Below are 113,649 nucleotides of genomic sequence, written 5' to 3'. Positions count from 1 at the left end.
GGAAGGTACGCATCAGGCCGAAAGTCAGCGAACGGCGGCGGTAGACCTCCTCCAGATCCGCCTCGCACATCATCCCCCAGCGATCCGGCGAGCCGGGCAACTGGAAGGTCACCCCCTTGCCGACCACCGGGATGTGTCGGTAATCGGAATAGCCGGGATAGCTGACGAACAGGTTGGCGCCGTTGCGGATGGTTTCGCGCACGCCGGGGTGCAGCTCGCCGGTGGCCGGATCGACGAAGCGCAGCTCCAGCTCGGTGTGCCGGCGCACCTGCACGGTGCCCCAGCGCGTGCGCACGCCGCTCTTGAGGTTGTCGCCATGGCTGAAGGTGTTGTCCTCGAAGCGCGAGCGCGACAGCGCGGTGCCCGGCTGGATGCGCGAGTCGAAGCGCGACTCGACCATGAACAGGTAGTTGTCGCCGGACTCGGCGTACACATGGCCGGCCTCGCGCTGGATCAGGTCACCCAGCACGTCGTTGGGCACCCGCCCGCACAGGCAGCCAAGCAGCTGATCGTCGCGGCGGATCGGCTGATAGAACATCAGCGTCACTTCATCATGAAAGCGCGAGCTGGACGGGCCGATCTCGATGGTCAGCGGATCGACATAGGGTCCGTGCAGGAACGGCCGGCGCAGGCCAGCCTCCAGGGCATAGGGATCGACATCGCCGACCTTGCAGTGCTCCGGCCAGCTGGACGCCAGCACCACGCCCTCCGGCGACACCACGAACAACTCGGAGAAGTCGCGCGCCTGGACCAGCTTGTCCTGCAGCAGGCCGTTGTCCAGCCAGGTGAAGTCGCGCGCCAGCCCATCGGCCAGCTCGGCCAGCCATGCCCAGTGGGAACGGCTCCAGTTCTGCAGCAGGCGCACCCGCGTCTGCGCGATGCCCTCGAAGACCTTCTCCATCTCGGGCAGCGAGTCACGGTTCAGCCAGCATGACCAGCCCATGGCCAGTTTGCCGGTTCGCCCCAGCCACGGCAGCCAGCGCCGCTCGGCGGACGACAGCGCCATGCCTTTGCTCTGAAGTGACGACATGATGTGTATTCCCCGCTGCAAAGTGATAACTACATCACAGCAATAAACATGCCATCAAAACGCCATCATGAAAACCGAGGGATCCACGGACATGACCCGCACAATAAAGGGACTCGCGCACCGCAATCGCGCAAGCCAATGCACCATTATGAGCCAGGCGTTTCCATGATCAGCTCCACCCGTCGATTGCTGGCCCGACCCTCGGCGGTGGCGTTGTCGGCCAGCGGCCGTGTATCGGCGTAGCCCACCGCGCGCAGCCGCTTGCTGGCCACGCCGTTGGCCTCCAGATAGCGCACCACGCCGCCCGCCCGCGAGCCGGACAGCTCCCAGTTGGACGGGTAGCGCCCACTGCGCACCGGCACCGAATCGGTATGCCCCACCACCGCGATCACGTGGTCGGTGCTGTTGAGCACCGGCACCAGGCGCTTGAGCACCGCCAGGCCGGCCAGACTGAGATCGGCCTGCCCGGAGCTGAACAAAATCTCGCTGCTGATCCGAAAGCTCACCGTGCTCTCGTTGACCACCACATCGATGTCGTCGCCCAGCTGGTCCAGCTTGAGGCCCTCGAGGGGGTCCGTGACCGGCTTCTGCGGCAAGGGCGTCGGCACCTGCAGTGCTGAGTCGGGCAGCAGGCCATCGGTGGCCGGCAGCACGCCGTCACGGGCCGACAACATACCGCCCGCCATCTGCTTCATCCCCTCCAGCCCGCCACCCTTGCCGGCAAACGCCAGCATCACCACCAGCAGCACCAGCATCAGGGTCATCATGTCCAGATAGGTCATCAGCCATGACTCCTCCTCCGGCTCGACCGCCAGGGTATCGCTCCTTGCCGCCCCACGCCTGGCCCGGCCGGCGGCCTGACGCGCATGCGCCAGCTCGCTTTCCAGCTCGCGCTGGCGCAGCAGCAGCGCCTGCTTGGCGGGTATCGCCGTGGTAGTCGCGGCGCCGCTCTCGGCGCTTTCGGCCGGCTGTTCGCTCATCGCCCTGCGCTCCTCAAGCCCGCCCGCCATCGACGCTGCGCGCGCCGGCGCCGCCATCGTTGATCTCGTCCTGGTACTGGGCCATGAACGACTTCAGCGTCTCGCGCATCAGGCCCGGGCTGCGCTTGTTGCACATCATGGCGATGCCCTGCACCACCATGTTCATCACCACCACCCGCTGTTCGGTGCGCCGCTCCAGCTTCACCGCCACCGGCTTGAACACCAGGTTGGCCAGCAGCACGCCGTAGAAGGTGGTGATCAGCGCAATCGCCATCTGCCGGCCGATGGCCGTCATGTCGCCATCGCCGAGCAGGAACATCAGGTTCACCAGGCCGACCAGGGTGCCGACCATGCCGAACGCCGGGGCGAAACTGGCCATCACCCGGAACAGCTGCGCCTCGGCATGCTCGCGGGCACGCAGGCGGGAAATCCGCCACTGCAGCAGCTCGGTGATGTCCTCCTCCGGCGTGTTGTCGACCACCAGCTGCACCCCGGTGCGCAGGAACGGATTGCGCACGTGCTGCAGCGCCTCCTCCACCTGGCGCAGATTGCCGGACATCCACAGCCGCGAGATGTTCACCAGCTCCTCCATGTCGTCGCGGGTATATAGCTTCTCGTTGCGCATCACCGTGGCGAACAGACCGAAGACCCTCAGCACCTCGCCCAGCGGGTAGCTGATGAAGGTCGCCGCCAACGTGCCTACCAGCACGATGCCCAGACTCGGCAGGTCCAGGAACAGCGACGGGTCCTCGGCGGAAAACATCAGCACTACCGCCAGCAGGAGGACGCTGGCCAGAATGCCGATAAGCGTGGAGGGATTCATGCGGACTCCATGTGCGGATCAGGGGGCAGACGATGCGCCCGCCACTGGAGCGTGCGCCTGCACCACCTATCGGCCGCCCGCGCCTTTTCTGAAGGACAAAGCCCGCGATGGACGGCTGATTGGCCAGCCCGACCGCCCATCCCACGTGACCGAAATCAGATTGCTCGCCACAAAAATGCGCAGCAGCCAGCAAACATTGAATGCCCGCTAAAGTTTTCGCGGGCCGGGCCGTTATCCATACCGATAGAGGGGTTGACCACCGATTTCCGCCCCATGATCGAAGGGAGCGCACCGCCCAGGCCGAGTGCTCCGCACCGCCCGCAGCTCCAGAACACCCCAGCGAATCCGGCGCTCCCGAGCAGCTTGGCAGGAGGATCCATGCCGTCGCCCTTACCGCTTCACTCCGACGCCTACATCCTTGTGGTCGACGACACCCAGGTCAACGTCAAGCTGCTGCTGGCCCTGCTCGAGCACTACGGCTACCGCAACACCCAGGGGATCAACGACCCGCGCTGGATCGAGCCGATGCTCGAGGAGAAGCTGCCCGACCTGATCCTGCTCGACATCAACATGCCCTACCTGAGCGGCCACGACGTGCTGCGCTGGCTCAAACAGCGCTGGGCGGAGCAGGCGCCGCCGGTCATCGTGCTCACCGCGCAGACCGACCGCGACACCCGCATGCTGGCCCTCGACCTCGGCGCGCGCGACTTCATCACCAAGCCGTTCGACCAGCAGGAAGTGATGCAGCGCATCCGCAACTCCCTCGAGGTGCACTTCCTGCTCAAGGAGCGCCACGATCGCGCCGCCCTGCTGCAGAGCCTGGTCGAGAAACGCACCGCCGACATCGAGCGCCTGTCCCGCGAAGATCCGGTCACCCAGCTGCCCAACCGCCGCGCCCTGCTCGCCCAGCTCGATGACCTGCTGCATGCGGGCCAACCGGCGCTGCTCTACTTCCTCGCCCTCGAAGGCATGGACGAGATCGCCCGTCTGCATGGCCATGCCATGAGCGAGGCGCTCAGCCTGCACCTGCGCGACCGCCTGCTCGAACACTTCGGCGCCCACGGCACCCTCGGCGTGTGGAACAGCAACAAGTGGCTGCTGATCACCCGCCAGCCGCTGGCCGAGGGCGCCGCGGGCGAACAGGCTCTGGCTATCCTGCGCCGCATCGCCCAGCCCTTCGCCATCGACCAGATCCAGGTCCACATCGAGGCACGCATCGGCATCAGCCACACCGGCATGCCGCACCAATCCGCCGAACAACTGCTGCGCCTGGCCGCCCTCGCCCTGCCCGACACCAGCTCGGGCTGGCGCCTGTACCAGCCGAGCATCGAGGACGCCCTGCAAAAGCGCATCCGCCTGCACGAGGCCCTGCGCATCGCCCTCGACAACCAGCAGTTCTTCCTCGTCTACCAGCCGAAGATCGACCTGCGCAGCGGCCGGGTGATCGGCGCCGAGGCGCTGCTGCGCTGGGTACATCCGGAGCTGGGCTTCATATCCCCCGTCGACTTCATCCCCATGGCCGAAGCCAGCGGCGAGATCCTGCGCATCGGCGACTGGGTGATCGACCGCGCCATCCGCCAGCTGGAGGAGTGGCTGGCGGCCCACCAGGTAGCGGCCGACTTCCACCTGGCGGTCAACGTCTCGGTGCAGCAACTCACCCAGCCGGACTTTGCCCGCAGCCTGCTTCACCGCCTGCTGCGCAGCCGCCTGCCGGCCGGCGCGCTGGAGGTCGAAGTCACCGAGTCGGGACTGATGGAGAACGTCGACCTGGCCCGCGAACAGCTTCAGCTGCTGTCCCGCCACCGCGTCTCGGTGGCCATCGACGACTTCGGCACCGGCCACTCCTCGCTGGCCTACCTGAAGACCCTGCCGGTTTCGGTGCTGAAGATCGACCGCGCCTTCGTCAGCAGCATGGACACCGACCCCCAGGACCAGCGCCTGGCCGAGACGGTCATCGACATGGCGCGCAACTTCGACTGCACCACCGTCGCCGAAGGCGTGGAGAAGCCCGAACAGGCGCAAATGCTCATCGACATGGGCTGCGAAGTGGCCCAGGGCTACTGGTACTCGCCGCCGCTCAAGGTCGAGCAGTTCATCGAGTTCTGTGCCGAGCGGCGACTGGAAATGGCATGAACGGGCAATCGGAGGAAATCTTGATCTGACCCCCCGATATCCGGGCAGACCACACACCACCCGCGCAGGAGCGGCGCCCCGGCCGCGCATCAATCGGGGTCTGCCCCCGAATCCCCCCGCTCCCGGCAGTAAAACAAAACTCCGACGCGCTCGATATGATCGAGCAGCTCTGGATTGTCGATGTCCTTGCGCAGCGAAAGATCGACCATCCAGGGCAACAGCAGGTCGTCGATCTGGCTCTCGATGGCCAGCAACTGCGAGAGCGACAAATCCTCGCCCTCCACGGTGAGGTCGATGTCGGAGCCAGGGCGATAGTTGCCCTTGGCTCGGGAACCGTAGAGCATCGCGCGGCGAATCTGTGGCCAGCCGCGGAACACCTCGCGCAGCTTCTCCACCGCCGACAGCGGCAGGCCGAACCGGGATTCCGCGCTCACGCCTGCTCCACCCGGCTTTGCATGTGCTGCCCGAACGCCACGAACAATGCCAGGTAGCGTGCCATGATGTTGTCGGCAATCTCGTTCGCCACCGACTCGTTGTAGGTATGCTCCGACTGGTTACGACTCTTGATCATCTCCATCCAGCCTTCGCCGTCGACGATCAGCCCCTGCTTGAAAGCCGTACGGATCGCATCGCGGGAGCCGCTGATGGCCGGGTTGCCCTGGTAGAGGAAGTAATCCTTCATTACATTCCAGGCCAGCTCGAAGACGAACTCGAAGGCATGGATAAGCCCCTGCTTTTCCAGCTCACTGAGCGGCCGCGCTTGCGCCAGCTCCACGCCGCGGGACAGCTGGGCCAACGCCCGGTTGTAGTTGCTCAGACGCTGCTGCCAACGGATATCTTGTTCGGTCATGGAGATCAGCCTTGGCCGAAGGGATGAGAAGCGCTACTGCGGCGATTGTAGCCCTCCCTGGCGGGGCAAGGCATGGCCTGCCGGTAGTCGGTCTGCAGCAAGCCGCACCACGCCCCGCCAACAAGTATGCCAACCCCCTCACAAAAAACTCGCCACCGCCCTAAAGCTTCCGCCATGGCCGTCGATATCAGGGGTAACGGCCAAACGGCGCCGTTGTCGCCAGGCGCAGCACGCGCGCAGCACAGCTCGCCACTGGCACCTAACTTGAGCAAGCAAGGAGTCACTCCATGTCCGTGATCAACACCAACATCACTTCTGTCATCGCGCAGAAGAACCTGACCAGCTCCAAGAGCTCCCTGACCACCGCCATGGAGCGTCTGTCCTCCGGCCTGCGCATCAACAGCGCCAAGGACGACGCCGCCGGCCAGGCGATCTCCAACCGCATGACTGCTCAGGTCAAGGGCCTGGCCCAGGCCCAGCGCAACGCCAACGACGGCATCTCGGTCGCCCAAACAGCTGAAGGCGCACTGAACCAGATCAACGATAACCTGCAGCGCGTGCGTGAGCTGGCTGTGCAGGCGCAGAACGGCACCAACTCTCCGGACGACCTGGGCTCGATCCAGAACGAGATCGGCCAGCGCCTGGCGGAAATCAACCGCGTCTCCGAAGAAACCAGTTTCAACGGCGTCAAGGTTCTGGCCGACGATCAGGCACTGACCATCCAGGTCGGCGCCAACGATGGCCAGACCATCAAGATCAACCTGGGCAAGATCAATGCGGAAAGCCTGGGCCTGAGCAATTTCAACGTCGATGGTAAGGCTGAAATTGCCAATACCGCCGCCAGCAAAGATGACCTCGTTCTCTCCGGGTTCGCTGCAGGCGCCACCACCGACGGCACCACCACCTACACCAAAACCACCAACAACTCTTTTGCAACCGCTGCCGATGTCTTCGGTCAGCTTGCAAACGCTGACACTGCGACTTATGCCGGCACCGACACCGGGCTGAATAAGGCAGCAGCAGGCGCCTACACCTACAATTCCAGCACTGACTCCTTCTCATTTGACGTTGCCGATGCAGTAGCAGCAGATGTAGCAACTGCACTGACCCCCTCAACCGGCGACCTCAAGGCTGCAACGGTCACCATCGGTGGTACAGAGCAAGACATCCTGATCGACAGCAATGGCAACATCACTGCGGCCGACGATGGCGCAGCTCTTTACCTGGATACCGCAGGCAACCTGAGCAAAAACAACGCAGATGCTCGTGGTCAGGCCCAGATCGGCGGCGCTGATGCCACCACCGACCTTTCCTTGGCAATTGCCGGCACCGCCGGCAGCAAGATCACCGCCGATGGCACCACCTACACTGGCGACGGCACCAACATTGACGTGACCGGCGCCAAGATCGGCAAAGCTCAACTGCAAAATTTGGTGACCACCGCTGGCGGTACTGTTGATGGCGCAGTGATTGCCGCTGGCGGCGTTTCGAGCAACACCTACGTCAGCTCCGCAGGTGCCCTGACTGCCTCCGCGACCAGCACTGACACTTACTTTGCCCACGAAAACGGCAATGTAACCAACAGCGTTGGTGCTCCGGTTTACAAAAAGGAAGATGGCACCCTGACCCTCAGCGCCACCACCGCCGGCACCAAGACCGAAGACCCACTGGCGACCCTTGACGATGCCCTGAAAATGGTCGACAGCCTGCGTTCCGACCTCGGTGCCGTACAGAACCGCTTCGAGTCGGCGATCACCAACCTGAGCACCAACGAAACCAACCTGACCGCTGCCCGTTCGCGCATCCAGGATGCCGACTACGCCGTGGAAGTGGCCAACATGACCCGCGCGCAGATCCTGCAACAGGCCGGCACCTCTGTCCTGTCCCAGGCCAACCAGCTGCCGCAGGGCGTGCTGTCGCTGCTGCGTTAATCGCTGCCCTGGCACGGCGGAAGCCATTCCGCCGTGCCGGCTGCATAGAAAAGGCGCCCTCTTGGCGCCTTTTCCTTATCTGAAGAATTTCAACGCAAGGCATTGCCCATGGATATTTCCGTCAACGCTGCCGTCAACAGCGCCCTGCAGATGCAGCAAGTCCAGGTCGAACAGGAAAAGCAGACTCTGCTATTCAAAAAGGCCATGCAGAGCGAAGCCGCTGCCGTGCAGCAACTGCTGCAACCTGCCGCGCAGGCTCCCGCACTGGCCCGCGAAGGCGGCATCGGCACGCAGATCAACACCTTCGCGTGAGCAACCGACCACCGCCCGAACAGCCCTCCCCCGGCGTACTGCGCATCGCCGACCACCAGCACATCCTCGCCGAGCTGGACGCCCTCCTCGTCCAGCTCACGCACCTGATGCAGCGCTTCGAGTCCACCGGCCGCAATCTGACGATGAAGGCCGACTATCTGGAGCTCCACAATCTGCAGGCCCGCATCCTCGACCAGCGCCAGCAGCACCTGGGTTTACTGGCCCGGCTCGATTCCTCGCTGGCAGCAAGGCCAGCCCTGTCCGGGATACGGCACTGACCACGCAGATTCCCCGATACCGTAGGGTCGAAAACTGGAATTCGGGGTCAGGGAATTCGGGGTCAGAGTAAAAACCACCCTTCTTTATTCAACCTGCTCCCCCCTTCGGCCTCGGGCCTGGCCTGCCCGCGACCTGCCGACGCCCGGTCAGTTGCTCGATCTCTGATCTGAAGCGCTGATTGCCAAGGGCCAGCCCCTTGTGCACCGCCGTGCGGATGTCCGTGACGTCGGCATTATCCAGGCTCGCACGAAACAGCTCCCGATAGGCCGACTGTCGCTCCGTCGGATATGCGCCCAGGCGTAGGTAAATGTCATGAGGCGTCCAGAGTCGGGCGGGGACGCCTAGGCCATTGGCATGATAGCTAGACCAGCGATACTCAGCCGGATGGCTCACCATGCCAGCACGTACCGGATTCAGTTCGATGTAGCGCTGGCAAGTCAGCAGATAATCGTCCGCATCCACCAGGCAGGAACGAAAACGCCCCTCCCAGAGCGTGCCGGTCCGCTGATAGGCGCGATTGAAGTAACGGACATAGCGTCGCCCCAGTGTCTGCATCATCCGCGACAGGCCATCGGATACCTGGGGTGTCGCCAGCAGGTGCACGTGGTTGGTCATGAACACCCAGGCGTGAATCGCCACCGAATGGCTGCAGGCCGCCTCATGCAGCCATTGGGCGTAAGCGGCGAAATCGGCGTCCGCGACAAAACACACCTGGAGGTTGTTGCCGCGCTGAATGACGTGCTGAGGCACGCCGGGCGGACTGACGCGGGGCAAACGGGCCATAGGTTCCTCCTTGAACCGGGTTATGGGCACTGCGCGGGAATAGAACACAGCGCCTCCGGGTTGGGAGGCCCTGGTGGTTGCGGTCGAAATTGTTGTTCTGACCCCGAATTCTGACCCCGAATTCCCGACCCCGAATTCCCCTGCCCGGCTGCCTTGCCACACTCACCCTAAAGTTCCGCCACCCTTCTGACGATAACCTTCTGGCGCAGCAGGCCTTCGCCAGCGCGCATCTACCCACCCCCCTGCTTCGAGCCTTGCCATGGAACTGCGCGCCACCACGGAAATCGCCATCGTCCTCTTCGCCGCCCTGCTCGCCAGCGGCCTGCTGACCCTGCTGCTCGCCAGCTGGATCGGCCGCAGCTGGGCGACGCGGATGCTGAGTCAGCGCGATCGCGGTCACGAGCTGCGTCTGAAGAAGAACGAACTGCTGTTCGCCAAGGAATTCGAGGCCACCTCGGCACTGGTCGCCCTGCTGCGCCAGTTCCTGCCGACCTTCCATTTCCCCGGCATGGCGTGGGAGGCGGCCTGCAACGAGATCGCCTACGACTTCGCCAAGATCGACACCGCGCTGGGCGAATACCTGGCCCGTCACGGCGCGGTGCTGCCGCTGGAGGTGCTGGCGCTGCTCGGCGAGGCCATCGGCCTGACCCGCGAGCATCGTTTCAAGATCACCAGCGAGGTGCCGGCGACCGCCAACAAGGCCGCCGCCAGCCTCTACGACAAGCTGTGGAAGGCCGAGAGCGAGATGCTCAAACTGCTGCGCCAGTAGAAGCCGGGCAACTGCCTGGCCATCCATCAGTCACCTGAACAACCGACAGGAATGGCGGGCGCGGCGCCGCTCGCTCAGTCGCGGCGGCGACGGCGGGCATGACGCAGGCAGTCGAGCAGGCCGACCAGCATCCCCAACCCCATGATGCCGAGCACCAATTGAACCAGCGGATCGGCCAGCCAGTGCGCTATCACGCTACTCGACTCCCGGGACCACGACGGATTCGATGCGCCCCAGGCTGGCCAGCTCGCCGTCGCTGAGCAGTGCTCCAGCGCCCTGCGGATTGAACACCGCGCTGTTGGTCAGCTGCACGGCGGCGATGCGTCCATCGCGGTCGAGACGACGCACCCAGGCCAGCTGTCCGCTGGCGAAGCGCACCAGGCTGCCGATCGGGATCAGGCCGAAGTGGCGGATGTAGTGCTGGCTCCACTGCGCATCGAACTGTCCGCCGCTGCCGAGCAGGTGGCGGTAGATGGCATCGATCGACTGCGCCGGGCGGTCGGCGCGCGGCCGGGCCATGGCGTCCACCACGTCGGCCACCGCAGCCATCCGCGCCAGCTCGCCAATGCCCTCGGCGGGCACGGCCCGCGGATATCCGCTGCCGTCGAGGCGCTCGTTGATCGTGTCGATCACGGCATCCATCACCGGTGCGGCTAACCACTTGCAGCCCTCCATACGTTCGCGCAGCAGGCCGACATGGGCACCGAAAGCCTGGCGCTGCCCGCTATCCAGATGCCTGGCCCGGTGCAGCTCGGTCGGCAACAGGGTCTTGCCGAGGTCGTGAACCAGCGCGCTGGCGACAATCGCCTTGACCGCCTGCCGGGGCAGACCGCGCGCCTGGGCCAGGTCGGCCAGGCGCACGGCCAGGGCGATGCCGTGCTGCACCAGTTGCGGCTCGCCGGGCTGGCCGTGCACGGCGAACAGCAGTCCGTCGCGGTTCTCGGCCAGCAGGCTGAGCAGCAGCTCGCTGTGCTGCGACAGTTGCCTGGAGTCGATGACGCCACCCAGACGCAGACGAATGAGCTGCGTATCCAGGTAGGCGGCCACCCGCCCCAGGCGCCGGCCGATGCTGCTGCGCGACAGCGGATTGCTGACCAGCGGCGATGTCTGCGCCGGCGCTGGGCGCGGGAAGAACAGCGCCGAGGGCTGCAGCGCGCGCACACTGTCATGGCTGGTGCGAGCCTTTTCCCGCTCGATCTCGCGCACGTACAGCCACAGGCGACGCTCCTGGTCGGCGCTGACGCCGAGGAACTGGCAGCCGAAGCGCAGAGTCTGCCAGTCCGGCTCGCTGCGGATGTGGCAGACCCGGGCGCCCATGACCAGGCGCTGACCGCCAGGGAAGTTCAGCACCAGCGACTCGAGCAATTGCGGACCGTCGATGCGTACCGCCTGATTGGCCGGCAGCTCGACCAGGCAGCCACCCAGCGACAGGTTGACCAGTTGGCCGAGCAGGGGCTGCTCGGCGCCCTCCGGATGCAGCTCGACCTGCACGCACATGTCGCTGCGCAGCTCGGCGCGGAAGGAGCCGCGACGGTGCATCAGCTCCAGCCACTGCGGGTAGGCGCAGCTGAACTGCACCCGCTCGGGCACCTCCAGGCGTTCGAGCACGGTCAGGCTGGGCGTGCGCAGCATGGCGCCATCCACCTGACCGCAGAGATGAAAGGGATCGTTGCGTGCGATCCGGCCGGCCAACTCGGGCACCGCGGTGATATCGATCACCAGCCGCTCGCCATACTCCACGGCCATGAGCAGCACCGGATGCGGCTGACTCGGCTGAGCCGAGAACAGCAACGAAGCGCCGCCCGGCTCACAGAGCCCTTCGAGCAGGGACAGGCACTCACCGAGGTGGTCGATCCGAGTCGGTGTGTCGATATCCTGTTCCATGTCCGTCTCTTCTGGTCAATGGCGCCACAAGGCGTTGCAGTCGCTTATCGGCTGACCAGGGATCAAACTTTAGGGAGCGCCGCCTCTGCCAACCAAAACCACAACCCCAGGCAGTAGCCGAGCAGGCCAGGCCACGGTGGCCGCGACACCGGCAAGCCGCGCTCAGTCCGCAAGCATCGCCCGCAGGCGGGCGACGGCCTGACTGTGCAACTGGCAGACCCGCGACTCGCTGACGCCCAGCACGGCGCCGATTTCCTTGAGGTTGAGATCTTCCTGGTAGTAAAGCGCCAGCAGCAGCTTTTCCCGCTCGGGCAGCCCGTCGATGGCCTTGACCAGATCGGTGCGCCGGCGGCCTTCGAGCAGCTCGGCCAGCGGGGTGGCGTGCGGCTCGCCACAGAGCAGCTCGCCCTCCTCCTCGGCCAGTTCGTCGAGAGCGACCAGCTGGCTGCCGTTGGCATCCATCAGCAGGTGACGGTACTCCTCGAGACCGATGTCGAGGGCGGCGGCAATCTCGCGCTCTTCCGGCGGGCGACCGAGGCGCTGCTCGAGACGACGAATGGCCTCATCCAGCGCGCGCGTGTTGCGCCGCACGCTGCGCGGCACCCAGTCGCGGCTGCGCAACTCGTCGAGCATGGCACCGCGGATGCGCTGGCTGGCGAAGGTGGCGAAACTGGCGCCATGGCTGGCGTCGTAGCGGTTCAGGGCATCCATCAGGCCGATCATCCCGGCCTGGATCAGGTCGTCCAGCTCGACGCTGGCCGGCAGGCGCACCTGCAGGCCCAAGGCCTGGCGGCGCACCAGGGGCAGGTGCTCCTCAAGCAGATCGCGCTGTCTGATCTTGCCTTGTGCGGTGTACATCGTTCGCCTCTGCGCCAGTCCAAGCAAGGCGTCCCACCATCCCGGCGGGGGATGGGATGGCGGAACGCAGGCTTGCCGGTACGCCACGCGGGCGGAGCCGACAACCTGAGTGGCATTGTTACCGCTGCCGAGTGACCGCCAAGGGTCGAATAGTCGGCGTCAACATCGACTATTCAGTGCTTTGCCGCCCTGCCTGAACTGACCGAGGTCATATCCTTGTTGACCGCCGCCTGCCGACTTCAACACTGCTGCGCAGAAAAGCCGTGCCGGCAAGGCCGATCCATTCGGCCAGGCCAGATCGGGAACCAGCCCGCAGTGCGACTAGTCTATGGTCTGTTCAAGGTAGAAGCGTCGTGGTTTAGGCAGTACCCTCGAGACCAACGATCCGCCAGGAGGCTCTGATGGATTCATCATTCAGTCATGATCCAGCTTCAGACCAGGTTCTGGACGAAATGCTCCACGATGCGCTGCATGCCATCCGGAAACATTTCGGCATGGAGGTGGCGTTCATCTCCCAGTTCGAACTCGGGCGCCGCGTCTTCCGCTATGTGGACTCGGAAGTGTCGTTTTCGCCGCTGCACGTGGGCGGCTCCGACTCGCTGGAGGACAGCTACTGTCAGCGCGTATTGGATGGCCGCCTCCCGGAATTGCTCCACAACGCCCAAGCGAATGCCGAGGCGCTCACCCTGCAGGCGACAAGAATGCTCCCGGTGGGGGCACATCTGAGCGTCCCGATCAGGCTTGCGGGCGGGGAAACTTTCGGAACCTTCTGCTGCTTCCAACGCCAGCCGGATTTGTCGCTCGATGAGCGCGATATCAACTTCATGCGCAGTTATGCCGACTTCGTGGGCATGGTGCTGAGTCGGCGGCTGGTGGGGGGCGCACTGCTGCACACGCTGCGGGCGCGCATTCTTTCGGTCATCGACGGCGAGTGCTATAGCATCGTCTATCAGCCGATCGTGCATGTGGTGGAGCACCGTCTGGTCGGGCACGAGGCGCTGACGAGGTTCACCGCGGAACCTGCGCGCCCTCCTGACCAGTGGTTTGCCGAGGCCGCAGAGGTTGGCCTGCAGGAGCAACTTGAACTTACGGTTATCCGCAAGGCACTCCTGAATCTTCACCGCCTCCCCGGTGACACCTATCTTTCCCTGAACATCTCGCCCGAAACCATTCTCAAGGGCGCCGTGCCTGCGGTGCTGGCAGGCTATCCTCTGGAGCGAATCGTGCTCGAGATCACCGAGCATGCCTCCATCGAGGACTACTCCTTGATTGCCACGGAACTGGCGCCGCTGCGGGCGAAGGGGCTGAGGCTGGCGGTGGATGACGCCGGGGCCGGATTTGCAAGTTTCCGCCACATCATCAAGCTGCATCCCGATGTGATCAAACTCGATATAAGCCTGGTCAGGGCAATCGACAAGGACCTCTGCGTGCGTGCTCTGGCGGCGGCGATCATTCGCTTTGCCGAGGAGACGAACAGCAAGGTCGTTGCCGAAGGGGTAGAGACCGCCGAGGAACTGGCGGTGTTGCGCACCCTGAAGGTCAGCAAGGCCCAGGGCTATTTGCTCGGCCGCCCGGTGCCATACGAGAGCCTGGCGCTGTCCGGCTATCCGCCTGGACAGCCGGGCAGTCTTGGCCGCTCGCACGACTGAAGCCACGGGCGATCTCGATCTTCCCGAGCGGACAGGCCATCTGCCGCCAGCCCCGGCGACAGGTTGCGCGCAGCCCCGCAGTCGCGGGGCCATGGCGCAACTGACTGACGGCACCAACCAGGCAAGCCGCCAGTACCGCCCTGCTCAACGGTACTCGACCAGCACCTGCAGCCCGCGCACCACCAGCGCCGCGCCCGGCCGCGCGCGCTGGAAGCACAACTGCAGCGGCTGGCCGGCATCCCGCCCGGCCAGGCCGTGGCTGCGCCCGCGCGGGCCGGGCAGCGCGACACACTGCGCGCCCTGGCACAGCCAGGCGCGCAGCGGCGCAGCGGGCGCCATGGCGAACTGCCAGGCGACGCTGGCCAGGCGGCGCCCCTGGGCCAGCGGCGGCGCCTGCAGCGGCGCGCTGCAGCTGCGCTGATCGCTGCGCGCCACGGACAGGCCCGGCGCATGAGCCTGCCAGCTGCCGGGCGCCGGCTCCGCCAGCGTCAGGCCGGCGGCCGGCAGCAGCAGCGCGCCGCCCAGCAAGGCAGCCAGACGGCAGCAGCTCATCAGCACGCCCCGCCCGGCTGCTCGGGCAGCAGCAGCAGTTCGAGATCCAGGAATGCGGCGGCCGCCTGCTGCAGGTTGCGCAGCAGGCCGGCATGGCTGGCGATGCCGTCATGCAGGGCGAGCAGACGCAGCGGGCCGGTCTGCTCGCGCAGGCGGCGCAGCAGACGGAAGCTGCGGCGGAAGCTGTCGGCATCGTCGGCGACCCACAGCGCCCAGCGCGACTGCTGGCTGGCGAGCACCGCCAGGTGCGGGCTGTCCGCTTCCAACGCCACCACCTTCCAGCGTGCCGGATCGCCGACCCAGCGGTGGCCATTGGCCTGCCAGCGCGCCAGGGTCGCCCGTACCCGACGGGACTGCTCGCCAAGCGGCCCGGGCAGGCCGACCACCATCAGGGTGACCGGCTCGGCGGCGGGCGGCGCAGGGGCCAACGCGGATCCGGGCGCAGGCGCGGCCGCCACGCCGAACTGCTCCGCCCAGCGGCGTAGCCCGGCGGCCTGATCGCCCTCTTCCATCATGCCCGCCGCCATCAGTGCACGCCGGCGCCGCCGGCCACCTGGCGCAGGGTGTCACGGGCGGCCAGCAGGTGCAGCAGGGCATCCAGATGCTGCTGGGCGCTGCGCTGGCGGCGACCGCCGGCCAGGCTGAGCAGCTGGGCGCGCACGTCCATCGCCCAGTCGCCCTCGGCCAGCTCCAGGTGGCTGGCGCTGGCCGCCAGGCCGGCGGCGAGGAACAGGCGCAGCTCGGCCTGCAGCGGATCGAACAGCCCTTCCAGGCTCAGCCAGGCACGGCCGGTCAGGCTGGCCAGGTCGTCGCTCTGCAGCTGGCGCAGCAGCAGCGCCTGCTGCTGGAGCAGGCCCTCCTCGCCCGCCGTGGCGCTGCTGGCCAGCCAGAAGCGTTGCTGCGGCGGGCGACCGCCGTCGATGTCGTGCAACTGGCCGAACCAGGCCTGCAGCGGCCACGGGCCGCTGTGCTGGCCGCGCTCGCGACTGGCGTCGAGGCCGACGTCGAGCAGCGCCAGGTCGAGCTGCACGGCATGGCTGCGGTAGCGGCAGTGCAGGCTGGCCTGCGGCATGGCGATCTCGGCCAGGGTCTGCAGGGCGTAGCGCTCGCCGCGGTAGTCGACCCGGCTGTTGCCCTTGGCCGCCGCCAGCCAGGCGCTGCCCTGCGCCGCCAGGGCGCGCAGGGTGGCGGCGTCCGGGCTGGCCGGCAGCAGGTGATCGGCCTGCGGCCACTGCTGGGCGGCCCACTCCAGCCGCGCCGAGGCGCCGGCCGGCAACTGGTGGGCGAGCCAGGGGCGGACCTGCAGGCGGCCCAGGCTATCGAAGCTGAGCAGCGGCATCTGCCAGGTCTGCCCCGGCAATGCGCCGGCGCGGCCCCACAGCAGCAGGCCGGAGTTGGACGGCGGACTGGCGGCGAGCAGCGCGGCCAGACGTTCGCCCTGCAGGCTGCGCGGCAGCGCAGCGAGCTGCCAGGCGGCCTCGAGCAGGGCGAAGCCGTCGACCTCGCGGCGCAGGCCGTCGAGCGCCGCAGCCATCGCCCGGCCGTGGCCGAGCAGGCCGCGCGACAAGGCTTCCAGACGCTGACCGGGAGCGCCCGGCGTGCTGCTGGCGGCCACGAACGGCGACTCCTGGCTGGCCGCCAGGGCCTGGCGCACCAGCGCCGGCGCCGCGGCGGGATGCAGGTCCTCGGGCACCTGCTGGCCGCTGGACAGGTAGTGCAGGCGCAGGTTGTGACGGATCAGGATGTCCAGCACCGGACCGAGCCGGGCGGCCTCGTCGCTCTTGGTGACGATACAATCGTCGAGACGCGAACCGGCGGCGCGGGCGGCGCGCTGGTAGGTGGCGACCACCTCCTCCAGGGTATCGCCGTGGCTGGCGGCATTGAGCAGCAGCATCAGGCGCACCGGGTGGCCGGTGCCGCCGAGCTGGGCGATCTGGCCGATCAGGCGCTGGTCGCGCTGGCTCATGCCGATGGTGTCGATGATCACCAAACGCTTGCCGGCCAGCTGCGCCAGCACGCCATCCAGCGCCGCCTCGGCGGGCAGCGCTTGGACCTCGACGCCGAGCAGGCGGCCATAGATGCGCAGCTGCTCGTGGGCACCGATCCGGTAGCTGTCGGTACTGAGCAGCGCGACCTGGCCGCTGCCGTGGCGCATCACGTAGCGCGCCGCCAGCTTGGCAGTGGTGGTGGTCTTGCCGACGCCGGTGGGGCCGACCAGTGCCAGCACGCCGCCCTCGTCGAGCAGGTCGTTCTCGTCCTCCGGCACCGGCAGGCGCGCGGCCAGCTGGCGCTCCAGCCAGGCGCGGGCGGCTGGGTCGTTGACCGTGGCGTGCTGTAGCTCGGCCGGCAGCGCGGCGAGGATCTCGTCGCACAGGTGGGCGCCGAAGCCGGCCAGCAGCAGCACCTGGCGCAGACGCCCGGCGCCGCTGTCGGCGCTGGCGGTCGGGGTCATCTGCCGATTGAGCAGCTCGCGCATGCCCTGCATCTCGCCGAGCAGCAGCTCGCCGAGGGCGGCGAAGTCCGCAGCCGGGGTCGGCGCCGCCACGGGCGGCGGCGCGCTGTCCTCCTGGGTGCGCTGGTAGGCGGCGGCCCGCTGGGCGGCGAAGCCTGCCGGCGGCATCGCTGGCGGCTGGCGCATGCCCGGCGGCATGGCAGTTGGCATGGCAGGCGGTGCCGACTGCTGGGGTTGCACCGGACGCGGCGCCGGGGCTGGCGCGGGAGCAGCAGCCGCCTGTTCGGGCACCAGCCGCTGGTGTTCGTCGTCGGCCATGGCGAGGATTTCCACGCCCTCGGCGGTGGTGCGGTTGGACAGGATCAGGGCGTCCTCGCCCAGCGCCGCGCGCACCTGGCGCATGGCGTCGCGGCTGTTGGCCCCGACGAATCGTCTGACACTCATCAGTTATTGCCTCCGATCAGGCTGGTTACGCGCAGCATGCGGTCATCGGGAATTTCCGCCAGCGACATCACCACCAGGTGACGCAGGCGCCGGCGCAGGAAGCGCGCCAGCAGCGCGCGCAGGCGGTGCTGGACTACCAGCACCGGCGCGTCGCCGTTGGCTTCCTGGCGGTTGAGGGCGGTTTCGGCCAGCTGCATGAGGTTGCCGGCCAGGCCGGGTTCCAGTGCGCCGCCGTTGTTCATGGCCTGCGCCAGCACCTGCTCGAGGCCGGCATCCAGGCCGATCACGCGCAGCTCGCCCTGGCCGCCGAACCACTGCTGGGTGATCGAGCGACCGAGGGCCACGCGCACCACGGCGACCAGATCCTGGGCATCGGACTGCGCGCCGGCATGCTCGGCCAGGGTGTCGAGGATGGTGCGCATGTCGCGGATCGACACGTCCTCCTCCAGCAGGCTCTGCAGGATGCGCTGCAGGGTGGTGAGGCTGATCGCCTTGGGCACCACCTCCTCGACCAGCGCCTTGTTGTCCTCGCCGAGCTTGTCGAGCAGCTGCTGGACCTCCTGGCGGCCGAGCATGTCGCTGGCGTGGCGGTGCAGCAGGTGGTTGAGGTGGGTGGCCGCCACGGTGCTGGCATCCACCACCGTGTAGCCGTAGACCTGCGCCAGCTCGCGCTGCTCGAGGTCGATCCACACCGCCGGCAGGCCAAAGGCCGGGTCGGTGGTGGCCTGGCCCTCCAGCTTGCCGGACACCTGGCCGGGGTCGATGGCCAGCCACTTGCCGGGCTGCAGCTCGGCGCGGCCGACCTCGACGCCCTTGAGGCGGATCACGTAGGTGTTTGCTCCCAGCTCCAGGTTGTCGCGGATATGCACCACCGGCGGCAGGAAGCCGACTTCCTGGGCGAACTTCTTGCGCACGCTCTTGATCCGTCCGAGCAGCTCGCCGTGCTGGCGCTGGTCGACCAGCGGGATCAGCCGGTGGCCGACCTCCAGGCCCAGGGTGTCGACCAGTTGCACGTCGTCCCAGCTGGCTTCCGGCGTCTCGGCCGGTGGCGGCAGCTCGGGATTGCTCACCTGGTCGAGGAGCTGTTCCTCCTTGCGCCGCCCCATCCACCAGGCCAGGGTGCCAAGCAGCGCGGTGAACAGCAGGAACACCAGGTTGGGCATGCCCGGCACCAGGCCGAGCAAGCCCATGACGCCGGCCGCCAGCCACAGCACCTGCGGGTTGTAGAACAGCTGGCCGATCATCTGCTGGCCGACGTCCTCGTCGGTGTTGACCCTTGAGACGGTGACGCCAGCCGCGGTGGAGATCACCAGCGCCGGAATCTGCGCCACCAGGCCATCGCCGATGGTCAGCAGCACGTAGGTCTGCGCCGCGCTGGAAAAGGCCATGTCGTGCTGCAGCATGCCGATCAGCAGGCCGCCGATGACGTTGACCGCCATGATCACCAGGCCGGCCACCGCGTCGCCGCGCACGAACTTGCTGGCGCCGTCCATCGAGCCGTAGAAGTCGGCTTCCTGGGAAACCTCGCGGCGCCGGCGGCGCGCTTCGTCCTCGCCGATCAGGCCGGCGTTGAGGTCGGCGTCGATGGCCATCTGCTTGCCGGGCATCGAGTCGAGGGTGAAGCGCGCGCCGACCTCGGCGATGCGCCCGGCGCCCTTGGTGATGACCATGAAGTTGATGATCACCAGGATCAGGAACACGGCGAGGCCCACGGCGAAGTTGCCGCCGACCAGGAAGTGGCCGAAGGCCTCGATCACCTTGCCCGCCGCGTCGCCGCCCTCGTGACCGTTCAGCAGCACAACCCGGGTCGAGGCCACGTTGAGCGACAGGCGCAGCAGCGTGGTGAACAGCAGGATCGCCGGGAAGGCGGCGAAGTCCAGCGGCTTCTGGGTGAACATGCTGACCAGCAGCACCATGATCGACAGGGCGATGTTGAAGGTGAAGAACAGGTCGAGGGCGAACGGCGGCAGCGGCAGGATCATCATCGACAGGATGAGGATGATCAGCAGCGGCCCGGCGAGCAGCCTCGCCTGTCCACCGGCACGCAGGCCGGAACCGTTCAGCCACACGGTCAGCGCATTCATCGGGATTCCTCGGGCATCTCGCGCCGGTTGAGTTCATCGAGTTCGGCCGGGACCGGCAGATCGTGCGGGGTCGGCGGCATCTCGCCGCCTTCCTCGCGCACGCGCCTGAGCCGGTAGGCCCAGGCCAGCACCTCGGCCACGGCGGTATACAGTTCGGCGGGGATCTCCTTGTCGAGATCCACATGGCGGTACAGCGCGCGCGCCAGCGGTGGCGCCTCGAGCAGCGGTACACCGTGCTCGGCGCCCAGCTCGCGGATGCGCGCGGCGACCAGATCGGTGCCCTTGGCCACCACCCTGGGCGCGCCCATGCTGCCGTCCTCGTAGGCCAGCGCCACCGCGTAGTGGGTCGGGTTGGTGACGATCACGTCGGCGCTCGGCACCTTGCTCATCATCCGCCGCCGCGCCACCGCCTGCTGCTGGGCGCGGATGCGCCCCTTGACGTGCGGATCGCCTTCGGACTCCTTGTGCTCCTGGCGCAGATCCTCCTTGCTCATGCGCAGCTTCTTGGCATGGCTCCACAGCTGGTAGGGCACGTCGATGAGGATCACCACCACCAGGGTCAGCACGATCAGGCCGCAGGCCTGCGCTGCCAGACTCAGCGCATTGGCCAGCGCCTGCGGCAGCGGCTGGGTCATCAGCGCCATCATCTCGCCGACATGGCTGGAGATGAACTGCACGGCGACCCAGCCGACCAGCAGCGACTTGGCAATCGCCTTGCCCAGTTCGGCCAGCGCGTGGCTGGAAAACAGCCGCGCGAGCCCCTTGAGCGGGTTGAGCCGGGAGAACTGCGGGGCCAGCGACTTGGCCGACAGCAGCCAGCCACCCAGCAGCATCGGCGACACCAGGGCAATCAGCAGCAGCAGAATGAACAGCGGCAGCAGGGCGAACAGGCTGTGCCGCGCCAGGCTGGTGAAGTGGGCGACCATCACCGCCGGATCGAACGCCACCTCGCGCTCGAACAGGAACGACTGCTCCATGACCAGGCCGAGCTGGGCGTAGAGCGTGCTGCCCATCGCCCACAGCCCACCCACACCGCCAGCCAGCAGCAGGAAGGTGCTCAACTCGCGGGAACGGGCGACCTGCCCGTCTTCGCGAGCCTTTTCCAGGCGCCGGGGTGTCGCCGCTTCTGTCTTGTCGTCCTGATCGCTGTCGTCAGCCATGGCCTTGTGCGCGCCTGCGGCGACTCTACGGGCAAAAAGGCATTGTGCAGCCGAACGCCTTCCGCCAATCGGCGAAACAGCGTGCGGATTCGCCGGCTTATCGAGCGGCGGGCGGTTGTGTCAGCCGCCCCGGCGTGGCTGGGCTCAGAGCTGGCGCATCAACTCGTCGATGCAGTTGACCACCCGCATGCTGGCCTCTTCCATCTGCTCCAGCGCCTCGCGCATGCCCTGCAGATCGCCTTGCTGCCCGGCCTGCAGGGCGCGCTGGCCGGCTTCGTGCACTTCGCGATGCGGCGCATCGAGGGCCTGGAAACTGTGCACATGGGCATAGTGCCGGGCACCGTAGCCCTGGAAATACCATTTGCCGAGGCGGCATTCGGTATGACAGGTCAGCTGCGCGCCGAACTCGGCGTTGTGGATGTGGCGGTAGACCTGGTTCTTCCACACCGCATGATCGAGCTTGGTGGCGTTGAGGAAGGAGGTCGTGGTGGTGTCGCGGATGATGTGCTGCAGATGTTCGGAACGCTCGATCATTACACCGACTACCTCGTTGATCTGCACCGAGGACGCCGATACCTCGGTGGCGCTGTCCTGGGTCAGCAGCACGGCACTGCGGATGCTGGCGATCTGCTCGACGATCTCGCCGACCAGCGCGTCGATCTGCGCCGTGGCCACGCCAGCGCGCTGCGCCAGCTGTCGCACCTCGCCGGCTACCACGGCAAAGCCGCGTCCGGCCTCGCCGGCCCGCGCCGCCTCGATGGCAGCATTGAGCGCCAGCAGGTTGGTCTGGTCGGTGATCTTCTGGATGTTCGCCACCAGGTCCTTGATGCTGCCAGCAGCGTGGTCGAGCAGTTCGGCGCTGCGCGTGCTGCCCTGGGCATGCTCGTTGATGCGCTGCGAGCGGCTGTCCAGCGCACTCACCGCGCTGCGCGCGTCGCCGAACACCTCGTCCAGCTTCTTCAGCTCCTTGCGCTCCTCGACCAGCGCCTCGGCGCGCTCGGCAATGCTCTGGCGCACCACCTCGAGCATGCCGCTGCCCTTGAGATGGCTGGCATAGACGTGGCTCAGCCCGTCTCGGGTCTGGTCGGCAGACTGCAGCTGCTGCTCGAGCTGCTGGATGTCCTCCAGCAACTTGCGGGCCTCCTGCTCGGCCTGTTCCCGCTGCGCTGCTTGTTTCCTGCTGGCAAATATCATCAAAAGAACCTGTGAATTACGTTGACCGCTAGCGGCGGGATCAGAAGCCCAGCTCGTCGAGCAGGTCGTCGACCTGATCCTGGTTGGCGACTGCATCGCCGGCGGTCGGCTTGATCTGTGGACCGTTGAGCAGTTGCTTGGGCTTCTCCTGTTCCCACTCGCCTTCGGCCAGGCGCTTGAGGATGATCGCCTCACTGCCGTCCGGCACGCTCTCGATCAGCACCTGGATCAGCTGGTGCTCGATCTCGCGGATCACCTCGTTCATCTTCTTGATGACCTGGCCGGTGAGATCCTGGAAGTCCTGTGCCATGAGGATTTCCATCAGCTCACGCTGGGTCGCCTGGGTCTGGCGCGGCACCTCGGCCAGGTAGCCGCGGGTTTCCTTGACCAGCTCGCGGGCCTCCTCCAGCTCCACGGGGTTGGCGAACCAGTCCGCCCAGCGCTTGTCCAGGGCGCTGGCGCCCTTGGCGATCTCGTCCTGCAGCGGCTGGGCACGATCGATGGCATTGAGCGCCCGCTCGGCGGCCTGCTCGGTCATCGACGCCACGTAGGTCAGGCGGTCGCGGGCGTCCGGAATCGCCTCGGCGGCCTTCTCGATCTCCTTGTCCAGGCCGAGCTCGCGCATGCTGTCGCGCAGCATGCGGGTCAACTGGCCGATGCGCTGGATCAGTTCATCGGGGGCCGCGTCCCAACTGGTCGCTGCTTGCTGTGCGTCAACGCTCATAAGCTGTCTCCTCGGGGCGCTTGTTATTTGCCCAGCTTCTCAAAGATCTTGTTGAGTTTTTCTTCCAGGATCGCGGCGGTGAACGGCTTGACCACATAGCCGTTGGCGCCGGCCTGGGCGGCCGCGATGATGTTTTCCTTCTTCGCCTCGGCAGTCACCATCAGCACCGGCAGGTGCTTGAGGTTGTCGTCGGCGCGAATCTGCTTGAGCATGTCCAGGCCATCGAGGTTGGGCATGTTCCAGTCGGAAACCACGAACTCGAACTTGCCCGAGCGCAGCTTGTTGAGGGCATCCTGGCCATCCTCGGCTTCTTCCACATTGTTGAAGCCCAGCTCCTTGAGCAGACTGCGCACGATCCGGCGCATGGTCGGAAAGTCGTCCACTACCAGCATGCTCATACTCTTGTCGGCCATCGTTTATCCTCATCGTTTCATGGCGCTAGTTGATCCGGGGCGCGAGCGCCCGGGTTCAGAATTTTTCCTACCGTCAGACTGGCCGCATGGGCGGCCAATACCTCGCGTGCGCTCCGGCACTGCAGTTGGCTCGGCAAATCAGACCCGTTGCGCCCGACCCGACGCCGAAACCTGCTTCAGGATCCGCTCGGCCATCTGATCGAGCGGCACCACCTCGCAGGCACCGCCCATGGCAATGCCCTCTCGCGGCATGCCGAATACCACGCAGCTGGCCTCGTCCTGGGCGAAGGTGAACGCACCGGCCTGACGCATGTCCAGCAGACCACGGGCGCCGTCACGGCCCATGCCGGTGAGCAGCACACCGATGGCGTTGCGCCCGGCGCTTTCCGCCGCCGAACGGAACAGCACGTCCACCGACGGGCGATGGCGGTTGACCGGCAGACCGTCGTCGAGGCGCGCGACATAGTTGGCGCCGCTGCGTACCAGCTTGAGGTGCGCGGTGCCCGGGGCGATGTAGGCATGTCCCGGCACGATGCGCTCGCCATCCTCGGCTTCCTTGACGGCGATGTTGCACAGGCGGTTGAGGCGCTCGGCGAACGACTTGGTGAAGCCGCCGGGCATGTGCTGGGCGATGAGGATCGCCGGGCTGTTGGCCGGCAGCGGCTCGAGCACGGCACGGATCGCCTCGGTGCCGCCGGTGGAGGCACCGATGATCACCAGCTTCTCACTGGAGATCAGCGGCGCCTTGAGCACCGCCGGACGTGGCGCGCTGGCCGGTGCGGCCTGGCGCGGCCGCGAGCGGGCGGCGGCGCGCACCTTGTCGGCAATCAGCTCGCTGTAGTCGAGCATGCCGTGGCGGATGCCCATCTGCGGCTTGGCGATGAAATCCAGCGCGCCCAATTCCAGCGCGCGCAAGGTGACTTCCGAGCCGGCCTGGGTCAGCGACGACACCATCAATACCGGCATCGGCCGCAGGCGCATCAGCCGGTCGAGAAAGTCGAGGCCGTCCATGCGCGGCATTTCCACGTCGAGGGTCAGCACGTCGGGGTTGTGCTGCTTGATCAGGTCGCGCGCCACCAGTGGGTCGGCGGCCACCGCCACCACTTCCATGTCCGGCTGCGAGTTGATGATCTCGCGCAGCAGGTCACGTATCAGCGCCGAATCATCGACACACAGAACCTTGATCTTGGGGACACTCAAGCTGCTCTCCTTCGCGTTCAGCTCATTGCCAGCCGGGGGCTTTTCCCCTCACCGGCCGCTGTGATGCAGTTCACACCTGTCTATCAGCACTTATCGGCCGCGCCGGCTCAGTCTTTAGAAGCTCGGTCTTCAGGAGTTCAGCCTTTAGGCTGGGCCGCGCCGCGCAGGGTGTACACGGTCTGCCCACGCAGCACGAAGTCGTCGCTGATGTAGGTGAAGTTCTCCGAGTGGCCGGTGATCAGCAGGCCATCGGGCTTCAGGTAGGAGACGAAGTGCTTGAGGATCTTCGCCTGACTCGGTTTATCGAAGTAGATCATGATGTTTCGGCAGAAGATCACGTCGAAGGGACCGCTGATAGGCCACTGCGCGTCGTGCAGGTTGAGCTGGCGGAACTCAACCATGCTCATCAACTCCTGACGCACCCGCGCCAGACCGATGCGCTCGCCGCTGCCGCGCAGGAAGAACTGCCTCGCGCGCTCCTCGCCCATTTCCAGCACCTGCTTGAGCGGATAAACGCCGGTCCTGGCCTTGCCCAGGGCATCGCTGTCGATGTCGGTGGCGACGATCCGCGATTGGCTGGCCAGTTGCGGGCCAAGCGCCTCGCTCAGGGTCATGGCGATCGAATAGGGCTCCTCGCCGGTCGATGCCGCCGCACACCACACCCGCACCGGCTCGCGCCGGCCGGCCACATGGGCGGCCAGCAGCGGGAAGTGGTGCGCCTCGCGGAAGAACGCCGTGAGGTTGGTGGTCAGCGCATTGGTGAACGCCTCCCACTCCCGCGCGCCGGGCTGGCGCGCAAGACGGTCGAGATATTCGCCGAAATGGCTCATGCCGTGCAGGCGCAGGCGCTTGGCGAGACGGCTGTAGACCATCTCGCGCTTGTTGTCGGCCAGCACGATGCCGGCACGGTCGTAGATCAACTGACAGATACGTCGGAAATCCGCATCGGTCAGGATCAGATCGCGACCAAAGGCCGTGCTGGAGGTGGCTTCAGCGGTCATCGGATTGCTCAACACCTACTCCCTGTGAGTTGTCAAAATTCGCTCCACTCCTCGACCGCCGGGATTTCGCGGCGAGCGGTCGGTGGAGTGGCTGGGGCACGCGGCTCGACGCGGCGCTCGCGTGCAATCTCACGGCGCGGCGCCCTGGCCGCGGCACGCTCCGGCTGGTTGCGCAGCTTGAACACTCCCATGGTGCGCAGGGCATCGGTCAAGTGGCCTTCAAGGTCGGCCGACGCTTTCGCCGCGCTCTGTACCAGACCGGCGTTGCGCTGGGTCACGTCGTCCATCTGTGCCACGGCCTGGTTGACCTGGGCAATGCCGCTGCTCTGCTCGTCGGATGCGGCGGCGATCTCGCCCATGATGTCGTTGACCTTGGTCACCGCCGCCACCACATCCTCGATGCTCTGCTCGGCGCGCTGCACCAACTCGGCGCCCTCGTCGATCTGCTGCGAGGAGCTGACGATCAGGCCGCGGATCTCCTTGGAGGCATCCGCCGAACGGCTGGCCAGGTTGCGCACCTCGCTGGCCACCACGGCAAAGCCGCGACCCTGCTCGCCGGCGCGCGCCGCCTCGACCGAGGCGTTCAGCGCGAGGATGTTGGTCTGGAAGGCGATCGAGTCGATCACGTTGATGATTTCGGTCATCTTGCGCGAGGTGGTGGTGATCTGGCTCATGGTGCCAACCACATGACCCATCACCTCGCCGCTCTCGCGTACGGTGCTGGAGGCATCGCTGGCCAGTTGGCTGGCGTGACGGGCATTGCCGGCGTTCTGCTGCACGGTGGCGGTCAGCTCCTCCATGCTCGCGGCGGTCTGCTGCAGGGAAGCGGCCTGCTGTTCGGTGCGGGTGGACAGCTCCTCGTTGCCACGGGCGATCTCTTCCACCGCCACCGACAGCGAGTTGACGCTGTGGTTAACGTCGCGGGCGATGCTGGCGACACTATTGCGAATGGCACCCTGGAAGCGAATCAGTGCGGCCATTTCGGTGATGGGGCAGTCAGCCAGCCGGGCCTCCAGATTGCCGGCAGCCAGTTGCGCCATGTAGTTGACCGAGGCATCAACAGCCTGCAGCACCGAGCGGCTGGTCTGCACTGCCAGGACCACCAATATCGCACCGAGCAGAGCCAGCCCCATCTGGGCAATCGCTTCCAGACTGGAGCCTTCGGCAATGAAGTCCATCCAGCTGGTGAGGCTGCAACCGACAACGATCACCAGCGCAATGACCATCATCAGCCATAGCCGAAAACGCAGGGACGACGGCTGAGCGCGCGCCAGCCAGCCGAGCGGCCCACGACGCACCAGGCGACCGCGATCGAGCCCGTGATGCTTGCCGCGGCCTTCGCGGATCTCCCGGTAGGCTACGCTGGCCTCGGCAACCTCGCCGCGGGTCGGCTTCGAACGCACCGAGGTGTAGCCGACCACCCGGCCGTCCTCGACGGTCGGCGTGACGTTGGCGCGCACCCAGTAATGGTCGCCGTTCTTGCGCCGGTTCATCACCAGGCCGTTCCAGGGTTTGCCCTGCTGGATGGTTTCCCACAGGTTGGCGAAGGCCACCGGCGGCATGTCCGGATGGCGCACCAGGTTGTGGTTGGCACCGTGGAGCTCTTCCCACGCATAGCCACTGACCTCGATGAAGGCCGGATTGGCGTAGGTGATCCGGCCCTTGAGATCGGTACGCGAAATCAGGAAATCACTCTCCTGCAGTTCGTACTCGCGCTGGGTGACCGGCTGGTTGTTACGCATACTGACTTGCTCCACGGATATTGCGGCCGGCTGAGTGCCGACGAATTTAGTGTTCAGTCCAGCGCGGCGGGGAGAACCCGCAGCGCTCGGCGTTGAATCGCGTCCAAAGACACTCCATGCGAAACCTCCGTGTTTATCGAACCCTTCAGAACTCGCTCCACTCCTCGACCGGCTCGGCGCTGCTGCGCCGGGCCGCGGTATTGTTCTGCGCCGGGACCGCCATGCGCGCGGACACCTGCCGGCCAGCATCGGCCGCCGCGCGCGGCGCTGGCGATGGGAGCTGTTTGTTTTGCTGCCCCTCCAGCTGGAACACGCCCATGGTGCGCAGGGCATTCTCCAGGTGACCGTGCAGCTCGGCCGAGGCCTTGGCAGCCCGTTGCACCAGTCCGGCGTTGCGCTGGGTCACGTCGTCCATCTGCGCCACGGCCTGGTTGACCTGGGCAATGCCGCTGCTCTGCTCGGCGGAAGCGGCGGCGATCTCGCCCATGATGTCGTTGACCTTGGTCACCGCCGCCACCACATCCTCGATGCTCTGCTCGGCGCGCTGCACCAACTCGGCGCCCTCGTCGATCTGCTGCGAGGAGCTGACGATCAGGCCGCGGATCTCCTTGGAGGCATCCGCCGAACGGCTGGCCAGGTTGCGCACCTCGCTGGCCACCACGGCAAAGCCGCGACCCTGCTCGCCGGCGCGCGCCGCCTCGACCGAGGCGTTCAGCGCGAGGATGTTGGTCTGGAAGGCGATCGAATCGATCACGTTGATGATGTCGGTCATCTTGCGCGAGGTGGTGGTGATCTGACTCATGGTGCCAACCACCCGGCCCATCACCTCGCCGCTCTCGCGCACGCTGCTGGAGGCATCGCTGGCCAGCTGACTGGCGTGGCGGGCGTTGCTTGCGTTCTGCTGCACGGTGGCGGTCAGCTCCTCCATGCTCGCGGCGGTCTGCTGCAGGGAAGCGGCCTGCTGTTCGGTGCGCGAGGACAGCTCCACGTTGCCTTTGGCGATGTCGTCCACCGCCACCGCCAGCGAGTCGACGCTGTTGCTCACGTCGATCGAGATGCCGCGCATGCTCTTGCGCAGGGCATCCTGGAAACGCATCAGCAGGGCGATCTCGCTGATCCGACTATTACTCAGGCGCACATCGAGATTGCCCGCGGCCAGTTGCGCCATGTAGTCGGCCGAGGCTTCGAGGCCGCGCAGCAACACCCGTCCCGCGCGATGGGTCATGACCAGCAGCAGCACGCCGAGCGCTGCCATCACCGCTTCGGCCAGCATCTCCAGGCCGGCGCCGCCCTCTAGATACTTGGTCACCCCGGACACACTGTTGCCGGCCACCATCAGCAGGGCGATCAGGCGGATCAGGGCGAAGCGAAAGCGCATCGAGGAGGTCTGCAGGCGCGCCCACCAACCGGCCGGGCCGCGGCGCACCAGGTTGCCGCGATCGAGCCCCAGGTGGTTGCCACGCCCCTCGCGAATCAGTCGGTAGGCCTCGCTGGCAGCCTCGACCTCACTGCGGGTGGCCTTGCGGCGGATCGAGGTGTAGCCGACCACCTGGCCATCCTCGACGGTCGGCGTGACATTGCCACGCACCCAGTAGTGGTCGCCGTTCTTGCGCCGGTTCATCACCAGGCCGTTCCACGAGTGACCGTCCTTGATGGTCTCCCACAGGTTGGCGAAGGCTACCGGCGGCATGTCCGGATGGCGCACCAGATTGTGATTGGCCCCGTGCAGCTCCTCCCACGAATAGCCACTGACCTTGATGAAGGTCGGGTTGGCGTAGGTGATCCGCCCCTGCAGATCGGTTCGCGAAATCAGGAAGGTGTCATCGGCCAACTCGTACTCGCGCTGGGTGACCGGCTGGTTGTTGCGCATGCGGACTCTCCATGTATGACAGGCTGTTTTTATTGTTGAGGGGCTGTCAGGGCTGTTTGCGGATCAGAAGGTTTGCCAGTCGTCATCGGCATCGACAGGCTTCGACGGCGTGCGGCTGGCCGGAGGCTGCGCCTCCGTGGCCACCTTGCGCTCGGCACTCTCGTACTGCTGGCGCGCCCAGGAGTCGACCGCCGGCTGTCGTGACAGCGGGCGCTGCAGCTGCTGCTGGGCAATGCGGAACACCTCGACCGCCTCGCGCAGGCGCTGGGCCTCGCCGACCAGATCACTGGCGGCGCGGGCGGAGTCCTGTACCAGGCCGGCGTTCTGCTGGGTGACCTGATCCATCTGGGTCACCGCCTGGTTGACCAGGCCGATGCCGTTGCTCTGTTCCTGCGAGGCGGCAGCGATCTCGTCCATGATGTCGGCGACCTTCTGCACCGCCTGGACAATTTCCTGCATGGCGTTGCCGGCCTGGCCGACCAGGCTGCTGCCGGTCTCGACCCGCGCCACCGACTCGCCGATCAGGGTGCGAATGTCCTTGGCGGCATCGGCGCTGCGACTGGCCAGGCTGCGCACCTCGCCAGCGACCACGGCGAAGCCGCGGCCCTGCTCGCCGGCACGCGCCGCCTCGACCGAGGCATTGAGGGCGAGGATGTTGGTCTGGAAGGCGATCGAGTCGATCAGCTTGATGATCTCGGCGACCTTGTGCGAACTGCTGCTGATCTCGCCCATGGTGCTGACCACTTCGTTGACCACCTCGCCGCCGCGTTGCGCGGCCTGCGCCGCGGTGGCCGCTAGCTGGCTGGCCTGGCGGGCGTTGTCGGCATTCTGGCCAACAGTGGAGGTCAGCTGCTCCATGCTCGAAGCGGTGTCCTCCAGCGAGGCGGCCTGCTCGATGGTCCGCGAGGACAGGTTGCGGTTGCCTTCGGCAATCTCCTGGGCGCCATCGTGGATCAGCTGACTGCTCTGGCGCACGGTGCCCACCGTGGCCGCCAGGCGCTGCTGGATGTTGCCCAGGGAGGTGAATAGCTGACCGATCTCGTTGGCGTTGCCGTGCTCGATGTGCTCGGCAAGGTTGCCCGCGGCGATCTGCTCGCAATGCGCCACGACCCGATGCAGCGGACGGATCACGTTGAGGTTCACTCCCCAGACCACGGCGACGATGCTGCCCGCCGACACCAGCAGGATCATGACGATGATCCAGCGCATCACGCTGGCGAACACGCCGAAGGACTCCAGCTGGCCGGCCTGCTGCAGCGACGCGATGGTCTGCTCGGCGAAGCCAAGGCTGTACAAGCCCAGTGCACTCAGGCTGCACACCAGCACGGCGAACAGCCCCAACACCAGATTCCAGCTCAGCCGCACGGTCATGTTGTTCAGTAGTCTATTCACCTTGCTCTCCTCTATCGCGAGCCTGCCGCCGTTCGACGGGCTCGCGCACAAGCGTTCAGGTCCAGGCGCTCTCGGTCTGCTCGAGATGCGCGGCGCGGTCGAAACGTGCGACATCGCGTTCGTCGCTGGACGCGCGGGATCGCCGCTCAGCACTGTTGCCATCGATGACGAAGCGCACCACATGCTGGTTGAGGCGCACGCTCTGCTGGCTCAGGCGCTGCGCAGCATGCGCGCTGTCCTGCACCATGCCGGCGTTGCGCTGGGTCATCTGGTCCATCTGCGCCACCGCCACGCTGACCTGCTCGATGCCATGGCTCTGCTCGGCCGAGGCGGAGGAGATCTCGCCGATCAGGGTATTCAGGCGCCCCATGTCGCTGACCATGCCGCGGATGAGCTCGCCGGTCTGGCGCACCCGCTCGTTGCCGGTACGCACCTGACCGCCGGAACCGTCGATCAAGCCCTTGATCTCGTGCGCCGCCTCGGCGCTGCGGCTGGCCAGCTTGCGTACTTCGCCGGCCACTACGGCAAAGCCGCGGCCCTGCTCGCCGGCCCGCGCCGCCTCCACAGAGGCATTGAGGGCGAGGATGTTGGTCTGGAAGGCGATCGCGTCGATAGTGTCGACGATGCTCGACATCTGGCTGGCGCTGGACTGGATCGCCAGCATGGCCTCGACCACCTGCTCCATCGCCGTGCCGCCCTTGCGCGCGTTGTCGGCACAGTTGGAGGCCAGGCGGCGAGCCTGGTCGGCGCTCTCGGCGTTCTGCCGCACGGTGGCGGTCAGCTGCTCCATGGTCGAGGCAGTTTCCGCCAGGGCCGCGGCCTGTTGCTCGGTGCGCGCCGCCAACTCGGCATTGCCGAGGCTGATCTCCTCGGACTCGACCTGCACTTCATGGGCGCTGCGGCTGATGTCGCCGATGGTCTGGCCGAGCGATTCGCGCATGCGGTTCATGTCGGCCAGCAGGCTTTGCGTATCACCGGCACGCAGCAGCGGCGCCTTGCTCAGGTCGCCTTCGGCAATCTGCCGGGCCACCGCCACGGCATAGCGCGGATCGCCGCCCAGACGGCCGAGCAGGTCGCGGATCACCCACCCCATCAGCAGCGACAGCGGCAGACCGACCAGCAGCAGACCAATGGCCGACTCGATCAGCTTGCGGATGAACATCTGGTTGATGTCGGCGATGTAGGTGCCGGTGCCGATGTACCATCCCCAGGGCTCGAAGGCACGCACGTAGGAGCGCTTGTTTTCCAGCTCGGAGCCATTGGCATGCTTCCAGCGGTAGTCGATGTAGGCCGCCTCGCCAGCCGCCTTGACCGCCTGGGCCATCTCGACGAACAGATGGCGACCGTCGGCATCCTTGAAGTCCTCGACCGAGGTGCTGGCCGGAATGGTCGGATGGGCAACCACCACACTGTCGTCGAAGATGAAGAAATAGCCGCGCCCCTCGTCGTAGCGCATGCTCTTGATCAGTTCGCCGGCGTACAGCTGGCCTGCCTCCAGACTCATACCGCCGCGCTGGACCTGCGCGGCGACATCCCGGATCACCGAGCGGGCAATCTCGACCTGGCTTTCGACCTTGGTCTTGCGCTCCTCGACCATCACGCTGCGGGTCACCCAGGCGCTCCAGAACATCAGCACCAGCATGGCCAGCCAGGCGGCAATCAGGGTGCCCCACAGTTTTTGGCTCGTCGTCAGATTGCGCATCCCATAAACCCCGTAGTGTCTTTTTTTTGCTTGTGGCCCAGCGAGCAACCAGGCAGGCGCAGCCCCGACCGGGTTATTCATCTATCGGCAAACCCGGGGCGAATCTTGATGGCCCAGCGGCGTGACATGGCACCCCGCCCTGGGTCGTCGCTCCGGCTGCCGAAGTCAGGCCGCGGTCTTTTCCACCAGCGCCATTTCCTCGCTGGTGAGCATGCGGTCGATGTCGACCAGCACCAGCATGCGGTCCTCCAGACTGGCCAAGCCGCTGAGGTAGTCGGAGGACAGCGACAGGCCGAACTCCGGTGCCGGCTTGATCTGCTCGGGGGTCAGGCTGAGCACGTCGGACACGCCATCGACCACCACGCCAACCACCCGGCCGGCCACGTTGACGACGATGACCACGGTCTGGCCGTCGTACTCGACGCGGTCGAGGTTGAACTTGATACGCAGATCGACGATCGGCACGATCACCCCGCGCAGGTTGGTGACGCCCTTGATGAACGGCGGCGCGCTGGCGATTCGGGTGACGTTCTCGTAGCCGCGGATCTCCTGGGCCTTGAGGATGTCGATGGCGTATTCCTCGTCACCCAGCGAGAACACCAGGAATTCGCGGGTCTGGGCCTCGAGGGCGGCGGGGTCGGACGAATGGCTGAAGGACATTTAGATAACCTCCTGAAGGGGAGCAACGGCGCTGCGCGGGTCGCGCGCGGCGGATTGACTGCGGTTTAGGCGCTGCAGGTCGCCGACATCGAGAATCAGCGCGACGCTGCCGTCACCCAGAATGGTGGCGGCGGAGATCCCCGGTACGCGGCGATAGTTGGTTTCCAGGTTCTTCACCACCACCTGCTGCTGGCCGATCAGGTCGTCGACCTGCAGCGCATAGCGGCGCCCCTCGCCCTGGACGATCACGGTGATCGACTCGGTCGGCGCAGTGCGCGCGCCGGACACATCCATCGTCTGGTGCAGCGCCACCACCGGCAGGTACTCGTCGCGCACCTTGAGCAGCAGGTCGGTGCCGGCCATGGAGTAGAGGTCTTCACTGCGCGGCTGCAGGGACTCGATCACCGCGCTGAGCGGCAGGATGAAGATCTCCTTGCCGACCCGCACCGACATGCCGTCGAGAATCGCCAGGGTCAGCGGCAGCACGATGCGGATGGTGGTGCCCTGCCCCAAGCGCGAGAGGATCTGCACATGGCCGCCCATGGACTGGATGTTGCGGCGCACCACATCCATGCCCACGCCGCGACCGGACACGTCGCTGACCTGCTCGGCAGTGGAGAAGCCGGGGGCGAAGATCAGCTGCCAGACCTCGTCGTCGGGCATGTTGTCGGCCACCGCCAGGCCCTGGCTGCGCGCCTTGGCCAGCAGCTTGTCGCGATTGAGGCCGGCGCCGTCGTCGCGCACCTCGATGAGGATGTTGCCGCCCTGATGCTGGGCGGACAGGGTCAGCCGGCCGACCGGCGATTTGCCAGCCGCCTCGCGCTGCGCCGGCGACTCGATGCCGTGGTCTAGGCTGTTGCGCACCAGGTGGGTGAGCGGATCGATGATCCGCTCGACCAGGCTCTTGTCCAGCTCGGTGGACTTGCCCTCGGTGACCAGCTCGACCTGCTTGTCCAGCTTGGCCGCCAGATCGCGCACCTGGCGCGGGAAGCGGCTGAACACGTAGTCCATCTGCACCATGCGGATCGACATCACCGCTTCCTGCAGGTCGCGCGCGTTGCGCTTGAGCAGGCTCATGCTGTTGATCAGCTCGCTATGCAGGGCGCTGTCCAGCTGGCTGGCGGTCTGCTCGAGCATCGACTGGGTGATGACCAGCTCGCCGACCAGGTTGATGATCTGATCGACCTTGTCCACCGGCACCCGCAGGCTGCTGGACTCGGCGCTGGCGGCAGCGGGCCGGGCCGCGGCCGGGCTGCTCGCCGCGGCCTTGGCGGGCGCCGGTGCTGCGACAACGGCCGGCGCGGGCACGGCGGCGGGAACACTGGCCGCCGGGGCAACGGCGAGCGGAGCCGCTGCCGCGGCAGGGGCAGGGGCAGCGGGCGCCACCGGGGCAGCACTGGCCGCCGGCGCAGCGAAGGCGGCCACCAGTTGCGCGATCGGCTCCAGCGGCGCTGCCGCGGCCGGCGCCGGCGTGCTGTCGCTGATCCCCAGCACGCAGATTTCCAGCTGCTCGGGCTCGACGATGAAGCAGAGCACCGCGGCGATGTCGTCGGCGTCCTCGCCGGTCAGCAGCTCGACCTCGTAGCGCGGCACATCGCCGCCCTGACTGCGAATGGTGCCGAACTGCTGGAGTTCGTCGACCAGCAGCAGGCGGTCCCTCTCACTGACACCGAGCAGGGTCACGCTCAGGCGCACCTCGCCGTCAGCCGCCGCGGCACTCACTGCCGGTTCAGGCGCGGCAGCGATCACCGCCGGCGCAACCGGCACCGGCACTGGCGGAGCGCTCGGCGCAGGAGCGGCGGCAGGCGCGTGACCGATCTCCTCCAGGGCCAGCTGTTGCAGGGTCTGACAGATGCGCGCAAAGGCTTCCGCATCCGGCTCGGCGCTGTTGCGGTAGGCGTCCAGCTGGTCTTGCAGCATGTCCTTGGTTTCCAGGAAGGTGTCGACGATATCGCGGCGCAGCTTCAGTTCGCCGCGGCGCAGATGGTCGAGCAGGTTCTCGAAGATGTGCGTGGTCTTCTGCAGCACCTCGAAACCGAAGGTGCCCGCGCCGCCCTTGATCGAGTGCGCCGCGCGGAAGATGGCGTTGAGCTGTTCGCTGTCCGGATTGTCGATATCCAGCTCCAGCAGGTGCCGTTCCATGTCGCCCAGCAGCTCTGCGGCCTCCTCGAAGAATGTTTCGTAGAAATCCGTGATATCCATGCGGGCACTCACTCAGGGTTCAGGGTGGTTTCGATAGCGGGTTGGGGCGACACGGGCACGGCACTGCCGGCTGGGACGGCTGTAGCAGGCTCGGCCACCACAGGTTCGGCTTCGGCGGCGCCTTCGGGGTCGAGGGCAAAGGAGCTCTGCTGCATGATCGCCGCGGCCGTGCGCTGGTCGAGGACGATGACGGCGATGCGCCGGTTCATCGGATCGTGCGGATCGCTGTCGTCGAACGGGATGCGATCGGCCATGCCGGCCACGCGCAGCAGCTTGTCCAGCGCCAGGCCGGCGGTGACCAGCTCGCGGCGCGAGGCGTTGGCGCGCTCGCTGGACAACTCCCAGTTGCCGTAGCCGGCCTCGCCGCCGGGATAGGGACGGCTGTCGGTGTGGCCGACGATCTGGATGCTGTTGGGCAGTTCGTTGAGCAGCGGCGCGATGGTCTGCAGCAGGCTGCGCATGTAGGGGGCGACCCGCGCGCTGCCGACCTCGAACATCGGCCGCTGCTCGGTATCCACCAGCTGGATGCGCAGCCCCTCGGGAGTCAGGTCCATGCGGATCTGCGCGCGCAGCTCGCGCAGCACCGGATCGGCCTCGATGGCCGCCTCGATGCGCTTCTGCAGGTTCTGCAGGCGCGCCTGCTCGTCACTGGGACGGGTTCTTTCGCGCACGTCGATGCGCGCCCGCGCCCCCTCGACATGGCTGGGATCATCGCCGCCGCCGGGGATCGCGCTGTCGCTGGCACTCGACTTGTCGCCGCCGGCCATCGCCACCAGCAGCGGCGTGCTGAAGTACTCGCCGATCGCCACGCGGGTTTCCTTGCTCGACGAGGCGAGAATCCACATGACCAGGAAGAACGCCATCATCGCGGTCATGAAGTCGGCAAAGGCGATCTTCCAGGCGCCACCATGGTGGCCATGCGCCGCTTTCTTGCGGCGAATGATGATGATCGGACGGTCGCCGCTCATGCGGCCTCCGTATTGGTGGCCGCCGCCGGCTTCTGGTTGCGCACGTGCTCTTCAAGCTCGACAGCCGTGGGGCGCTCGACGGTATCCAGCGCCTTGCGGCCGAACTCCACGGCGATCTGCGGCGCATAACCGTTGACGCTGGCCAGCAGGGTCACGCGCAGGCACTGCAGCATCTTCACCGCCTCGGCCACCTGACGACCGATGCGACTGGCCAGCGGCGCGACGAAGCCGTAGGCCAGCAGGATGCCAAGGAAGGTGCCAACCAGCGCATGGGCGATCATCATGCCCATCTGATCGGGCGGCGCGTCGGCGGCCATGCTCAAGGTCTTCACCACGCCCATCACTGCGGCGACGATGCCGAAGGCCGGCAGGCCATCGCTGACCTTGGTCAGGGCATCGGCCGGCATGTGCGCCTCATGCTCGAACGACTCGATCTCGTGCAGCATCAGCTCGTCGAGTTCGTGGGCGCTCATGTTGCCGCTGATCATCAGGCGCAGGTAGTCGGTGAGAAAATTCATGATCATCGGATCGTCGAGCAGCTGCGGGTGCTCGCCGAACACCGCGCTTTCGCCCGGACTGTCGATATCCCGCTCGATGGCCAGCATGCCGTCGCGGCGCGCCTTGGCCAGCAGCTTGTACTGCAGGGCCAGCACCTCCATGTACATCGCCTTGTCGTACTTGAGGCTGCGCTTGAGGGTGGAGGCGGTCTTGAAGGTGCCCCTGATCGCCTTGCCGTGGTTGGCGGCGAGGAAGGCGCCCAGCGCCGCGCCGCAGATGATCAACACCTCGGTGGGCTGGTACAGGGGGCCAAGGCTGCCGCCGGACAGCATGTAGCCGCCGAACACGGAGAGGAGCACCACGGCGAATCCGATCACGATCAGCACAACAACACTTCCTTGGGTCAAATCAGGAGATGACCTGAGTGCTATCGGCAAGCCCTGGTGGAACTTGAGGCTTTTCGTGTTGTGGCAGACAGAAAGCCGTGGTGATCAGTGCGGCTGGGAGGATTGCGCCGGTGCGCTGCAGGAAAGGCTCCAGGGCACCACAAGGGTGCCCCGGAAAGGCGATCAGCGCTGCCCGACCGCCATGGGGCCCGCCTCGAAGGAGGCATCGGCCACGCTCGGGCCAACCTCCAGGCTGGCCTCGCGCTGCTTGCGGGTCTTGCCGGCGCGCGAGGGCGGCTGACAGATGCCACAGACATAGCCCCGCTTGGGGGCATGGGCGTGGGCAACGAAGCGACCGCTGCAGCAGGTGCAGCGCACCAGCTCGAGCATCTCGCTCTCGAAGAAGCGCACCAGGGTCCAGGCGCGCGTCAGCCCCAGCACCAGCTCGTCCTCGTCGCTCAGGCCAATTTGCTCGAGATACAGGCGATAGGCCTTGACGAAGGCCTCCATGCGCTCGCAGCCATGGCTCACCACCAGGTTCTCGTAGATGTTGTAGAACAGCGAGGAGTGGATGTTCGGCAACCAGGTAATGAACCAGTCGGTGGAAAACGGCAGCATTCCCTTCGGCGGCGATACGCCGCGCACTTCCTTGTACAGGCGGATGAGCCGACCGCGACTGAGATCGGTTTCCGTTTCGAGAACCTGCAACCGCGCGCCCAGCTCGATCAGATCGATCGCCAGCTGCACTTGCAGCATTTCGTTGAGCAGACTCTTCTCTGTCATCACAAGCCCGCTCAACCCGCCGAAACACCAACAGGAGCCACCGCAGACATCAGCAGAGCGGCATGGATCTGCCCCAACCCCTGCTCGCGCTGCCCTTGGGTCAGACGCGCCAACTGCTCGGCGTCATCCAGCACCATGCGACACAACAACTGACGGGTACGCGACAGCTGCACGAGCTGCTTGGGCGACAACTCAGCAACCAGATCAGCCGTTTGCGGGCTGAGCTTCAGGCGAAACATTGCCGTCACCGGATCCTCCCTCAGCAGCTTCTGTGCGAGCAGCAGGTAGGAGAGATTCAGCTCCTGGATATCGTCCAGCAGACTATCGACACTCATGGATGTTCCTTGCAGATCAAGCGAGATCTAGGCTGCACGCCGCCTAGCGACTTGGTTGTACACATCTGTCACAGCGCTTTCAGCGCTGATTGCGATGCTTATTCTTGGTGTGTCTCTTGCGGGCATGGCGACAACCTCGTGACGCTAAAGTTTCGCCGCCGAGAGAAGATTACCATCCAATATTGTGAACTAGGTAGCACAAAAAACGCTTCAAGAAAGGCGCAATCAAGACTCTCTCGCAAAAAACCGCTGATCTTCCATGAAAAAATGACTCTTTGGCGTCAAAACCTCATGCCAAAAAACCTGTACAAAACATATGGATTTACGCAACTGACCAAAGCCTTGATGTATATCAAAAAAATGACGTCACTCTTTGACTGATTCCAGGCGCACCGCCCAGGCCAGCAGCTCGGCCACCACCTGATACAGCTGCGGCGGTATCTGCGCATCGAGGTCGAGCTGCATCAGCAAACCGACCAGCTCCGGCGAGTCATGGATATGCACACCGTGGCGCTGCGCCTCGGCGATGATCCGCTCGGCCACCTCGCCATAGCCCTTGGCCACCAGTCGCGGCGCGCCATCGCCCTCGCCGTAGGCCAGCGCCAGAGCCTGACGGCGATTGCGCCTATCCTCGGCCATCTTCCGCCTCCTTCACGACAGCATCGAGCAATTGCAGGCGCACACTGCTGAAGCCACACGCCAGCAGGCTTGCCTCCAGCTCGCCATGGCTGCCCTCGAAATAGCCGCGCAGACTGGCGGAGTCGGTCTGCAGGGTCAGCGCCAGACGCTCGCCCTGCAGGCTGATGGCCGCCTCCAAGGCGCCATGCCCCGCCAGCTGCAGCCCCAGACGCACCTTCCACTCGCCGCCGGTCGCCGCCTCGCGTTCGGCAGTCTCACCCTCCTCGTCCAGCTCGGGCTCCGCCAGCGCGGGCGCCTCGATGACCAGCCCCATGAACACGCCAGCCCAGACATTGCCTTCCCAGCGCAACTGCGGGACCGCCAGCAGTTCCAGCTGCTGACGCAGCACGCTGGCCACGGATTCCTGCCCCCCCTCGAGCGCCTCGGCACCCGGCATCTCGTCGCCATTGCCGGCGGGCACAGCCGCCCTCGCCGCCTCACCCGGCGGCAGTGCCGGAGCACTGGCGCTCTGCTGGCCAACCGGAGACGTTGGCGAACCGGCAGGCAAAGGAGCCGGAACAGGCGGTTCGCTGCCGCGCGGTGCAGCCTGCAGCGGCACGCGCATCTGCGGTTCGTGGCGCAGCGCCTCCAGCGGCAACTCGCCACGAAACCAGCGCGCGACATGGGACTCGTAGAACAAGCCACTGTGCTGGATGCTCTGCTGCAGGCGCGCGGCGATCAGCGCCGCGGCCGGCGCCTCGCCCGGCGCTCCAGCCAGCAGTGGCGTCGCCGGCCCAATCGCCGAGGCCGGCGCCGGAAAGCGCTGCAGCAGATCGGCAATCGCCCGCGCGGCGCTACTGAACGAAGTAATGGTCGAGCTCGATGCGGCGTCGACCGGCGCCGCCATGGCTGGCGTACCCGCCAGCCCGCTGCGCGGCTGCGAGGCTTGCGCCGCCGACGCCTGCTGGGCGCGCCCGGCTTCTTGCGCCTGCGGTAAGCCGCGGGGATCCAGCCGCGAGTCGCTGCGCAGCGGCTGCATGCCCTGCACCGGCACGACAGGCCCGGCCGGCTGGTTCAGGTCCTTGGCCAGGGGAATATCCACACGCCTGCCCAGCACCTGATGCAGCAAGGTGTCCAGTAAAGGCGTGATGCCACTCACATGAAGCCTCCATCGAAAGGCCCATCGGGACGGTAGGCCCGCCCCAGATCGATCTGGCGGCGCGATACATCGATCAGCCGGCCCAGCTCATCACGACGGGCGAGCAGGCAGCCGCGAATCTCCGCCTCCAGCTCGAGGATCTGCTCGAGCAGGCAGGCACGGCGCAGCTTGTCGCCACCCTCGACCCCCAGCCGGCGCTCGCACTGGGTCACGCTTTCCAGCTCGACCAGGTACAGCGACTTTTCCAGCACGAGATTGGTCCAGTCACCCTGACGGGCAAACTCGAGCATCCGCTGCGACTGCCTGAGCAGCTGCTGGTAACACTCGATGACGCTCGCTTGGCAGGCCATCATCAATACCCGTCCACTTGCTGGCCGATCTCGCGCCAGGCCGAGCCGATGTCCTCGAGCAGGCGGGCCGCCTCGTCGAGACGCTGCTCGTCGTTGTGCAGGTTGGCCTGCAGCAGCAGGCGCACCACATAGTCATAGATCTGTTCGAGACGCTGCGCCAGCTCGCCGCCGCGCTCGTGGTCGAGCGCCGCCAGCAGCCCCTGATTGACGATGTCGATGGCGCGGGAAATGGCCTTGCCCTTCTCCGCCACGTCGCCATTGTGCATGTGCAGCCGCGCGGCACGAATCGAGGCCTGCGCACCATCGAACAGCATGCCGATCAGCCGATGCGGGGTGGCCGACATGACGCTGCTCTCCACACCGACGCGAGCATAGGCTGCTGCCCCACGCATGCTACTGGTGACCATTATCTTCCCCTCTCTGCGATTGGGTGGTTATCAGCCCTTGAGCTGGGCGTTCAATGCGTCGAACTGCTGGGTGAGGTAGCTGGTCGTCGCGTTCATTTCCGAGAGCATCATGTCCAGCTGGGTGAACTGCTTGCGGTAGCGCTCGACGGTGGCGGAGATGCTTTCCTCCACCCGCGTGTAGCGTTCGCCGAGCGACTTGACCCGGCTTTCGACCCCCTTGGTGACGTTGGACAGGGCGCCGCCATCCTTGAGGATGCTGTTCAGCACCGTGCCCAGCTGGCCGGCCATGCCGCCCTCTGCGCTGCTGCCGCCGAAGAAGCCACTCAGCGCCGACAGGTTGCCGCTGACCAGACTATCCAGCTTGGTGCTGTCGAGCTTGAGGGTGCCCTTGAGTTCCAACTCGATGCCGATGTCGGCCAGACGGGTCAGCGCGCCCTCACCCAGCGTGCCGGTCAGTACGTTGCGCAGCTGGCTTTGCGCGCTGCGCAGGGTGGCGTCGCCGAGCAGGTCGCCGGCCACCTGGGTGTCGGCGTTGTAGGAGGTCAGGCTGGAGATGGTGCTCTGGAGCGAGTTGTAGGCCGTGACGAAGCCGGTGACTGCTGACTTGATCGCCGCATTGTCGCGCTCTACGGTCAGCACCTGGCTGCTGTTCGGCTCGCTGAGCGACAGGGTCACGCCCTGCACCGCACCCTCGACCACATTGGACTGGCTGGTGATGTCGATGCCGTTGACCTTGAGGGTGGCATTGGCGGCGGCCACGGTCTGGGTCATCGAATTGTCTTCGGCAGGGAGCGCGGCATCGTAGCCCAGCAGGCCAGCCAGCTGACCACCCTCGGCACCCACGGCCGGCGTGAAACTGACAGTCATTTCGGACGCCTTGCCGGTAGCCGTGGAAGTCAGCACCAGACGATGCGGCGTAGCGCCGCCATCGTTGACGATGCTTGCGCTGACCCCGCCGTTCGCCTTGTTGATCGCGTCGCGGACATCTTCTAGCGAGCTGGCATTGGCCGCCAGGTCGATGTTCGTGGTCTTCGCCGCCGGGCCGCTGCCGACGCTGATGGTCAGCCGCCCCTCACCCAGGTCGACGGTGCGATCAGCCACCCCGGTGGTCGCCAGGCTCTGCGCCTTGGCCAGGGTGCCGACCTCGATGGCGTAGCGGCCGACAACCGCATCGCTCTTGGCCGCAGCGGTTGCACCGCTGCCGCTGATGTTGCTGGTGACGCCCTGGAAGGTCTTGCTGTCGTTGAGAGTCTTCACCGCCGCCTGCAGGCTGGTCAGGGAACTTTTCAGGCGCCCGTAGGATGACAGCTTGGTCTGCTGGGTCTTCTTCTGCGTGGTGATCGGATCCAGCTTCATGCGCTCGGCCTTTTCCAGCTGGTCGAGCAGACCGCTGAGGTCGAGGCCGGAGCCGACGCCCAGCGATGAAATAGCAGCCATGGGATTCCCTCTTGCAGCTCGGGCGCCCCGCGGCAGTTGGCAGCCGCGGATGCGCCATGTTCAAGCGATGCCGGAGAGTCGGACTACCCGGCGCTGATATCCAGGATATCGACCAACGGCGCGCCGACTTTAGGGTGCCGATCCATCACACCTGCATGTTCATCACATCCTTGTAGGCGGTCAGCAGGCGGTTGCGCACCTGCACGCCCATCTGGAAGGCGACGCTTGCCTTCTGCATGTCGACCATCACATCGGCCAGTTCCACGCCCGGCGCGCCGGACTGCAGGGCGATGGCCTTGTTGCTGGCGGTCTGCTGCAGCTCGTTGATGCGCTGGACCGAAGCGCGCAGCTCGGCAGCGAAACCACCCTGCCCGGCAACCAGCGAAGTCTGTAGCGCATTGCCAGGCTGGCCGGCGGCCTGGGTGGCCAGGGTGTGCAGCTGTTGCAGGGCGGACTGGACGGCAGGAACACTCATCAACGACTTCCGGTTGGGCACTGAATGGAGATGCTGGCAAGCCTAGCAATCCGCGCTTGCCGGGCAAGCGCCCAATTGACGGCAAAAGCGCCGGCTTTTCAGGACTTTAGCGTTGCACGCCGTCCGCATAATGCACCCATCATAGATCCGCCCAGTCCCGCCACAGCGCCTTAACGCACCCCTGGCCGGCTCCGGCGATCCCTAGCGACCGATTCTGCAAGCGGATACCGCAATGCCCTTTGTACCGACCCTGACCGGCCAGCGGAGCAGCGCATGAGCAAGGCCATGCCGGGCACTGCCAATGGCACGACCGACAACCCAGGCGGCAGCGCGCCAGAGCGCCTGCTGGCGCAGCTGCGCAGCAACCCGCTGGTGCTGCTGCTAATCGCCGGCGCGGCGACGATCGCCGTGATCGCCGCCCTGCTGCTGTGGGCGCAGGCCCCCGACTACCGGGTGCTGTATTCCAACTTCAGCGAGGCCGACGGCGGGCGCATCATCGCCGAGCTGGACAAGCGCGGCGTGCCCTATCGGCTCAGCGAAGGTGGCAACGCCCTGCTGGTGCCGACGGCGCAGATGCACAGTCTGCGCCTGCAACTGGCTGAGCAGGGCCTGCCACAGGCCGGCAATGTCGGCTTCGAACTGATGGACAAGCAGGCCTTCGGGGTCAGCCAGTTCGCCGAACACCTCAACTTCCAGCGCGGCCTGGAAGGCGAGCTGGCGCGCTCGATCGAATCGCTCGGCCCGGTGGCCAAGGCGCGCGTGCACCTGGCCATGGCCAAGCAGTCGATCTTCGTCCGCGACCGCCAGCCCGCCAGCGCCTCGGTGGTCCTGACCCTGCACCCTGGCCGCAGTCTCGGCGAAGGCCAGGTCGATGCCATCGTGCACATGGTCGGCTCCAGCGTGCCGGAACTGGCTGCCGAGGCGGTCACCGTGGTCGACCAGAGCGGCCGCCTGCTGTCCATGCCCGGCAGCAGCGGGCGCGATCTCGACGGCACCCAGCTGAGCTATGTCGACGAGGTGGAAAACGCCTACCAGCGGCGCATCGAGCGCATCCTCACGCCGATCCTCGGCGCCGAGAACGTGCGCGCCCAGGTGGCGGCGGAAATCGACTTCGCCACCCGCGAGCAGACCGCCGAGCGCTACGCGCCCAACCAGACAGCCGGCGACGCGGCAATCCGCAGCCAACAGCTGAGCGAGAACTACAGCGGCGGCGACGAGCTGGCTCGCGGCGTGCCCGGCGCGCTGTCCAACACCCCGCCCTCGCCGCCTGCCCCACCAGCACCGCCGGCCACCACCCCGCCAGGCCAGGCGCAGCCGGCTGCCGCCCAGACGCCTGAAACCCAGCAAGCCACGGCGCAGGATCCGCGCAACTCGCTGCGCCGCGACAACGTGGTCAACTACGAGGTGGACCGCAGCGTCGAGCATGTCCAGCAGCGCCGCGGCAACATCAAGCGCCTGACCGCCGCCGTGGTGGTCAACTTCCGCAACGGCGTCGACGCCGACGGCAAGCCGACCCGCGAGGCCCTCACTGAAGAGGAGCTGGCGCAGATCAACCGCTTGGTACGCCAGGCCATGGGCTTCTCCGCCGAGCGTGGCGATGCGCTGGAGGTGGTCAACAGCCCGTTCACCGAGGCCCAGGACGTCGTGGTGGAAAACGTCTGGTGGCAGACGCCGGAATTCTTCGTGATGGCCACCTCCATCGCCCGCTACCTGCTGGTGGCCCTGGCCGCCCTGCTGCTCTGGCTGCTGCTGTTGCGTCCGCTGCTGCGTCGCCACTCGCCACCGGTCGTCGCTGCTGCCGCCAGCGAAGCCGTCGAGTCTGCCGACGTTGCCGCAACCGCCGGCGAAGCCGCAGCCAACGCGACCGAAGAGGCCAGCATCGCCGCCAGTGGCGAGCTGCAACGCCGCCTGCGCCGTCGCTCGGCCGTCTATGAACACAACCTGGCGCACCTGCGCGAAATGGCCCAGGAAGACCCACGCCTGATTGCCATGATCGTCAGCGGCTGGATGAAGAAAAATGATTGAGATGAGCGGCGCCCGGCGCAGTGCAATCCTCCTGCTCAGCCTGGATGAGGACAGTGCGGCCGAAGTGTTCAAGTACCTGTCCACCCAGGATGTCGAGACCGTCAGCCTGGAGATGGCCCGCCTGCAGCAGGTTTCCCACGAGGAAATGCGCCAGGTGCTCGACGACTTCTTCGACGAGACCGAGCAGTACGCCGCCATCAATCTGCTGTCCAGCGACCATATCCGCTCGGTGCTGACCAAGGCGCTGGGAAGCGAGCGCGCCGAGACCCTGATCGAGGACATCCTCGACGCCAGCGGCACCAGTTCGGGCATCGACAAGCTCAACCTGATGGAGCCGGCGATGGTCGCCGAGCTGATCCGCGACGAGCATCCGCAGATCATCGCCACCATCCTCGTCCATCTGGAGCGCGGCCAGGCTGCCGACATCCTGCAACTGTTCGAGGACCGCCAGCGCAACGACATCGTCCTGCGCATCGCCACCTTCAGCGGCGTGCAGCCGGCAGCTCTGCAGGAACTCACCGAGGTGCTCGGCGGCATGCTCGACGGCCAGAACCTCAAGCGCAGCAAGATGGGCGGCGTGCGTACCGCCGCGGAGATCCTCAACCTGCTCAACACCAATCAGGAAGAGTCGGCCATCGAGACCCTGCGCGCGCACAACGAGGAGCTGGCGCAGAAGATCCTCGACGAGATGTTCCTGTTCGAGAACCTGCTCGACATCGACGACCGCGGCATCCAGATGATCCTCAAGGAAGTCGACACCAACTCGCTGGTGGTCGCCCTCAAGGGCGCCGAGCCGGCGCTGCTCGACAAGTTCCTGCGCAACATGTCGCAGCGCGCCGCGCAGCTGTTCCGCGAGGACCTCGAGGCGCGCGGGCCGATCCGCGTGTCGCAGGTCGAGACCGAGCAGAAGGCCATCTTGCTGATCGTCCGCCGCCTGGCCGACAGCGGCGAGATCGTCCTCGGCGGCGGGGACGACTCCTATGTCTGAGCGCCGGCCGCCGCACGTCGGCGGGCAGTGGCAGCCCTGGCAGATGGACGAGCTGGGCAGCCAGCAGGAGCCAGCGCGCCAGCAGCGCGAGGCGCAGCGCCAGGAAGCCCTGCGCCAGGCGGCGTTCAAGCGCAACGCCGAACTGCAGGCGCTGCGCGAGCAGGCCCAGCAGCAGGCTCGCGAGCAGGGCTACCAGGCAGGCTTCGCCGAAGGGCGCAACGCCGGTTACGCCGCCGGCCTCGAGGAGGGCCGGCGCAGCGGCGAGGCGGAACTGCAGCAGCAACTGCAACAGACCCTGCAGCCGCTGCAGGGCCTCGCCGCGCAGTTTCGCGCCGCCCTCGCCCAGCTCGACGAGCAGATCGCCGCCCAGCTGGTCGACCTGGCCCTGGTCACGGGCCGTCAGCTGGCCGGCGAGGCCCTCGAGCTGCACCCCGAACAGATCCTCGAGATCGTCCGCGAGCTGCTGCACAGCGAGCCGGCGCTCAGCGGCCAGCCGCGCCTGTGGCTGCACCCGGCCGACCTGCTGCTGGTCAAGGCCCATCTCGGCGACGAGTTGGAAGCGGCCGGCTGGCGCCTGCAGCCGGACGGCGAGATGACCCGCGGCGGCTGCCGGGTTGCCGCCAGCAGCGGCGAGCTGGATGCGACCCGCGAGCGGCGCTGGGAAGCGCTGGCCGCCCAGGTCCGCCACCGCCAGCAGGCCGACGGCCAGCTGGCAGTGGCGGACATGGGAGCCTGAGGCCATGCAGCCAAATCCTCACCAGCAGCACTGGCAGCAGACCCTCGGCAGCGTCGCCGCACGCATCGCCGCGCTACCACGCTACAGCGCCAGCGGGCGGATCGTACGCGCCACCGGCATGGTACTGGAGGCCACCGGCCTGCACGTGCCGCTGGGTGGCGTGTGCCGCATCGAGCTGTCGCCGCGCGGCGCGGCGCACCAGCCGGCCAGCCTGGCCGAAGCCGAGGTGGTCGGCTTTGCCGGCGAAAAGCTGTTCCTCATGCCGCTGGAGGAGATCAGCGGACTGCGCCCCGGCGCCCGGGTCTTTCCGCTCGGCGAGAGCAGCGACGAGCGCGCCAGCGCGCGGCGCTTCCCGCTCGGCGCTGCGCTGCTCGGCCGGGTGCTCGACGGCGGCGGCCAGCCGCTGGACGGTTTGCCGCTGCCGGAAGGCTGCCACTTTGCGCCGCTGGCCACCGAGCCGATCAACCCGCTCAACCGCGCGCCGATCGAGGCGCAGATCGACGTCGGCATCCGCGCCATCAACGGCCTGCTCAGCGTCGGCCGCGGCCAGCGCATGGGCCTGTTCGCCGGTTCCGGCGTCGGCAAGTCGGTGCTGCTCGGCATGATGGCGCGCTTCACCCGCGCCGACGTGATCGTGGTCGGCCTGATCGGCGAGCGCGGCCGCGAGGTGCAGGACTTCATCGACAACATTCTCGGCGCGGAAGGCCGCCGGCGCGCCGTGGTGGTCGCCGCGCCGGCCGACACCTCGCCGCTCAAGCGCCTGCAGGGCGCGGCCTACGCCACCCGTCTGGCCGAGGACTTCCGCGACCAGGGCCGCGACGTGCTGCTGATCATGGATTCGCTGACCCGCTACGCCATGGCCCAGCGCGAGATCGCCCTGGCCATCGGCGAGCCGCCGGCGACCAAGGGCTACCCGCCCTCGGTATTCGCCAAGCTGCCCAAGCTGGTGGAGAAGACCGGCAACGGCCCGCGCGGCGGCGGTTCGATCACCGCCTTCTATACCGTCCTCAGCGAGGGCGACGACCAGCAGGACCCGATCGCCGACTCGGCGCGGGCGATCCTCGACGGCCACGTGGTGCTGTCGCGCCAGCTGGCCGAGAGCGGCCACTACCCGGCCATCGACATCGAGGCGTCGATCAGCCGGGCGATGACCGCCATCGTCGACGACCGCCAGCGCCGCCGCGCCCAGCAGTTCAAGCAGGCGCTGTCGCGCTACCAGCGCAACCGCGACCTGATCAGCGTCGGCGCCTACGTCGCCGGCCACGACCAACAGCTCGACCATGCCGTGGCGCTGTATCCGCGCCTGGAACGCTTCCTCCAGCAGCGCATCGACGAACGCGCCGGCATCGAGGAAACCCTGCAGCAACTGTCCGCCCTGGTGCCCGGGGCGTGACGCACATGCATAGGTGATTGGCCATGTCACGCACATCCGCCCTCGACACCCTGATCGAGTTGACCCGCGAGGCGGTCGACAACGCCGGGCGCCAGTTGGCCGGCGCGCGGCGCAACCAGCAGCAGGCCCAGGCCCAGCTGGACACCCTGCAGCACTACCGCCAGGAGTACAGCCTGCGCCTGCAGCAGGCGATGCAGGAGGGCATGGAACCGGCCAGCCTGCTCAACTACCAGGCCTTCCTGCGCAGCCTGGATGACGCCATCGACCGCGCCCGCCAGAGCCTCGGCGAGCAGGCCCGCCAGGTCGGCCAGCACCAGCAGCACTGGCTGGAGCAGCAGCGCAAGCTCAACTCCTACGACACCCTGGTCAACCGCCGCATGCAGGCCGAGCAGCTGCGCGACAGCCGCAGCGCTCAGCGCCTCACCGACGAGCTGAGCGCCCAGCTGCGCCTGCGCGGCAACGCCTTCACCGCCTCTTCCGGCAACAGCCTGTGAGCAGCCCCATGAACATCACTATTCTCACCGGCGCGCCGAGCAGCAGCCTGCCGAGCAGCAGCCAGCCTGCCGGCAGCGACGCGGGCAGTTTCGCCCGGCTCCTGGAGCAGGCGACCGGCCAACCCGGCGCGGCTGCAGCGAACCCGCAGCCCACCGCCACCACACCGACCACGCCAGACAGCCCTGGCGCAGCATCGCCTGCTTCGGTCGAAGGGATGCTGCCAGCATTGGCAACAACAGCGCCACTCGCCGCCGCCTCCGCTGTCCAGCTCGGCGCCGAGCTGCTGACTGCAAACGCCACCCCCGCGCCCTTGCCGAGCGGCGCCGCCGCGGAGTTGCCGACTGGCGTCAGCGAGTCGCCCTTGGAGGAGATTCGCCGCCGCATGGCGCTGATCGAGCAGGCAGGCCAGCTGCCGGACACGGCGGCCGTAGCAGGCGGCGTCGCGCCCATGCTCGTGCCGACCAATCCGGCGAGCCCGACCAAGCCGACGACTCCAGGGGCGGCCAGCCCGACGGCGACGGCAGGCCCAGGCCTGGAACACAGCCTCGACGTGGCCGGACGCCTGGCCGGCAACAGCCAGACGCCGACCGACCACGCAACCGCGCAGCACGGCGCCACCAATGCCGCCAACAATGCCAGCGCTCCCGCCATTGCGCTCGCAGAGGCGGGCAGCGGCGACCCTGCGCGCACCAGCGCCAGCAGCGAAATGCCGACGCCGCAGAGCGGCGAGGGTCTCGCGCGCAGCGAAACCCTCGCCAGCATGCGGCTGGACATGGGCAGTGGCCTGGCCGCCAGCAGCAACGCTCAGGCCGGCAATCCGGCGGTGGCCAGCCTTAGCGCTCCGCTGGCCAGCCGCGATTGGCAGGCCGGCCTCGGCCAGCAGCTGATCGGCCTGCACCAGCGCGGCGAGCAGCACATCGAGCTGCACCTGCACCCCGCCGAGCTGGGTCCGCTGTCGGTCAGTCTCAAGCTCACCGAACTGGGCGCCCAGGCACAGTTCCTCTCCAGCCACCCGCAGGTGCGCGCCGCCGTCGAGCAGGCCCTGCCGCAGTTGCGCGAGGCGCTGGCCGCCCAGGGCATCAGCCTCGGCGAGACCTCGGTGGGTGGCCAGTCGCAGCCGCAGCGTGACGGCCAGGCCGGCAACGGCGCGGGCGGCCTGCCCACGACCGCCGCTGCGAACGGTGACGAAGCCGCCGAACTGGCCGCGGCCATCGCGCCGCCGCGCAGCCTGCCACTGGGCCAGGTCGACCTCTACGCCTGATCCGGCCCGCGGCAAAGCGTGAAGATAGGCTCGATAGCCCGGCTTTTTCCGGCCATCGGGCCATGAAGTCTGCCGCCATACTGGCAACCCTGTTCTCCGACCCTCGAGCACGACACCGACCATGGCCAACTCCGAACCCACCGCCAAGCGCACCCCCTGGCTGGTGATCGTCCTGCTGCTCCTGCTGTGCTCGGCCGGCAGCGCGGCAGCCGTCTACTTCCTGGTCGGCAGCGACAAACTGGCCGCCCTCGCCGCCGGCAGCGAGGCACCGCCCGCGCCGGTCAAGTCGCCGACGCCGCTGTTCGTACCGATCGCGCCGTTCACCGTCAATCTGCAGGGCAGTCCCGGCCAGCAGAACCTGCTGTACATCGGCCTGGCGCTGAAGGTCGGCGACTCCTCTACCGAGGCGCTGCTCAAGGAGCACATGCCCGAGGTGCGCAGTCGCCTGCTGATGCTGATGGCCAGCCAGAAGGCTGCCGAGCTGATCACCCCGGCCGGCAAGGAGGCGCTGAGCGCACAAATCCTCGCCCTGTTCGACACGCCGCTGGCCACGCCGCAGCCGCCGCTGGCGATCGACGGCGTGCTGTTCTCCGACTTCATCGTGCAGTAGCCCCATGTCCCAGAGCGACCTGCTCTCGCAGGAAGAGATCGACGCCCTGCTCAAGGGCGTCAACGGCGAAGACGAAGCCCAGCCCGGCGATGCGCCCGGCGGCCCGCGCGTGCGCCCCTACGACCCGGCCACCCAGCACCGGGTGATCCGCGGCCGCCTGCCGGCCCTGGAGATCATCAACGAGCGCTTCGCCCGGCGTTTCCGCACCAGCCTGTTCAACCTGATCCGGCGCAGCGCCGACATCACCGTGGACAGCGTGCGCTACCAGAGCTACAGCGAATTCGCCCGCAACGTGCCGGTGCCGACCAACCTCAACCTGATCGCAATGAAGCCGCTGCGCGGCACCGCCCTGGTGGTGTTCCCGCCGAGCCTGGTGTTCATGGTGGTCGACAACCTGTTCGGCGGCGACGGCCGCTTCGTCACCAAGAACGAAGGCCGCGAGTTCACCAACACCGAGCAGCGCATCATCCGCCGCCTGCTCGGTCTGGCCCTGGATGCCTACACCGACTCGTGGCGCGCGGTCTATCCGCTGGAGATCGACTTCCTGCGCTCGGAGATGCAGGTCAAGTTCGCCAACATTACCAGCTCGCCCAACGAGATCGTGGTCAACACCACCTTCCACCTGGAAGTCGGCAACCTGGCCAGCGATTTCAACATCTGCATTCCCTACTCGATGATCGAGCCACTGCGCGAGCTGCTCAATGGCCCGCTGACCGACAGCAATCCCGCCGAGGATCGCCTGTGGAACCAGCGCATGGCCGGCGAGATCCGCCACTCGCAGGTCGAGCTGATCGCCGATTTTGTCGACATCCCCACCAGCATCGCGCGAATCATGGCGCTCAAGGTCGGTGACGTGCTGCCCATCGAGCTGCCCGATATCGTCACCGCGCGGATCGACGGCGTGCCGGTGATGCAGTGCGAGTACGGCAGCCAGAGCGGCCTGCGCGCCCTGCGGGTCACCCGGCTGATCGACCATACGCCGACCGGCACCAAGGCTTCCGCCGATCTGTTCGCCAAGGGCGCCCTGCCCGACGCCAAGGACTCCAAGAATGACTGATCCCAACGCCCCCGAGCCATCCGACCTCGACGCCGACTGGGCCAGCGCCATGGCCGAGCAGGCCGACAGCGCTGCGCCCGCCGAGGAAGACCCCTGGGCCGCTGCCTTTGCCGAGCAGGAAGCGGCCACGCCGCCCGCCGCGCCGGTGAAGAGCGCCGGCGAGAGCGTGTTCAAGCCGCTCGACAAGGGCACCGGCAGCACCGGCATGCGCGATCTCGAGATGATCATGGACATCCCGGTGAAGCTCACCGTGGAGCTGGGCCGCACGCGCATCACCATCAAGCAGCTGCTCGAGCTGGCCCAGGGCTCGGTGGTCGAGCTGGAAGGTCTGGCCGGCGAGCCGATGGACATCCTGATCAACGGCTACCTGATCGCCCAGGGCGAGGTGGTGGTGGTCGACGACAAGTACGGCATCCGCATCACCGAGATCATCACCCCCTCCGAACGCGTGCAGAAGCTCAACCGATGAGCACCCTGCCCGCCGCCACTCAGGCCGTCAGCGGTGCCGAGAGCGAGGCCCTGCTGGGCATGGCCGCCCTCGGCAAGACCGGGCTGGCCCTGCTGCTGGTGATCGCCCTGATCCTGCTGTGCAGCTGGCTGCTGCGCCGTCTCTCCGCTGGTCAACGCCTGGCCGGCCAGCCGCTCAAGGTGCGCGGCAGCACGATGCTCGGGCCGCGCGAGCGGGTGGTGATCGTCGAGGTGGCCGGCACCTGGCTGGTACTCGGCGTCGCCCCCGGCCAGGTCAGCAAGCTGCACGAACTGCCGGCACCGCCTGACGAGGCCACGCCACCCGCCACTGCGCTGGACGGCAGCTTCGCCGAGCGCCTGAGCCAGGCGCTCAGGCACAACCTGCGCCGCACAGTGTCGCGCCAGCCATGAAGCGCCTGCCCTGCCCCTGTGCCCGGCTGCTCGCCGTGCTGGCGCTGCTCCTGCTGCCGGGCCTGGCGCTGGCCGAGACCGGCCTGCCCGGCATCGTCAGCAAGCCGCTGGCCGACGGCAGCCAGCAGTGGTCGCTGAGCCTGCAGACCCTGCTGCTGCTCAGCTCGATGGCCTTCCTGCCGGCCATACTGCTGATGATGACCGGCTTCACCCGCATCATCATCGTCCTCGGCCTGCTGCGCACCGCCCTCGGCACGCCGTCGACGCCGCCCAACCAGGTGCTGATCGGCCTGGCGCTGTTCCTCACCTTCTTCGTCATGTCGCCGGTGCTGACCAAGGTACACGAGCAGGCCTGGCAGCCGTTCTCCCGCGACGAGATCAACTTCGAGCAGTTCATCGCGACCGGCAGCCAGCCGTTCCGCGAGTTCATGCTCGGCCAGACCCGCGAAGCGGACCTGGCGCTGTTCGCCCGCCTGGCCCAGGTCGGCGACATTGAGGGGCCCGAGCAGGTGCCGATGCGCGTGCTGCTGCCGGCCTTCGTCACCAGCGAGCTGAAGACCGCCTTCCAGATCGGCTTCACCCTGTTCATCCCGTTCCTGATCATCGATCTGGTGGTGGCCAGCGTGCTGATGGCGCTGGGCATGATGATGGTGCCGCCGGCGACCATCTCGCTGCCGTTCAAGCTGATGCTGTTCGTGCTGGTCGACGGCTGGCAGCTGCTGATCGGTTCGCTGGCGCAGAGCTTCTACACTTGAGCCAGCCCCACGGAGGCCTGCAATGACGCCCGAATCGGTCATGGACCTCGCCTACCAGGGCATGCGCATCACCCTGTTCATGGCCGGCCCGCTGCTGCTCACCGCACTGCTGGTGGGTCTCTTGATCAGCCTGTTCCAGGCCGCCACGCAGATCAACGAGATGACCCTGTCGTTCATTCCGAAGATCCTCGCGGTGTTCACCGTGCTGGTGCTGGCCGGACCGTGGATGATCAAGCTGATCGTCGACTTCACCCGCGAGCTGTTCACCAATATCCCACTGATGATCGGCTGAGCGGGCGATGGTCGAGGTCGACTTCGCCCAGCTGCAGCTGTGGCTGACCACCTTCTTCTGGCCGTTCGTGCGCCTCAGCGCCTTTCTTGCCGCCTCGCCGCTGTGGGGGCACGACAGCGTGCCGACCCAGGCCAAGATCGGCCTGGCCGTGCTGCTGGCGGTGGTGCTGGGACCGAACCTGCCGCCGCTGCCGGCGGTGCCGCTGGTGTCGTGGACCAGCCTGGGCATCGTCCTCGAGCAGACGGTGATCGGCGTGGCCATCGGCCTGACCATGCGGGTGATCCTGGCCGTGGTGCAGGCTGCCGGCGAGATCATCGGCCTGCAGATGGGTCTGGGCTTCGCCACCTTCTTCGCCCCGGACACCGGCACCAACACCATGATCCTGTCGCGGCTGCTGTACATGATCAGCCTGTTGATCTTCCTCGCCCTCGACGGCCACCTGCTGGTGCTGGAGATCCTCGCCGCCAGCTTCACCAGCCTGCCGATCGGCCAGGCGCTGGACCCGGCGGCCGGCATCAGCCTGGTGCGCTACGCCGGCAGCATCCTCGCCTCGGGCCTGCTGCTGGCGCTGCCGCTGGTGGCGGCGCTGCTGACCATCAACCTGGCGATGGGCATCCTCAACCGCGCCTCGCCGCAGCTGACGGTGTTCGCAGTCGGCTTCCCGCTGACCCTGCTCGTCGGCCTGGTGCTGATGATGGTGCTGATGAACGACCTTGGCCGCTTCCTCGAGGGCCTGTTCGGCGGCGGCCTGCAGTTCCTGCGCCAGTTCATCGACAGCCTGGCGCTGGGCAGCTGATTACATCAGGTTGAATAGCGACAGCTTCTGCACGTCGACGAAGGCCTTCTGCGCCGCCTGCAGGCCGACCTGGCGCAGCGTGTAGTCGGAAATCGCCTTGTTGTAATCGAGATCGAGGCGCTCGGAGAGGATCTGCTCGTAGTTGAGCATGCGGTTGTCACCGACCACGTCGAGCACGTCCAGCTCGTTGAGGCGTGCACCCACCGAGGCACGCACCGAGAGGACATTGTCGAAGCTGTTGTCCAGCGCCTTGCTGGAGGACGCCAGCACGCTGCGCAGGTTGTCGCGTCCGGCCTCGCCGTCCACCGGGGTGGCGAGCACGTCGATGGCGTCCTTCAGGGCGGCGAACAGGTCGGCATCCTCGCTGCTGCGGAAGATCGCCTGGCCGTGGTCGACGCTGGGCATCAGCCGCGCCGAGTCGACCTGCTGGGCCTTGACGCCCGTGTCGCCGACATAGCTGACCCGGCCGTCGGCATCTTGCACGAACGGCGGGGTGCCGTCCCGATAGCCGCCGAACAGGTAGCGGCCGTTGCCGTCCATGCTGTTGGCCTGGCCGACCAGGCCCTGATAGATGCCGTTGAGCTCCTGGCCGATGGCGTCGCGATCGGCATCGCTGAGGGTGCCGTTGCCGGCCTGCACCAGCAGGGTGCGGGCGCGCACGATGAAGTCCGAACTGCTGTTGAGCACGCTCTCCTGCTGGGACAGGCTGTTGCGCGCGCTGACCCGGGCATTGGCGTATTGCTGGTCGACCGCCTTGGCCTGGTCGACGCCGACCGCCAGCGAGGCGGCCTGCGGATCGTCGGAGGGGTTGACCACCCGGCGGCCACTGGAAATCTGCTGGCCGATCTTGAGGAACTCGCCCTGCTGGCGATTCAGCGAGTTGAGGCTCTGCTCGTACATGGTGATGGTGCTGATGCGCATCGCGCTTGTCTCCTATCGATCAGGCACGAATGCCGAGCAGGGTGTCGAGGACCGCCGCGCCGATCTCGATGACCTTGGCGTTGGCCTGATAGAACTGCTGGTAGCGGATCAGGTTGGCGGCTTCCTCGTCGAGATTGACTCCCGATTCGGCCTGCTGGATGCCACGCAGCTGCTCATTGAGACCCTGCTGCACCGCGAGGTTGGCCGCGGCAATGTTGGTGCGGTTGCCCACGTCGCTGACCATGGCCGCATAGCTCTGGTTCAGGGTGGCCTGGCCACCGACCACGCTCCGGGTCTGCAGTGCCTGCAGCTTCAGGGCATTGCGGTTGTCGCCCGAGCCACTGCCATCCACCGGCTGACCGGCGGCGATGCGCGCGGGATCCGTGAGACTGCTGGCCATCTGGCCGGCAGCACGCCGAGTGGGCTGCACCACGAAGCGGTCGCCGTCAGCCGGGGTACCGCTGACCTGCACGCTCATGCCTGCGAAGCTCAGGGTGCCATTGCCCTCATCGTAGTTGGCATCCACCGACGTGCCGATATCACGGCGTATCACACTGTAACCAGCGGCTGCAGTCCAGGACACGTCGTAGTCGCTGGCGGTCAGGCTGTCCAGCGCAGCCGGGTCGTAGCTGGCGCTCAGCGAAGCATCGCCGCGGTTCTGTCCGTTGCTGAAGCTGACCGGCTGGCCGATGGCGAAGAAGTCGCCGCCCGTCTCGCCATAGAGATCCACGCCCTCGGCATGCTGCTGGTTGAACGCCACCGCCAGCGATACCGCCAGCTGCCCCAGCTGGTTCTGCGTGCGGTCGAGGGTCTCGCGGCGGAAAGTCATCAGGCCGCCCAGTTCACCTTCGCGAAAGGTGGTGTCGGCAAATTCGAGCAGGTTGCCGGAGCCATCGCGGTAGCCGACCACGATGCGGCTGGCTTCCTCGGAGGAGCGCATCGCCTCGAGCTTGAAGCTGTTGCTGCCGCTGACCAGGCTCAACCCGTTGCTCAGGCTCAGGTTGTAGGTGTCGCCGTCCTGAATGGTCAGGCGCGCATCGACGCGCTGGCTCAGCTCGGCGACCAACTGGTCGCGCTGGTTGAGCAGGCCGTTGGGCGCCTCTCCGGTCTTGGCCTTGGCCAGGCTGATCTCGCGGTTGAGCTTGGCGATCTGCTCGGTGCTGTTGTTGATCTGGGTGACCTGATCCTTGATCTGGCCACCCAGGCTGCGCTGCATGTCGCTGAGGTAGCCGTCGAAGGCGCGAAACTGGCCGCTCAGGGTTTCTGCCGCCCCCAGCACACCCTGCCGGGCCGCCGGGTCGGCGGGCGACGCCACCACATCCTCCAGCGCGGAGAAGAAGTTGCGCATCAGCGGCGCCAGACCGGCCTCGCGGTCGGCCATCAGGTTGTCGATCTGGCTGACCTGCGTGTGATAGCTGCTCAACCCGCCGGCGACGCTGTTGCTGCGGTTCAACTGGTTGCTGACGAACTGGTTGAACTGGCGCTCGATATTGGCCACCTGCACGCCGCCCCCGGCAATGCTCTCGCTCAGCTGAGGCAGCTGGCGGTTGTAGCCCGGGGTGTAGACATTGCTGATGTTGGTGCTGGTGGTCGCCAGCACGGTCTGCGCGCTGTTGAGACCACTGACGCCGATGGAAAAGATGCTCATTGAAGCCGTTCCTGTTCAACCTTGCTCAGTTTATCGGCAGTGTCGCCACGATCTTGAGAGCCGCAGGGGTGACGGGCCGCACATTGCAGGCTCCGCAGCGGCGGGTCAGAGCTGCGCCACCTGGCGCGCCGGATCGAAGGGAGCGAGGGTCGCCATCACCGCGATCAGCTTGTCGGCATACGCCGGATCGGTGGCGTAGCCGCCACGCTGCAGGGCGCGCGCCGCCTGCTGGGCATCCGGCGCGCTGACCACGCCGGCATAGCGCGGGTTGTTGCCGATCAGCTGGGCGTAGTCGGTGAAGGCCGCCTCGAAGGACTCGTAGACGCGGAAGCGCTCGACCCGACTCTGCGCCTGGCCGTCGATGTACTCGGTGGTACGCACCTCGGTGGTCGGCCCCTGCCAATTGGCCCCGGCCTTGATGCCGAACAGGTTGTGGCTGTTGCCGCCATTGGCGGTGGCGATCTCGTGGCGCCCCCAACCTGTTTCCAGTGCGGCCTGGGCGAGGATCAGCTCGGCCGGTACGCCGCTGGCGCGGCTGGCGGCGCGAGCCGGTGCCTGCAGGCGGTCGACGAAGGACTCGACATGGCTCGCGCGCCCGCTGCCGGTGTCGCGACCGACACCATCCACGGCGACGCTCTCGGCGCGTGGCAGCGTAGCCGGGCGGCTGATCGGCTCGAAGCGGCTGACGACCGGCTGGGCCGGCGGAGCGCTGGCTGCCGCCGGATCCAGCTGCAATGCCCCGTACAGCGGGCGCGGCGTACCGCGTGGGATACCGGCGATCAGGCCATCGCGCACCGCGCCAGTGGCCGACTCGTCAGCCATCCCCGGCTGGCTCCTGAGCTGCTGGACCAGTTGCTCGGCAAGCCCCAGCCCGTTGCCGGCCAGCTGCTGCGCGCGCTGCTGATCGAGCATCTCGGTGTAGAAGCGGCTCTGCTCGCTGTCGAGCAGGCCCGACTGCGGGCTGGCCTCGCGCATGCTCTTCAGCATCATCTGCAGGAACAGTGCCTCGAACTGCTTGCTGGCTTCGCGCAGGCCTTTGTCCGGATCCTGGCGAGCGGTCTGCTTGAGACGCTGGACGCCCTGCATATCGAGGGCAAACTGACTGCCCAGATCGCCAACACTCATCAGATGATCTCCAGTTCGGCACGCAATGCGCCGGACGCCTTGAGCGCTTCGAGAATCGACATCAGGTCCTGCGGCGTGGCGCCCAGCGCGTTCAGCGCCTTGACCACGTCGAGCAGGTTGGTACTCGGCGCCACCATGCGCAGACCGGTACCCTGCTGCTCGACGGTGATCTGCGCATCGGGAACCACCACGGTCTGGCCTTCGCTGAACGGCGCCGGCTGGCTGACCTTGGGCTGATTGTCGATGACTACCGACAGGTTGCCATGCGCTACCGCGGCGCTCTGCAGGGTCACCGTGCCATTGAGCACCACGGCGCCGCTGCGCGAGTTGATGATCACCTTGGGCGACACCTCGCCAGAGCCGATATCCAGACTCTCCAGGCGCGCCATGAAGTTGACCCGGCCATTGGGGTCGCGCGGCGCGTCCAGCAGGATCAGCCCGCCATCCTGGGCGCTGGCCACGGTACGGCCGAAGGCGTAGTTGATCGCCGTGACCATGCGCTGCGCCATGCCGAAGTCCGGCTGCTTGAGCTGCAACTCGAGCAGGCCGCGCTCATTGCCGAGCTGCAACGGCACCTCGCGCTCGACGGTGGCACCGCGGCTGATCCGTCCGCCGGCCTGCTGGTTGATCTGTACGCTGCTGCCGCCGGCCTCGGCCCCGGCGCCGCCGACCAGCAGGTTGCCCTGGGCCAGTGCATAGGTTTCGCCATCGGCGCCCTTGAGCGGGGTCATCAGCAGGGTGCCGCCCCGCAGGCTGCGGGCGTTACCCACCGAGGACACCACCACATCCAGCCCCTGCCCCGGACGGACGAACGCCGGCAGCTGCGCGGTGACCATCACCGCGGCGATGTTGCGCAGCTGCATGTTGGTGCCTGGCGGTACGGTGATGCCCAGCTGCGACAGCATGTTGGTCAGGCTCTGGCCGGTGAACGGCGCCTGCATGGTCTGGTCGCCGGAGCCATCCAGCCCCACCACCAGGCCGTAGCCGACCAGGGCATTGCTGCGCACGCCGGCAAATTCGGCCAGATCGCGCAGGCGCTCGGCCTGTACGGCACCGGCGCCGCTAAGGCCAAGCAGCAGGCCGAGCAGCACCAGGGAGGGGCGAAGAAGATCCAGGATGGACAGTTTCATGACGATTTCCGGCGCTCGCCCATCAGAATGGCGAGATATTGAGGAAGATGCGCTGCAACCAGCCCATGTGCTGGGCTTCGTTGATGTAGCCATCGCCGACGTATTCGATGCGCGCATCGGCCACCTGGGTCGACGGCACGGTGTTCTGCCCGGTGATGGTGCGCGGGTTGACCACCCCGGAGAAGCGGATGAATTCGGTGCCCTGGTTGATGGCGATCTGTTTCTCGCCACGCACCCGCAGGTTGCCGTTGGCCATCACCTCCAGCACCGACACGGTGATGGTGCCGCTGAAGGCGTTGTTGGCCCGCGAGCCACCGCTGCCACTGAAGGCGTTGTCGCCCTCCAGCTCGGCTTCCCACTCGGACAACTTGCGGAGCTTGTCCGGCACAGTGATCGGCGTAAGACTGGCAGAGCCGCTGCGGGTCGCGTTGGACGCCGCGTTCTTGCTGGCGCTGACCTGCTCGTTGAGGACGATGGTCAGAATATCGCCGACCATGCGCGGACGGCGATCCTCGAACAACGGCTGGAAGCCGTGCCGCGCCTGGTAAATCGAGCCATTGCCCTGCCCCAGCGGTCGCTCGGGAATGCGCACCTGCTCCTGCTCGCCGACGACCGAGGCGCGCGGCAGCTGCGCACAACCACTCAGCAGCAGGGCTGGCAGCAGCGCGACCAGCAGCGCCCGACGAGCGAGGAATGACCGCATGCTCGCCCCCCTCATTACAGCTGGGTCAGCCGAGCGAGCATCTCGTCGGAGGTCTGCACGGCCTTGCTGTTGATTTCATAGGCGCGCTGGGTCTGGATCATGCTGACCATCTCCTCCACCACGTTGACGTTGGAGGTTTCCACGTAGCCCTGATAGAGCACACCCACGCCGTTGAGGCCCGGCGTGCTTTCGTTGCGCGGCCCCGAGCTGTCGGTTTCCAGATAGAGATTCTCGCCGGTGCTCTGCAGGCCGGTGGGGTTGATGAAGGTAGCCAGGGTGATCTGGCCGACCTCGCGACTCTGCGTGCTACCCGGCTCGGTCACTGAAACCACACCGTCCTGGGCGATGGTCACCGACAGGGCATTCTCCGGAATGGTGATCGCCGGCTCCAGCGGGTAGCCGCTGGCGGTGACCATCTGGCCATTCTGGTCGATCTGGAAGCTGCCATCGCGGGTATAGGCGGTGCTGCCGTCGGTCAGCAGCACCTGGAAGAAACCGTTGCCGTTGATCGCCAGATCCCGCGAATTCTCGGTGTTCTGCAGGTTGCCCTGGCTATGCAGGCGCTCGGTGGCCACCGGACGCACGCCGGTGCCGATCTGCAGCCCCGAGGGCAGACTGGTCTGCGTCGTGCTCTGCGCACCGGGCTGACGCAGGTTCTGGTACAGCAGGTCCTCGAACACCGCGCGCGAGCGCTTGAAGCCGCTGGTGCTGACGTTGGCCAGGTTGTTGGCAATCACGTCCATCTGCACCTGCTGGGATTCCAGGCCGGTTTTCGCCGTCCACAGCGATCTGATCATCTCGTTTCTCCGAATAGGTTCGCCAGGGCTCAGCCCTGCAGCGACAGCAGGCTGTTGGCGCGCTGGGCGTTTTCGTCGGCGCTGCCGATGACCTTCATCTGCATGTCGTAACGCCGGGCGTTGTCGATCATCGCCACCATGGCCGCGGTCGGGCTGACGTTGCTGCCTTCCAGCGCAGCGGAGGCCAGGCGCAGGTTCTCGTCGGCGGGCAGCGCCACGCCGACGCCATTGGCATCCGGCTGGCTGCGGAACAGACCGTCCTCGCCACGCACCAGACTGCCGGGCGCCGCCGACACCAGTTTCAGACGGCCCGCCTCGGCGATGCTGTCCGGCGCCTCGCCCTCGCCGATCGCGCTCAGGGTGCCGTCGCTGCCGATGCTCACGGAACTGCCCAGCGGCACGGTCAGCGGCCCGCCGTCGCCGATCACCGGGCGCCCCAGCACGCTGAGCATGCCGTTGGCATCCACCTGCAGGTCGCCGCGGCGGGTGTAGGCCTCACTGCCATCGGCAGCCTGCACGGCCAGCCAGCCGCCGTCCTGAATGGCCACATCCAGCTCGCGCCCGGTGCTGCTGACCGGTCCCGCGCTGAAGTCGGCGGTCGGCGCACTGGCCACCGCCAGGGTGCGGGTCGCCAGCCCGTCGCCGCCGACCGGCTCGGCACGCATGACCGCCAACTGGGCACGGAAGCCCGGCGTCGAGGCGTTGGCCAGGTTGTGGCTGACCACCGACTGCTGCTCGAGGCTGGAGCGCGCGCCGCTCATGGCCGTGTAGAGGATGCGATCCATCGGTCAGACTCCTCAGCGCAGGTTCACGGCCTGCTGCAGCACTTCGTCCTGCAGCTTGATGGTCTGCGCGTTGGCCTGGAAGTTGCGCTGGGCGATGATCAGGTTGACCAGCTCCTTGGTCAGATCGACGTTGGAGGTCTCGATCACGCCCGCTTCGACGCTGCCAAACAGACCGGTGCCCGCCTCGCCGATCAGCACCTGCCCGGAGTCGGCAGTTTCGACCCAGCCGCCCCCCACCGGGGTCAGGCCCTCGGGGTTGCGGAAGTTGGCCATGGCGATGGTGCCCAGCACCAGGGTCCGCTCGTTGGAGTAGTTGCCGATGACTTGGCCCTTCTTGTCGACGGAAATCCCCGTCAGACTGCCGGAGGTGTAGCCATCCTGAGTCAGGCTGCCCAGCTCGAACTCGTTGGCGAACTGGGTGCTGCCGGTGAGGTTCAGCTTGAAGTCGAGGTTGTTGGCACCATTGTCCAGCGCAAAGGTGACATTCCCAGGCTCGTAGCCAGCGACCAGCAGGCCGTTACTGTCGAAAGCCAGCGGAATATCCGTCTCGGAAAACTGCTGCCCTTCAGGCGTGGAGCGCCCCGCCTTGACCTCCCACGTATTGACGCCCGTCTTGATGAAATACAGGGTCAGCGTCTGCGCCGTACCCTGGGAGTCGAACACGGTGGCGCCGTTGGCGTAGGAGTAGGTGGCCGGCTTGAGCGGATCGAACGCCGCCGGGTCCAGAGTCGCCATGCCGGCATTGAGGTTCATGGTGGCCTTGACCTCGCCGGTGGCCTTGGCCGGCAGGCCGGCCGCCGAAACATTCAGCTGCTGCAGCTGGCCGCCGCTGCCGGCCGCTCCCGGATAGCCGGTCAGCCGACCACCCTGGGCGTTTTCCAGAAAGCCATCCGGAGTCATGGTCAGCTGGCCATTACGCGCGTAGATGATCTGTTCACCTTGGTCAAAGCGCAGGAACCCTCCCCCGCTGATGGCCAGGTCCAGATTGCGCCCGGTCGCCTCCAGGTTGCCATCCTTGAAGTTCTGCTGGATCGCAGCCACGCTGACGCCCAGACCGACCTTGGCGCCGGCATACACATCGGCGAACTGCATGCTCGCGCTCTTGTAGCCCACGGTCTGCGCATTGGCGATGTTGTTGCCCATCACATCGAGGTTCTTGGAGGCCGCGTTGAGACCGCTGAGTGCCTGCGAAAAGCCCATATTGACTTCACTCCCCTGGCGCAGCGGCCTTGAGCCTGCCACGCGAATCCGCATGAAAAAACTGGTTAAAGGATCTGCCGAACGTCCTGCAGGCCGACCCGACCCAGGGTGGCGCCCAGATCCAGCAGCGGCCCGCCGCTGCCACTGCTGACGCCACCGACCTGGGCATAGGTGAGCAGGGTGTGTGATTGCGCGCGCCCCTCCGTGGTCGCCTGCACGCTCACGCGGTAGGCGCCGTCCGGTGCAGCGCTGCCGTCATTGAGGGTGCCATCCCAGACGAACGACTCGACCCCCGCCGCCAGCGCACCGAGGTTGAACTGGCGCACGGCCTGACCGCTGCCGTCCATGATGGTGACCTGGACCTCGTCGGCCGGCGCTGCCAGCTCGATGCCGAACGAGGTGGTTTCGCCACTGCCGACCAGCACCCGGTCGCCGGGCACCAGCACGCCACGACCGATCAGCGATGCCGCCTGCAAAGCCTGGCCGGCATCGATCTGCCCGGTGATGCCGCGCAGCGTCTGGTTCAGCTCCTCGATGCCGCTGAGGGTGTTGACCTGCGCCAGCTGCGAGGTCATCTCGGCGTTTTCCATCGGCTTGAGCGGATCCTGGTTCTGCAACTGGGTGACCAGCAGGGTCATGAAGTTGGAACGCAGGTCTTCGGCCTTCTGCTTCTCGCTGGCGGCCGCCGAGGCGCCGCCGTTGATCGAGCTGATGACCGAACTGTCGATAGTGCTACTCATGGCAGTGCTCCTCAGCCGTCGCCCAGGGTCAGGGTCTTGAGCATCAGCTGCTTGCTGGTGCTCATCACCTCGACGTTGGCCTGGTAGGAGCGCGAGGCCGAGATCATGTTGACCATCTCGTTGACCGGCTCGACGTTGGGCATGCTCACATAGCCGCGCTCGTCCGCCAGCGGATGACCGGGGCGGTACTCCAGACGCATCGGCGCCGGGTCCTCGATCACCCGTGCCACGCGCACGCCGCCAACACCCTGGCTGTCGCCGCCCTGGGCCTCGAAGATGACCTGCTTGGCGCGGTAGGCCTGGCCATCCGGCCCGGTCACGCTGTCGGCGTTGGCCAGGTTGCTGGCGGTGACGTTCATGCGCTGCGACTGCGCGCTCAGCGCGGAGCTGGAAATATTGAAGATGTTGAACATCGACATGACGGATTACTCGGGCTGCAGGGCCGACTTGAGCCCCTGGATACGACTGTTCATCAGCGTCAGGCTGGTCTGGTAGCGCACCGCGTTGTCGGCGAATTCGCCGCGCTCGCGATCCATGTCCACCGTATTGCCGTCCATGCTCAGCTGACCGGGGATGCGGTAGAGCATCTCGCGCTCGGCGCCCAGGCTGTCCAACCGCGCATTAAGGTGCCGCGCATCGGTGGTCCGCAGCCCGTGACTGCCGGCGGCCAGTTGCCCACCCTGGGCAGCCTTGCTCAGTTCGGCGGCAAAATCGAAATCGCGCGCCTTGAAGTTTGGCGTGTCGGCATTGGCAATGTTGTTGGCCAGCACCTGCTGGCGCTCGGCACGCAGCCCCAGCGCCAGCTGGTGGATACGCAACGCACCGTCAAGCTTGTCGATCATGCGGGCGACCTCCGCGCACAAGGGAAAGTGATTCAGCGCACAGAATAGGGGGCACCCCGCCAACGCAAAGGCCTGAACAGGCCGGTATTTACCGGCCAATTTCAGCCTTGCCGGTGAGCCGGCCGGCCTAGAATTTCTGCTCTGCACATCCCCCGAGCCATCGCCATGCCGTGTCACCGCCGCGCAGTGCTTCGCCCCCCGCGCTGCCTGCTGACAAGCCTGATCGCCCTGCTGGCGCTCCCCCCTGTCGCTCAGGCCGCCGAGGCGGAGCTTGTGGAAGCCCGCGTGCGCGAACTGCTGAGCCGTGAAGCCGCCGGCCCCGGCCGCCAGGTCGACGTGGCGGTCCACCCAGCTAGCGCCCAGCTACCGCCCTGCGCGGATCCGCAGCCCTTCCTGCCGCACCCGAAACTGCGCGTACCCGGACGGGTGGCGGTAGGCGTGCGCTGCGAGGGCGCCGGGAGCCGCTACCTGCAGGCCACGGTGACGATCAGCGCCGACTATCCGGTGACCCGCCGCGCCCTGGCCGCCGGCGAGGTGCTGAGCGCCGAGATGCTGGAGCTGCGCCACGGCGACCTCGGTCGCCTGCCGCGTAATGCCGTTCTCGCTACCGAGCAGGCGATCGGCAGCGAACTCAGCCGGGCCCTGCCGATGGGCAGCCCGCTGCCCGGCAACGCCCTGCGCAGCGTGCCACTGGTCGCGCGTGGGGCACGGGTCAGGGTCGAGGCCCGCGCCGGCAGCTTCGTCGCCAGCCGCGATGGCACCGCCCTCGACAATGGCGGACTCGGCGAGGAGATTCGCATCCGCAGCGAGGGCGGCGAGATCCTCCGCGCCCGGGTCAGCGGTCGGAACCTGTTGAGCGTCGATTTCTAGTCGCCGGCAGTGGCGTGCATAATCTGCGAACGGACGCACGTTTCTGCTTCTCGATTGACTCAAGTCAGCCCGCCAGCGGCCGATAGTGAAGTCAGAACCCACGCAAGGGAGATATCCCGTGAAAATCGACAGCTCTCATCCGCCCGCCCGTCCGGCAGCGGCGGAAGGCAAAGAGGCCAGCGCCAGACCCCAGCGCAGCCAGGCCAAACCCCAGACCGAATCGTCATCGACGGTCAGTCACCTGAACGCCGCCGCCAGCAGGAATGCGAGCCAGGACGTGGACTCGACGCGTGTGGCCGAAATTCGCCAGGCGATCCTCGAGGGGCGCCTGCAGATCAACGCCGAGCGTATCGCCGACGGCCTGATCGCCAGCGTGCGCGAACAACTCGGTCAAGACTGATCCATCCGCCTCGGAGCCCGCATGAGCCTGGCCAAACACCTTGCCCGCCAATCCACCTGCGTGGCGCAGTTCATTCTGCTGCTCGAAGACGAAGCCCGGCTGCTCGCCGCAGGCAAGGTCGACGGCTCGCAGCTGAGCGAGCTGGCGGCGCGCAAGCAGGCCCTGCTGGGCGACATCGCGCAGATGGAAAGCCAGCGCCAGTACGCGCAGAGCCGGCTCGGCTACGGCGATGACCGCATGGGGGCCGAACGCGCAGCCGCCGAGGCCGGCTGCCTGGCAACCTGGCAGCAACTGCTCGAACAGGCCAGCCGCGCCCAGATGCTCAACCGCTTGAACGGCGAGAGTGTTCGCACCCGCCTGGAACACAACCAGCGCATGCTGAACTTTCTCCACGAAGCGGCCGGACAAGGTCTCTACGGCAGTGACGGCCAGGCCCGCCGGGGCAGCCTGGCCAGTATCGACTCGCGGGCCTGAGCGCAGAAATCCGCTAGTAGCCCATTGCAGAGCCTCTGCCGGCCCGGCGCCGTCACCAAACCGCAACAACCACATGATATCAAGACGCCATCACTTGATCGCTTGTGGACCTCCGAATGCTATCCCGCCTGAAAATTGGTGCCCGCCTGGGCGTTGCCTTTGGCTCCATTGCACTGCTGCTCGCTGCCGCCACGGGCGTTGGACTGCAGGGTCTCGCCGTACAGAAACGGACCGCCGACCAAATCCTCCAGGTTGACGTCAACCTCTCGCACAATGCCGCCGAAGTGCGCCGCCTGTCCCTCGAGGGACGCCGTGCCGAGAAGAACATCTTCCTCAACGTCAACAATCCGCAAGCCGTACGGACCCACAAGCAGCACTGGGATGTCAGCCAACAGGCGCTGCAAGACACGCTCGACGCGGGCGCCGCGCTGGCACCCGATGCCGAACTGCGCGGGCTGTACCTGCAATCTGCCACCTTGCTCGACGCCTACAAGAACGGCTTCAGCACGGTATTCGTGCGCATCGACGCCGGCGAGATCAGCGACCCGTCGATTGCCGACATGGTTTTCGGCCAATTCAATGACGAGATCCAACAGCTGGACCAACTGGCGGCAAGCATCGACCAGGCATCCCTCCAGCGGATGGCCAACGCGGGCGAACAGATCGCCCGACAACACCGCAACGCCCTGATCGGCCTGCTGGCATTCTCCGCCCTGGCCCTGCTGATTGCCGCAATCATGGCGGTGCGCATCACCCGCAGCATTGCGGTTCCGCTGCACAGCGCACTGGTAGCGACCCGCCGCGTCGCCGATGGCGATCTGACCCAGGCCATCTTCGGCAATCCCCACGACGAAACGGGCCTGCTGCTCGAGGCCATGAGCGAAACCAACCAGAAACTGTCTGCCCTGGTGAGTTCGCTGCACGACAGCAGCGAGCAGGTATTCACCGGCGCCCACGAGGTCTTCCTCGGCAGCCAGGAGCTGTCCGCGCGCACCGACGAGCAGGTTGCCGCCCTGCAGCAGACGGCCTCCAGCATGGAGCAGATCACCGCCCTGGTGCAGCAGAACAGCGAGTCCACCGAGCAGGCCAATCGCCTGGCCGCCGCCGCGGCGCGCACCGCCGAGAGCGGCGGCCGGGACGTCGAGCAGAGCATCCAGCTGATGCAGGAAATTGCCGCCAGCTCGCAGAAGATCAACGACATCATCACCGTCATCGACTCGATCGCCTTCCAGACCAACATCCTCGCCCTCAACGCCTCGGTCGAGGCGGCCCGCGCCGGCGATCAGGGCCGCGGCTTTGCCGTGGTTGCCGCAGAGGTACGCATGCTGGCCAGCCGCAGCGCCGCCTCGGCCAACGAGATACGCACCCTCATCGAGGAAACCGGCAGCAAAATCAACCACGGCGTGCGCCAGGCCGAACACAGCGGCCAGACCATCCGCGAAACCGTGGCCTCGATCGGCCAGCTCTCCACGCTGATGCAGGAGATCGCCAGCGCCACCCGCGAGCAAAGCGCCGGCATCGGCCAGATCAATAGCGCGATCAACCAGCTGGACAGCACCACCCAGCAGAACGCCACCCTGGTCGAACAGTCCCGCGCCGCCGTCGCCGCCCTGGAAAACCAGGCTGGACGGATGAAGGAGCTGGTCGCCACCTTCAAGACCACCGACACCACCCCGCACGAGGCCTGGCCAGCGCTCGAACAGCAGTACACCACCACCCGCGACACCGCCCAGCCAGCCGGCGCCGCGCTGTGGGCGACCTGCTGAGCCTCCGCCGGCCCGCCTGCGCAGTCGTGCGCCCAGCCGGGACAGGTACAGCGCGCCGCATTCGCACTTCAAGTTATCCGCCCCAGCGCCGATAAGGGGAGCAACAGCAAGAACTCAGTGACACCGGCGCGCACCCCGCTCGTTCTCACCCCGCCAGGAGAACGAGCGCACCGCCCGTATCGAGTTCAGCATCTGGCTCCCAACGGTAATCGACACGCATGAACACCCCGGCCAGCCTCCTGCCAGTAGAAGCCGCTGCACAGGCGCTCGACGACAGGCACTCCACCGCCACGACAAACCCCGACAGCGCTGCACTGTCTCCGCTGTTTCGGCTGGCGATCGAGCAGTCATTCAATGCCGTATTGCTGACCGATGCCGAGCCCGGCCCACACGGGCCACGGATCCTGTATGCCAATCCGGCGTTCTGCCGCATGACGGGCTACCACGCCGAGGAGTTGATCGGCAGGACACCACGCCTGTTGCAGGGGCCGCTGACCAGCCCGAAGGTGCTCAAGGAGATGAGCGCATGTCTGCACGATGGTCGCCACTTCCAAGGCTCGACCATCAACTACCGCAAGGATGGTTCTCCCTACACGGTCGAATGGAACATCTCGCCGGTACGCAACGAGGCCGGCGCCATCACCCATTTCGTCTCGACACAACAGGACATCGGCGACCTGATCGCCGCCCAACACTCGGCGCAACTGCTCGCCAACGCACTCAACGTGGCGCAGGATGCGATCTTCATCACCAGCCCGGAAGGCGTGATCGAGTACGCCAACCATGGCTTCGAGCTGGTCACCGGCTACAGCAGCGCCGAGGCCCTGGGCAGCACCCCGACCATCCTCAAGTCGGGCGAACAGGGGCAGCCCTTCTACCAGCGCCTGTGGCACAGCCTGCGCTCCGGCCAGACCTTTCGCGCCACGCTGGCCAATCGACACAAGGACGGCCACCTCATCCACTGCGAAGAGACCATCACCCCCGTGCATGACCGCCATGGCGTGGTGACCCACTTCGTCAGCATCGTCAAGGACCTGACCACCCGGATCCGGGTCGAACAGGAGCTGCGCAAGCAGGCCATGCTCGACGGTCTGACCGGGCTGCTGAACAGACGCTCGGGCGAGCTGGAACTCGAGAAGGCCTACCTGGCGAGCCATGAGGGTTGCCGGTCCTTCTGCGTGCTGCTGGCCGACGTCGACCATTTCAAGGCCATCAACGATACCTGGGGGCACCCGGCGGGCGATGCCGTGCTCAAGAATATCTCCGGCCTGCTGCGTTCCAGCGTCCGCGCCACCGACAGCGTGGCACGCTGGGGCGGCGAGGAATTCCTGATCGTGCTGCCCTACTGCGAGCTGTCGGCTGCGCAGAAACAGGCAGAATGCATCCGCAGCAGCGTGGAGAGGGCACAGCAGCCGGAAGTAGGCCGGATCACCCTGTCCATCGGCGTGGCCCAGATACAGGACAACGAAACCCTGGCCGGCCTGATCAACCGCGCGGACAAGGCCCTCTACCGGGCAAAGAAGGAGGGCCGTAACCTGGTGTGCTGTGCCTAGCGGCACCAGGAGCCAGCCGCTTTCCCCAGGGCTTGGGCAAGATCAAAAGCCCCATGCACCAACACAGCTGCGGCTGGACGACTCCGGCCACTGCACAAGCTGACGTGCAAGGTTCAATCGCCCTCATACCCCTGCAAATCCAGCCCTTCCCTCAAATATTCCGCCAGAAACGGGTGAGCGATCAGGTAGTCGGCGGTGCGCGTGTTCCACTGCTCGCCGGCCTGCTTGAGCAACTCGTCCCACTCCTCCAGCGTCCCATCGCCGCGGCCCAGCCACATCAGCGCGACCACCTCCTGCTGCTGGTCCGGCTCCAGGTCGTCGATGATCGACTCGAACTCGCTGTAATACTCGTCATCCTCATGATCGGCCAGCGCCTGCAGCGCCCAGTCGTCGCTCGGGCTGTTGGGCTCCTGGGGGATAACGACCCCTTCCTTGGCGTGGAAGGTGCGAGCTAATGCCATGAGCCGGGAAATTGTTTCCGAACTGACGCTGATCATTCTCGTGCTCCTCTTGGCAGGTCAGCTTTCAAGTATGGGCCGGATTGCGCAACTTGCCTGACTGGGGCTTGATGAGCAGATGAGCGACAGCCACCGGGACACAGCCCATGCTCCATGACGCAGCACCAGGCACGCCCACCCGGCTGTTCGGCGCCTTCGACCGGCACAATTTCGGCGATCTGCCGGTCCCGCACCGCCTGGCAGCTCGGGCGACGGATCAGCCCAAATTGTGCCCATTGATTTATTGATTCCGTGTACCTGTACCCATCAATTCCGGCCGCCTAGGCTGAGTGCCAGAATCCAATCCGCCAGAGAGATCGCGATGCTCACCGTTCCCTTCAAGCAAGTCGACGTGTTCACCAAGACCCCGTTCAAGGGCAATCCGGTTGCCGTGGTGCTGCAGGCCGAGGGCCTGAGCAGCACGCAGATGCAGCAGATCGCCCACTGGACCAACCTGTCTGAAACCACCTTCGTGCTGCCGGCGACCAGCGCCGCGGCCGACTACCGGGTGCGGATCTTCACCCCTGCCTCCGAGCTGCCGTTCGCCGGCCACCCGACCATCGGCACCGCTCATGCGCTGCTGGAGGCCGGGCTGATCGTCCCGCGCGACGGCCGGCTGGTGCAGGAGTGCGCGGCAGGGCTGGTGCAGCTGGAGGTGAGCCGGGATGGCGACGGCGAACGCTGGATCACCTTCGACCTGCCGCAGCCGGCGATCACCGCGCTGGACGACGCCGAGGTCGACGAGCTGGAAGCCATCCTCGGCTGCGCCGTGTCCCGCGAAGCCCGGCCGCGGCTGATCGACGTCGGCGCGCGCTGGATCGTCGCCCAGCTGGACAGCGCCGCGGCGGTGCTGGCCTGCCAGCCGGACATGGCGCGCATGAAGCTGATCGAGCAGGAGCCGCAGGAAACCGGTGTGACCATCTTCGGCGCCTACCCCGCCGGCCAGCCGGCAGGCATCGAGGTGCGCTCCTTCGCCCCGGCCTGCGGCATCGACGAGGACCCGGTGTGCGGCAGCGGCAACGGCTGCGTCGCCGCCTTCATCCGCGACAGCGGGCAGACCGCGCACTTCGGCAGCCAGTACCTCGCCGCGCAGGGCGCCGCCATCGGTCGAGCCGGGCTGCTGCGCATCGCCATCGACGACGCGCGCATCCGGGTCGGCGGCATGGCAGTGACCTGCATCGACGGGCAGATGGCGTACTGAATCGGCGCAACATCCCGGCAGACTGGTGGCAGAGCGCTAGCCTTGGAGTGACGCTGCAACCACTGCCGAGGTGAGTCATGCCCCAACCCGCTGCAAGTGCGCTGATGCTGGCCCTGGGCTCCACGCTGCTGCTGAGCGCCTGCGCCGGTGGCGCGGGGGTGAAATACCCCACGCTGGATGGCGCCAAGCCCTTGGTGATCGGCCACCGCGGCGCCGCCGGCTACCTGCCGGATCACACGCTGGAGGGCTACCGCAAAGCCATCGAGCTGGGCGCCGACTTCATCGAGCCCGACCTGGTGGCCACCAGGGACGGTGTGCTGGTCGCGCGCCATGAGCCGAACATCACCGCCACCACCGACGTGAAAGATCGCCCCGAGTTCGCCAGCCGCAAGACTCGGCGGACGGTCGATGGCGTCGCGGAGGAAGGCTGGTTCGTCACCGACTTCACCCTCGCCGAACTCAAGACCCTGCGCGCCATCCAGCCGTTCCCCGACCGCGATCAGTCCTACAACGGCCGGTTCCCGATTCCCACCTTCGAGGAGGTGCTTGACCTGGCCAAAAGCGAGGGGGCACGCGTCGGGCGCAGCATCGGCGTATATGTGGAGACCAAGCATCCCACCTATCACACCGGCCTTGGGCTCAAGCTCGAGGATCGCCTGCTCGACACCCTGGCCCGCTACGGCTACACGCGCCGGGATTCGCCGGTGATCCTGCAGTCGTTCGAGGTGGCCAACCTCAAGTACCTGCGCGGCAAGACCCAGCTGCGCCTGGTCCAGCTGGTCGACGCCAGCGACATCGATGCCGATGGCCGCATCCAGCTGGCCGCGCCCTTCGACAAGCCCTACGACTTTGCCGTGGTTGGCGATCCGCGCACCTTCGCCAGCCTGCTGACCCCGGAGGGACTCAAGGAAATAGCGACCTACGCCGACGGCATCGGTCCATGGAAGCCCTACCTGATTCCCTCACGGCTGCTGGATGACGACCGGGACGGCCAGCCGGACGACCTCAACAGCGACGGCCAGTTCGACGAGCGCGACCGGGAGATGCTGGCGCCCACCGACGTGGTCAGCAACGCCCACGCCGCCGGCCTGTTCGTGCACCCCTACACCTTCCGCAGCGAAGCCAAACGCCTGGCGTCCGACTTCCAGGGCGATCCCCTGGCCGAATACCGGCTGTTCTACCAGTTGGGAGTGGACGGTGTGTTCAGCGAGTTTGCCGACCACGCCAAGGCGGCGCGCGACCAGTGATGAGGCCTCAGGAAACCCCAGACCTCGCCGCCGCTACAGCCAGCCCAGGCGCTTGAAGAGGCATCGCCGGGCGGCCTGAACCGGCAACCGTTATCTGTACATTCATACAGATAACGGTTGCCTGAACGCCCATTTCTGCACATGCTTTGCGCCATCGCGACAACGACTGATGGCAACCATGCGGCTCTTCCTCTGCGAAAAACCCTCCCAGGCCAAGGACATCGCCAAGGTGCTCGCCGCCAGCCGCCGCGGCGACGGCTGCTGGCTGGGCACGGACGTGACGGTGACATGGTGCATCGGCCACCTGCTGGAAACCGCGCCACCGGATGCCTACGACGCCCGCTACAAGCGCTGGGACCTCAAGGACCTGCCCATCGTCCCCGAGCGCTGGAAGATGCTGGTCAAGCCGAAGACCGCCAGCCAGTTCAAGGCGGTCAAGCGCCTGCTCGGCGAATGCAGAGAGCTGGTCATCGCCACCGACGCCGACCGCGAGGGCGAGATGATCGCCCGCGAGCTGGTGGAGCACTGCCGTTATCGCGGGCCGATCCAGCGCCTGTGGCTGTCGGCGCTGGACGATGCGTCGATCCGCAAGGCGCTGGCGGCGCTCAAGCCGGGCGCCGAAACCTTCAATCTCTACCACGCCGCGCTGGGCCGCTCGCGCGCCGACTGGCTGATCGGCATGAACATGAGCCGGCTGTTCACCCTGCTCGGCCGCCAGGCCGGCTACCAAGGCGTGCTGCCGGTGGGCCGCGTGCAGACGCCGACCCTGCGCCTGGTGGTGGACCGCGACCGCAGCATTGCCGACTTCGTGCCGGTGCCGTTCTGGGCCATCGACGTGCAGCTGCTCGCTGATGGCGTACCCTTCGCCGCCCAGTGGCGCGCCCCCGAGGACGCCTGCGACGAGCAGGGTCGCTGCCTCAAGCCGGAACTGGCGCGCGAAGCCGCCGAGGCCATGCGCCGCACCGCCAGCGCCCGGCTGGTCAAATTGCAGACCGAGCGCATGCGCGAGGCGGCGCCGCTGCCGTTCGATCTGGGCACCCTGCAGGAAGTCTGCTCGAAGAAGCTCGGCCTCGGCGCCCAGGAAACCCTCGACATCGCCCAGGCGTTGTACGAGACGCACAAGGTGATCACTTACCCGCGCAGCGATTGCGGCTACCTGCCGCTCAGCCAGCACGGCGAGGCGCCGGCGATCCTCGCCGCGCTGGGGCGCGCCGATCCGGCGCTGGCCGAGCTGCTGAAATACGTCGATGCGCAGCGTCGCTCGCGGGCCTGGAACGACGCCAAGGTCAGTGCCCACCACGGCATCATCCCCACCGCCGCCGCCAAGGAACTCGACCGCCTGGTCGGCAAGCAGCGCGCCGTCTACACCCTGATCCGCGCGCGCTACCTCGCGCAGTTCCTGCCCAACCACGAATACGACCGCACCCAGGCCGACTTCGACTGCGCCGGCCACGCCCTGCGCGCGGTGGGCAAGCGCATCGTCGAGCCCGGCTGGCGGCGCGCGCTGCCGGAGGCGCTGACCCCGGCTCGGGGCCGCGAGGCAGTCGAGCCGCAGGCGTTGCCGGCGCTGCGCGAGGGCCAGGACTGCGTGGTTGATGGGGTAACGCTCAAGGACCTGTGGACCCAGCCGCCCAAGCCGTTCACCGAGGGCGACCTGATCAAGGCGATGAAGAACGTCGCCAAGCTGGTCGACGACCCGCGCCTCAAACAGAAGCTCAAGGACACCACCGGCATCGGCACCGAGGCGACCCGCGCCGGGATCATCCAGGGCCTGCTCGACCGCGGCTACCTGACCAAGCAGGGCAAGGCGCTGGCGGCGACTCCGGCGGCGTTCAGCCTGATCGACGCCGTGCCGCGGCCGATCGCCGACCCCGGCACCACGGCGATATGGGAGCAGGCGCTGGACATGGTGCAGAGCGGCGAGATGCCGCTGGAGGAGTTCGTCGCCAAGCAGTCGGCATGGATGAGCAAGCTGGTCGAGCGCTGCGCCAGCCTGCGCCTGACCATCAGCGGCGCGCCGGCCGGCACCACGGGCAAGCCGGCCTGGAAGGGCAAGCGTAAGGACGCCCCGCGCAAGAGCGGCCCGCGAAAGGCTGGGGGCAAGACGGCCAAGCGCACCACCCCCTCAGGGTCGGAGCGGATCTAGAGACACTCCGTCTGCTGCGACCATGTCCGCGGATTAGGCACACGAACTTTCCGGGGCCGACGTTGCCCAAAAAGATGGGCGATACCAGCTAGCATGGTTTCATGAACATCTGATGGCGTGACGGTTTCCTCGTGAACATCATCCCGCGCTGCCTGCAACATCCGCACGCCCCCCTCGTCAGCCTGACCGGTCTGGTGCTCGCCGTTCCATTGTGCATCCGCCTTGCCCTGGGCTGGCCCGACCCTCTCGGCTATCTGTCGGATCTCTGCATTGCCAGCCTGGCGATCATGCTGCTGTACCGCCGCCCCTGGTGGCTGGCCTTGCCAGTGCTGGTGGCGTGGGCCCTGCTGACGGTGGCGGCCGTCGAGCTGGTCAGCGCTGTAGGCCGACTGCCAGACACGGCAGACCTGCAGTACCTTCGCGATCCGCAGTTCATGGAAAGCTCCACCGCCGGCAGCCTTGCCCACCCGTGGGTTGCCGCCGCCCTGCTCAGCGGACTGGCCATCTGGCTGGCCAGCCAATGGACGGGCCGCTCGCAACCATCGCCACGCCTGCATCGCCATACCTGGTTGATACCGCTATCGCTGCTGCTGGCACACGGCGGCATGCAGCAGCTGAGGCCCAGCGCGGCGGACCAGTGGCAGCTGTTCAACCTCCCGCACCAATGGCTGGCGGCGGGCGTTGGCAATGCACAGCTGCGCCTCCTGGAGTGGCTGGAGGGCGATAGCGTGGATATCCCTGTGCAGATGGCGGGGCTTACCCAGCTCGACCTGAACGGACAAAAGCTGCTGCAAGCCCCGGGGCGCTCGCGCAACGTACTGATCGTCGCCCTCGAAGGCATTCCGGGCGCCTACATCGGCGTAAACCGTGAAGCCCTGAACAGCAGCTACCGTGAAAACCTGATGCCCAACCTGAGCGCCTGGGCCGAGCGCGGCATGAACACGCCGGACTACGTGCTGCACAGCCACCAGACCATCCGCGGCCTGTACGCGATGCTCTGCGGCGACTACGACAAGCTCGACAACGGCACGCCCAAGGGCATCGAGATTCTGACCCAGAGCCAGCGCAACCGGGCCTGCCTGCCCGCCCAGTTGCGCAGCCGCGGGTTCGCCACGCACTACCTGCAGGGCGCAGGCCTCAGGTTCATGGCCAAGGACCGGATCATGCCGCACATCGGCTTCGACGCCACCCGGGGCGTGGAATGGTTCAAGAGGCCTGCCTACGTGGATTTCCCGTGGGGCAAGGACGACAGGTCCTTCTTCGAGGGTGCGCTGGATTACGTCGACCAGCTGCGCCGCAAGAAGCAGCCCTGGATGCTCACCCTGCTGACAGTCGGCACCCACCAGCCCTACTCCGCGCCGGCGGAGTACCTGCAGCGCCACGCGACGCCCAAGCAGGCCGCAGTGAGCTATCTGGACGATGCGCTGGGGCATTTCCTGACCGAACTGGAGCGCCGCGGCGTGCTGAAGGACACTCTGGTCATCATCACCTCGGACGAGTCCCACGGCATCGACGGCGTGCGCCTCGCCTCGGCCTGGGGCTTCAACCTGGTGCTGGCCCCCGAGCAGAAGCAGTTGCCCAAGATCAAATCCGGCGTCTACGGACACGTCGATCTGAGCGCATCGGTACTCGACTATTTCGGCTTCCCGGCACCCGAGGCCCTGAGCGGGCGTTCGCTGTTCCGCGACTATCCGCAGGGCCGGGAAATCATGTCGTACACCAACGGCATGCTGCGCCATCACGATGGCCGGGGCACCCTCACCGAGTGCGACTTCCAGCAGCGCTGCCGGTACTACGCCAGTGAAGGCTTCATCGCCGAGCGTGCGGCACTTCTCGGCCAATATGGCGGCCGGCGCGCACGCCAGGTGGCGGCGCGGGCAACTGCGCTCGATCACTCGTTGCTGCGCAGCTCGCTCAACCAGCTCTACCAGTTCGGCAGCCCGGCCATCATCCGGCTCAAGGCGCAGATCAGGGATGACTGGACGGACAACCTGATCGGCGCCCAGTACCTGGAACTGCCCAAGGGCTCACTGACCCACGTGCGCCTGACCGTGCGCTCGACTGGTCCCAAGCAGAAAGCCTACATCCTGCTCAAGGCCAAGGAGTTCGAGCGGGACGTGCCGCTGAACATCCCGGCCAGAATGCTGGTCACCCCCGAAAAGCCGCTGCAGATGGACTTCACCCTCCATAACATCGAGTCACGCAAGGCGTTCTCCTTTCACCTGCTCGGCTACGGACGGGGCACCATCGAGGTGAGCGATTTCACTGTGATCACCGAGTCGGCGGAGCCGCAGGAGGCCATCAATGAGCGCCAACCTCAGGAAGCCGAGACGTCCCTGTCGAGCGAGGGAACCGCTGAAAAAACCGTCATTCCCGCGAAGGCGGGAATCCGCAAGGCCCGCAGCCCCCGGCCTCCCGCCCTCGCGGGAGCGACGTGAGTGGCTTTTTCAGGGTTCCCCTGCCGGGTCATTGGCTGCGTTGGCGGGAGGGTCGTCGAGGCCTGATCTAACCTCAATGGGAAACCTTGGACACCGGCCACTGCTGCCTTGTGCGCCAGCCAGCAGCCCGCCCTCCCCCGCAGGCAAGATGACATGAAAAAACGACAGATCGCAGTGATCGGCCTGGGCAAGCTTGGCCGCAAGTGCGCCGAGGCGCTGCTGGCCGATTCGAGTCTGGCGCTGGCCGGCGTGGTGCGGCGCAACCCGGCCCCGGTCGACTGGCTGAAAGACATCCCGGTCGTCAGCCATGTCAGCGAACTCAAGGAAGTCGATGCGACGCTGCTTTGCGTGCCCCCGGACATGATCCGGGGCACCGCGCAGGAGATTCTGCAAAGACGCACGCCGATCGTCGAATGCGCGCGCCTGCACGGCGAGGCCTTTGTCGCCCACCACGCGGAGATGCAGCGGCTGGCGCACCTCTACAAGGCAACCGCCATCGTTGGCGCGGGCGGCGATCCGGGCATCCTCTCGCTGCTGCGCAGCCAGTTCACCCTGCTGATCCCCCACGGGCATACCCAGAGCAGCCTGCATACCGGCACCAGCCTGCACCACACGCTGGCCGCGCAAGGCGTCGCGGGGGTGCGCAAGGCGCTGGCGACCGAGCTGAAAACCCCGCAAGGCACCATCCAGCGCTACGTTTACGTCGAGCTGGAAGACGGAACCGATGCGACGGCGGTGGAGGACGCCATCCGCGGTGATCCACTGTTTCTGGACGAGGAGACGCTGGTGTTCCCGGTGGAGAACCTCGCCGCGCTGGAGGAAACCAACCGCGGGGTATCGCTGGAGCGCCACGCGGCCGCCGGCGACGCCGGCCATGCCGCCCTGCTGCTGGAGGCGCGCTTCAACGAGGCGGAGCTGGCGGCACGCATGATGCTGGCCGCCGCGCGGGCGCTGCCGCTGTTGCCGCATGGCGCCCATTCGCTGTTCGATATCCCACCGCGGCTGCTGTGGGGCGAGCAGAGCGCGGCCGCAGAACAGGCGTGGTTCTGACACACCACCCGATCCATCCTGGGCGGGAAACCGGGCCACGCAGAGCTCGCGATGCCGGCCGCAGGACGCGCCCCAGCAGAATGCCCGGCTCTGTCGCCGCCTCCAGCCGTGCGCACTAGCCAATCACAATTACCTTTACGTAAACTGCATAACATCCAGACCGGCGTGACCCTGCCCCTGTTTGCCGGCAGCCAACCGGCCACCTGAAAGCGAGGAATCCGATGCAGCTTGCCGTAACCCAACAGGATCTGTGGATCGCGACGCCCACCGGGCGGATGTTCGTCCGCCGCTGGAGACCGATTGGCGCACACCAGGCGGCGAGCCACGCGCCCATCGTGCTGTTTCACGACTCTCTGGGCTGCGTGGAGCTGTGGCGGGATTTTCCGGAGCAGCTTGCCGTGGCAACGGGGCGCGAAGTCATCGCCTACGACCGCTTCGGCTTCGGGCGCTCGGACCCGCATCCCGGCGATTGGTCGAACCACTTCATTCGCGATGAAGCCGAGCGCGTCTTCCCGGTGCTGCTGGCGGACCTGGAGCTCGAGCACTTCGTGGCCTTCGGGCACAGTGTCGGCGGCATCATGGCGGCCACCTGCGCAGCGCGGTATCCACAACGCTGCCAGGCCCTGATCACCCTGTCCGCCCTGGCGTTCGTGGAGGAGCGCACGCTGCACGGGATCCGCTACGCCAAGGCGGAGTTCGGCAAGCCGGGGCAGATCGAGCGGCTGCAGAAATATCATGGCGATCAGGCGCACTGGGTGCTCTCGGCCTGGACGGATACCTGGCTATCCGACTCGTTCGCCGACTGGACGCTCGAAAGCCATGCCCCCTCCCTCGCCTGTCCGCACCTGGTGATTCACGGCAAACAAGACGAGTACGGATCGCTGCTTCACCCCGAGCGCCTGGCCAGGCTGAGCAGCGCCGACAGCCAATCCCTGATTCTGGAGGAGTGTCGTCACTTTCCCCACCGCGAAGTCCCCGAGAGGATTCTCGATGCGGTCAGCCACTTCCTCGCCAGCCAGCACGCCGTGGGCAACGCTGAAGGCTCCGAATTGCGTTGCTAGGGGACCGCCCGGATACGCCCAGGAGGGGATGTGAACAGCAGCAGTTTGCTCGACCCATCCGCCTTCCCGGCCGGGCTCACTGGCCGCCCTTCTTGACTCATGTTGCCTTGTAAAACAGCGACTACGCTGCAAAGGGAGCGCGCCAGAAACCGCGCGCAATGATCTCAAGGAGAGCCAGATGCCCCTGATTCGCAACCTTCCCCTGCTGCTCAGCATCGCCCTGCTCGGTGCCTGCGCCAGCCAAACCGACAACCAGTCACTGACCGGGACGGTCAGCCAGAGCGCCGTCGCTGCCGAGGGCGTACCTGGCGGCATCCTCATCGAGGAGGAGACAGTCAAGGCAACGGTGGTCGCTCTCGACCGCAGCAAGCGCACCTTTACTCTTGAGGATGAGCAGGGCAATCGGCGTACCGTGACGGCCCCGCCGGAAATGCGCAACTACCCGCAACTGGCGGTTGGCGACAAGCTGACGGCGACGAAGAAGGTGGAAAGCAGCATCTACCTGCGCGAACCGGGCGAAGCCGAGGAGGAGTCCCTGGAAGGGGCGGCGATGGTGCTGACCCCGCCGGAAGGCAGCAAGCCGGGCCTGCTGGTTGCCGGTACCAATACGACCATCGCCGTGGTCAAGGCGATCGACACCAACGCGCACACCGCCACCCTGCAGTTTGCCGATGGCAGCAGCCGTACCTACAAGGTCCGTCCGGATGTGAAGATCAAGCCCAAGTACCTCAATCGCGAGGTAGTGATTCGCCAGGACTCGGAATTTGCCGTGACCGTGGAGGCTCAGTAAATTCCCCTGCCTGCCGGTCACAGACTGCAGCGCTGGGCAGAAAAACCGAAACGCAGATAGCACAAGGGGGAGCCTAGGCTCCCCCTTGAAGTCGGTCGTGCTGTGTTCTTCTTGTTGGTACAGGCTTGTTGTTCTTGTTGGTTGCCCGCCCGGACTCCATGGCCCGGTTGAAGTCCCAAGGAGGGACTAAAGAACAAACGTATTTTTTTGGACGCTGATGTTGCCGCTACCCTTGCGGGTTCAACCGGTCGTGGCCGCTGCCTCGGGGCAGTTTTATTGTTCTCGGTCCGGTCGAGGGAGAACCCTATCGGGCAACTCCTCTCCAAAAAAATCGGTTTGCTGCGCCTCCACCCTGTTGTTCTTGTTGTGTTGGAGCCGTTACGTCTTGTTTTTATTGTGTTGGAGCAGTGTTCTTGTTTTTGTTGTGCGAATACTAAAGCAGATGCCGTGCCAACTTTTTAAAACCCTTTAAAATCAATCACTTGCTGATTTTGGCGAACGCCAGCGGGCAGAAAAAAACCGGCGATCCGTTACCAGGGGTCCCAGCCGCCGTTACGGCGCAACGGCGCGGTAACAAAACGAGCGGTAGGGTTACATTCCTTGCGGCTACTCCAGGCAGGCCGCCGTACGCCGCGCTGACCGTCAGCCGGGCTGACACTCCGTTACCGGCGCCCACACCGGCGCGTCCGCCTCCAACCGGCGCGAAGGCCGCGCCTGGCCCGGCGTGCGCGACAGGCGCGGTGCGGGCGCCACCTGCAGCCTCCCTTCGAGCTCCTGATACACCCCACGCGCCTGCAGGTGCGCATGCTGCGACGCCTCATTCAGCGCCAGCACCGGCGCGAAGCAGGCATCGCTGCCTTCCAGCAGCGCGCACCACTCGGCCTGGGTGCGACTGGCGAACAACTCAGCCAGGCACTGGGCGTGCGCCGCCCAGTTGCCCGGGTCCTCCACCCCCACATAGAGGTGTTCCGGCGCGTCGATGCGGTCGAGCAGCTCGCGCTGGAACTGCGGCTCCAGCGGGCCGATGGCGATCTCGCGGCCGTCGGCGCATCTATAGCAGCGGTAATGCGGCGCGGCGCCGCCGAGCAGGTTGCGCTCGCGCGAAAGATCCAGGCTGCTGCCGGCGAAGAAGCTCATCAGCGAAGACACCCCGTCGACGATGGCCGCATCCACCACCTGGCCCTGCCCCGAGCGCTCGCGCTCCCACAGCGCGGTCATGATGCCGAAGGCGAGGAACATCGAGCCGCCGCCGAAGTCGCCGACCAGGTTGAGCGGCGGAATCGCCCCGCCCTCGCGCCCACCGATGGCGGCCAGCGCGCCGGTGAGGGCGATGTAGTTGATGTCGTGGCCGGCAGTCTTGGCCAGAGGGCCGGTCTGCCCCCAACCGGTCATGCGCCCGTAGACCAGCCGCGGGTTGCGCGCCCGCAGCACCTCCGGCCCCAGGCCGAGGCGCTCCATCACCCCGGGCCGGAAGCCCTCGATCAGCACGTCGGCCTGCTCGGCCAGCTCGAGGCAGCGCGCGCGCCCCGCCTCGCTGCGGATGTCCAGCACCAGCACCGAGCGCCCGCGGTCGGCCACCGGATTGGGCCAGCCGTTGCCGCCCTCGCGCTCGATGCGCACCACGTCGGCGCCCATGTCGGCGAGCAGCATGGCGCAGTGCGGCCCGGGGCCGATGCTGGCGAACTCGAGCACGCGCAGGCCGGCCAGCGGTCCCGGGTTGGTCTTCATCAGATACCCTCCGCCTGTTCGCCACTGACCAGATGGTCGCGGTAACGCTCGCGCAGCAGCTTCTTGTTGATCTTGCCGGTGGCGGTCAGCGGCACCTGGTCGATGACCACCGCATCGGGCATCCACCACTTGACGATGTGCGGCTCGAGGTGGGCCAGCACGCTGTGCACGCAGATGCTCACATCGTGGTGCGGCTCGATCACCAGCAGCGGGCGCTCCTCCCACTTGGGATGGAACACGCCGACCACCGCGGCGATCTTCACTCCCGGGCAGGCGGCGGCGACGTTCTCGATGTCGATCGAGCTGACCCACTCGCCGCCGGACTTGATCACGTCCTTGCTGCGGTCGGTGATGCGCATGAAGCCGTCGCCATCCAGGGTGGCGATGTCGCCGGTGTCGAACCAGCCATCGGCGTCGAGGGCGCTCTTCTCGCTGCGGAAATAGCGCTCGATGGTCCACGGGCCGCGCACCAGCAGCTGGCCGGGCGTCTGGCCGTCGCGCGGCAGCTCAAAGCCGTCCTCGTCGACGATCTTCAGCTCGATGCCGAACTGCAGGCGACCCTGGCGGGTCCAGATCACCTCGTCGGTGGCCTGCTGGCCACGAGCGGCCAGCTTCGGCGTCGGCGTCGAAATCACCCCCAGCGGACTGGTCTCGGTCATCCCCCACAACTGGCGGATGGTCACCCCGTACTTGCCCTGGAACTTCTCGGCCATCGCCCGCGGCACGGCGGAACCGCCGATCACCAGGCGCTGCAGGCTGCCGGCGTCCTCGCCGCTGCGCTCCAGATGGTCGAGGTACATGGTCCAGATGGTCGGCACGCCGCCGGAGAAGGTCACGCCCTCGTTCTTGATCAGTTCCTGCAGGCTGCGGCCGTCCATCTTGTCGCAGGGCAGGACGAACTTGCAGCCGTTGATCGCCGCGGCGAACGGCAGGCCCCAGGCGGTGCCGTGGTACAGCGAGGAACACGGCATCACGCAGTCGAAGGCCGACAGGCCGAACGCGCCGCTCAGCCCGGCGGCCAGCGCGTGCAGGACCACCGAGCGATGGCTGTACAGCACGCCCTTGGGATCGCCGGTGGTGCCCGAGGTGTAGCAGAGCACCGCGCCGGCGTTCTCGTCGAAGCTCGGCCAGGCCAGCGGCTGCTCGGCGGCAATCAGCGTCTCGTAGCTGGGCGCCGGCACCTCGCCCGGCGCGTCGCAGTCGCGGTCCGACAGCACGATGAAGTGGCGGATGTGTGCCAGCTGCGGCAGCAGTCGCGCCACGATGGGCGCGAAGCTGCGGTCGAACAGCAGCACGCTGCTTTGGGCGTGGTTGAGGGTGTAGGCGATCTGCTCGTCGGCCAGCCGCGGGTTGGCGGTGTGCAGTACCGCGCCGATGCCCGGTACGGCGAAGAACAGCTCGTAGTGGCGATGGGTGTTCCAGGCCAGCGAGGACACGCAATCGCCGGCGCCGATGCCCAGGCGCTGCAGCAGCGCCGCGGCCTGGGCGGCGCGGGTCGCCAGGCCCCGGTAGTCGTAGCGCCACAGCGGCTCGTCGACCAGCCGCGATACGATCTCGGTGTCACCATGGGCGCTGGCGGCATGGGTGAGGATGCCGCTGATCAGCAGCGGCGCCTTCTGCATCAGACCTTCGAGCATGTTGATTCCCTCTTCTTGTTGTTGTTTTCAACGGATTTCGGCGGCCGCTCAGTGGCCGTAAAGCGCAAAGGCAATCTCAGCGATGGGTGAAGCGCGGCGCGCGCTTGTCGATGAAGGCGGCCATGCCCTCCTTCTGGTCGGCGGTGGCGAACACCGAATGGAACACCCGGCGCTCGAAGCGCACGCCCTCGCTGAGGCTGGTCTCGTCGACGCGGTTGATGCACTCCTTGATCATCATCGCCGCGGTCAGCGACTTGCCGGCGATGGCGTGGGCGGCCTTGAGGGTTTCTTCGAGCAACCGATCGCGCGGGAAGATCCGCGCCACCAGGCCGGCGCTCTCGGCCTCGGCGGCCTCCATCATGCGCCCGGTCAGGCACATCTCCATGGCCTTGGCGCGGCCGATGGCGCGGGTCAGGCGTTGGGTGCCGCCGATCCCGGGCAGCACGCCGAGGGTGATTTCCGGCAGGCCGAAGCGGGCGTTGTCGGCGGCGTAGATGAAGTCGCACATCAGCGCCAGCTCGCAGCCGCCGCCCAGGGCGTAGCCGGCGACGGCGGCGATGATCGGCTTGCGCCGCGCGGCGATGCGGTCGGCCTGGGCGAAGTGGTCGTCGTGGTAGATCTGCGGAAAGCACTTGTCCGCCAGCTCCTTGATGTCCGCGCCGGCGGCGAAGGCCTTGGCCGAGCCGGTGAGGACGATGCAGCCGATCTGCGGGTCGGCCTCCAGGCGGTCGAGCACCTGGTTGAGTTCGCCGACCAGCTGCGAGTTGAGCGCATTGAGCGCCTGGGGGCGGTTCAGGGTGACCAGGGCGACGCGCTCCTGGATCTCGAGCAGCAGGGTTTCGTAGCTCATGTTCATTCTCCGAGGTTGCGCGCGATCACCAGGCGCTGGATGTCGCTGGTGCCTTCGTAGATCTGGCAGACGCGCACGTCGCGATAGATGCGCTCCACCGGGAAATCCTTGAGGTAGCCGTAGCCACCAAGGGTCTGGATCGCCGCGGAGCAGACCTTCTCGGCCATTTCCGAGGCGAACAGCTTGGCCATCGACGCCTCCACCAGCGCCGGCCGGCCGGCATCGCGCAGGGCGGCGGCGTGCAGCACCATCTGCCGCGCCACGGCAATCTGGGTGGCCATGTCGGCCAAGCGGAAGGCCACCGCCTGGTGCTCCAGCAGCGGCTTGCCGAACGCCTCGCGCTCGCGGGCGTAATCGCGCGCCACCTCGAAGGCGGCGCGGGCCATGCCCACCGCCTGCGCGGCGATGCCGATGCGTCCGCCCTCTAGGTTGGCCAGGGCGATGCGGTAGCCGTCGCCCTCCTCGCCCAGGCGCTGGGCGGCCGGCACGCGCAGGTCCTCGAAGGCAATCTGGCAGGTGTCCGAGGCGTGCTGGCCGAGCTTGTCCTCGACGCGCACCACCTGATAGCCGGGGCTGTCGGTGGGCACGATGAAGGCGCTGATGCCGCGCTTGCCGGCCGCCGGATCGGTGACGGCGAAGACGATCACCGTGCCGGCGTGCTGCCCGGAGGTGATGAACTGCTTGGAACCGTTTAGCACGTAGCTGTCGCCGTCGCGCCGGGCACGGGTGCGCAGGTTGCTGGCGTCCGAGCCTGCCTGGGGTTCGGTGAGGGCGAAGGCGCCGATCTGCTCGCCGCGCGCCAGCGGGACGAGGAAGCGGCGCTTCTGCTCGTCGTTGCCGAAGCGCAGGATCGGCACGCAGCCCACCGAGTTGTGCACGCTCATGATGGTCGAGCAGGCACCGTCACCGGCGGCGACCTCTTCCAGCGCCAGGGCGTAGGCCAGGTAGCCGGTATCGCTGCCGCCCAGCTCCTCCGGCACCAGCATGCCGAAGAAGCCGAGCTCGCCCATCTCGCGGATCGCCTCGGTCGGATAGCGGTGCTCGCGGTCCCACTGTTCGGCGAACGGGCGCAGGCGTTCCTGGGCGAACTGGCGCGCCATCTCGGCGATGCTGAGTTGATCGTCGGTCAGCAGCATGGCAACTCTCCTCAGTCCAGGCGTTCGACGGCAATGGCGGTGGCCTCGCCGCCGCCGATGCAGATGGCCGCCACGCCGCGGCGCAGGCCGTGATTGCGCAGCGCCGCCAGCAGGGTCACCAGGATGCGTGCGCCGGAGGCGCCGATCGGGTGGCCGAGGGCGCAGGCGCCACCGTGGACATTGACCTTGGCGTGGTCCAGGCCCAGCTCGCGCATGGCGACCATGCTGACCACCGCGAAGGCCTCGTTGATCTCGAACAGGTCGACCTGGTCCAGGCTCCAGCCGGTGCGCTCCATCAGGTTGCGGATCGCGCCGATCGGCGCGGTGGGAAACAGGTTCGGCGCATCGGCAAAGCCCGCATGGCCGCGGATCACCGCCTGCGGGCGCAGGCCGCGCCGCTCGGCCTCGGAGCGGCGCATCAGCAGCAGGGCGGCGGCGCCGTCGGAAATCGAGCTGGAGTTGGCCGCAGTCACCGTGCCGCCGTCGCGGAACGCCGGGCGCAGGGTCGGGATCTTCTCCGGGCTGGCCTTGGGCGGCTGCTCGTCGTGGGCAACCAGGCGCTGTTCGCGGCCCTGGGGCACCGTCAGCGGCACGATCTCCTCGGCGAAGCGGCCGCTCGCCATGGCGTCGCGGGCGCGCTGCAGCGAGGTCAGCGCGTAGGCGTCCTGCGCCTCGCGGTTGAAGCCGTACTCCTGGGCGCAATCCTCGGCGAAGGTGCCCATCAGGCGGCCCTTATCGTAGGCGTCCTCCAGGCCGTCGAGGAACATGTGGTCGAGCACCTGGCCGTGGCCCATGCGGTAGCCGGCGCGGGCCTTGTCGAGCAGGTAGGGGGCGTTGGACATGCTTTCCATGCCGCCGGCGACGACGATCTCGGCGCTGCCGGCGCGCAGCAGGTCGTGGGCGAGGATGACCGTCTGCATGCCCGAGCCGCACATCTTGTTCAGGGTGTTGCACAGGGTGGAACGGGCCAGCCCGGCGCCGAGGGCCGCCTGACGTGCTGGTGCCTGGCCGAGGCCGGCGGGCAGCACGCAGCCCATCAGCACCTCCTGCACCGCATCAAACGGCAGACCACTGCGCTCCACCGCCGCGCGGATGGCGGCGGCACCCAGTTCGGTGGCCTTGAGACCCCTGAGGTCGCCCTGGAAGCCGCCCATCGGGGTGCGGGCGCTGCTGACGATGACGATCGGATCTTCTTTCATGTGGTTCTCCCCTCTCATTTGGCGGCCATGCGCAGGGCGCCGTCGAGACGGATCACCTCGCCGTTGAGCATGCTGTTCTCGACGATGTGGCGCACCAGCGCGGCGTATTCCTCGGGGCGGCCGAGACGCGGCGGGAACGGCACGCCGGCGGCCAGCGAAGCGCGCACCTCGTCGCTCATGCCGGCCATCATCGGCGTCTCGAAGATGCCCGGAGCGATGGTCATCACGCGGATGCCGTGGCGCGCCAGTTCGCGGGCCGCCGGCAGGGTCAGGGCGGCCACCCCGCCCTTGGAGGCAGCGTAGGCGGCCTGGCCGATCTGCCCGTCGTAGGCGGCGATGGAGGCGGTGTTGATGATCACCCCGCGCTCGCCGCCTTCGTCCGGCGCGCCCTCGGCCATCGCCTCGGCGGCCAGGCGCAGCATGTTGAAGGTGCCGATCAGGTTGATGGCGACGATGCGGCTGAAGCTCTCCAGCGCGTGCGGGCCGTTGCGGCCGAGCACCTTCTCGCCGCCGACCACGCCGGCGCAGTTGACCAGCCCGTGCAGCGCGCCGAAGGTCTCGCGCGCCGCCGCTATCGCATTGCGGGCGGCATGCTCATCGGTGATGTCGGCCACCACGCCGCGGGCATTGGCGCCCAGCTCTGCGGCGCGGGCCTCGACGGCGGCGGCGATGTCGACCAGCAGCACCTTGGCGCCGGCCTCGATCAGGCCCTTGGCGGTGGCCGCGCCGAGCCCGGAGGCGGCGCCGGTGACCAGAAAAACCTTGTTGGGGATGTGCATGGCGAATCTCTCTTGTTCTGGCAGCGCGCGGGCAGCCGGGCGCCGGCGCACGGACGGCGCAACGTCTCGATCTGGTTTTTGAGGGGGCGTCGGGCGACTGGTCGGGCTAGCCCGCGGGGGGATGCACGAGGGGGAATGAGGGCGGCATGGCGGTTTCCTTTCTTGTTCTAATTGGCAAGCACGGCAAGCGTGTTGACTTCATATTGGTCAGCCACCGCCCGCCCGACAATGGCCGTTCTTCTCAATCTGCGTGACCGTTTTGGCCAATCGCCGGGGCGAGGATCAGCGTGCGGTAATGGCCGGGATTGGTCCCCGTCCACTTGCGAAACGCCTTGTAGAAGGCGCTGACGTCGGCGAAGCCGAGGCGCTCGGCGATCTGGGCGTAGCTCACCTCGGCATCGGCCAGCCAGGCCGTGGCCATCTCTCGACGCAGCGCATCCTTGATCGCCTGGTAGGACTGGCCAACTTCGGCCAGGCGGCGGCGCAGGGTCGAGGGCGACATGCACAGCGCCTGGGCCAGCGCCTCGCTGGTCGGCCACTGATCGGCCGGCAGGGTACGCAGGTGCACCTTGATGCGGTGGGCCAGGCTGCCGGTGTCGCGGTACTTGACCAGGATGTTCGACGGCGCCCGGGCAAGGAAGGCCGCAAGCTCCGCTTCGCTGCGCCGCACCGGCAGGTCCAGCACCTCGGCGGCGAAGATGAAGCGCGTCGCAGGCCGGTCGAAGCGCAGGTTCTCGGAGAACATCACCCGGTAGTCGTCGGTGTACTCCGGCGCAGCGCAGCGCAGCTCGGCCGCCAGCAGGGGGAAGCGCCGGCCGACCAGCCAGCAGGCCAGCCCGTGCAGCAGCAGCCAGAAGGTGAAATAGCTGAAGGGGCGGCCGGGCTCGGCACTGCGCTCGTGCAGCACCACCTCGGCCAGACTCTGGCTGCGGCCGAGGGTGGCGTGGAAGTTCTCGAAGGTCAGGGCGAAGAAGTCCAGGGCGGTGTGCAGCGCCTCCTCGAGGGTGGCTTGGCTGCGGCAGGTGCGGCAGAGGAAGGCGAAGCTGCCCGAACGCATGCGCCGCGGGTCCATGCCGAAGAACTCGTCGTCGAAGCGCCGGGCCAGATGCAGCCACAGGCGACTGTACACCCCCACCTCCACCCGCGCCGCGGGATCGGCGAGCAGGGTCGGCTCCAGGCCCACCTCGCGCAGCAGCGCTTCCAGCGGCTCGCCGCGCCGGGCGAAGGCCTGCAGGGCCTCCTCGACCAGGCGGATGGAGATGGTGTCCTTGTGTATCGGTGCTGCGCGCTGAATCACTGTGCCACTTTCCGTCGAGCGGGTTTCCCGCAACCGCGCGCAGCCTCCCAGAAAACGCGGTCACCCTTCAAGCGTCAGAGCAGCAGGATGCCAAAGCGGCGGACAATCACGGCCAGCAGGCCGAAGCAGAGCACGGTGAGGATCGCGCAGGCCAGCAACGTCAGCCAGAAGCCCAGGCGCGGCAGCAAGGCCGGAAAGGCCAGGAACATGGGCAGCGTCGGCAGCACGTACCAGAAGGTGTACCAGGCATGGTTGGCGATCTTCTCCGCCGACTGCCGCTCCACATACAGCCAGACCAGGGTGAGGATGGTGATCAACGGCAGGGCGGCGACGAAGCCGCCCAACTTGTCGCTGCGCTTGGCGACTTCCGAGACCAGCACCACCATGGCGGCGGTCAGTGCGTATTTGATGATGATCCAGCTCATCGCTTCCTCCAGAAGGCAAAACCGCGGTGCCGCCCGTTCGCCACGGACGGCACTGTGGCTGACAGGGGATAAGCCCGCCAGGCGCACCGGCGCCGGCGGACTGGCCCGCGTCTTCAGAGCACCTGCTCGATGGTGATGTAGTCGCCTTCGGTGCGCAGGGTCAGCTTCACCGTCTGGTTGCTGCGGTTGCGCCAGTACCAGCCGTGCTTGCCGTCGAAGGCGGCAACCAGCACGCCCTGCTGCTCCGGCGTCTGCTTGCCCTTGCCATAACCATGGTAGAAGCCCTTGGGCGCCTTGTAGGGGTCGCCATGGGTGTCGTAGTTGAGCAGGCCGCCGTTGGCCGTCCAGTGGAAACGCGCCTCGGCGCCCTTGTTCATCTCCAGCTTGATCTCGGTGGCCTGGTTGGGCTTCAGGGTGAGATTCACCTCGTGCTGCTGCCCGGCGACCGGCGGCTGCTGCGGCTGCGGGGCCGGGGCAGCGGCCAGCGGGGCGGCCGCGGGGACTGGCTGGGTCTCCGCAGCGAGCGGAGCCGGAACAGCAGCGGGGGCCGGCTGGGCGGCCGCCAGCGCGGGCGGCGGCTCGGCAGCGGCTTGCTCGGCGGCGGCCTCCGCGGCCAGGGTGGCCTTCAGCTCGCCCATCGGGGTCATCCCCAGCAGGCGACCGACGCCGGTCGGGTCGAGAGCGTATTCCGCCGGCATGACCACGGTGACCAACAGGACCCCGGCGGTGATCAGGGCGATGACGGTGGAGCGCAGCAGCTGGGCGGTGCTGGGCAGCTCGTCGAGGTTGGGACGTTGGCTGTTGTACATGACGAAAAATCCTTACTGGGACACGATCAGGCCGGTGAGCTGGTAACCCATCAGCAGGAAACCGGCGCTCAGCATGGCGACGTTGGTGGTGTAGGCGTGGCGCCAGAAGCCGGCGCTGCGCCGCCAGTAGCCCATGGCGATCAGGATGGCGCTCAAGGCCAGCAGCTGGCCGATCTCCACGCCGACGTTGAAGGCGATCAGGTTGGCGATCAGGCCATCGGCGGCGATCTGGTAGTCGAGGATCTTGGTGGCCAGGCCGAAGCCGTGGATCAGGCCGAACACCAGGGTGGCCGTGCAGGTATCCGGCTGGTAGCCGAACCAGCGCTGGAAGGCCCCCAGATTGTCGAGCGCCTTGTACACCACCGAGAAGCCGATGATGGCGTCGATCGCCCAGGCGCTGACGCTGATCTCCATCAGCACGCCGAGCAGCAGGGTCACCGAGTGACCGACCGCGAACAGGGTGACGTACAGGCCGACGTCCTTGAGTCGGTAGAGAAAGAAGATCACCCCGAAGAGGAACAGCAGGTGGTCGTAGCCGGTGATCATGTGCTTGGCGCCCAGGTAGATGAACGGCAGCAGCATCACCCCCGAGCTTTCCTGGATGAAGCCCTTGTCACCCTCGGCCACGCCGTGGGCCAGGGCTTCGGGGGCGACCAGGAACAGCAAGGCGCTGAGCAGCGGCAGCAGTAACGAGCGACGCAGGCGTGCGACGAGCGCGCCCGTCCCGTGCAGGGATTGCGAATGCATGGGTAAGTCCTGAGTTGCAGTGGTCTTGGGCCGCCGCGCAGGCGACCGACGTCAGAGCACGAACCGGCTGCGGGGAGGACGCTCGATCAGGTAGACCCGGGCTTCAAGATGCCATGGACGCCGCAGTTGACTGCCAGAACGAACCGGGTCGGTATCCAGTGTCGGGCGCCCATTGTCAGGGGGAAATAGGACTTGAGACGCGATGGCCTACTGCCATGGTGCGGCATTCATCTTGACGAATACCACCCCATGGCAGCCGCCGGGTCAGCCCGGCTGTCCGTCCAGGCGCGGCCTGCACAGCATCGGCGCGTAGTGCCAGACGAACAGCGCGAAGGCGGCGGTCCAGGCGGCGCCGGCCAGCAGCAGGCTGCCCAGCGGCCAGAACGGCGGCAGCAGCACCCGCGCCGCAGCGCCGAGGTTGACCAGCGCGAAGGCCCAGGCCATCGCCGGCGGCGGTTGCAGCGGCCTGCCGGTGTGGCCGAGGCTGACCCGCGCGACCATGGCGAGGATCAGCCCGCCCATGCCACCCACGCCGAGGGCGTGCAGGGCCAGGCTGGCGTTGGCCAGCAGGCCGAAGTGCCACAGCGCCTGGCCGGCCAGGGCGAGCACCAGCCAGGCGTAGGCCAGATGCAGCGACCACAACAGCGGCACCCGCCACAGGCCGGCGTCGTGCCAGCGCGCCAGGCGCACGCCATGCAGCACGGCCACCAGGGCGAACAGTGCGCCCAGCCAGGCCTGCGCCTGCAGGGCCGGCCCGCTGGCGGTGAGCACGGCGAGCAACACCAGGCCGCCCTGGGCGCCCCACTCCAGCCACGGCAGCGCCGGCACCTGGGCCGTACGGCCGAGGCCGCGCTGGGTGAAGAACGGAATCACCCGCCCGCCGATCAGGCCCATCATCGCCGCCACCAGCCACAGCGCAGCGATCACGCCCTGACGCTGCCAGCTTTCATTGCCCTGGGCGAGGCCGGCGACCACCAGCAGATCGGCGAGGGTCAGCAGGCCGAGCACGCCGACGATGGGGTAGTTGCGCACCTGACGCACCGCCCAGAGCATGCGCCCGAGCACCACCGCCACCGTGGGCAGGAAGGCCAGCTCCAGGGGAATCAGCAGCCACAGCGGCGCGCCCAGCAGCCAGGCCAGCCGCGCGGCCAGCCAGAGCAGCGCCAGGACGGCGAGCGGCGTACCGCTCAGGCCGGGACGGCCGGTCCAGTTCTGTGCGGCGGTGAGCAGGAAGCCGGCGATGATCGCCGCGCCGAAACCGAACAGCATCTCGTGGCGATGCCAGCCCAGCGCGCCGCCGGCCGGTTGCCAGGCGGGCCACCAGCCGGCCAGCACGCCGAGCCAGAGGGGAATGGCCAGCGCGGCGAAAGCCGTGCCGGCGAGGAAGAAGGGACGAAAACCGAGGCGCCACAGCGGCGCGATCTGCAACAGGGCCTTGCGGTCGACCAACTGCATGGGGAGTTCCTTGCTGAGGGACGCGGAGCGTCCCGAGCGGCGCTCCCACGCCGGAGCGTGGGAGCGATCACCTGTACCGATGGTGCCCACGCTCCTGCGTGGGCACCGACTTCCGTGCGCCCCGCGCCCTGCCCACGGCGGCAGCGGGACGCGGAGCGTCCAGCGCGGCATTCCCACGCCGGAGCGTGGGAACGATCACAAAGGGGAATGAATTCGCCCCTACGCGCTGAGACTAGTGGCCTGTGCGGTTAGTTTGTTAACTCAAGTTCGGATGACCATGGTTCCGAGACAAGGCGCCGCGACGAGCCATAGCAGGGCTATGGCGAGGAGTGGCAACGCAGTATCGGGGCCATGGGCGCCGAAATTGACTAACTGAACTAACCAAACAGGCCACTAGCTCAAGCCTCCAGCGCCGCCGCCGGGCCGAAGAACTCGTAGCGGCACTGCGCTTCCGGAATGCCCAGCTCGGCGAGCTGCTTCTTCACCTGGGCCATGAACGGCTTCGGACCGAGGAAGTAGGCGTCCAGGTCACGCTGCTCGGGCAGCCAGTCGGCCAGCAGCACGGTGCTGCTGAAGCCCTCGGCGTCGGCGGCATCGCCCTCGCGCGGCTCGCTGTAGCAGTAGAAGCGGGTCAGCTGCGGGTGCTGGGCGCTCTTGGCGTCCAGCCACTCGCGGAAGGCGTGCACGCCGCCGTGGCGGGCGAAGTGGATGAAGCGCACTTCACGGCCGCTCTCCAGCGCCTGCTCGAGCATGGCCACCGCCGGGGTGATGCCGACGCCCGCGGTGATCAGCGCCAGCGGCTTGTCGCTGTCCTGCAGGACGAAATCGCCGGCCGGCGGGAACACCTCCAGCTCGTCGCCGACCTGCACCTGGTCGTGCAGGAAGTTGGAGATCACCCCGCCCTCCTCGCGCTTGACGCTGATGCGCAGCTCGCGGCCGTTCGGCGCGGCGGACAGCGAGTAGTTGCGGCGGGTTTCCTCGCCGTCGATGACGAAGCGCAGGCCCAGGTACTGGCCCGGAACGAAGTCCGGCACCGCGCCGCCGTCCACCGGCTGCAGGTAGAAGGAGGTGATCTCCTCGCTCTCGGCTTCCTTGCGCGCCACGCGGAACTGGCGCGAACCGCGCCAGCCGCCCTCCTTGGCCTCGTTGGCGGCGTACACCGCTTCCTCGGCGCCGATCAGGATGTCGGCCAGCTGCCCGTACGCGGCGGCCCAGGCGGCGATCACCTCGTCGGTGGCGATTTCCTCGCCGAGCACTTCGCGGATGGCGCGCAGCAGGCAGGCGCCGACGATCGGGTAGTGCTCCGGAAGGATCTGCAGCGACACGTGCTTGTGCACGATCTGCCCGACCAGCGGGCCGAGCGCTTCGAGGCGGTCGATGTGGCGGGCGTACATCAGCACGCTGTTGGCCAACGCGCGCGGCTGGTCGCCGCTGGCCTGGTGGGCCTGGTTGAACAGCACGCGGACCTGCGGGTATTCGCCGAGCATGATCTTGTAGAAATGCTTGGTCAGGGCTTCGCCGCCGGTTTCCAGCAGCGGGACGGTGGCCTTGATGATGGCGCGATGTTGATCGGACAGCATGGACGACTCCTGATAGTGATCAATCGGTGAGCGGCCATCGACAGGCCGCGATACTGCAAGCACAATGGAGATATCAGTTTTCGTGCCATGTTTTTTATCCAATAAAATCAATGGCTTATTGTTTTTGAGAGTCACCATGACAACACAAAATCGCTGTCAGACAGACAACAAGCTATCAAAATGACAACGCATCCCCTGCTGCGCGCGCTGATCCCGCTGGTCGCCGACCTGTCCCGCGACCTGCCCGAGGAGGAACGCTACCGCCGCCTGCTCGGCGCCCTGCGCGCCCTGCTGCCGGCCGATGCCGCCGCCCTGCTGCGCCTGGACGGCGACACCCTGGTGCCGCTGGCGGTCGACGGCCTGAGCGCCGACACCCTCGGCCGGCGCTTCCGGGTCAGCGAGCACCCGCGCTTCGAGAGCCTGCTGGCGCACCGCGGGCTGACCCGCTTCGCCGCCGACTGCGCGCTGCCCGACCCCTACGACGGCCTGGTCGAGGGCCTCTCCGGCCACCTGGAGGTGCACGACTGCCTGGGCTGCCCGCTGTACGTCGACGAGCAGCCCTGGGGCCTGCTGACCCTCGACGCCCTCGACCCGTCGCGCTTCGAGCACATCGACCTCGACAACCTGGAAGCCTTCGCCAGCCTGGCCGCCGCCACCGTGCGCGCCGCCGAGCGTATCGACGCCCTGACCCGTCGCGCCGAGCACGACGAACAGCTGGTGGAGGTCTACCGCGAGGCCGCCGGCCAGCAGGCCAGCCGCGAACTGGTCGGCCAGAGCCGCGAGCACCGCCGCCTGCTCGAGGAAATCGCCGTGGTCGCCGGCAGCGACCTGAGCGTGCTGATCAGCGGCGAGACCGGCGTCGGCAAGGAGCTGGTGGCCCAGGCCATCCACAGCGCCTCGCCGCGCGCGCGCAAGCCGCTGATCAGCCTCAACTGCGCGGCGCTGCCGGACACCCTGGTGGAGAGCGAACTGTTCGGTCACGCCCGCGGCGCCTTCTCCGGCGCGGTCAGCGAGCGCCACGGCAAGTTCGAGCTGGCCGACGGCGGCAGCCTGTTCCTCGACGAGGTCGGCGAGCTGCCGCTGGCGGTGCAGGCCAAGCTGCTGCGCGTGCTGCAGAGCGGCCAGCTGCAGCGGGTCGGCTCGGACCGCGAGCACCACGTCGACGTGCGGGTGATCGCCGCCACCAACCGCGACCTGGCCGAGGAAGTACGCGCCGGGCGCTTTCGTGCCGACCTCTACCACCGCATCAGCGTCTATCCGCTGCCGGTGCCGCCGCTGCGCGAGCGCGGCCGCGACGTGCTGCTGCTGGCCGGCTTCTTCCTCGAGGAAAACCGCGCCCGCCTCGGCCTGCGCAGCCTGCGCCTGACCGGCGAGGCCCAGGCCGCGCTGCTGGGCTACGACTGGCCGGGCAACGTGCGCGAGCTGGAACACCTGATCGGCCGCGCCGCGCTCAAGGCGATGGCCGCCAGCGGCGAGCGGCGGCGCATTCTCAGCATCGGCGCCGAGCTGCTGGATCTGCAGGGCCGGCACGCCGTCGCGCCGCCGCTCGACAGCTCGGCCAGCAGCCCGGCCCCAGCGGTCGGCGAGCTGCGCGCGGCGGTCGAGCAGTTCCAGCGCCAGCAGATCGGCGCCGCGCTGGAGCAGCATCAGCACAACTGGGCCGCCGCCGCCCGCGTGCTGGGCATGGACCGCGCCAACCTGCACCGCCTGGCCAAGCGCCTGGGGCTGCGCCACTAGTGGCCTGTTTGGTTAGTTCAGTTAGTCAATTTCGGCGCCCATGGCCCCGATACTGCGTTGCCACTCCTCGTCATAGCCCTGCTATGACTCGTCGCGGCGCCTTGTCTCGGAACCATGGTCATCCGAACTTGAGTTAACAAACTAACCGCACAGGCCACTAGTCATCGGGGCGCCGGACGGCATTGACAGGCTGGATGTTCATACAGATCATCGCGCCATGTCCGCGCCCCTCCCCCCCGAACTCTATTACCTCGGCAACTTCCGCACCGCGCTCGCCTGGGTCGGCGAACGCTATGCCGATCTGCTCAGCGCCGAGGAATCCTCCTTCATCGCCCGCTTCGCCGCGCAACCGCTGCCAACCCAGGCGCTGCTGGTGCGCATGGTGATGCGCAAGGGTTGCCACTTCCGCGCCAGCAAGCTGCAGTACGCCGAGATCGGCGACGCCCACGCCGCGGCGACAACGCTGCTCGAACTGGGCTGGCTCAGCGACTGCGCGCCGCTGGAGGCCCGCGAGGTCGCCGCGCTGCTGCGCAAGGACGAGCTGCTCGCCCTGCTGCCACCGGCCGAGCGCCGCGCCAGCCGCAAGAAGACCGAACTGGAGGCGCAACTGCTGGCCCTGGAGCTGCCGGCGCAGCCGTTCGCCGTCTGGTGTCCGGGCCTCGACGAGCGCCTGTACAGCCTGCAGGTCGGCGCGCTGTGCGACCGCCTGCGCCTGCTGTTCTTCGGCAACCTGAGCCAGGACTGGTCGGAGTTCGTCCTCGCCGATCTCGGCATCTACCGCTACGAAGCGGTGCTGATCGCCACGGAATCGCGCGGCTTCCGTTGCCGCGCGGACGTCGACGACTACCTGTTCCTGCGCGAACGGCGCGAGCGCTTCGAGGCCGGTGAGGCGGTCGCGGCGGTGCTGGACGGCCTGCTCGACTTCGCCAGCGCCAACCCCTACCTGCAGTCGCGCCACGCCCGGCTGCTGTTCAAGCTGGCCCAGCAGCTGGAGAAGGATGGCGCGGCCGAGGCGGCGCTGGACCTGTACCGGGGCTGCGCCCACGGCGAGGCGCGCTGGCGGCAGATCCGCGTGCTGGAAAAGCTCGAACGCCACGCCGAGGCCCACGCCCTGGCCGTGCAGCTGAGCGCCAGCCCCAGCAGCGACGAGGAGGCCCAGCGCCTGGAGCGGGCCCTGCCGCGCCTGGCGCGCAAACTCGGCCTGCCGGCGCCCGCCCGCCGCGCCGCCTTCGCCGAAAGCCGCAGCGAGCTGGTGCTGGCGCGGCCGGCGCACGGCAGCGTCGAACACGCGGTGCGCGAGCATCTGCACCGCGAACAGGCACCGGTGTACTACGTGGAGAACACCCTGCTGTGCAGCCTGTTCGGCCTGCTGTGCTGGGAGGCGATCTTCGCGCCGCTGCCGGGGGCCTTCTTCCACCCCTTCCACAGCGGGCCGGTCGACCTGTACAGCAGCGACTTCCACGCACGGCGCAAGCCGCTGTTCGACGCCTGCCTGGCGCGCCTGGACGACGGCAGCTACCGGGCACACGTGCGCCAGCTGCATCGTGACAAGTTCGGCACCCAGTCGCCCTTCGTGTTCTGGGGTCTGCTCGACGAGGCGCTGCTCGAACTGGCGCTGGACTGCATCCCCGCCGCGCACCTGCGCGCCTGCTGCGAGCGCCTGCTGGGTGACCTCAGGGCCAACCGTGCCGGCATGCCCGACCTGATCCAGTTCCACCCGGCCGAGCGCCGCTACCGGCTGATCGAGGTGAAGGGGCCGGGTGACCGCCTGCAGGACAACCAGAAGCGCTGGCTGGCCTTCGCCGCCGCGCACGGCATCCCGGTCGAGGTCTGCTACGTGAGCTGGGCCGCGGCATGAGCTATGCGGTCGCCGTGCGCGCGCTGTGCGAGTTCACCGCCAAGGCCGGCGACCTCGACCTGCGCTTCACCCCGGCGCCCACCGCCCAGGAGGGCATCGCCGGCCACCAGACGGTGGTGGCGCGGCGAGGCCCGCACTACCGGGCCGAACTGCCGCTGGCCGGCAGCTATCCCGGCCTGCTGGTCAGCGGCCGCGCCGACGGCTACGACCCGCTGGAGAACCTGCTGGAGGAGATCAAGACCCACCGCGGCGACGTGGCGCGCATCCCCGACAACCACCGCCAGCTGCACTGGGCGCAGGCCAGGGTGTACGGCTGGCTGCTGTGCCAGAGCGAGGGGCTGGATGAGATCGAGCTGGCGGTCGTCTACTTCAACGTGCTGACCCAGAAGGAGACCGTGCTGCGCGAGCGCTTCGCGGCGACCGAGCTGGAAGCCTTCTTCGCCCTGCAGTGCCGGCGCTTCATCGCCTGGGCAGAGCAGGAGCAGGCGCACCGCGTGGCGCGCGACGCCGGCCTGGAACGCCTGCGCTTTCCCTGGCCCGAGTTCCGCCGCGGCCAGCGCCAGCTCGCCGAGGCGGTGTACCGCGCCGCCCGCGACGGCGACACGCTGCTGGCGCAGGCCACCACCGGCATCGGCAAGACCCTCGCCACCCTGTTCCCCCAGCTCAAGGCCTTCCCCGGCCGGCAGCTCGACCGTCTGTTCTTCCTCACCGCCAAGACGCCGGGCCGGCGCCTGGCCCTGGATGCGCTGGCCAGCCTGCGCCGGCAGGAAGCCGACCTGCCGCTGCGCGTGCTCGAGCACGTGGCGCGCGACAAGGCCTGCGAGCATCCTGACAGGAGCTGCCACGGCGAGTCCTGCCCGCTGGCCCGGGGCTTCTACGACCGCCTGCCCGCCGCGCGGCTGGCGGCGCTCGGGCGGCGCTGGCTGACCCAGAGCGAGGTGCGCGAGATCGCCCTCGCCCACCAGGTCTGCCCCTACTACCTGAGCCAGGAGCTGTGCCGCTGGGCCGACGTGGTGGTCGGCGACTACAACTACTACTTCGACCTCAGTGCCCTGCTCCACGGCCTGACCGTGCTCAACGACTGGCGGGTGACCGTGCTGGTCGACGAAGCGCACAACCTGGTCGAGCGGGCGCGCGGCATGTACACCGCCGAGCTGGACCAAACGGTGTTCCTGGACCTGCGCAAGTCGGCGCCGGCCAAGCTGAAGAGCCCGCTGGAGCGGGTCGGCCGCCACTGGAACCAGCTCAACCGCGACCAGGACAGCGACTACCAGATCCTGCCCAGCGTGCCGGACCTGTTCGTCGCCGCGCTGCAGAAGGCGGTCAGCGCCATCACCGACCACCTGACCGACCAGCCCGACGGCAACGAGCGCGCCCTGCTGCAGTTCTATCTCGACGCCCTGCAGTTCTGCCGCCTCGCCGAGGCCTACGGGCCGCACTCGCTGTTCGACCTCAGCCGGCATGCCGGCAAGGCGAGTCGCAGCCGCTCGACCCTCTGCCTGCGCAACGTGGTGCCGGCGCCCTTCCTCGCCGAGCGCTTCGCCAACGCCCACAGCACCACGCTGTTCTCCGCCACCCTGCGGCCGGCCGACTACTACCGCAACCTGCTCGGCCTGCCGCAAGACAGCCGCTGGCTGGAGGTGGAGTCGCCGTTCGCCGCCGAGCAGCTCGAGGTGCGCATCGTGCGCAACCTGTCGACCCGCTACCAGCACCGCGCGACGAGTCTCGCGCCGATCTGCCGGGTCATCGCCGGGCAGTACCACGCGCGGCCGGGCAACTACCTGGCCTTCTTCAGCAGCTACGCCTACCTGCAGCAGGTGCTGGAGCTGTTCGCCACGCTGCATCCGGACATCCCGACCACGGCGCAGAGCCGCAGCATGAGCGAGGGCGAGCGCCAGGCCTTCCTCGACGGCTTCACCGAGCACTCGCGCGGCATCGGCTTCGCCGTGCTCGGCGGTGCCTTCGGCGAGGGCATCGACCTGCCCGGCGAGCGGCTGATCGGCGCCTTCATCGCCACCCTCGGCCTGCCGCAGGTCAACGAGGTCAACGAGGAGGTCAAGGCGCGCATGGCGCAGCTGTTCGGCCCGGGCAACGGCTACGACTACGCCTACCTGTACCCCGGGCTGCAGAAGGTGGTGCAGGCCGCCGGGCGGGTGATCCGCACCACCGCCGACCGCGGGGTGGTCTGGCTGCTCGATGACCGCTTCGGCCAGCTCAGGGTCCGCGAGTTGCTGCCGGCCTGGTGGCAGGCAGCCTCGGTGCACTGTTGAACAGCCGGCCCGCCCTCACCCTGTCCCCCTGCGGCAGCCAGCTCGATCATCGCTAATCGAGCAAGCATCCGATTATCGAACGATTTATCACCCTTCGCTCAACCGGCCTGCTGGGCGTGCGACACCCTGTGGCGGTGCCTGCAGCCCCCGCGCATGCCTTGAAAACCGCGGCCTGCCCGCCTTTTTCGCCCAGCACGAGGACTTTCCCGAGGCACTCCAGCGCACATTGGCACCGCGGCTTCGGCGCTTGGTCGCTCTTGACTGAATTAACCGGTTAGTACATTTTTCCCACCACTACCGGCACCCACGACCGGCGACAAGAACAACAACGGAGAGCGTGCACATGTCGCGTCTGATCCTGGTCCTCAACGGACCGAACCTGAACATGCTCGGCACCCGCGAGCCCGCCACCTACGGCCACGAAACCCTCGCCGACGTCGAGACCCTGTGCCAGCGCACCGCCGCCGAACAGGGCCTGGACGTCGAGTTCCGCCAGACCAACCACGAAGGCCAGTTGATCGACTGGATCCACCAGGCGCGCGGCCGCTGCGCCGGCATCCTGATCAACCCCGGCGCCTGGACGCACACCTCGGTGGCGATCCGCGACGCCCTGGTCGCCGCCGAGTTGCCGGTGATCGAGGTGCACCTCTCCAACGTGCACAAGCGCGAGGAGTTCCGTCACCACTCCTTCGTCTCCGGCATCGCGCTCGGCGTGCTGTGTGGCTTCGGCACCCACGGCTACCGCATGGGCCTGACCCACTTCGCCCACCTGCTCAACGGTTGAGAGCCATCATGACCCAGACTTCCAGCATCCTCGCCGGCCTGATCGGCGCCGGCATCCAGGCCTCGCGCACCCCGGCCATGCACGAGCACGAGGGCGACGCCCAGGGCATCCGCTACCTGTACCGGCTGATCGACCTCGACCAGCTCGGCGTCACCAGCGCCGCCCTGCCGGAACTGCTCGACGCCGCCCAGCGCCTGGGCTTCACCGGCCTGAACATCACCTTCCCGTGCAAGCAGGCGATCATCCCGCTGCTCGACGAGCTGTCGCCGGAAGCCCGCGGCATCGGCGCGGTGAACACCGTGGTGTTCGCGGACGGCAAGCGCGTCGGCCACAACACCGACTGCCTGGGCTTCGCCGAAGGCCTGCGCCGCGGCCTGCCGAACGTCGCCCGCGAGCGCGTGGTGCAGATGGGCGCCGGCGGCGCAGGCGCTGCGGTGGCCCACGCCCTGCTGCAGGACGGCGTGCAGCAGCTGACCATCTTCGACGTCGAGCCGGCGCGCGCCGCCGAGCTGGCCGCCAGCCTCAACGCCAGCTTCGGCGCCGGCCGCGCCCAGGCCGGCAGCGATCTGCCCGCCGCCATGGCCGAGGCCCAGGGCCTGGTCAACACCACGCCGGTGGGCATGGCCAAGCTGCCGGGCCTGCCGCTGCCGGCCGAGCTGCTGCGCGCCGACCTGTGGGTCGCGGAGATCATCTACTTTCCGCTGGAAACCGAGCTGCTGCGCGCCGCCCGCGCCCTGGGCTGCCAGACCCTCGACGGCGGCAAGATGGCGGTATTCCAGGCGGTCAAGGCGTTCGAGCTGTTCACCGGCCGCGCGGCCGATGCCGAGCGGATGATGGCGCACTTCGCCAGCATGGGCTGAGGCGCGCCAGAAGTGGCCGCTGCGGCGGCCACGTACACCGGGACAGGCAGCGCTGGCAGGGAGGCCATGCGCCTGCCAGCCCCGGCACAACCCAACGAGGTCAATCATGAAAAAAATAGCCGACCTTTACTTCCGCCTGCTCAAGCTGCTCATCGTGCTGTGCATGCTCGGCATGGTGGTGCTGGTCTTCGGCAACGTGGTCCTGCGTTATGCCTTCAACTCCGGAATCAGCGTGTCCGAGGAGCTGTCGCGCTGGTTCTTCGTGTGGATGGTGTTCCTCGGCGCCCTGGTCGCCCTCAAGGAACGCGCCCACATCGGTCTGGACAGCCTGGTCAAGCGCCTACCGCCGCTCGGCAAGCGCTTCTGCCTGGTGGTCGGCCACCTGCTGATGCTGTTCGTCACCTGGCTGATCCTCAGCGGCAGCTGGCAGCAGGCGCAGATCAACCTCGACGTGGTCGCCCCCGCCTCTGGCCTGTCGATGGCCTGGTTCTACGGCATCGGCGTGCTGTTCGGCGTCACCGCCGGGCTGATCCTGCTTTATGAACTGTTCCTCGCCCTCACCTGCCGCCTGTCCGACGCCGAACTGGTGATGGTCAAGGGCAACGAGGCCGCCGAGGAGATCGAACACCTGCAACAGCAGCAAGCCCCCGCCGTGAGGAACGCCTGATGACCCTGACCATCTTCCTCGGCACCCTGCTGGGCGGCATGGCCCTGGGCATTCCGATCGCCTTCGCCCTGCTGCTGGTCGCCGTGGCGCTGATGCTGCACCTCGACCTGTTCGACGCGCAGATCATCGCCCAGAACCTGCTCAACGGCGCCGACAGCTTCCCGCTGATGGCCGTGCCGTTCTTCATGCTGGCCGGCGAGATCATGAACGCCGGCGGCCTGTCCAGGCGCATCGTCAACATCGCCATGGCCCTGGTCGGCCACAAGCGCGGCGGCCTCGGCTACGTGGCGATCATCGCCTCCTGCCTGCTCGCCTCGCTGTCCGGCTCGGCGGTGGCCGACGCCGCCGCGCTGGCCGCCCTGCTGGTGCCGATGATGGTGCAGGCCGGGCACAGCCGCGAGCGCTCGGCCGGCCTGATCGCCGCCGGCGGCATCATCGCGCCGATCATCCCGCCGAGCATCGGCTTCATCATCTTCGGCGTCGCCTCCGGGGTGTCGATCTCCAAGCTGTTCATGGCCGGCATCGTGCCGGGGATCATGCTCGGCGCCGCGCTGGCCATCGCCTGGTGGTTCGTCGCGCGCAAGGAAAACGTCGAGATGCCGCCCAAGCGCTCGGCCAAGGAAGTGCTGCACGCACTGCTCGACGGCAGCTGGGCCATGGGCCTGCCGGTGATCATCATCGTCGGCCTCAAGTTCGGCATCTTCACCCCGACCGAGGCCGCGGTGGTCGCCGCCGTCTACGCGCTGTTCGTCGCCGTGGTGATCTACCGCGAGCTCAAGCTCAGCCAGCTCTACGAGGTGATCCTCGGCGCGGCGAAGACCACCTCGGTGGTGATGTTCCTGGTCGCCGCGGCGATGGTTTCCGCCTGGCTGGTCAACATCGCCGACCTGCCCGGCCAGCTGACCGAGCTGCTCGAGCCGTTCATGGACAACCCGACCCTGCTGCTGCTGGTGATCATGCTGCTGATCGTGCTGGTCGGCACCGTGATGGACATGGCGCCGACCATCCTGATCCTCACCCCGGTGCTGATGCCGGCGGTGGTCCAGGCCGGCATCGACCCGGTGTACTTCGGCGTGCTGTTCCTGATCAACACCTCGATCGGCCTGATCACCCCGCCGGTGGGCACCGTGCTCAACGTGGTGTGCGGCGTCTCCAAGCTGAAGATGGAAGAGATCGTCCGCGGCGTCGGCCCGTTCCTGATCGCCCAGCTGCTGGTGCTGGTCCTGCTGGTGCTGTTCCCGCAGCTGGTGCTGGTTCCCATGAAGTTCCTCGCCGGCTGACCGGCCCTACCCTGTCGTTCCCTCCAACAACAATAGAAAGGCACATGACATGAGCAAACTGCTGAAAACCCTGATCGCCACCGCCTGCGCCGCGGGCCTGCTGGTCGCCGGCACCGCCAGCGCCGCCGAGATCAAGGAGCGCACCCTGCGTTTCGCCTTCCAGAACGTCAAGGAGCACCCGCAGGGCCAGGGCGCGCAGAAGTTCGCCGAGCTGGTCAGTGCGAAGTCCGACGGCAAGATCAAGGTGCGCCTGTTCCCCGGCGGCACCCTGGGCGGCGACCTGCAGACCGTCTCCGCGCTGCAGGGCGGCACCCTCGACCTGACCGTGCTCAACTCGGGCATCCTCGCCGCCCAGGTGCCGGAATTCGCCATGCTCGACTTCCCCTACCTGTTCAACAACACCGCCGAGGCCCACGCGGTGATCGACGGCGAAGTCGGCCAGCAGTTGCACGCCAGCCTGGAGAGCAAGGGCCTGGTCGGTCTCGGCTACTGGGACCTGGGCTTCCGCAACCTGACCAACAGCAAGCGCCCGGTCACCAAGCCGGAAGACATGCAGGGCCTCAAGGTGCGGGTGATCCAGTCGCCGATCTACCTGGAGACCTTCAAGGCGCTCGGCGCCAACCCGGTGCCGATGCCCTTCCCCGAGGTCTACACCGCGCTGGAGCAGCACACCGTCGACGGCCAGGAGAACCCCTACACGGTGATCCTCGGCAACAAGTTCCACGAGGTGCAGAAGTACCTGTCGGCCACCAGCCACATCTACAACCCGCAGTCGCTCGTGATCGGCCAGCGGACCTGGCAGAAGCTCAGCAGCGACGAGCAGGCACTGATCCGCGAGGCCGCCGCCGAGGCGCAGACCTTCCAGCGCGAGATCACCGCCAAGGCGCAGACCGAGGCGCTGGACAAGCTCAAGCAGGACGGCATCGCCGCCAACGAGATCGCTCCCGAGGAGGTCGAGCGCTTCCGCGACAAGGTCAAGCCGGTGGTCGAACAGTTCGCCAAGGACCTCGACCCGGCGCTGGTCAAGGCCATGTACGAGTCGATCGACAAGGTACGCAGCGGCCAGTAAGCCGCCGCAGGCCTGCCGAAACGACGACGCCCGCTGGAGACAGCGGGCGTCGTCGTTTTGGAGCGAGCAGGCGCAAGTCCCCCTCTCAGCGCCGATCCAGGTACTGGAACAGCTCCTCCTCCTGCTCGAAGTGCAGGCGCACCAGGGTATCCAGGCGAATCAGCAGCGCCTGCACGTCATCCGCCGGCACCGCGGCAGGATCCAGGATGAGATCGTCGCGCATGCGCGCCAGCAGGTGGATCAGCCGGAAGATCTCGCGGTGGCCGTGGCTGAGCGCCGACAGCGGATCCTCGCCGGCCAGTCGGGCCGCGAGCCACGGGTAGAGCTGGCGTTCGTCGTCGTGCTCGTGCTCGGCCAGCAGCACCTGCAGGTCGTCGACCAGCGCCACCAGCGCCTGGCGGGCCGCAGCCGGCTCCAGCCGGGTGAACTCGCCGGCCAGCTGCTGCAGGCGGGCCAGCAGGCGCGCCAGCTGGACATGTTCGTCCTGCAGACGGTCGACCTGCTCGCCGCTGAGCCACTGCGCCGCCGGCCGGCGCGGGCCGAGGGCGCGCAGCGCGTAGAGGATCACCGCCACGTCGATCAGCTCCTGCACCACCGCGCCGGCCAGCGCCGGCAGGTAGCCGAAGGCGGCGACCAGCATGGCCAGCAGCGACAGGCCCATGCCGGCCAGCACGCTCTGGCGGGCGATCGCGCGGGTCCGCCGGGCGATCTCCAGCGCCTCGACCAGACGATCCAGGCGATCGACCAGCAGCACCACCCCGGCCGCCTCGGCCGAGGCGGTGGCACCGGCCGCGCCCATCGCCACGCCGACGTCGGCCGCCGCCAGCGCCGGCGCATCGTTGATGCCGTCGCCGACCATCAGGGTCGCCCCATCGCGACGGCCGTCCTGCACCGCGCGCACCTTGTCCGCCGGCGACAGCCCGGCGCGCAGCTCGTCGATGCCGGCGGCCAGGGCGATCATCTCGGCGGTTTCCAGGCGGTCGCCGGTGAGCATGACGATGTGCCGGATGCCGGCGGCGCGCAGGCGCCTGACCACCCGCGGCGTCTCGCGGCGCACGCTGTCGGCGAACAGCAGGGCGCCGACCAGCTCGCCGTCGACCTGCACGAAGCTGCCGCCGCAGGCGGCGTAGTCCATCCGCCGCAGGATGCTGGCCGCCCAGCGGCTGTCCGGCTGCTCGGCCTGGGCGAACGACAGGGTGCCGAGCCGGACCCGGTGCCCGCCGACCTGGCCGCACAGGCCCGCCCCGGCGCTCTCCTCCACCGCCTGCGGCGCCTGCAGCGCCAGCTGCTGCTGGTGGGCCGCGCGGACGATGGCCTGGGAGATCGGATGCACCGAGGCCTGCGCCAGCGACGCCGCCCAGCCGAGCACCCGCTGCGGATCGCCGTCGCCGCGGACCTCCACCGATTGCAGCCGGGCCTGGCCGCTGGTGAGGGTGCCGGTCTTGTCGAGATACAGCTGCTGCACCCCGGCCAGCGCCTCCAGGGTGGCGCCGTCCTTGATCAGGATGCCGCGCCGCGCGGCCCGCGAGATGCCGCCCATGATGGCGATCGGCACCGCGAGAATCAGCGGACAGGGCGTGGCCACCACCAGCACCGCCAGCGCGCGCAGCGGATCGCCGCTCAGCCACCAGGCCAGCGCCGCCAGCGCCAGGCTCAGCGGGATGAAGAACAGCGCATAGCGGTCGGCCAGGCGCACGAAGGGCGCGCGCGAGCGCCGCGCCGCCTCGGCCAGGCGCACCACCCCGGCATAGGTGCTCTGCGCGGCGGTCTGCGTGGCCTGCAGCTGGAACGGCTCGCCGATGTTGACCACGCCGCTGGCCAGCAGGCTGTCGCGCTGGCGGGTCACCGGCAGCGATTCGCCGGTCAGCGCCGACTCGTCGAGGCTGGCGGTGGGGCTGAGCAGCCGGCCGTCGACCGGCACCACCTCGCCCAGGCGCACCAGCAGCACCTGGCCGACCCGCACCTGCTCGACCGGCACCCGGCGCAGATCGCCGCCCTCGTCCAGCCAGGCCTCGCGCGGCGCGCGGTCGATCAGCGCGCGCAGCTCGCGCTCGGCGCGCCGGGTGGTGAGGAACTCCAGGGTGCGCCCGGTCGCCAGCATCAGCGCCACCACCGCGGCGACCAGCCACTGCTCGAAGGCCAGGGCGGCGCCGATGGCCAGCAACGCGAGCAGGTCGACACCCGTTTCGCCGCGCAGCAGGCGGTGGACGATCTCGACGCCCAGCACCAGCGCCATCAGCAGGCTGCCCGCCGTCCAGCTCGCCGCCGCCAGCCCGGCGGCGCCCCACCACTGGGCCAGGCCACCGGCCAGCAGCGTCAGGCTGGTCAGCAGCAACAGCGCCGGATCGCGCCAGCGCAGCACTCGTGCCCAGGTTCCCTGCTCCACGCTCGTCTCCCGCGCCTCACGGCCGCACACACATTCAGCTTAAGCCCCGATTAAGCCCTGTCGCGGCGGCCTTCAGGCTGAATTCAGCCTGGCCCCTTACTGTAGTCGCATCGAATCCGCAGGAGCCCTCCCCATGCACAAGAAGCTCGTCACCCTGGCCCTGGCCGGCGCCACCGCCGCCCCGCTGCTGGCCCACGCCCAGCCGCAGCCGCTGACCCTCGACGTCAGCCTCAAGGAGTACCGCGGCAAGGGCGCCTACCTGGCCATCTACCTGACCGACGCCGACGGCCAGTACCAGAAGACCCTGTGGGTCGCCGGCAAGAAGGCCAAGTACTACCGCCACCTGCGCGACTGGAGCCGCGGCGGTGGCGCGCAGCGCGCCGAATTCGACGGCCTGACCGGCGCCAGCGTCGGCAGTGGCGAGAGCCTGACGGTGGAGGTCGAGCTGGAACCGGCCCTGCTCGATGCCGGCTACGAGATCCGCATCGACAGCGCGGTCGAGGACAAGCGCGACAACCGCGCCGAGGTTCGCCTGCCGCTGACCCGCGAGCCGGGCGAAGCCACCGGCAGCGGCTACGTCGACCGCGTCAGCTACCGCTTCTGATCCCCCACGAGGCCCATCCATGAATCGTCGCCTGCACCTGCTGACCAGCCTTGCACTGAGCGCCCTGCTGCTGGTTTCCGCCGCCACCGGGCTGGTGCTCTCGGGCGCCAGCCTGAGCGAACAGTTCGGCCAGCTGGGCGCCCCCGGCGACAGCGTGGCCGTCGTCGCCGAGCGCGTCAGTCAGCAGCTGCCGAACGTCGAGCGCCTGGAGCGCAGCGCCAACGGCACCCTGCTCGCCACCCTCGGCGGTGACGTCGAGGAGCCGCTCCACGTGGTCGACCCGGCGACCGGCGCGGACCTCGGCCCCTACGCCCCCTCGGCCAGCCTCGAGTGGCTGCGCGACCTGCACCGCGAGCTGCTGCTCGGCTCCACCGGTCGCTGGCTGAGCGGCCTGGCGGCGCTGGCCCTGGCGCTGCTGGCGATCAGCGGCGCCGTCCTGCTGGCCCGCCGCCTCGGTGGCTGGCGGCGCCTGCTGACGCCGATCCGCGCCGGCCAGGGCGTGCTGCACTGGCACACGGTGATCGCCCGCTGGGCCCTGCCGGGTCTGGCCGTGCTCGCCCTCAGCGGCCTGTACCTGTCGGCGACCAGCCTGGGCCTGCTCGGCGACGGTTCGGACAACGAGCCGGCCTGGCCCGAAGGCATCCCGGCCGCCCAGCAGCTGCCGGTCGGCACGCTCGCAGCGCTGCGTCAGGTGGAGCTGGCCGAGCTGCGCGAGCTGGAATTCCCCAGCGCCGCCGACGACAGCCACTACTTCAGCCTGCGCACCGCCAGCGGCAGCGGCTTCGTCAACGCCGCCAGCGGCCAGTGGATCAGCTTCCAGCGCAACGGCGCGGCGCAGAACCTCTACGAAACCGCCTACGCCCTGCACACCGGCGAGGGCATGCCGCTGTGGTCCCTGGCGCTGGCAGGCCTGGCGCTGTCCACCCTGTTCCTCGGCGGCAGCGGCCTGCTCGGCTGGTGGCAGCGGCGCGGCCGGGTCGGTGAGCAGGACCAAGGTGTACCGGCCGAACAGGCCGAGGCAGTGATCCTGGTCGGCAGCCAGGGCGGCTCGACCTGGGCCTACGCCCGCCAGTTGCAGACGCAGCTCGAGGCCGCCGGCTGGCCGGTGCATGTGGCCGCCATGAATACCGTACAGGACGACTACCCGCAGGCACGCTGCCTGCTGCTGCTCGCCGCCACCTATGGCGACGGCCAGGCGCCGGACAATGCCGGGCAGTTCCTCGACCGTCTGGCCGCGGCCCGCTGGCCCGAGCGCGGCCTGCCGGTGGCGGTGCTCGGCTTCGGCGATCGCCAGTTCCCACGCTTCTGCGCCTATGCCGAAGCGGTCGACCAGGCCCTGCAGCAGCGCGGCTGCCCGCCACTGCTGGCACTGCAGCGCGTCGACCGCCAGGCCAGCGGCGAGCTGAACGCCTGGGCCGGGCAGCTAGGCGAGCGGCTCTGCACCCCGCTGCGCCTGCAATCGGCGCTGCTGCCGACCAACGAGGTGCGTCTGACCCTGCAACAGCGCCAGTGCTACAGCGAGCGCGGTGGCCAGCCGGCCGTGGTGCTGCGCTTCGCCGTGGCCCCCGGCAGCACCGACTTCGCCCCGGGCGATCTGCTGGCCATCCGCCCAGAGGAAGACGCCGCGCCGCGCCTGTACTCCATCGCCAGCGCCGCTGACGACGGCTTCGTGGAGGTCTGCGTGCGCCTGCATCCGCAGGGGCTCTGCTCGAACTACCTGCATGCGCTGCAGCCGGGCGCAACGCTCGCGGCGAGCATCCAGGCGCATCCGGGCTTTCGCCCCCAGGCCGGCGCGCAGCCGGTGCTGCTGATCGGTGCCGGCGTGGGCGTGGCGCCGCTGATCGGCTTTGTGCGCAAGAACCAGTCGCGCCGGCCCATCCAGCTGTACTGGGGCGGACGCCACGTCGGCGACCAGCTGTATGGCGAGGAACTCCAGCAGTGCCTGGCGGACGGTCGCCTGCAGCGCCTGCAGCGGGCCTACTCACAGGGGCCGACGCCGGGCTTCGTGCAGGACCGCCTGCATGCGGATGGCGCCAACGTGCGTGCGCTGCTGCAACAGGGCGCCCAGGTGCTGGTCTGCGGCTCGCGGGACATGGCGGCCGGCGTGCGCGCCGTGCTGGAAACCCTGCTGGCCGACATGGGCAGCAACCTCGATCAACTCAAGGCACAGGGGCGCTTCCGTGAAGACGTTTACTGAGTCCAGCGCGCTGGTGCGCTACAGCCTCAGCGGGCCGACCATGGGCAGCCGCTTCAGCGCGGTGTTCTTCGCCGCCGCCGGGCTCGACACCCGGGCCATCCAGGCCGAACTGCAAGCGGCGGTGGATCGGGTCGATGGACAGATGTCGACCTGGCAGCCGGACTCCACCCTGATGCGCCTGAACCGCGCGCCGCTCGGCGAGTGGTTCGACCTGCCGGACGAGCTGTACCAGGTGCTGCTCGCCGGACTGCATGTCGGCAGCCTGTCGCACGGCGCCTTCGACATCGCCCTCGGCGCCCAAGTCGGCGCCTGGGGCTTCAGCCCGGCGCCGGCAGGTGCGCCCGAAGCGCCGCGTTGCGCGGCCGCCGCGGCATTGACCCTCGACCGCGAACGGCGCGCCGTGCGCAAGGAAGCCGAGGTCAGCCTTGACCTCAACGGCATCGCCAAGGGCTTCGGCGTCGACCAACTGGCCCGCTGCCTGGAACGCCACGGCACCCAGCGCTACCTGGTCGGCATCGACGGCGAACTGCGCGCCCGCGGCGAGAAGCCCGACGGCCCCTGGCGCGTCGCCCTGGAGAAGCCCGAGTACGGCCGGCGCGAGGTGTTCGCCAGCCTGGAGCTGGCCGACACGGCCATCGCCACCTCCGGCGACTACCGCCACTGGCGCGAGCGCGACGGCCAGCGCTATTCGCACACCCTCGACCCGTACAGCGGCGCGCCGCTGCACAACGGCATCGCCTCGGTCACCGTGCTGGCCGGCAGCTGCCTGTACGCCGACGCCTGGGCCACGGCTCTGATGGTGCTGGGCATCGAGCGCGGCGCCCGCCTCGCCCAGGAACAGGGCCTGGGGGCGGTGTTCCTGGTGCGCGAGGGCGAGCACATCCGCGAGGTCACCGTGGGACTCTGAGCTCAGATCCGCGCCAGCAGGGTACGCGCCTTGTCGATGGCGATCTGCGCCCGCTCCAGGGCGCCGACACCCTGCTCGAGCAACTGCCGGCTAGGCACCTCCAGGCTCAGCGGCAGATTGGCCGGCAAGGCGCGCAGCAGACCGAGCAGGTCGCAGTCGCCATCGCCGGGGAAGCGCCGCTCGTTGCGCGCCTGGCGGAGGATCTCGGCCATGTCGTCCGGCACCGGGCCGGCCACGTCGCACAGCTGGGCGTAGCGCATGCGCGCCGGATCGAGACGGGCCAGGTCCTCCAGCCGCGAGCCCGAGCGGTTGAAGTGGAAGGCGTCGACCAGCACGCAGCCGTTGGCCTGCCCGGCGTTGTCGACGACGCGCATGGCCTGCAGCAGGTCCCTGGCGTCGGTCCAGGGCATGAACTCCAGGTGCGGATAGAGGCCGAAGCCGCCGGCCAGTTCGCAGAAGGCGGCGAAGTTGTCGGTCAGCCGCGCCTCGTCGGGGTCGTTGCCGGCCACCAGCACCGTGCTGGCGCCCAGTTCGGCGCCGGCGGCGAGGATCGGCTCGAACTCGGCGACCACCGTCTCGGGCTTGAGGCGCAGGATCTCGATGTCGAACACCTCGATGCCGGTATCGCGCAGGCGCTGCTGGGTCTGCCGGCGCAGGCCGGCGTCGGCGACTAGCGGGAAGTGGTGCTCCTCGGCGGTGGCCGGCACCAGGCGCAGGCCGACGTGGCTGTAGCCGGCGCGGGCGGCCACCTCGACCATCTGCGGCGGGGACAGCTCGAGCACGGTCAGGGCGGCGAGGGACAGGTTGCGTTCGCTCATGGCGGATCTCTTCTTATTGGAGGGAAAGGAGTTCGGGGACACAGGCGCGGCCGCTCGCGGCGGCGCGCTGGATGGCTTCGAGCAGCGCCAGGGTGTTACCGGCGTCGGCGGCGCTGACCAGCGGCGCGGCCTCGCCGCGGGCGACGCGGACGAAATGCTGCAATTGGCGGGACAGGGCTTCGCCAGGCGTGTTGCTCTCCTGGCTGTGCAGCAGCGGCTGGTGCCAGCCGGCGCCGGGTTCGGCGTACTGCCAGCGCCTGAGCTGCGGGATGCTCAGCGCGCCGAGGGTGCCGGCCAACAGGTAGCACGGCTGGTCGGCCTGCCGCGGGTAGACCGGGTTCTCGCCGGAATCCAGCTCCCAGCTCCAGGGCGCGGCCACCGCGTCCGAGCCGGTCAGGGTGCCGAGCGCGCCGTTGGCGAAACGCAGCAGCACCGCGGCGCTGTCCTCGTTGGCGAAGCCGCGCGCGCCGTTGCTGGTGAACGCCTGCACCTCGACCACCTCGCCGCACAGGTGGCGCAGCAGGTCGAGGTCGTGGATCAGGTTGGTCAGCAGCATCCCGGCGCCCGGCTCGCGGCGCCAGGGGATGTCGAAGTAGCTGTCCGGCTTCTGCAGCTGCCACAGCGCGGTGACTGTGGTCAGCCGACCGAGGCTGCCCTGCTGCACCAGCTCGCGGGCGCGCACGATCAGCGGGTTGTGCCGGCGGTGGTGGCCGACCAGCACCGGCACACCGCTGCCGGTCGAGGCGGCGACCAGCTCGCGCACCTCGTCGAGGTGCACGCCGACCGGCTTCTCCAGCAGCACCGGCACCCCGGCGGCGATGCAGTCCAGCGCGGTGCCGACGTGCAAGGTGTTGGGATTGGCGACGATCACCGCCTGCGGGCGGGCCTCGTCGAGCATGCGCCGGTGCTCGGCGAAATAAGGCACCCCACACTCGGCGGCGAAGGCCGCGGCCTGCGGGCCGGGGTCGGCCACCGCGCACAGCCGGGCTTCAGGCAGGTTCTGGAGATACTGATGGTGCTGACGTCCCATGACGCCGGCACCGATCAGGGCGATACGCAGTGGCTCGGCCAAGGCGGGTTCCTCTTGTTGTTGTGGCGGGCGGGATGGGGGCAGGTGCATCCATCCGCGCCACAACAATCTAGAACCTTGCTCCACTTTTTCGCAAGATGACGCAACCAAGGCTGTTCGATTAACGAACACACCGACTCGAAGGCAACCGGAGTCCACGGCAGACAACGGCCGTCGGCCGGAGCGCGGCATTGAACGCTGGAATCAAGCCAACCGCAGCGGGGCGTGGGTAGTTTGCACGGGAGAGGTAGCCGCTCTTGGAGCGATGGCCGCGGCGGGTGCGCCCTTCTCCAGCGGCCCTAGCGAACCCGGGCATCCAGCCAGGCGCCCTGCGAGCGGCCATGATCGGTGATGGCATCCAGGCGCCGATCGCGCTGATCCAGCATGCGGATGTACGCCTCGATGGCGGCCCGGACGCGGGGCCTCGCCGCATGGCACGGACCACTGACCTTCATGCTGGCCAGCCATTGCTGCGTCGCTCTGGCCGACTCCTTGCCGCCTTCCACATGCAGGTATTCATGCGCCCGCAGTGCGGTGTAGTAGCGCCGCCACTCGGCCGCGACCGCCGGGGGTAAGGTGCCCGGCGCCAGCTGGGGCAGCGTAACGACCGATTCGACCTTCACCGCGGCATTCCTCAGCACGCAGCCCGTCTGCGCCACGGGCACCAGCCTGTAGGTCGTCTTGTAGTGGCTCTTCGTGTTGCCCGCGAACGCGGCCTGCGCGTTGCGCACCGGGGTTCTCTCGATGATCGAGCGGCGGATATCGTCAACGGTCCGCCCGTACACCATGTAGTGCTGTTCACGAACCGTCGAGCTGACCGGCTCCGCAGCCTGGACCAGCGGCGCCAGCGCCAACAACCACCAGACTCCACGCACGCGCCCTCCTCGCCGCCCGCTGACCTGGCTGCGGCGAAAGCCTCTTCCCCGGCATCTCTGCAAGAGAATAGTGCGTTGCTTGAAAGCCTTGGGTGTCGTTGATCGGTCAGCGCCCGCTCTGGGGCCAGCTGCCCATGCCGATCGACCGCCGCTGACCCTCTTCCGCCCTCAGGAAAACAACTCCGACGCCTGACTGGCCTGCGCCAGCTCCTCGCTGGCCGCCAGCAGGCGCGGCGCCAGTGCGTGCATGCGCGCCTCGCCGAGGCGGGCGCTGGGGCCGGCGAGGCTGAGCACGCCGATGGCGTGCTGGTTGCGCGGGTCGCGGATCACCGAGGCCATGGCCGCGGTGCCCACCGCCGAGCTTTCCACCACCCAGGCGTAGCCGTGCTGGCGGGCCAGGCGCAGCCGCTCGAGCAGTGCCGCCTCGCTGCGCGGGGCGTTGGGGCCGAGTTCGGCGGGGTCGACCGGGGTCTGCTGCGCGACGCGGGCCAGGGCCTCTGCGTCGCTCATGCTGGCCAGCCAGGCGTGCCCGGAGGCGGTGGAGGACAGCGGCGCGTCGCGGCCCATGTCCGGGTCGTAGCGCAGGCCGCCGCGCGCGCCCTGGGACTTGGCGATCCAGGTCAGGCGCTCGCCGTCGATCACCCCCAGGCGCACCAGTTCGCCGGTTTCCTCGGCCAGGCGGTCGAGGATCGGCTGCACCACGTCGGCGCCGCTGTTGGCCAGGTAGCGAAAGCCCAGCGCCACCAGCTTGGTGGACAGCTGGTAGCGACTGGTCTGCGGGTCCTGGCGCACGTAACCGAGGCGGATCAGCTCGGCGAGCATGCGGTGGGTGGCGCTCTTGGGGATCTGCAGCTGGTCGGCGAGGCCCTGCAGGGGCATCCCGCTCGGGTCGGCGGTCAGGCTTTCCAGAAGACTCAGTGCGCGTTCGATTTGACTGCCTGCCATGTTGGGTATCCAAGCGTTAGATGCAGAGATTCTAAAAGAGCCGGCGCTCCGGCGAAAACCGTGCGCTGCGGGCCGGGCGCCTGCGCGGGAATGGTGAAAATGTTCCAGCCAGTTAGTTTTGGTTCGATTATCGGGCATCCCGAATTGTGTTTATGAAACCAGGTTCCAATAATCTCGTCACCTGCAACGTCACTCACCCGACGCTGCATACCAATAAATATAAGAACGCAGGTATGCCCCCATGCACCACGCTTCGCACCCTCGCACCTCCACCGCCTTCGTCGCCATGACGGATTGCTGGACCGGCCTCGCCCCTCTCGTCCATCTCGACGGCCACTCGACGCCGCCGCCACAGGCATCCCGACCAGGCAGGCCCCTCGCCGGTCGCCTGCGACGCCTGCTGCGCCTGATCGGCTGACTCCCGGGCAGCGCCCGCTCTCCACCGCCTGGCCAGCTGGAGGTTCGTCCGCGAACCACCAGCGGAGTGACACGTCATGCAAAACACCCTTGAGAAACGACTG

106 protein-coding genes and 2 pseudogenes (2 of these 108 cut by a window edge) are annotated in these 113,649 nt (G+C 67.7%); 44 read left to right on the top strand and 64 right to left on the bottom strand.

Features of this window, described 5'->3' with window-relative positions; genetic code table 11:
* From BM297_RS04105 to BM297_RS04095, 3 genes are all read right to left on the bottom strand, one after another.
* A protein-coding gene (locus BM297_RS04105) for a methyl-accepting chemotaxis protein (RefSeq protein WP_092428552.1) crosses the window boundary here: on the bottom strand, positions 1-1,030 show its start. 1,097 nt of this gene lie to the left of the window's left edge; only the first 1,030 of its 2,127 coding nucleotides appear in the window; it begins with the start codon at positions 1,028-1,030; its stop codon lies beyond the left edge, outside the window.
* A gap of 146 nt (positions 1,031-1,176) precedes the next feature.
* Positions 1,177-2,010, bottom strand: a complete 834-nt coding sequence (locus BM297_RS04100) for an OmpA/MotB family protein (protein ID WP_092428550.1) — start codon at positions 2,008-2,010, stop codon at positions 1,177-1,179.
* Positions 2,011-2,023: 13 nt separating this feature from the next.
* A complete protein-coding gene (locus BM297_RS04095) occupies positions 2,024-2,833 on the bottom strand; it encodes a motility protein A (RefSeq protein ID WP_092428548.1) in 810 nt (269 codons plus the stop codon).
* Positions 2,834-3,211: 378 nt separating this feature from the next.
* On the opposite strand from BM297_RS04095, the gene BM297_RS04090 reads away from it, so the two are divergent.
* Complete coding sequence (locus BM297_RS04090) at positions 3,212-4,966, top strand: EAL domain-containing response regulator (RefSeq protein ID WP_092428546.1); 1,755 nt, start codon at positions 3,212-3,214, stop codon at positions 4,964-4,966.
* 89 nt (positions 4,967-5,055) lie between these two features.
* Here BM297_RS04090 and BM297_RS04085 read toward each other — a convergent pair whose 3' ends face one another.
* Positions 5,056-5,400, bottom strand: coding sequence for a nucleotidyltransferase domain-containing protein (locus BM297_RS04085; RefSeq protein ID WP_092428544.1), 345 nt, complete (start codon positions 5,398-5,400; stop codon positions 5,056-5,058).
* Positions 5,397-5,816: a nucleotidyltransferase substrate binding protein gene (locus BM297_RS04080; protein WP_092428542.1), complete on the bottom strand. Its 420-nt coding sequence runs from the start codon at positions 5,814-5,816 to the stop codon at positions 5,397-5,399. Before BM297_RS04080 ends, BM297_RS04085 begins: the two co-directional genes overlap by 4 nt.
* A gap of 287 nt (positions 5,817-6,103) precedes the next feature.
* On the opposite strand from BM297_RS04080, the gene BM297_RS04075 reads away from it, so the two are divergent.
* From BM297_RS04075 to BM297_RS04065, 3 genes are all read left to right on the top strand, one after another.
* Positions 6,104-7,747, top strand: a complete 1,644-nt coding sequence (locus tag BM297_RS04075) for a flagellin N-terminal helical domain-containing protein (RefSeq protein ID WP_092428540.1) — start codon at positions 6,104-6,106, stop codon at positions 7,745-7,747.
* A gap of 108 nt (positions 7,748-7,855) precedes the next feature.
* On the top strand, positions 7,856-8,059 hold the full coding sequence (locus BM297_RS04070; protein WP_092428538.1) for a putative motility protein: 204 nt from the start codon (positions 7,856-7,858) through the stop codon (positions 8,057-8,059).
* Positions 8,056-8,337, top strand: a complete 282-nt coding sequence (locus BM297_RS04065) for a hypothetical protein (RefSeq protein WP_092428536.1) — start codon at positions 8,056-8,058, stop codon at positions 8,335-8,337. The genes BM297_RS04070 and BM297_RS04065 overlap by 4 nt, the downstream gene beginning before the upstream one ends.
* A gap of 88 nt (positions 8,338-8,425) precedes the next feature.
* On the opposite strand, the gene BM297_RS04060 is transcribed toward BM297_RS04065, so the two are convergent.
* On the bottom strand, positions 8,426-9,121 hold the full coding sequence (locus tag BM297_RS04060) for a transposase (RefSeq protein ID WP_092428534.1): 696 nt from the start codon (positions 9,119-9,121) through the stop codon (positions 8,426-8,428).
* A 259-nt stretch (positions 9,122-9,380) separates the two neighbouring features.
* On the opposite strand from BM297_RS04060, the gene BM297_RS04055 reads away from it, so the two are divergent.
* Complete coding sequence (locus BM297_RS04055) at positions 9,381-9,890, top strand: hypothetical protein (RefSeq protein ID WP_092428532.1); 510 nt, start codon at positions 9,381-9,383, stop codon at positions 9,888-9,890.
* A gap of 195 nt (positions 9,891-10,085) precedes the next feature.
* Here BM297_RS04055 and BM297_RS04050 read toward each other — a convergent pair whose 3' ends face one another.
* Both BM297_RS04050 and BM297_RS04045 read right to left on the bottom strand, forming a co-directional pair.
* Positions 10,086-11,774, bottom strand: coding sequence for a PilZ domain-containing protein (locus BM297_RS04050; RefSeq protein ID WP_092428530.1), 1,689 nt, complete (start codon positions 11,772-11,774; stop codon positions 10,086-10,088).
* 162 nt (positions 11,775-11,936) lie between these two features.
* Positions 11,937-12,632 carry an RNA polymerase sigma factor FliA gene (locus BM297_RS04045; RefSeq protein WP_092428528.1) on the bottom strand — a complete coding sequence of 232 codons (696 nt, stop codon included), beginning with the start codon at positions 12,630-12,632 and terminating at the stop codon, positions 11,937-11,939.
* Positions 12,633-13,033: 401 nt separating this feature from the next.
* Between BM297_RS04045 and BM297_RS04040 the strand changes: the two genes are divergently transcribed.
* Positions 13,034-14,281, top strand: a complete 1,248-nt coding sequence (locus BM297_RS04040; RefSeq protein WP_092428526.1) for a sensor domain-containing phosphodiesterase — start codon at positions 13,034-13,036, stop codon at positions 14,279-14,281.
* A 144-nt stretch (positions 14,282-14,425) separates the two neighbouring features.
* Here BM297_RS04040 and BM297_RS04035 read toward each other — a convergent pair whose 3' ends face one another.
* From BM297_RS04035 to flhD, 21 genes and pseudogenes are all read right to left on the bottom strand, one after another.
* Positions 14,426-14,833 carry a flagellar protein FlhE gene (locus tag BM297_RS04035; protein WP_139231015.1) on the bottom strand — a complete coding sequence of 136 codons (408 nt, stop codon included), beginning with the start codon at positions 14,831-14,833 and terminating at the stop codon, positions 14,426-14,428.
* Positions 14,833-15,348: a hypothetical protein gene (locus tag BM297_RS04030; RefSeq protein ID WP_245768198.1), complete on the bottom strand. Its 516-nt coding sequence runs from the start codon at positions 15,346-15,348 to the stop codon at positions 14,833-14,835. The genes BM297_RS04035 and BM297_RS04030 overlap by 1 nt, the downstream gene beginning before the upstream one ends.
* 11 nt (positions 15,349-15,359) lie before the next feature.
* A complete protein-coding gene (flhF, locus tag BM297_RS04025; RefSeq protein ID WP_092428520.1) occupies positions 15,360-17,729 on the bottom strand; it encodes a flagellar biosynthesis GTPase FlhF in 2,370 nt (789 codons plus the stop codon).
* Entirely contained in the window at positions 17,729-19,813 is a 2,085-nt protein-coding gene (gene flhA / locus BM297_RS04020; RefSeq protein ID WP_092428518.1) for a flagellar biosynthesis protein FlhA, read from the bottom strand. The genes flhF and flhA overlap by 1 nt, the downstream gene beginning before the upstream one ends.
* Positions 19,810-20,973, bottom strand: coding sequence for a flagellar biosynthesis protein FlhB (gene flhB, locus BM297_RS04015; protein WP_092428516.1), 1,164 nt, complete (start codon positions 20,971-20,973; stop codon positions 19,810-19,812). Before flhB ends, flhA begins: the two co-directional genes overlap by 4 nt.
* Before the next feature lie 144 nt (positions 20,974-21,117).
* A complete protein-coding gene (locus tag BM297_RS22365) occupies positions 21,118-21,507 on the bottom strand; it encodes a CZB domain-containing protein (RefSeq protein WP_245768203.1) in 390 nt (129 codons plus the stop codon).
* A 21-nt stretch (positions 21,508-21,528) separates the two neighbouring features.
* A pseudogene (locus BM297_RS22360) lies at positions 21,529-22,002 on the bottom strand (methyl-accepting chemotaxis protein); the annotation flags it as partial.
* 205 nt (positions 22,003-22,207) lie between these two features.
* Positions 22,208-22,891, bottom strand: a complete 684-nt coding sequence (cheZ, locus tag BM297_RS04005) for a protein phosphatase CheZ (RefSeq protein WP_092428512.1) — start codon at positions 22,889-22,891, stop codon at positions 22,208-22,210.
* A gap of 23 nt (positions 22,892-22,914) precedes the next feature.
* Positions 22,915-23,304: a chemotaxis response regulator CheY gene (cheY, locus tag BM297_RS04000; RefSeq protein WP_092428510.1), complete on the bottom strand. Its 390-nt coding sequence runs from the start codon at positions 23,302-23,304 to the stop codon at positions 22,915-22,917.
* A 138-nt stretch (positions 23,305-23,442) separates the two neighbouring features.
* On the bottom strand, positions 23,443-24,504 hold the full coding sequence (locus BM297_RS03995; RefSeq protein WP_092428508.1) for a protein-glutamate methylesterase/protein-glutamine glutaminase: 1,062 nt from the start codon (positions 24,502-24,504) through the stop codon (positions 23,443-23,445).
* A gap of 137 nt (positions 24,505-24,641) precedes the next feature.
* Positions 24,642-25,505 (bottom strand): CheR family methyltransferase, encoded by an 864-nt coding sequence (locus BM297_RS03990; protein WP_092428653.1) that lies wholly within the window; start codon positions 25,503-25,505, stop codon positions 24,642-24,644.
* 332 nt (positions 25,506-25,837) lie between these two features.
* Positions 25,838-27,247, bottom strand: a pseudogene (locus tag BM297_RS22260) (methyl-accepting chemotaxis protein); the annotation flags it as partial.
* Between the two features lie 145 nt (positions 27,248-27,392).
* A complete protein-coding gene (locus tag BM297_RS22255) occupies positions 27,393-29,117 on the bottom strand; it encodes a methyl-accepting chemotaxis protein (RefSeq protein WP_092428504.1) in 1,725 nt (574 codons plus the stop codon).
* Between the two features lie 63 nt (positions 29,118-29,180).
* Positions 29,181-30,509, bottom strand: coding sequence for a methyl-accepting chemotaxis protein (locus BM297_RS03975; protein ID WP_175526580.1), 1,329 nt, complete (start codon positions 30,507-30,509; stop codon positions 29,181-29,183).
* 55 nt (positions 30,510-30,564) lie between these two features.
* Positions 30,565-32,211, bottom strand: coding sequence for a methyl-accepting chemotaxis protein (locus BM297_RS03970; RefSeq protein WP_092428501.1), 1,647 nt, complete (start codon positions 32,209-32,211; stop codon positions 30,565-30,567).
* Positions 32,212-32,376: 165 nt separating this feature from the next.
* Positions 32,377-32,871, bottom strand: coding sequence for a chemotaxis protein CheW (locus tag BM297_RS03965; protein WP_092428499.1), 495 nt, complete (start codon positions 32,869-32,871; stop codon positions 32,377-32,379).
* On the bottom strand, positions 32,872-35,073 hold the full coding sequence (gene cheA / locus BM297_RS03960; RefSeq protein ID WP_092428497.1) for a chemotaxis protein CheA: 2,202 nt from the start codon (positions 35,071-35,073) through the stop codon (positions 32,872-32,874).
* Positions 35,074-35,081: 8 nt separating this feature from the next.
* Positions 35,082-36,041 carry a flagellar motor protein MotB gene (gene motB, locus BM297_RS03955; protein ID WP_092428495.1) on the bottom strand — a complete coding sequence of 320 codons (960 nt, stop codon included), beginning with the start codon at positions 36,039-36,041 and terminating at the stop codon, positions 35,082-35,084.
* Positions 36,038-36,925 carry a flagellar motor stator protein MotA gene (gene motA / locus BM297_RS03950; RefSeq protein WP_092428493.1) on the bottom strand — a complete coding sequence of 296 codons (888 nt, stop codon included), beginning with the start codon at positions 36,923-36,925 and terminating at the stop codon, positions 36,038-36,040. Before motA ends, motB begins: the two co-directional genes overlap by 4 nt.
* 183 nt (positions 36,926-37,108) lie before the next feature.
* A complete protein-coding gene (gene flhC / locus BM297_RS03945; RefSeq protein ID WP_092428491.1) occupies positions 37,109-37,708 on the bottom strand; it encodes a flagellar transcriptional regulator FlhC in 600 nt (199 codons plus the stop codon).
* A gap of 11 nt (positions 37,709-37,719) precedes the next feature.
* Positions 37,720-38,043 (bottom strand): flagellar transcriptional regulator FlhD, encoded by a 324-nt coding sequence (gene flhD / locus BM297_RS03940; protein ID WP_092428489.1) that lies wholly within the window; start codon positions 38,041-38,043, stop codon positions 37,720-37,722.
* 9 nt (positions 38,044-38,052) lie between these two features.
* Here flhD and BM297_RS21425 point away from each other — a divergent pair, with 9 nt between their 5' ends.
* Positions 38,053-38,424, top strand: a complete 372-nt coding sequence (locus BM297_RS21425; RefSeq protein WP_139231013.1) for a hypothetical protein — start codon at positions 38,053-38,055, stop codon at positions 38,422-38,424.
* On the opposite strand, the gene BM297_RS03935 is transcribed toward BM297_RS21425, so the two are convergent.
* The 6 genes from BM297_RS03935 to fliE form a co-directional block, all read right to left on the bottom strand.
* On the bottom strand, positions 38,410-38,682 hold the full coding sequence (locus BM297_RS03935; RefSeq protein ID WP_092428487.1) for an EscU/YscU/HrcU family type III secretion system export apparatus switch protein: 273 nt from the start codon (positions 38,680-38,682) through the stop codon (positions 38,410-38,412). The two genes, BM297_RS21425 and BM297_RS03935, sit on opposite strands and share 15 nt — an antisense overlap.
* Positions 38,669-39,820 (bottom strand): flagellar hook-length control protein FliK, encoded by a 1,152-nt coding sequence (gene fliK / locus BM297_RS03930; RefSeq protein WP_092428485.1) that lies wholly within the window; start codon positions 39,818-39,820, stop codon positions 38,669-38,671. The genes BM297_RS03935 and fliK overlap by 14 nt, the downstream gene beginning before the upstream one ends.
* The gene (locus tag BM297_RS03925; RefSeq protein ID WP_092428651.1) at positions 39,817-40,170 is read right to left on the bottom strand and encodes a flagellar protein FliT; all 354 of its coding nucleotides are present in this window, start codon (positions 40,168-40,170) and stop codon (positions 39,817-39,819) included. The genes fliK and BM297_RS03925 overlap by 4 nt, the downstream gene beginning before the upstream one ends.
* A 2-nt stretch (positions 40,171-40,172) precedes the next feature.
* Positions 40,173-40,562, bottom strand: coding sequence for a flagellar export chaperone FliS (gene fliS / locus BM297_RS03920; RefSeq protein ID WP_092428649.1), 390 nt, complete (start codon positions 40,560-40,562; stop codon positions 40,173-40,175).
* 45 nt (positions 40,563-40,607) lie between these two features.
* Positions 40,608-42,014 carry a flagellar filament capping protein FliD gene (gene fliD, locus BM297_RS03915; RefSeq protein WP_092428483.1) on the bottom strand — a complete coding sequence of 469 codons (1,407 nt, stop codon included), beginning with the start codon at positions 42,012-42,014 and terminating at the stop codon, positions 40,608-40,610.
* Positions 42,015-42,159: 145 nt separating this feature from the next.
* Positions 42,160-42,489 (bottom strand): flagellar hook-basal body complex protein FliE, encoded by a 330-nt coding sequence (gene fliE / locus BM297_RS03910; RefSeq protein WP_092428481.1) that lies wholly within the window; start codon positions 42,487-42,489, stop codon positions 42,160-42,162.
* A 273-nt stretch (positions 42,490-42,762) separates the two neighbouring features.
* On the opposite strand from fliE, the gene fliF reads away from it, so the two are divergent.
* From fliF to fliR, 13 genes are all read left to right on the top strand, one after another.
* Positions 42,763-44,514, top strand: a complete 1,752-nt coding sequence (fliF, locus tag BM297_RS03905; protein ID WP_092428479.1) for a flagellar basal-body MS-ring/collar protein FliF — start codon at positions 42,763-42,765, stop codon at positions 44,512-44,514.
* Complete coding sequence (gene fliG / locus BM297_RS03900) at positions 44,507-45,502, top strand: flagellar motor switch protein FliG (protein ID WP_092428477.1); 996 nt, start codon at positions 44,507-44,509, stop codon at positions 45,500-45,502. The genes fliF and fliG overlap by 8 nt, the downstream gene beginning before the upstream one ends.
* On the top strand, positions 45,495-46,238 hold the full coding sequence (gene fliH, locus BM297_RS03895; protein ID WP_092428475.1) for a flagellar assembly protein FliH: 744 nt from the start codon (positions 45,495-45,497) through the stop codon (positions 46,236-46,238). The genes fliG and fliH overlap by 8 nt, the downstream gene beginning before the upstream one ends.
* Before the next feature lie 4 nt (positions 46,239-46,242).
* Entirely contained in the window at positions 46,243-47,631 is a 1,389-nt protein-coding gene (gene fliI, locus BM297_RS03890; protein WP_092428473.1) for a flagellar protein export ATPase FliI, read from the top strand.
* Between the two features lie 23 nt (positions 47,632-47,654).
* Entirely contained in the window at positions 47,655-48,125 is a 471-nt protein-coding gene (gene fliJ / locus BM297_RS03885) for a flagellar export protein FliJ (protein WP_092428471.1), read from the top strand.
* Positions 48,126-48,133: 8 nt separating this feature from the next.
* A complete protein-coding gene (locus BM297_RS03880) occupies positions 48,134-49,387 on the top strand; it encodes a flagellar hook-length control protein FliK (protein ID WP_092428469.1) in 1,254 nt (417 codons plus the stop codon).
* Between the two features lie 121 nt (positions 49,388-49,508).
* On the top strand, positions 49,509-49,997 hold the full coding sequence (gene fliL, locus BM297_RS03875; protein WP_092428467.1) for a flagellar basal body-associated protein FliL: 489 nt from the start codon (positions 49,509-49,511) through the stop codon (positions 49,995-49,997).
* A gap of 4 nt (positions 49,998-50,001) precedes the next feature.
* On the top strand, positions 50,002-51,054 hold the full coding sequence (gene fliM / locus BM297_RS03870; RefSeq protein ID WP_092428465.1) for a flagellar motor switch protein FliM: 1,053 nt from the start codon (positions 50,002-50,004) through the stop codon (positions 51,052-51,054).
* Positions 51,047-51,523 (top strand): flagellar motor switch protein FliN, encoded by a 477-nt coding sequence (fliN, locus tag BM297_RS03865; protein ID WP_092428463.1) that lies wholly within the window; start codon positions 51,047-51,049, stop codon positions 51,521-51,523. Before fliM ends, fliN begins: the two co-directional genes overlap by 8 nt.
* A complete protein-coding gene (gene fliO / locus BM297_RS03860; RefSeq protein WP_092428461.1) occupies positions 51,520-51,933 on the top strand; it encodes a flagellar biosynthetic protein FliO in 414 nt (137 codons plus the stop codon). Before fliN ends, fliO begins: the two co-directional genes overlap by 4 nt.
* On the top strand, positions 51,930-52,688 hold the full coding sequence (fliP, locus tag BM297_RS03855; protein WP_092428459.1) for a flagellar type III secretion system pore protein FliP: 759 nt from the start codon (positions 51,930-51,932) through the stop codon (positions 52,686-52,688). The genes fliO and fliP overlap by 4 nt, the downstream gene beginning before the upstream one ends.
* 22 nt (positions 52,689-52,710) lie before the next feature.
* Positions 52,711-52,980, top strand: coding sequence for a flagellar biosynthesis protein FliQ (gene fliQ / locus BM297_RS03850; protein ID WP_092428457.1), 270 nt, complete (start codon positions 52,711-52,713; stop codon positions 52,978-52,980).
* 7 nt (positions 52,981-52,987) lie between these two features.
* Positions 52,988-53,776 (top strand): flagellar biosynthetic protein FliR, encoded by a 789-nt coding sequence (fliR, locus tag BM297_RS03845; RefSeq protein WP_092428455.1) that lies wholly within the window; start codon positions 52,988-52,990, stop codon positions 53,774-53,776.
* Here fliR and flgL read toward each other — a convergent pair whose 3' ends face one another.
* The 11 genes from flgL to flgB all read right to left on the bottom strand — a co-directional run bounded on the left by flgL (position 53,777) and on the right by flgB (position 63,667).
* Positions 53,777-54,697 (bottom strand): flagellar hook-associated protein FlgL, encoded by a 921-nt coding sequence (gene flgL / locus BM297_RS03840; protein ID WP_092428453.1) that lies wholly within the window; start codon positions 54,695-54,697, stop codon positions 53,777-53,779.
* Positions 54,698-54,716: 19 nt separating this feature from the next.
* A complete protein-coding gene (gene flgK / locus BM297_RS03835) occupies positions 54,717-56,345 on the bottom strand; it encodes a flagellar hook-associated protein FlgK (RefSeq protein ID WP_092428451.1) in 1,629 nt (542 codons plus the stop codon).
* Between the two features lie 105 nt (positions 56,346-56,450).
* A complete protein-coding gene (gene flgJ, locus BM297_RS03830; protein WP_092428449.1) occupies positions 56,451-57,470 on the bottom strand; it encodes a flagellar assembly peptidoglycan hydrolase FlgJ in 1,020 nt (339 codons plus the stop codon).
* On the bottom strand, positions 57,470-58,600 hold the full coding sequence (locus BM297_RS03825; protein ID WP_092428447.1) for a flagellar basal body P-ring protein FlgI: 1,131 nt from the start codon (positions 58,598-58,600) through the stop codon (positions 57,470-57,472). The genes flgJ and BM297_RS03825 overlap by 1 nt, the downstream gene beginning before the upstream one ends.
* A gap of 22 nt (positions 58,601-58,622) precedes the next feature.
* Positions 58,623-59,303: a flagellar basal body L-ring protein FlgH gene (locus BM297_RS03820; protein WP_092428445.1), complete on the bottom strand. Its 681-nt coding sequence runs from the start codon at positions 59,301-59,303 to the stop codon at positions 58,623-58,625.
* Positions 59,304-59,317: 14 nt separating this feature from the next.
* A complete protein-coding gene (gene flgG, locus BM297_RS03815) occupies positions 59,318-60,100 on the bottom strand; it encodes a flagellar basal-body rod protein FlgG (protein WP_092428443.1) in 783 nt (260 codons plus the stop codon).
* A 29-nt stretch (positions 60,101-60,129) separates the two neighbouring features.
* Positions 60,130-60,885 carry a flagellar basal body rod protein FlgF gene (locus BM297_RS03810; RefSeq protein WP_092428441.1) on the bottom strand — a complete coding sequence of 252 codons (756 nt, stop codon included), beginning with the start codon at positions 60,883-60,885 and terminating at the stop codon, positions 60,130-60,132.
* Positions 60,886-60,897: 12 nt separating this feature from the next.
* Entirely contained in the window at positions 60,898-62,085 is a 1,188-nt protein-coding gene (gene flgE / locus BM297_RS03805) for a flagellar hook protein FlgE (RefSeq protein WP_092428439.1), read from the bottom strand.
* Between the two features lie 65 nt (positions 62,086-62,150).
* A complete protein-coding gene (flgD, locus tag BM297_RS03800; RefSeq protein WP_092428437.1) occupies positions 62,151-62,825 on the bottom strand; it encodes a flagellar hook assembly protein FlgD in 675 nt (224 codons plus the stop codon).
* 11 nt (positions 62,826-62,836) lie between these two features.
* Positions 62,837-63,244, bottom strand: coding sequence for a flagellar basal body rod protein FlgC (gene flgC / locus BM297_RS03795; RefSeq protein ID WP_092428435.1), 408 nt, complete (start codon positions 63,242-63,244; stop codon positions 62,837-62,839).
* A gap of 6 nt (positions 63,245-63,250) precedes the next feature.
* Complete coding sequence (gene flgB / locus BM297_RS03790) at positions 63,251-63,667, bottom strand: flagellar basal body rod protein FlgB (protein ID WP_092428433.1); 417 nt, start codon at positions 63,665-63,667, stop codon at positions 63,251-63,253.
* A 285-nt stretch (positions 63,668-63,952) separates the two neighbouring features.
* Between flgB and flgA the strand changes: the two genes are divergently transcribed.
* The 5 genes from flgA (at position 63,953) to BM297_RS03765 (ending at position 68,730) form a co-directional block, all read left to right on the top strand.
* On the top strand, positions 63,953-64,537 hold the full coding sequence (flgA, locus tag BM297_RS03785) for a flagellar basal body P-ring formation chaperone FlgA (protein WP_175526593.1): 585 nt from the start codon (positions 63,953-63,955) through the stop codon (positions 64,535-64,537).
* Between the two features lie 118 nt (positions 64,538-64,655).
* The gene (gene flgM / locus BM297_RS03780) at positions 64,656-64,937 is read left to right on the top strand and encodes a flagellar biosynthesis anti-sigma factor FlgM (RefSeq protein WP_092428429.1); all 282 of its coding nucleotides are present in this window, start codon (positions 64,656-64,658) and stop codon (positions 64,935-64,937) included.
* A gap of 21 nt (positions 64,938-64,958) precedes the next feature.
* Complete coding sequence (locus tag BM297_RS03775) at positions 64,959-65,411, top strand: flagella synthesis protein FlgN (protein ID WP_092428427.1); 453 nt, start codon at positions 64,959-64,961, stop codon at positions 65,409-65,411.
* A gap of 116 nt (positions 65,412-65,527) precedes the next feature.
* Positions 65,528-67,177, top strand: coding sequence for a methyl-accepting chemotaxis protein (locus BM297_RS03770; protein ID WP_092428425.1), 1,650 nt, complete (start codon positions 65,528-65,530; stop codon positions 67,175-67,177).
* Between the two features lie 218 nt (positions 67,178-67,395).
* Positions 67,396-68,730, top strand: a complete 1,335-nt coding sequence (locus tag BM297_RS03765) for a sensor domain-containing diguanylate cyclase (protein ID WP_092428423.1) — start codon at positions 67,396-67,398, stop codon at positions 68,728-68,730.
* Between the two features lie 113 nt (positions 68,731-68,843).
* Here BM297_RS03765 and BM297_RS03760 read toward each other — a convergent pair whose 3' ends face one another.
* Positions 68,844-69,227: a DUF3775 domain-containing protein gene (locus tag BM297_RS03760; RefSeq protein WP_092428421.1), complete on the bottom strand. Its 384-nt coding sequence runs from the start codon at positions 69,225-69,227 to the stop codon at positions 68,844-68,846.
* A gap of 322 nt (positions 69,228-69,549) precedes the next feature.
* On the opposite strand from BM297_RS03760, the gene BM297_RS03755 reads away from it, so the two are divergent.
* From BM297_RS03755 to BM297_RS03725, 7 genes are all read left to right on the top strand, one after another.
* A complete protein-coding gene (locus BM297_RS03755) occupies positions 69,550-70,428 on the top strand; it encodes a PhzF family phenazine biosynthesis protein (protein ID WP_092428419.1) in 879 nt (292 codons plus the stop codon).
* 77 nt (positions 70,429-70,505) lie between these two features.
* Entirely contained in the window at positions 70,506-71,675 is a 1,170-nt protein-coding gene (locus BM297_RS03750; protein ID WP_175526592.1) for a glycerophosphodiester phosphodiesterase, read from the top strand.
* A 178-nt stretch (positions 71,676-71,853) separates the two neighbouring features.
* Positions 71,854-73,821, top strand: coding sequence for a DNA topoisomerase III (locus tag BM297_RS03745; RefSeq protein ID WP_175526591.1), 1,968 nt, complete (start codon positions 71,854-71,856; stop codon positions 73,819-73,821).
* A 131-nt stretch (positions 73,822-73,952) separates the two neighbouring features.
* On the top strand, positions 73,953-76,259 hold the full coding sequence (locus BM297_RS03740) for an LTA synthase family protein (protein ID WP_175526590.1): 2,307 nt from the start codon (positions 73,953-73,955) through the stop codon (positions 76,257-76,259).
* A gap of 153 nt (positions 76,260-76,412) precedes the next feature.
* Positions 76,413-77,309, top strand: coding sequence for a Rossmann-fold NAD(P)-binding domain-containing protein (locus BM297_RS03735; RefSeq protein ID WP_092428413.1), 897 nt, complete (start codon positions 76,413-76,415; stop codon positions 77,307-77,309).
* A gap of 221 nt (positions 77,310-77,530) precedes the next feature.
* A complete protein-coding gene (locus BM297_RS03730; RefSeq protein ID WP_092428411.1) occupies positions 77,531-78,370 on the top strand; it encodes an alpha/beta fold hydrolase in 840 nt (279 codons plus the stop codon).
* 178 nt (positions 78,371-78,548) lie between these two features.
* Positions 78,549-79,160, top strand: coding sequence for a hypothetical protein (locus BM297_RS03725; protein WP_092428409.1), 612 nt, complete (start codon positions 78,549-78,551; stop codon positions 79,158-79,160).
* Between the two features lie 642 nt (positions 79,161-79,802).
* Here the strand turns inward: BM297_RS03725 and BM297_RS03720 are convergent.
* The 12 genes from BM297_RS03720 to hmpA form a co-directional block, all read right to left on the bottom strand.
* A complete protein-coding gene (locus BM297_RS03720) occupies positions 79,803-80,888 on the bottom strand; it encodes a CaiB/BaiF CoA transferase family protein (protein WP_092428407.1) in 1,086 nt (361 codons plus the stop codon).
* Positions 80,888-82,510 carry a long-chain fatty acid--CoA ligase gene (locus BM297_RS03715; protein WP_092428645.1) on the bottom strand — a complete coding sequence of 541 codons (1,623 nt, stop codon included), beginning with the start codon at positions 82,508-82,510 and terminating at the stop codon, positions 80,888-80,890. The genes BM297_RS03720 and BM297_RS03715 overlap by 1 nt, the downstream gene beginning before the upstream one ends.
* Before the next feature lie 91 nt (positions 82,511-82,601).
* Entirely contained in the window at positions 82,602-83,375 is a 774-nt protein-coding gene (locus tag BM297_RS03710; protein WP_092428405.1) for an enoyl-CoA hydratase, read from the bottom strand.
* 2 nt (positions 83,376-83,377) lie between these two features.
* Complete coding sequence (locus tag BM297_RS03705) at positions 83,378-84,511, bottom strand: acyl-CoA dehydrogenase (protein WP_092428404.1); 1,134 nt, start codon at positions 84,509-84,511, stop codon at positions 83,378-83,380.
* Between the two features lie 11 nt (positions 84,512-84,522).
* Entirely contained in the window at positions 84,523-85,710 is a 1,188-nt protein-coding gene (locus tag BM297_RS03700) for an acetyl-CoA C-acyltransferase (RefSeq protein WP_092428402.1), read from the bottom strand.
* 14 nt (positions 85,711-85,724) lie between these two features.
* Positions 85,725-86,489, bottom strand: a complete 765-nt coding sequence (locus tag BM297_RS03695) for an SDR family NAD(P)-dependent oxidoreductase (protein ID WP_092428400.1) — start codon at positions 86,487-86,489, stop codon at positions 85,725-85,727.
* Positions 86,490-86,730: 241 nt separating this feature from the next.
* Positions 86,731-87,786: an AraC family transcriptional regulator gene (locus BM297_RS03690; protein ID WP_245768196.1), complete on the bottom strand. Its 1,056-nt coding sequence runs from the start codon at positions 87,784-87,786 to the stop codon at positions 86,731-86,733.
* 74 nt (positions 87,787-87,860) lie between these two features.
* On the bottom strand, positions 87,861-88,211 hold the full coding sequence (locus BM297_RS03685) for a DUF3147 family protein (RefSeq protein WP_092428398.1): 351 nt from the start codon (positions 88,209-88,211) through the stop codon (positions 87,861-87,863).
* Between the two features lie 113 nt (positions 88,212-88,324).
* On the bottom strand, positions 88,325-89,020 hold the full coding sequence (locus BM297_RS03680; RefSeq protein WP_092428396.1) for a transmembrane anchor protein: 696 nt from the start codon (positions 89,018-89,020) through the stop codon (positions 88,325-88,327).
* Positions 89,021-89,032: 12 nt separating this feature from the next.
* Positions 89,033-89,767, bottom strand: coding sequence for a HupE/UreJ family protein (locus BM297_RS03675; RefSeq protein WP_092428394.1), 735 nt, complete (start codon positions 89,765-89,767; stop codon positions 89,033-89,035).
* 264 nt (positions 89,768-90,031) lie between these two features.
* Positions 90,032-91,222: an NnrS family protein gene (locus BM297_RS03670; protein WP_092428392.1), complete on the bottom strand. Its 1,191-nt coding sequence runs from the start codon at positions 91,220-91,222 to the stop codon at positions 90,032-90,034.
* Positions 91,223-91,620: 398 nt separating this feature from the next.
* Positions 91,621-92,802: an NO-inducible flavohemoprotein gene (gene hmpA, locus BM297_RS03665; RefSeq protein WP_092428390.1), complete on the bottom strand. Its 1,182-nt coding sequence runs from the start codon at positions 92,800-92,802 to the stop codon at positions 91,621-91,623.
* A 180-nt stretch (positions 92,803-92,982) separates the two neighbouring features.
* Here hmpA and norR point away from each other — a divergent pair, with 180 nt between their 5' ends.
* The 8 genes from norR to BM297_RS03625 all read left to right on the top strand — a co-directional run bounded on the left by norR (position 92,983) and on the right by BM297_RS03625 (position 103,327).
* Entirely contained in the window at positions 92,983-94,539 is a 1,557-nt protein-coding gene (norR, locus tag BM297_RS03660) for a nitric oxide reductase transcriptional regulator NorR (protein ID WP_092428388.1), read from the top strand.
* Positions 94,540-94,756: 217 nt separating this feature from the next.
* Positions 94,757-96,397, top strand: coding sequence for a VRR-NUC domain-containing protein (locus tag BM297_RS03655; protein WP_092428386.1), 1,641 nt, complete (start codon positions 94,757-94,759; stop codon positions 96,395-96,397).
* Positions 96,394-98,667 carry an ATP-dependent DNA helicase gene (locus BM297_RS03650; RefSeq protein ID WP_092428384.1) on the top strand — a complete coding sequence of 758 codons (2,274 nt, stop codon included), beginning with the start codon at positions 96,394-96,396 and terminating at the stop codon, positions 98,665-98,667. The genes BM297_RS03655 and BM297_RS03650 overlap by 4 nt, the downstream gene beginning before the upstream one ends.
* A gap of 343 nt (positions 98,668-99,010) precedes the next feature.
* The gene (gene aroQ / locus BM297_RS03645) at positions 99,011-99,451 is read left to right on the top strand and encodes a type II 3-dehydroquinate dehydratase (RefSeq protein ID WP_092428382.1); all 441 of its coding nucleotides are present in this window, start codon (positions 99,011-99,013) and stop codon (positions 99,449-99,451) included.
* Positions 99,452-99,459: 8 nt separating this feature from the next.
* Positions 99,460-100,311 carry a shikimate dehydrogenase gene (locus BM297_RS03640; protein ID WP_092428380.1) on the top strand — a complete coding sequence of 284 codons (852 nt, stop codon included), beginning with the start codon at positions 99,460-99,462 and terminating at the stop codon, positions 100,309-100,311.
* Positions 100,312-100,417: 106 nt separating this feature from the next.
* Positions 100,418-100,978, top strand: a complete 561-nt coding sequence (locus BM297_RS03635) for a TRAP transporter small permease (RefSeq protein WP_092428378.1) — start codon at positions 100,418-100,420, stop codon at positions 100,976-100,978.
* A complete protein-coding gene (locus tag BM297_RS03630) occupies positions 100,978-102,258 on the top strand; it encodes a TRAP transporter large permease subunit (protein ID WP_092428376.1) in 1,281 nt (426 codons plus the stop codon). Before BM297_RS03635 ends, BM297_RS03630 begins: the two co-directional genes overlap by 1 nt.
* Before the next feature lie 49 nt (positions 102,259-102,307).
* A complete protein-coding gene (locus tag BM297_RS03625; protein WP_092428374.1) occupies positions 102,308-103,327 on the top strand; it encodes a TRAP transporter substrate-binding protein in 1,020 nt (339 codons plus the stop codon).
* An 85-nt stretch (positions 103,328-103,412) separates the two neighbouring features.
* Here the strand turns inward: BM297_RS03625 and BM297_RS03620 are convergent, their stop codons facing one another.
* Positions 103,413-105,713: a heavy metal translocating P-type ATPase gene (locus BM297_RS03620; RefSeq protein WP_245768195.1), complete on the bottom strand. Its 2,301-nt coding sequence runs from the start codon at positions 105,711-105,713 to the stop codon at positions 103,413-103,415.
* Positions 105,714-105,846: 133 nt separating this feature from the next.
* Between BM297_RS03620 and BM297_RS03615 the strand changes: the two genes are divergently transcribed.
* From BM297_RS03615 to BM297_RS03605, 3 genes are read left to right on the top strand one after another with little or no spacing between them, the layout of a single operon-like run.
* Positions 105,847-106,317 (top strand): DUF2271 domain-containing protein, encoded by a 471-nt coding sequence (locus BM297_RS03615; RefSeq protein ID WP_092428370.1) that lies wholly within the window; start codon positions 105,847-105,849, stop codon positions 106,315-106,317.
* Positions 106,318-106,336: 19 nt separating this feature from the next.
* Positions 106,337-108,514: a PepSY domain-containing protein gene (locus BM297_RS03610; RefSeq protein ID WP_092428368.1), complete on the top strand. Its 2,178-nt coding sequence runs from the start codon at positions 106,337-106,339 to the stop codon at positions 108,512-108,514.
* Positions 108,498-109,421, top strand: coding sequence for an FAD:protein FMN transferase (locus BM297_RS03605; protein ID WP_092428366.1), 924 nt, complete (start codon positions 108,498-108,500; stop codon positions 109,419-109,421). The genes BM297_RS03610 and BM297_RS03605 overlap by 17 nt, the downstream gene beginning before the upstream one ends.
* A gap of 2 nt (positions 109,422-109,423) precedes the next feature.
* On the opposite strand, the gene BM297_RS03600 is transcribed toward BM297_RS03605, so the two are convergent.
* From BM297_RS03600 to BM297_RS03585, 4 genes are all read right to left on the bottom strand, one after another.
* On the bottom strand, positions 109,424-110,239 hold the full coding sequence (locus BM297_RS03600) for a sugar phosphate isomerase/epimerase family protein (protein WP_092428364.1): 816 nt from the start codon (positions 110,237-110,239) through the stop codon (positions 109,424-109,426).
* A 13-nt stretch (positions 110,240-110,252) separates the two neighbouring features.
* Positions 110,253-111,311, bottom strand: a complete 1,059-nt coding sequence (locus BM297_RS03595; protein WP_092428362.1) for a Gfo/Idh/MocA family protein — start codon at positions 111,309-111,311, stop codon at positions 110,253-110,255.
* Between the two features lie 296 nt (positions 111,312-111,607).
* Complete coding sequence (locus BM297_RS03590) at positions 111,608-112,183, bottom strand: DUF922 domain-containing protein (RefSeq protein WP_092428360.1); 576 nt, start codon at positions 112,181-112,183, stop codon at positions 111,608-111,610.
* 168 nt (positions 112,184-112,351) lie between these two features.
* The gene (locus BM297_RS03585; protein WP_092428358.1) at positions 112,352-113,128 is read right to left on the bottom strand and encodes an IclR family transcriptional regulator; all 777 of its coding nucleotides are present in this window, start codon (positions 113,126-113,128) and stop codon (positions 112,352-112,354) included.
* A 494-nt stretch (positions 113,129-113,622) separates the two neighbouring features.
* Between BM297_RS03585 and BM297_RS03580 the strand changes: the two genes are divergently transcribed.
* Positions 113,623-113,649 carry the 5' portion of a tripartite tricarboxylate transporter TctB family protein gene (locus BM297_RS03580; protein ID WP_092428356.1) on the top strand. It continues 447 nt past the right edge of the window, so only the first 27 of its 474 coding nucleotides appear in the window; it begins with the start codon at positions 113,623-113,625; its stop codon lies beyond the right edge, outside the window.

The sequence above is a fragment of the Geopseudomonas sagittaria genome, from assembly GCF_900115715.1.
GTDB lineage: Bacteria > Pseudomonadota > Gammaproteobacteria > Pseudomonadales > Pseudomonadaceae > Geopseudomonas > Geopseudomonas sagittaria.
The sequence above is the reverse complement of the archived record's forward strand: the minus strand, read 5'-3'. Positions and strand labels throughout refer to the sequence as shown.

Bases quoted from the DNA above. Each gene is read 5' to 3' on its own strand.
- BM297_RS22365 (WP_245768203.1), bottom strand. From the start codon at position 21,507: ATGATCGAGCGTTCCGAACATCTGCAGCACATCATCCGCGACACCACC.
- fliI (WP_092428473.1), top strand. From the start codon at position 46,243: ATGCAGCCAAATCCTCACCAGCAGCACTGGCAGCAGACCCTCGGCAGC.
- flgB (WP_092428433.1), bottom strand. From the start codon at position 63,667: ATGATCGACAAGCTTGACGGTGCGTTGCGTATCCACCAGCTGGCGCTG.
- BM297_RS04070 (WP_092428538.1), top strand. From the start codon at position 7,856: ATGGATATTTCCGTCAACGCTGCCGTCAACAGCGCCCTGCAGATGCAG.
- BM297_RS03775 (WP_092428427.1), top strand. From the start codon at position 64,959: ATGAGCCTGGCCAAACACCTTGCCCGCCAATCCACCTGCGTGGCGCAG.
- fliF (WP_092428479.1), top strand. From the start codon at position 42,763: ATGAGCAAGGCCATGCCGGGCACTGCCAATGGCACGACCGACAACCCA.
- BM297_RS04035 (WP_139231015.1), bottom strand. From the start codon at position 14,833: ATGAGCTGCTGCCGTCTGGCTGCCTTGCTGGGCGGCGCGCTGCTGCTG.
- BM297_RS03750 (WP_175526592.1), top strand. From the start codon at position 70,506: ATGCCCCAACCCGCTGCAAGTGCGCTGATGCTGGCCCTGGGCTCCACG.
- BM297_RS03650 (WP_092428384.1), top strand. From the start codon at position 96,394: ATGAGCTATGCGGTCGCCGTGCGCGCGCTGTGCGAGTTCACCGCCAAG.
- BM297_RS04050 (WP_092428530.1), bottom strand. From the start codon at position 11,774: ATGGAACAGGATATCGACACACCGACTCGGATCGACCACCTCGGTGAG.
- BM297_RS03970 (WP_092428501.1), bottom strand. From the start codon at position 32,211: ATGCGCAATCTGACGACGAGCCAAAAACTGTGGGGCACCCTGATTGCC.
- flgE (WP_092428439.1), bottom strand. From the start codon at position 62,085: ATGGGCTTTTCGCAGGCACTCAGCGGTCTCAACGCGGCCTCCAAGAAC.
- fliG (WP_092428477.1), top strand. From the start codon at position 44,507: ATGATTGAGATGAGCGGCGCCCGGCGCAGTGCAATCCTCCTGCTCAGC.
- BM297_RS04090 (WP_092428546.1), top strand. From the start codon at position 3,212: ATGCCGTCGCCCTTACCGCTTCACTCCGACGCCTACATCCTTGTGGTC.
- flgL (WP_092428453.1), bottom strand. From the start codon at position 54,697: ATGCGCATCAGCACCATCACCATGTACGAGCAGAGCCTCAACTCGCTG.
- flhC (WP_092428491.1), bottom strand. From the start codon at position 37,708: ATGACAGAGAAGAGTCTGCTCAACGAAATGCTGCAAGTGCAGCTGGCG.
- BM297_RS04075 (WP_092428540.1), top strand. From the start codon at position 6,104: ATGTCCGTGATCAACACCAACATCACTTCTGTCATCGCGCAGAAGAAC.
- BM297_RS03935 (WP_092428487.1), bottom strand. From the start codon at position 38,682: ATGGCCGAGGATAGGCGCAATCGCCGTCAGGCTCTGGCGCTGGCCTAC.
- flgJ (WP_092428449.1), bottom strand. From the start codon at position 57,470: ATGAGTGTTGGCGATCTGGGCAGTCAGTTTGCCCTCGATATGCAGGGC.
- BM297_RS03925 (WP_092428651.1), bottom strand. From the start codon at position 40,170: ATGGCCTGCCAAGCGAGCGTCATCGAGTGTTACCAGCAGCTGCTCAGG.
- hmpA (WP_092428390.1), bottom strand. From the start codon at position 92,802: ATGCTGTCCGATCAACATCGCGCCATCATCAAGGCCACCGTCCCGCTG.
- norR (WP_092428388.1), top strand. From the start codon at position 92,983: ATGACAACGCATCCCCTGCTGCGCGCGCTGATCCCGCTGGTCGCCGAC.
- fliP (WP_092428459.1), top strand. From the start codon at position 51,930: ATGAAGCGCCTGCCCTGCCCCTGTGCCCGGCTGCTCGCCGTGCTGGCG.
- BM297_RS03610 (WP_092428368.1), top strand. From the start codon at position 106,337: ATGAATCGTCGCCTGCACCTGCTGACCAGCCTTGCACTGAGCGCCCTG.
- flgK (WP_092428451.1), bottom strand. From the start codon at position 56,345: ATGAGCATCTTTTCCATCGGCGTCAGTGGTCTCAACAGCGCGCAGACC.
- BM297_RS04045 (WP_092428528.1), bottom strand. From the start codon at position 12,632: ATGTACACCGCACAAGGCAAGATCAGACAGCGCGATCTGCTTGAGGAG.
- fliM (WP_092428465.1), top strand. From the start codon at position 50,002: ATGTCCCAGAGCGACCTGCTCTCGCAGGAAGAGATCGACGCCCTGCTC.
- BM297_RS03990 (WP_092428653.1), bottom strand. From the start codon at position 25,505: ATGACCGCTGAAGCCACCTCCAGCACGGCCTTTGGTCGCGATCTGATC.
- aroQ (WP_092428382.1), top strand. From the start codon at position 99,011: ATGTCGCGTCTGATCCTGGTCCTCAACGGACCGAACCTGAACATGCTC.
- fliR (WP_092428455.1), top strand. From the start codon at position 52,988: ATGGTCGAGGTCGACTTCGCCCAGCTGCAGCTGTGGCTGACCACCTTC.
- motB (WP_092428495.1), bottom strand. From the start codon at position 36,041: ATGAGCGGCGACCGTCCGATCATCATCATTCGCCGCAAGAAAGCGGCG.
- BM297_RS03700 (WP_092428402.1), bottom strand. From the start codon at position 85,710: ATGAAAGAAGATCCGATCGTCATCGTCAGCAGCGCCCGCACCCCGATG.
- BM297_RS03655 (WP_092428386.1), top strand. From the start codon at position 94,757: ATGTCCGCGCCCCTCCCCCCCGAACTCTATTACCTCGGCAACTTCCGC.
- BM297_RS03730 (WP_092428411.1), top strand. From the start codon at position 77,531: ATGCAGCTTGCCGTAACCCAACAGGATCTGTGGATCGCGACGCCCACC.
- flhA (WP_092428518.1), bottom strand. From the start codon at position 19,813: ATGAATGCGCTGACCGTGTGGCTGAACGGTTCCGGCCTGCGTGCCGGT.
- BM297_RS04030 (WP_245768198.1), bottom strand. From the start codon at position 15,348: ATGATGGAAGAGGGCGATCAGGCCGCCGGGCTACGCCGCTGGGCGGAG.
- BM297_RS03965 (WP_092428499.1), bottom strand. From the start codon at position 32,871: ATGTCCTTCAGCCATTCGTCCGACCCCGCCGCCCTCGAGGCCCAGACC.
- BM297_RS03770 (WP_092428425.1), top strand. From the start codon at position 65,528: ATGCTATCCCGCCTGAAAATTGGTGCCCGCCTGGGCGTTGCCTTTGGC.
- BM297_RS03670 (WP_092428392.1), bottom strand. From the start codon at position 91,222: ATGCAGTTGGTCGACCGCAAGGCCCTGTTGCAGATCGCGCCGCTGTGG.
- BM297_RS03760 (WP_092428421.1), bottom strand. From the start codon at position 69,227: ATGATCAGCGTCAGTTCGGAAACAATTTCCCGGCTCATGGCATTAGCT.
- flgG (WP_092428443.1), bottom strand. From the start codon at position 60,100: ATGATCAGATCGCTGTGGACGGCGAAAACCGGCCTGGAATCCCAGCAG.
- fliQ (WP_092428457.1), top strand. From the start codon at position 52,711: ATGACGCCCGAATCGGTCATGGACCTCGCCTACCAGGGCATGCGCATC.
- flgC (WP_092428435.1), bottom strand. From the start codon at position 63,244: ATGTCGATGTTCAACATCTTCAATATTTCCAGCTCCGCGCTGAGCGCG.
- BM297_RS03755 (WP_092428419.1), top strand. From the start codon at position 69,550: ATGCTCACCGTTCCCTTCAAGCAAGTCGACGTGTTCACCAAGACCCCG.
- BM297_RS03640 (WP_092428380.1), top strand. From the start codon at position 99,460: ATGACCCAGACTTCCAGCATCCTCGCCGGCCTGATCGGCGCCGGCATC.
- flgD (WP_092428437.1), bottom strand. From the start codon at position 62,825: ATGAGTAGCACTATCGACAGTTCGGTCATCAGCTCGATCAACGGCGGC.
- BM297_RS03705 (WP_092428404.1), bottom strand. From the start codon at position 84,511: ATGCTGCTGACCGACGATCAACTCAGCATCGCCGAGATGGCGCGCCAG.
- BM297_RS03630 (WP_092428376.1), top strand. From the start codon at position 100,978: ATGACCCTGACCATCTTCCTCGGCACCCTGCTGGGCGGCATGGCCCTG.
- BM297_RS04055 (WP_092428532.1), top strand. From the start codon at position 9,381: ATGGAACTGCGCGCCACCACGGAAATCGCCATCGTCCTCTTCGCCGCC.
- BM297_RS03880 (WP_092428469.1), top strand. From the start codon at position 48,134: ATGAACATCACTATTCTCACCGGCGCGCCGAGCAGCAGCCTGCCGAGC.
- flhF (WP_092428520.1), bottom strand. From the start codon at position 17,729: ATGAGTGTCAGACGATTCGTCGGGGCCAACAGCCGCGACGCCATGCGC.
- BM297_RS03810 (WP_092428441.1), bottom strand. From the start codon at position 60,885: ATGGATCGCATCCTCTACACGGCCATGAGCGGCGCGCGCTCCAGCCTC.
- fliS (WP_092428649.1), bottom strand. From the start codon at position 40,562: ATGCGTGGGGCAGCAGCCTATGCTCGCGTCGGTGTGGAGAGCAGCGTC.
- cheZ (WP_092428512.1), bottom strand. From the start codon at position 22,891: ATGAGCGTTGACGCACAGCAAGCAGCGACCAGTTGGGACGCGGCCCCC.
- BM297_RS03585 (WP_092428358.1), bottom strand. From the start codon at position 113,128: ATGGCAGGCAGTCAAATCGAACGCGCACTGAGTCTTCTGGAAAGCCTG.
- BM297_RS03735 (WP_092428413.1), top strand. From the start codon at position 76,413: ATGAAAAAACGACAGATCGCAGTGATCGGCCTGGGCAAGCTTGGCCGC.
- flhD (WP_092428489.1), bottom strand. From the start codon at position 38,043: ATGAGTGTCGATAGTCTGCTGGACGATATCCAGGAGCTGAATCTCTCC.
- BM297_RS03825 (WP_092428447.1), bottom strand. From the start codon at position 58,600: ATGAAACTGTCCATCCTGGATCTTCTTCGCCCCTCCCTGGTGCTGCTC.
- cheA (WP_092428497.1), bottom strand. From the start codon at position 35,073: ATGGATATCACGGATTTCTACGAAACATTCTTCGAGGAGGCCGCAGAG.
- BM297_RS03675 (WP_092428394.1), bottom strand. From the start codon at position 89,767: ATGCATTCGCAATCCCTGCACGGGACGGGCGCGCTCGTCGCACGCCTG.
- fliO (WP_092428461.1), top strand. From the start codon at position 51,520: ATGAGCACCCTGCCCGCCGCCACTCAGGCCGTCAGCGGTGCCGAGAGC.
- BM297_RS04095 (WP_092428548.1), bottom strand. From the start codon at position 2,833: ATGAATCCCTCCACGCTTATCGGCATTCTGGCCAGCGTCCTCCTGCTG.
- BM297_RS04040 (WP_092428526.1), top strand. From the start codon at position 13,034: ATGGATTCATCATTCAGTCATGATCCAGCTTCAGACCAGGTTCTGGAC.
- cheY (WP_092428510.1), bottom strand. From the start codon at position 23,304: ATGGCCGACAAGAGTATGAGCATGCTGGTAGTGGACGACTTTCCGACC.
- fliJ (WP_092428471.1), top strand. From the start codon at position 47,655: ATGTCACGCACATCCGCCCTCGACACCCTGATCGAGTTGACCCGCGAG.
- fliD (WP_092428483.1), bottom strand. From the start codon at position 42,014: ATGGCTGCTATTTCATCGCTGGGCGTCGGCTCCGGCCTCGACCTCAGC.
- BM297_RS03715 (WP_092428645.1), bottom strand. From the start codon at position 82,510: ATGCAGAAGGCGCCGCTGCTGATCAGCGGCATCCTCACCCATGCCGCC.
- BM297_RS03615 (WP_092428370.1), top strand. From the start codon at position 105,847: ATGCACAAGAAGCTCGTCACCCTGGCCCTGGCCGGCGCCACCGCCGCC.
- BM297_RS04060 (WP_092428534.1), bottom strand. From the start codon at position 9,121: ATGGCCCGTTTGCCCCGCGTCAGTCCGCCCGGCGTGCCTCAGCACGTC.
- BM297_RS03600 (WP_092428364.1), bottom strand. From the start codon at position 110,239: ATGAGCGAACGCAACCTGTCCCTCGCCGCCCTGACCGTGCTCGAGCTG.
- fliH (WP_092428475.1), top strand. From the start codon at position 45,495: ATGTCTGAGCGCCGGCCGCCGCACGTCGGCGGGCAGTGGCAGCCCTGG.
- BM297_RS03720 (WP_092428407.1), bottom strand. From the start codon at position 80,888: ATGAAGACCAACCCGGGACCGCTGGCCGGCCTGCGCGTGCTCGAGTTC.
- fliL (WP_092428467.1), top strand. From the start codon at position 49,509: ATGGCCAACTCCGAACCCACCGCCAAGCGCACCCCCTGGCTGGTGATC.
- fliN (WP_092428463.1), top strand. From the start codon at position 51,047: ATGACTGATCCCAACGCCCCCGAGCCATCCGACCTCGACGCCGACTGG.
- BM297_RS03765 (WP_092428423.1), top strand. From the start codon at position 67,396: ATGAACACCCCGGCCAGCCTCCTGCCAGTAGAAGCCGCTGCACAGGCG.
- BM297_RS22255 (WP_092428504.1), bottom strand. From the start codon at position 29,117: ATGCGCAACAACCAGCCGGTCACCCAGCGCGAGTACGAGTTGGCCGAT.
- BM297_RS03625 (WP_092428374.1), top strand. From the start codon at position 102,308: ATGAGCAAACTGCTGAAAACCCTGATCGCCACCGCCTGCGCCGCGGGC.
- BM297_RS04100 (WP_092428550.1), bottom strand. From the start codon at position 2,010: ATGAGCGAACAGCCGGCCGAAAGCGCCGAGAGCGGCGCCGCGACTACC.
- flhB (WP_092428516.1), bottom strand. From the start codon at position 20,973: ATGGCTGACGACAGCGATCAGGACGACAAGACAGAAGCGGCGACACCC.
- BM297_RS03685 (WP_092428398.1), bottom strand. From the start codon at position 88,211: ATGAGCTGGATCATCATCAAATACGCACTGACCGCCGCCATGGTGGTG.
- BM297_RS03745 (WP_175526591.1), top strand. From the start codon at position 71,854: ATGCGGCTCTTCCTCTGCGAAAAACCCTCCCAGGCCAAGGACATCGCC.
- BM297_RS03635 (WP_092428378.1), top strand. From the start codon at position 100,418: ATGAAAAAAATAGCCGACCTTTACTTCCGCCTGCTCAAGCTGCTCATC.
- BM297_RS03710 (WP_092428405.1), bottom strand. From the start codon at position 83,375: ATGAGCTACGAAACCCTGCTGCTCGAGATCCAGGAGCGCGTCGCCCTG.
- BM297_RS03695 (WP_092428400.1), bottom strand. From the start codon at position 86,489: ATGCACATCCCCAACAAGGTTTTTCTGGTCACCGGCGCCGCCTCCGGG.
- BM297_RS03680 (WP_092428396.1), bottom strand. From the start codon at position 89,020: ATGTACAACAGCCAACGTCCCAACCTCGACGAGCTGCCCAGCACCGCC.
- fliE (WP_092428481.1), bottom strand. From the start codon at position 42,489: ATGAGTGTTCCTGCCGTCCAGTCCGCCCTGCAACAGCTGCACACCCTG.
- BM297_RS04080 (WP_092428542.1), bottom strand. From the start codon at position 5,816: ATGACCGAACAAGATATCCGTTGGCAGCAGCGTCTGAGCAACTACAAC.
- BM297_RS03725 (WP_092428409.1), top strand. From the start codon at position 78,549: ATGCCCCTGATTCGCAACCTTCCCCTGCTGCTCAGCATCGCCCTGCTC.
- BM297_RS03820 (WP_092428445.1), bottom strand. From the start codon at position 59,303: ATGCGGTCATTCCTCGCTCGTCGGGCGCTGCTGGTCGCGCTGCTGCCA.